Genomic DNA, 111,132 nt, shown 5'->3' with positions numbered 1-111,132 from the left:
CGGAGCAGCCTTGGTCGATGTAGTCCAGCCTTTACGTTTCAACCGATGACTGCGGATTGAATGCGCAGAGGTTGCGAACTTCGGCATCTTTGCATTCGAATTGAGCGGGCGTTGCAAAGCCCAAAGGAAATCATAGCGATTGGTATCGCCGGGTTTGCGGTCGTAGCACTCAGCAGTGATCACAGGCTTACCCATCGCGATCAACTCGCTGACAGTGACAAATCTATAGCCTTTCGCCTTAAGCTTCGGGATTGCGATCGGCAGCGCTTCGGCAGTATGCCAGCCGCGCCCATTTGCATGACTGACGATAATCGACCCAGGCTTAGCTTCGTTCACCATCGCTTCGGCAATCCTCTTCGCCGAGACGTGTGGATCGGGATCGCCTGTCGCAACGTCCCACTGGATGGCCATCATGCCGGCGTCGTTCACGGCTTTCATCGAAGCCGCGTTACACGCCCCATAAGGAAAACGAAACACCGTCGGCTGTAGTGGAACCGCATTCATCGCGCCGGGTGAGGATGCGACGCATTGATTAGCGGAAAGCTTGGCACGCGTATCCTCATAGACTTTCTGCGGCGCCAGCACTTGTTGGCGGACGGCAGCAGGAGACAGCAAACGCAAATTGGCGTGCGTTTCTGTATGATTGCCCACCTCGAACAGCGGATCAAGCATAAGCTGCTCGGTTCGGCTCTGATGCGAAGCCATCCATTTTCCGCCTGCGAAGAACGTCGCCTTAACGCCCTGCTCGCGCAGATAATCGATAATCCGGCCATCGTAGCCCGCGATCTCGCCGCGCTGCTCGCAGAGATCAAACGTCAGTGCGATGACCTTCTCGCCCTTCGGCACGTCGACACGCCGGATCGAACCGCGCAACGCATCCGATATCGGAGCAGCCGATTTGAAATCACCGAGCTTTGTCGGAGCGTCGAAGGTGTGGATGCCCTTCGCGGCGCGCTCTTCGCCGGGTAGACCGGCAAGCGCTGCCGGTGAGAAACACGCATGTTGGAGCGCGCTATCGTTAGGTTGCGCAGCTGCAACGGACGTGAGGCTTGCAACGCCAAGCAGCGCCGCCGCACCAAATATTTGCCAGGAACAAATCATCGGCCTTTGAATTCCGGTTTGCGTTTTTCGAGAAAGGCGCGCCGCCCTTCGGCATAATCCGCACTGGCGAAGCAGGCCGCGACGGCGTCGTCGAGCCGCGCCAAATCGGGGCGCTCCGGATGGCGCGAAATCTCGTCGATGACGAGCTTGGCCGCCGCAACGGACAACGGCGCATTTTCAGCAATCTCTGTCGCCAGTGAGCGCACGGTCGTTTCGATCTCCGCCTTTGGCACGAGTTGCGTGATGAGACCCATTGCGTCGGCATCGGCAGAGCGGAAGCGCCGGCCGGTGAACAGCAGTTGCTTGGCGCGATCCGGCGGGATGGCGGAGAGGATAGGCCGGACCCAGCGCGCATTATAGCCAATGCCAAGCTTCGCTGCAGGAATTGCAAATTGGCTCGTCTCGTCGGCAATGCGCATGTCGCAACAAAGCGCCAATCCTAAGCCGCCGCCGAGGCAAAATCCCTGGATCATTGCAATCGTGGGCTTGGGGCAGCCTATCAACGCGTTGAAAGCCCCGTCGTTCAAAGCATCGTAGGCTTTCGCGGCTTCGCCCGTGCGGCCGTTTTCAAATTCGGAAATGTCGGCGCCTGCCGAGAACGCCTTATGGCCGGCGCCGCGAAGCACGACGACCCGAACGTCCGGATCGTTGAGGGCGGCTGCGACTGCCCCTGGCAACGCGCCCCACATGGCACCCGTCAAGGCGTTCATTCGCTTCGGATTATCGGCTATAATCCAAGCGATTGCGCCGTCCTTTGCATAACGAAGCGTCGGACCGTCGCCACCTGCCTCCGCCATTTTCTATCATCCTTTCCGATTTGCCGGAGCATTTAAGGCGCAATTTGAGGCCCGGCAAACGTGCGTCTCGGCGGCAGATGCGCGCGGCATAGGCAACGTATATACTGCGGGCGGTTCACGGATTGACCCGGATGCCCGGCACCGTTAATCGCCTCTGAAAGATTTTGTTCGGGGCGGGCAGGTATCATAGGAAAACCTCGAAACCGGATCGAAAGGCCCTTACGTGTCGAGCCCTAAGACAGCAACACCGAAGGTTCAGATCGTCGACCCGATTTGGGCGCAGATTCGATCCGAGGCGCAGGCAGCGATGAAGTCCGAGCCGGCGCTCGGCAGCTTCATTTTCGCAACTGTTTTAAGCCACGAGCATCTCGAAGACGCGATTTGCCACCGCCTTGCGCAGCGCCTCAACCACACTGACGTTGATGCTGGCCTGATTTCGCAAACCTTTCAAAGCGTGCTCGCGGATGACGACAGCCTCGGCATGATCTTCCGCGCGGACCTCGCCGCCGTCTATGATCGCGATCCAGCCTGCACGCGCTATATCGATCCGCTGCTCTACTTCAAGGGTTTCCATGCGCTGGTCACGCATCGCTTCGCGCACGGTTTATGGAAGCGTGGCCGCCGCGACTTCGCGCTTTATCTTCAAAGCCAGGGTTCGCGCTTCTTTGGCGTCGATATTCACCCGGCCGCGCGCTTCGGCCAAGGCATCATGCTTGACCACGCGACGGGTTTCGTCGTCGGCGAGACTGCCGTCATCGGTGACAATTGCTCGTTCCTGCATGCGGTGACGCTCGGCGGCAGCGGCAAAGAAACCGGCGACCGTCATCCAAAGATCGGCGACAACGTGTTGGTCGGTGCGGGAGCTAAAATCCTTGGCAATATCAAGGTCGGCAAATGCTCCCGCATTGCCGCCGGTTCGGTTGTGCTCTCGGAAGTGCCTCCGAACGTTACGGTCGCGGGCGTACCGGCGAAAATCGTCGGCAGCGCCGGTTGCGCCGAACCCGCCCGCTCGATGGAACAGGGCTGGGTCGAGGATTTCGGCGGCCTCTGACAGTCACCAGGAGATAGGACATTGAAGAAAGACGAGCTTGCACGGCTACAGGCCTACCTGCGCAAAACGTTTGGCGCGCCAACGCTGGAAGTCCGCCCCCAGGGCAAAAAGGACGACATGGCGGAGGTCTTCATCAACAACGAATTCGTTGCTGCGCTCTATCGCGAAGAGGAAGAGGGCGAGACGTCATATCAGTTTCAGATGGCCATCCTCGACATGGACCTCGAAGGCGTCTGAGGCACAGATAGGTCTTCAATGAGTCTCTACAACTTGGACGGTATTGGCGTTACGACGCCGGTCAACGGACGGTTCTGGGTTGCACCAAACGCGGTCGTATTGGGCAAGGTCAAACTCGATGAAGACGCCAGCGTCTGGTTCGGCGCGGTACTGCGCGGCGATAACGAACTCATCACCGTCGGCGCGCGTTCCAATGTTCAAGACGGATCCGTGCTGCATACCGATCCTGGTTTTCCATTGACGATCGGCACCGATTGCACGATCGGCCACATGGTTATGCTGCATGGCTGCACGATCGGCCGTGGAAGCTTGATTGGGATCGGGTCGATCATTCTCAATGGAGCGAAGATCGGCGAGGAGTGCGTGATCGGCGCCAATACGCTGATCCCGGAGAAGAAGGAAATACCGCCGCGCTCGATGGTCATGGGGTCGCCCGGCAAGGTCGTCCGCCAGTTGTCGGACGAGGAAGTCGCGCGCTTTGGCGGCGCGGCGGGGCGATATGTTTCCAACTGGAAACGATTTGCAGCCGGGCTAAAACCCCAGCAAATCTGATTATCTATGACGGCGAGCTTCGGTTCGCCGTCATACTCTGGAATGCGCTCGCAGCGCGCCCGCGCCCTTGCCTCAGGGCAGGATCTCAAGCCCGTCGAAGTCGGACGACGATTCCACGCCAGCACTTGCGGCAGGCGTCGTCGCATCGTTCGGATCAAGCGAGACCCAAACCTTCGGATCGAGATACGACTGGCGCATTACGTAGTGATAGGGCGTCTGGTTCCACAGCCGAACGACATCGATCTTGTTGTCGAGAATGTAGTCGCCCTGTGTCGTCCGCACGGTCAACACGGCGTGACCTTCATTCTTCTCGTCCCGCACAACCGTCATCAGCAGATCACTCGACGGCCAGCCGCGCGCAATCAAAATGTGGCGTTTCAGAAGCGCATAATCTTCGCAATCGCCGCGCGTTTTCGGAATCGTCCAATATTCCGCGACCCCATAAATCTCCATGTCCGTCGCGGGCTCGATCTCGTGATTAACCTTGCGATTGACCACGTCAAGCTCGCTCAGTCGTTCCGGAGTCGCTTCGAGGCGCGACGTATCATGAGAACGCGCGACGCATTCGCTTGGCATTCTTTCGCAAAACGATACGAACCCGTAAGGAGGTTGTGAGTTGCCATAAATTCGCATGAACTCAACAGCGCGCGTCGCCGGACTGACGATTGCTACCTGTTGCGCCGCGGCAGGCATCGCCACAGCAAAAAAACTCAAGGCCACGCCGATGGCCACGCTACCGTACTTCATGATACGCCCTCGAACACGGTACGATACATAACGCGAGACACTTCTTTTTAGCATGAAAGCCGGCCCAGGCATTCTCGCTAAAGATGCATAAAAATTTAACTTTGCGATTTTGGCAACTCGGCGGGCGATTTGAGGCATCACACAACCAACGCAGGAACGATTAAGGAAAACTATCGCGCAAAGCCTCGGGTGGCAGCAGCGTCAAGAACTGAAGCCCGATACCATGCTCATGATGTCGGCGAACGATTGCCCGGGTTTTCCCGGCAATCACGAAACTTCCAATAGGCGGCCGCGCAGGCGTGCCAATCGAAGCGCCGGATGCCGAAAGATCGAGCAATTCAACGTCGATGATGACGTCGTCGACCTTCAACGTCGTCCTGCGACCGCGAGTTCCCACGCGTTCATGGAGCCGTCCGGCTTCCTCCGGGTAATCCCCCCGGTTGATCAGCCACATGATCTGGGCCGCGAGTTTTTCCCGCTTGTACTCGGTCACTTTGAAAGCAAAGGCGAAACCGTCGGCAGTCTGCCGCGTCACTACGCCCTCAATGCCGCCGAGATGATCGAAGTAGGCAACCACCCGCTCGCCGATTTCAGGAGCATGCGGTGTGGTGACCAGCGCGCCGCCAACCGAGATGTTCTTGAGCTGGCAGTTAAATTCGTTGCGATCCGCGCGCATGAAACGTCCAGCGAGCGAAAGCGGGATGCGCCGGTGCCGACGCATGTCCCGTGTCGGCAAAGCGTCACCCTGATGCGCCGTATCGCGAAGGATATTTGAATGCACGGCCATGGCAGTCCTTGGGCCCCGCGGATAAAATCGCTCGGGTCCACCAGTCCCGAAACCGGGGAGGCAACCCTCAAAGAACTATGGCGGGCGGCTCTTAACGAACCTCTAATGCGCGCCTCATAATCGCCCTGCACCGGCTAAGATGTTGTCCATGATTGCTCTTCACGAGTTCAACCGTGACCGGCATCGCTCAAGCCGCCCTCGTAAACGCGGAACTCCCGTCGGTGCGAGCGCACGATCCTGGCGCTTCGAATAGTGGGAAGGAGCGGTGTCTGGCGGGGGTCCGTTTCAACCAGCGCACCAGGTGCGCCGTTCGGCCAGATCGTGTCATGCCGAAGGAGCTTTCGCTCCGTGAGCGCCACCGTTCCAAGCCAGTCCGGCGAGTTGATGGGAACGATCGAACCCAGAAAGCGATCGATCGTCTCGTGCATGTGCGAGAGCGGTAGCAGCAAAATTTCGAAATCGGCCGAAGGGCCGGCTGCGCGCGATGCGGCTATTTCGAACACGCTAACCGCGCCGTCGGTCGCGCTCAAAGCGACCTGCTGACGAATGATCGAGGCATCGCCCGGGTTGAAGAGATCGAAGAAATTGAGGCCGCGAAAATCGATACCGAAGGCATCGCCGATGCGCGTTCCCGCAAGACGGAAGCGAAGAAGCGAGGGATTGATACGCTCAAGAATAAACGTATCCGGCAAGTGGCCAGCGATCGACGACGGCTCGATCTCGAAACGTTTCGGCACGAGCCGATCGCCCCTTAGGCCGTTCCAATAGGTATAAAGTGCTTGGCTGACGGCTTCTTTCATGAACGCCTTTAACCCCCGTTGACGGGCTTCGGTTAAGCTTTGAGCCAAACCGTGCCATTCCGACACACGCCGGCGTGGCAATGGCCGGACATGTGGACGGGGAGCATCCTTCATGCCATCCGAGAGGCGAGGGGTTGGCGCGATCCGCCGCTCCATGAAAGACGTTCAGGATACTTAACGATCGACGGTCGGCTTTCCGCGCCGACGGTCATCAGAGCGGGGCGCCGTGAGCAATCGAGAACCGATTTTCAACGTACCGGGTGGCGTGCTGGCGACGCTCGCAATTCTTGTTGCCGTTCACATTCTGCTGTTATCGCTTCCACCGGAAAAGCACGAATGGTGGGTACTGGCGCTTGCTTTCATTCCGGCGCGCTACGCTGGTTTCGCCAGCCAACTGCCGGGCGGCGAAACATCCGCCGTGACGTCTTTCGTCACGCATATGGCGGTGCACGCGGACTGGGTCCACCTCGGCTTCAACGCCGCGTGGCTTCTCGCCTTCGGCTCCGTGCTTTGCGCACGTATCGGCAATCTGCGTTTTTTCGCCTTCTCGATTTTGGGAGGGATCACCGGCGCAGTTTTGTTTTGGGCGTTCAATCCCGCGTTGGTGGCTCCGGTGATCGGCGCATCCGGCGCTATCTCCGCAATGATGGGCGGCGTGATGCGTTTCCTGTTCAGCGCCATCGATCATGGCGAAGGTTATTTGCTGCGCGAAAATCCACGCGCGATTCCCAGCACGTCGCTCATGCAAACTTTAAAGGACCGTCGAGCCCTGCTCGTATCGCTGGTTTTTTTTGCAGTTAACTTGCTGGCGATTATCGGCTTCGGGAAGTTTGGCGCTACGGGGGCTATCGCCTGGGAAGCGCACATCGGCGGATATCTCTTCGGCTTATGCGCGTTCGGCGCTTTCGATATCGCAACGCAAAACGATCCTCCGCCTGCACCGCAACTTGATTGAAGGCTTGCATTCTGAGGTGAATTGCCTCAGCCTTCCTATCAGTCCGCCGGAAGAGTGGACATGAATATGGGTGAGAAAACGCAGCAAAAGCCGGTGGAAAGACCGATTAGCCTTGCGAGGTTTTTTTGGTAAGCGCGGGCCTCTTCGGATTTTCGTCCGGCACAACGTTCCAGAGAACGGAGGCTGGGCCTGTGATTATTGGACAAATACTCAAGTCGAAGCCGCGCGGCGTCATGACGGCGCGTCCGGAAGATTCCATTCAAGAAATTGCCTTGCGGCTGTCGAGCCGCAAAATTGGCGCCATCGTTGTCGTTGGCGAAAGCGGAAAAGTCGTCGGCATTATTTCCGAACGCGATATTATCCGGCTGATTGCCGAACACGGCGCGAAGGCTTTATCCATGCCCGCTAAGGACGGCATGACTCGCGAAGTCGTCTCCTGCACCAAATCGTGCACGACCGAAGAAATCATGGCTATGATGACGCGTGGCCGTTTCCGTCATCTGCCGGTGATCGAGGATGGCGGGCTCGTGGGCATTGTTTCGATCGGCGACGTGGTCAAGCACCACAATGCCGAAGTTGAACTCGAAGTGACCGCAATGCGCAGTTACTTAGCGACAGGCTGAAGAGCGTTCGTGCATTCGGATTTGCTGCGGGCGCGGTCACGTTGACCGGGCCCGCTTTTCGTATCGCGTGTTTCAATTTCCCGAATGATGTCGTCGAGCTGGCGTTCGACCGCGTGACTGCCGCGCTCGATCGTTTCTTCTGCACGATGAAAGTCGAAAAGACCGACGTCTTGCAACCGTGGCGAGACCATTGCGTCAGGCGGATCGCCTGCGAGCCGCGAGCGGGCAATACGATCCTGGACGATGTTGAAGGCATCGACCATCACGGTCGATATTCCGGGTGCGCCGTCGCCGCGGCCGAAAATCTGCCGCTGCAGCAGCGCACGGACACCCTTCCTTTCCGGCTTACCCTCTTGGACAGCCGGATGCAGTTGATCGTCTTCGTCGGCGTAAAACGTTTCGGGCATAGAGATGACGCTGCCGCGACCGAGAATATCGAAGTTGAGGTTGACCGCGATCACGTAGCGAGCACCCAACGCCCGGCAGACCGACACGGGAATCGGATTGACCAGCGCGCCATCGAAGAGCCATCGACCGTTGATCTTCACGGGCTTGAACACACCGGGCAGCGCGTAGGAGGCGCGTACCGCGTCGACCAGACGTCCGCGCGACAGCCAGTGCTCGTGTCCCGTTCCGACCTCTGTCGCGACGGCAGTGAAGCGTGTCCCCAAATCTTCGATGTTGCGGCCGCCGAGATGCTGTTCCAGCCGGCCGCAAAGGCGCTGACCGCTAATGAGGCCGGTGCCAGCTAAATTAAAATCGAGATAACCGAAGATGCGCTTTGGCGTCAGTTCGATTGCCCAGCGCTCAAGATCGTCAAGGTGTCCGGCGGAATAGCAGCCGCCGACGACGGCGCCGATCGACGTTCCTGCAATGATGTCGGGGACGATGCCGGCCTTTGCCAGAGCTTTGAGAACGCCAATATGGGCCCAGCCGCGCGCCGCGCCGCCACCCAGCGCCAAACCGACTTTAATTCCAGACATCCCCGTCATGTGGCACTCCTGACCTTCGTCTCAGATGCAGATGAGACTGCACCTGCTTCCAGGTCCATAGCGTTCCGGCCGATGCTACCGCCGGGGAATTAAAGCCCCGCTACCAATAGGTAACCAACCGGTGAACCGAACCAATGGCAAACGCCTGAAAGCCTCGCTTTGGGACGATCAACCCCGGCCCGTTGGACGGGGCAAAGCAACATGTTCAAGGACTGTGCCACTTGTCGAGGATTGCGTGACGCGCCGGTAAAAGCACGACGTCGCTCCAGTATGACAAGCAACTCCATCGCCTTCGACGTCGGCGACGATCCAGATGACGTCCTGATCGCAATCCGTACGCACGTCTCTCACTTTGAGCAGATTGCCGCTTTCTTCGCCCTTTTTCCAAAGCCTGCCACGAGAGCGGCTCCAAAAATGCGCAAAGCCGCTGGCAAGCGTCGCGGCAAGCGCATCCGCATTCATGTGCGCGAACATCAGGACATTACCTGACTTGGCGTCGCTGACGATCGCCGGAATGAGGCCATCGGGTCCAAACTTCGGAAGAAATCGCGCGGTCCGTTCGATCGTCTCGCCAGGTTCTAGTCCCGGTACCGTCTCGGTCGGTTTCGACATGAGATTCCCAAATACAACTATAAAGCCGGTCTATGCCTTAACGGCCGCCATGAAGCGATCGCGCAGGGCCGTATCCTCTTCGAAGGCGCCGAGAAAACGAAACGTAACGGTTGCTACGTTCGCCTGCCGTACGCTCCGTGCGGCCATGCAATGATGTCGCGCACTCATCATGACCGCGACGCCCTTTGCGTTAAGTCCTTCTTCGATTGCCGCGGCAATCTCGCTGGTCAGACGTTCTTGCGTTTGCAACCGACGCGCGAAGATGTCGACGACGCGGGCGAGCTTCGACAAGCCGACGATGCGCGTCGACGGCACATAGGCAACGTGTGCCACCCCGAAAAAGGGCGCGATGTGATGCTCGCAATGGCTTTCGAAGACGATGTCCTTCAGCAGCACCATGTCCGCGTACCCGGCGGCCTCTTCGATTGCCGAAGCCAGCTCCTGGAGAGCGTCCGCTCCGTAGCCGGAGAAGTATTCGCCAAAGGCATCCGCGACGCGCGCTGGGGTTTTTTCAAGTCCGGGCCGCGCCGGATTGTCGCCGCTCCAGGCGAGCAGGGTGCGCACGGCCTCCTCCGCTTCCGCGCGGGAAGGGCGGCGGGGCTCCAAGGTTTCGACCTGGGGCGACAATGAAAGCGTTTTCATGGGTTGCGGTGGCCTTGTGAAGGGTTGCCGAGTCTCGCATTCTGGATCGACACGCCCTATATCAGAGGCCCTATATACGATGCGAGGGGTGGTTCGACGAGGGGCGGATCAAGGGCAATCGGACGGACATGGTCGAACTCGACGAGATCTATAACACGCGAATTCTTGAGATGGCGGGTGCAATCTCGCGTACCGAGCGCCTGACTAATCCGGATGCTCGGGCGACAGCCCATTCCAAGCTTTGTGGTTCGACGGTCACGATCGATCTTGCCGTCCGCGATGGACGCGTCAGCGACTATGGTCAGTCTGTCAAGGCCTGCCTGCTGGGTCAGTCATCTGCGTCGGTTATGGCTCGCGAGATCGTCGGATCGACACCGGAGGAACTCCGGGCCGTCGGTCGGCAGATGCGGGCGATGTTAAAGGATAACGGGCCACCGCCGACCGGCCGTTGGAGTGATCTGTCCGCGCTTGAGCCGGTACGCAATTACAAGGCGCGGCAGGCCTCGACACTTCTTGTGTTCGATGCCGTTGAAAGTGCTCTCGACGAGATCGAAGCCAAGCGAGCCGCCGCCATGGCGGGCCAATAACCTTTACATCAGAATTACACGCCACTCGGCCTGCTCGGCATGCCGACACTCTGTTACCCTTGCTCCGCTCTGACGGCGGCGAGAGGCCCGGGTCAGTTACGCCGTGTCCCAGATCGCATGGCCGCCGCGACATCATCTCTCGTACGCCTGTCCAGGAAAACTCGGAGTGGAAAGCTGCGGCGCCTCCGAGTATCAGTCAGAGGCAGAATGCGCCCCAATCATGTCCGGAATCGCCGGCAGCTTCGGGCATTCGGCTTAGGAATACGATGGGAGTCTATGGATGGCGGCGGATAGAGACAGCAGCAAACAAGCTAGCGATGCCCATTCGCCAATTGGTGCCATTAAATGGGGTCTGATCGCAGTTCTCGCCATTCTTTCGATCTACGCGCTTCAAGGTAAGACTTCAGCCGAGAGCCAACTGGCAGCACTCAAGGGTGAAGCAGAGTCGCTACGCAAACAGGTCGATGATGCCGCCGAAGCCCGCAAGTCATCGCAGGACGAAATTGCGAGGTTGAAGTCGGCGCAGGCGGATGCATTGCGTCAGGTCGAGGAAGGAAAGTCGGACGTCTCGACAGCCATGGCCAAGGTCTCCGAGCTTGAAACAAAGTCTCAGAGCCTTGATAAGCAGGTGCAGGATCTGAAGGGCAAACTGGCCGCAGCCGAGGACCTGGTCGCGAAAACCAAAGGTGCGCTGGAGGCCGCCAACAAAGCCAAGGCCGAATTGGAAAAGGCGGCAACGGACGCCAATAACGGCAGGGTGGCAGCGGAGAAAGGGAAGGCCGACGCCGAGAAGGGTCGAGCAGATGCCGAGGCGGCCGTAGCTCAACTCACGAAGCAGGTCGATAGCTTGAAAGCTGAACTCGCGACTGCGCAAAAAGATCTCGCGGCAGCAAAAGCGAGCGTTGAAAAGTTGCAATCGCAGCAGCAAACGCCGCAGTCGGCACCGGCGAATTCGTCCTCACAGACGGCGCCGGCACCGGTACCGGCTAATCCGCCGACGACGCCATAACGGTATTCATCGAGAGCACCGGATCGGTGATCATCAAAGCACTTTTTCCAAGATCGGCTCGTACGGCCCACCCACTGAGCCGGATGGCGAAAAAAGTGCTGAAGGCGCCGGTCCACGTTTATCGTTATACTTTCAAGCCCCTGGTCGGTAGCCAGTGCCGCCATTGGCCGACGTGCTCCGATTACGCGCTGCAGGCTATTGAGCTGAACGGCGCATGGCGCGGGTTCTGGTTAACGCTTTCACGGTTCCTGCGCTGCGGGCCCGGCGGAACCCACGGCGTCGATCCGGTTCCGGACATTCGATCCGAACGCCATCCGCTGCAACCATGGCGCTATGGCCGCTGGCGCTAGGCCGCTCAGGCAGCTGCCGGCGTCCGTCCCGCCGTCGGCATGTCAGCCGTGGCGTCTGCTTCGAATTCCGCCAGCTCCACATTTGCCCCTGAGCCGGCGTAGCAGATCTCTCGATCGAGTTGCCGCACAGTCGAGATCAGTTCGACAAGATTGTCGAATGCGACCTTTGCAATCAGCTCGAAGCTCATCATTTCCCAGGCGTTAGCACCTTGATGCGACTGCCCGGCGAGCATCGTCTTGACGGTGATTTCTGGACAGGCGTCGTTCTTGAGAAAAGCCGCCATGGCAGGCGCCAGCGGCGCTGGAATTTTAATCGTGCCTTCAGGCCAGACTTGAGAATAGGCGGCGCGGCGGAAAAGCGTCTCGGTCGCAAAATGCGTTTCAAGCGCCGCCCGGATATCGGGATTGACACAAGCTTGCACGAAACAGGTAGGGCGCACCTTTCCCTGAGCCTGGACCATACGTTTGCGGATGAGAAGTCTGGGTGCTGCCACGAAATTGATCCCCGGTTGAGACGGAAAAGACTACACGGCAACCGTAACGATTGGCTTTCCGAATAGATAGAATTTGCAGGGACCGGCGCGTGCCGCTGTCTCCTTGCGGCGCCACGGCTGCTTTACGGCTCATTAAGACGTCTTGACTTGGACGGCGCGGACCCCCATTAGGCGATCGACATCGTCTTACGCCGCGCCCGTTGGCGGCGAGTGAGCAAAGGAGGTCCGAGAATGACAGACGTCACCATTACGTTCCCCGATGGCAAACAGCGCCAGATCAAATCGGGAACCACGGGCCTCGAAATTGCGAAATCCATTTCGCCGTCGCTCGCCAAGCGCACCGTCGCCATGCAACTCGACGGCGTGCTGTCCGATCTTGCCGATCCGATTACCAAAGACGCCTCGATCAACTTCGTCTCGCGCACCGATCCGGCAGCGCTGGAGCTGATCCGGCACGATGCCGCGCACGTCATGGCGGAAGCCGTGCAGTCACTGTGGCCCGGCACCCAGGTGACCATCGGACCGGTGATCGAGAATGGCTTTTTCTACGACTTCGCCAAGCAGCAGCCGTTCGAACCGGAAGATATTCCGAAGATCGAAAAGAAGATGGGCGAGATCATCGCCAAGAATGCGCCGTTCACGAAGGAATTCTGGTCGCGCGAGAAGGCGAAGCAGTTCTTCCGCGACAAGGGCGAGAACTTCAAGATCGAGCTGGTCGATGCCATTCCAGCCGGCGAAGACCTCAAGATCTACAAGCAGGGCGATTGGCTCGACCTGTGCCGCGGTCCGCATATGACCTCGACCGGACAGATCGGTAAGGCGTTCAAGCTGATGAAGTTCGCGGGCGCCTACTGGCGCGGCGACAGCAACAACCCGCAGCTCCAGCGCATCTACGGCACCGCCTTCGCGACCGAAGACGAGCTGAAAGCCTACCTGCATCAGCTTGAGGAAGCCGAGAAACGCGACCATCGCAAGCTCGGCCGCGAGATGGATCTCTTCCATTTCCAGGAGGAAGCGCCGGGGTCCGTCTTCTGGCATCCGAAGGGCTGGACCTTGTTCCAGACCTTGATCGCGTACATGCGCCGCCAGCAGGAACGCGCCGGATACGAGGAAGTGAATTCTCCCGACATGATGGAGAAGCATTTCTGGGAGCTGTCGGGCCATTGGGAAAACTACGGTGAGAACATGTTCACGACCGTCCTGCCGGATGAGCGTGTGTTCTGCTGCAAGCCGATGAACTGCCCCGGCCACATTCAGATCTACAAGCACGGGCTGAAGAGCTACCGCGATCTGCCGGTGCGCATCGCCGAGTTCGGTAAGGTGCATCGCTACGAGCCATCGGGCGCGCTGCACGGCATGCTGCGCGTGCGCCACTTCACGCAGGACGACGCGCACATCTTCCTCACCGAAAATCAGATCATGGAGGAATGCCTCGAGATCAACGATCTGCTGCTCGCCTGCTACAAGGACTTCGGCTTCGAGGACATTGTCATCAAGCTGTCGCTGCGTCCGGAGAAGCGCGTCGGTGCGGATGAGCTTTGGGACAAGGCGGAAAAAGCGCTGAGCGACGTTCTCGACGAGGTGAAGCGGCAGTCGAACGGCAAGATCAAGACCGAGGTGCAGGAAGGCGAGGGCGCGTTCTACGGCCCGAAGCTGGAATACGTGTTGCGCGATGCGATCGGCCGCGACTGGCAATGCGGCACGACACAGGTGGACTTCAACCTCGCGGGCCGTCTCGGCGCGTTCTACATCGACGAGCATTCGGAGAAGAAGACGCCGGTGATGATCCACCGCGCCATCTTCGGCTCGCTCGAACGCTTCACCGGCATTCTGATCGAGAACTACGCCGGGCATTTTCCGCTGTGGCTCGCACCGCTGCAGATCATCGTCGCGCCGATCGTGTCGGATGCGAACGACTACGCCAACGAGGTCGCGGAGAAAGCTAAGGCGCTAGGGCTGCGCGTCGAAACCGATCTTCGCAATGAGAAGATCAACTACAAAGTCCGCGAACACTCGCTGGCGAAGGTTCCGGTGCTGCTCGTCGTCGGCAAGCGCGAGGCGGAAGAACGGAAAGTCTCCATTCGTCGATTAGGCTCGCAGGAGCAGACGGTGATGGGCTTGGACGAAGCGCTAAAATCTCTCGCCAACGAAGCCGTGCCGCCGGATTTGCGGTAATCGCACGGATAAATCGTTACGCTCTGACGGACTACCACACCCAGGGCACCAGCCTATACCGCACGCGCTGGGCGTAATCGGTGTAGCCAGGAAGCTCGGTCATGAGCGTCTGTTCTTCCCACACTGCGCGCAGTGCCAAGATGCCGATCAGCAGGAAGCCGATGGCCAGCGCATACCAAGACCCGAGCAGCAGAGGCACGCCGATAAAATACGGAATGGCCGCGCCATACATTGGATGACGAACCCATGCGTAGGGGCCGGTTGAAATAACTTTATGCCCGCGCTCAGCATCAATTTTGACAAGCGGAGATGCGTACGAATTTTCGCGCATCACGACGTGAAAAATATACGTTGCGAAAACGAATGCGACAGCGCCGACGACAGTTAGCCAGCGCGGAACAAACGACAGGCCAGTTCGAAAATCGAGCCCGGCGACGACGTGCAGCGCCACCCAGCCGACCAGGATGGCCATCAATACCGGCCGGTCCCAGCTCTTTTGTGCCTGCTGCCTAAGCGGCCGCATGCGCTCGCGCAAAATGTCCGGGTTCTGCCTTACTAGAACGAGACCGCTCCACGTCCCGGTCAGAAGCCATAATGCGAGATAGATCCAGGCGGACGGCCAGCGTAGCGTTCCCGCAGGCACGAAAAGGAGCATGGCGGTCACCGCGAACCACAGCAAAATTTGCGTAATCAGCTTGCTCGCAAGATTGGTGTTTCGCTCACCCGCCATCGCATTGCTTCCCCGAGTTTGAGATGATGGCGTCAGCTCGGTTCGAGTGTCAGCCCTGCGACGCCTGCCGAAAGATTGAGCCCCTTCTGCCCTTCGACGCTCAGCGGTTGCAGAAAGATCGACTTGCCGAAGCCGCCTACGAGTGCATTTGCATTGCCGCCGATGCCGAGAGACAAGCCGGCCGTAAGCCCGCCGTAGGTTCCGGCCAGCGCATCGTCCGGTCGGTCGATCGTCGGTCCGAGGACTGTCCAAAGAAGCGTGCTGCTGCTCTTGTAGCCGACATCGACACCGACTTTTGTGATCGTCGCCATGTAAGGATAGTGCATACCGCCGATGGTCGTGAAGATGCAGTGCATGACCTCCTTCGATCCGAGGATCAGTCCGATGTTGCCGCGCCCATTGCAGCTCAAGGTGCCGAGGGCGATTTTGGGCGACGCTTCTGAGGGCACGGCTGCGAGAATTGGCGCGGCAAGTAGGGCGCCGCAGCCAGCAAGAAGACGTACCGTTTTCGCAAGTGGGGGCATCATGATGTCGAATCTCCTTGGATCGGCAACCCATGGACCGGACCGCCGAAAGTGTGTGCGACCTCGAACGTTTCCGGGGGATGAGAACGGTTTCGAGTCGGCGCCAACAAAACTCATTAGGAGCTCAAAGCGACCGTTCGGTGGCACAGCCGAGGCGTGGCGTTTGATGCGCGGATACCCCGCGAACGCGTGACGGCGAACGAACACCCACCGACGTGCGTGTCCTTGATCATTCTGGCGAGCCACAGGCAGATTTTGCGATAGTTGCGGGCTGTGCACGGAGGGATATAGCTCAGTCGCCCCCTTGTCGCTCAAGCTCCTTCGTCCTCTGAAGAGTTTTCTGCGTCAGGCAATCCAGCTCTTCCATCGTGGCGATGCTGCCAGAAAGCGGCGGAGGGGGTTGCTTGCAATCGGCATCGCGGAACGCGATCCATGCACGCTGCGCTTTGCGAAGCGCTTCTTCGTAACTGTAATCGACACCCAGCACATTGCTATCGCTGTCTCGCGCACGAGCGATAGCACGTTGAAACGCGCGGTTGAGCCTTTGATCGGCGGCTTTATAGATCCGGCCCGTACACTCGTTTATTTCAACGGTGGTTCGGGCATTCTGACAATTTTCCGCAAGAGTGGGAGATACGAAAGCCATCGTCAGAAAAACAGCGGCCAAGCGGACCTCTGGAACTCGCATTGTAATCCCTCCAAACAGCGAAAAATCTAAAAGAGCGCCGAAAAGTTGAGAAGCACTTTCGCAATCGTTGCTTAAATCCTCGAAGCTTGGCCGTCTGGCGGGCTTGCGGCTGCTACGGGTTGCGCACGCGAGCAGACGCCTCCATTTATGCAACATTGGCGATGCGGAGTTTTGCAATGAGCTGGTTGACCGACAATGACCCTGTTCCCGGCGATGCAAAGTCTTGCGATGCCGTTGAGGACGTCATTATCCCTCGTGCGCGCGATCTCGGCGGCTTCGAAGTGCGCCGCGCCTTGCCGTCCGCGCGGCGCCAGATGGTCGGCCCGTTCATTTTCTTTGACCAGATGGGCCCAGCGCAGTTTCTTTCTGGACATGGAATCGACGTGCGGCCGCATCCGCATATCGGCCTCGCGACCGTGACCTATCTCTTCGATGGCCAGATCATGCACCGCGATAGCCTCGGCTCTGCGCTCTCTATCAAGCCGGGCGAGGTCAATCTCATGACAGCTGGAAAAGGCATTGTCCACTCGGAGCGTACCGCGCCCGATCTACGCGCCAGCGGGCAGAACGTATTCGGCATTCAATCGTGGATGGCGTTGCCCAAAGCGCACGAGGAAAGCGAACCGGTTTTCGCACATTTCGGGGTTTCCGATTTGCCGCGCTTTGATGGGGAAGGGAAACGCGTGCGGCTGATCATGGGTTCGCTTTATGGCGCGACATCGCCCGCATCGTTTCCATACGACTGCTTCTATGCCGAAGCGGTGCTCGCACCCGGCGCGGTTCTGCCGCTCGATCCCGATTATGACGAGCGCGGCGTTTACATCGCGTCGGGCAGCATCGATATCGCCGGGCAAACATTCGAGAGCGGGCAGCTTCTCGTTTTCAAGGCCGGCGATCGCATTTCCATCTTGGCAGAGACGAACGCACGATTGATGCTCCTCGGCGGCGAACCGATGGATGGCCCGCGCTTTATCTGGTGGAATTTCGTGAGCAGTTCGAAAGAACGCATCGAAATGGCCAAGAACGAATGGCGTCAAGGCAAGTTCGATATCGTCCCGGGCGATGCGAGCGAATTTATACCGCTGCCGGACGATCGTTGAAACGCTCACTTTCTTCGTATCAATATCGCGCGCGCAACCCGTCGACGTCCGGTGCGTTATTCAGTTCGCGTTTATCCGAACGTCACAAAGATGGCATGCACAGGGATATTATCTAAGCCCGACGGATGACGAACGCTGATGCGTTTATACCTGCATTCAGGTGCGTCACCTGACTCACATCGCGGCGCGGTTGGTCGCGTATGCATGTGACAGTGCGTAAGCAACTCAGGCGGTCCTGCCACTGCCTGCGTTTTTAATGACACAACACCCCCCTCTACAGGCTTAGGAGATACACATGCGTAATCTTCTTCTGGCGGCGGCCTTTGCGTTAGGACTCGGCTTTGCCGTCACCAGCGCGGAAGCTGCAACGATTGGCGGCAATGCCACCGCAATTCAGACTGCCGCGAAAAGCGGAAATTCTATCGTCGAAAAGACCTACTACCGCCGCCGCTATTGGCGTCATCGCTACTGGCGGCGTCATGGCTATTATCGCCCATGGGGTTATTATCACCGGCGGCATTATTGGGCCCGGCCTTATTGGCGGCATCACCGCTATTGGCGCCGTCACCACTATTGGAGATAACGAATCTCCGATTATCGGCTGACGGATGCGGGACGGGGCTTTCAGCCCCGTCCTTTGTATGTGGCGACCGCTTGGTCCGGCAGCCAGACATCTTTTGGCAACGTACCCGTCTGCCAGAAAACATCGATTGGAATGCCGCCGCGCGGATACCAGTAGCCGCCAATTCTCAGGTAGTGCGGCTTGATAAGCTCTGCGATGCGCTTGCCGATGGCGACCGTGCAATCTTCGTGAAAAGCACCGTGATTGCGGAATGCCGCCAGATAAAGTTTTAGCGACTTGCTTTCGAGCAGCCATTTCGCCGGAACATAGTCGATCACGAGATGCGCGAAATCGGGCTGCCCCGTGACGGGACAGAGCGACGTAAACTCCGGCGCCGTAAAACGCGCCGCATAGTACGTATCGTTATGCGGGTTGGCGACGCGTTCGAGTTCTGCATCATCCGGACTTCGCGGGATCGAAACTTGGTGGCCGAGTTGCTTCACGTCGGGCGTCTTGCGCGACATTGCCTATCACTCCGCCGCAAGCCGGCCCTCGGCCGATGGTCCGCGATAAATGCACCCCTCATTGCAGCTGTCGCGATGAACTTCGACCTGACAAAGGCCGGGGACCCGGTTCGCCAATCGGTTCCAGATCCACATTGCGATGCGTTCGAGCGTCGGTGCCTTAAGGCCTTCGATATCGTTCAACATGCGGTGATCGAGCGCGTCTTCAGTTTCGCGAAGCGCGGACGCCAGTTCCTCGAAATGGAAGATGTAGCCCGTGCTCTCGCCGGGCTCTCCTTCGATAACGATACGAGCGCGGAATGAGTGTCCGTGTACGCGCGCATTCGGCGTTCCCGGCGCGGCCGACGGCAGGAAGTGGGCAGCTTCGAACTTGAATTCTTTGTAAATTCGCATGCGCGCTGAATACGGGATTTTGGGCATCTGCGCCACCCCGGCGGGCTGCCAGACTTCGCGGCAAGCTGGCGCGGCGTGCGCCGCCGTTAAGGTATACCCAGCATTTTATGCGTCTGAAGCGACAGGCGCCAAGCCGGGTTCGCCTTGCAATAGGCGATGGCCGAGCGCGTGTTGGCCTCGCGCCCTGGACCGTCCATGGGCTGCAGAAACCTGTGTTCGAATGCAAGACCGAGAAAGCGCTCTGGGTCGATACCCGGCTGCGGGAAGACGAGTTTTAGCTCGTGGCCGCGGGTCTGCTTGAGTTCGACACCCGCTTTCGGAGACACGCAGATCCAGTCGATCGTATCGAGCACCGGCAGCGTCCCATTGGTCTCGATCGCGACAGTAAATCCGTGCACATGCAGCGCATCGATCAGATCTTGGTCAACCTGCAGCATCGGCTCGCCGCCCGTCAGAACGACAAGGACATTGCTGCAGGAGTCTGGACACAAAGCGCGGCAGGCGCGTGCTAAAGACTCCGCCGTTTGGAAACGTCCGCCACCTTCGCCGTCGGTTCCGACGAAATCGGTATCGCAGAATTGGCAAACGGCTTTCGCGCGGTCAGCTTCGCGCCCCGTCCATAGATTGCAGCCCGCAAAGCGGCAGAACACGGCGGCCCGGCCCGTGTTCGCGCCTTCGCCTTGTAGCGTATAGAAAATTTCCTTGACCGAATACATGCGCCGATAGGTACGGTGCGGCCTCAGCAAGTCAAGTTAAGGAGGGGCGCAGGCGGCATGACAGAGAGACGCGATGCAATGGACGACGGCCTGATCGATCTCGCAACGATGACTTCGATGAGCGGCCTTGAGGTCCTGCGAAAGATCTTGCGCGGCGACCTGCCGACCCTGCCCATCGCCAAAACGCTCGGTTTTTCCCTGACGGAGGTGGAAGAGGGCCGGGCCGTCGTCGTCTCGAAACCCGGTCTGGAGCACTACAACGTTATCAGGAGCGTCCACGCGGGATACACGGCGACGCTTCTCGACACGTGCATGGCCTGTGCGGTGTTTTCGACGTTGCCGAAGGGCACAGGCTTCACAACGATGGAATTCAAGATTTCACTGCTTCGTCCGTTAACGAAAGACACTGGTGTCGTACGTGCCGAAGGGACGCTTTTAAGCCGTGGCCGTCGTGGCGCGACCGCGGAAGGCCGCTTAACCGACGCGAACGGCAAGCTTCTTGCGCACGCGACAACGACATGCCTGATCTTTCCATTGGATTCGGCCGCGAGCTAGCCTGCTGCTGCGCGGATGGCTTCGAGTTCACTCTTGCTGTCCGAAAAGTCCTCAAACTGACGGCCTGCTCTGCGATACCAGTATCGGCTGTTTCCGCTATCGCCCGCGATCTTGTGCAGGCACGCGTGCAGCCAGCAAAAAAGCGGATCGGCCTCGTCACTCTGGGCAATGGCGTGCGCTTCGTCCCACCCGTCCGCGAGCGCAAGGTCGACCGCCTTTTTCAACGCGTCTTTGCCCGCCATTCTGTCCATCCTTTGGCACGAAGCGCGCACGCCGGACAGGAGCCGCATCCATAGCCCCAGTCATGGCGATGTGAACGATCGCCGAGGTAGCAAGTATGCGTATCCTCGACAACCGTGTCGACCAGAGCTTCGCCACCAAGCTTGGATGCCATGTCCCACGTCTCGGCCTTGTCGACGAACATCAGCGGCGTTTCGATTGTCATCGGCTTATCGAGTCCGAGCGATAGCGCTTGCGCCAGAGCTTGAATGGTGGCGTTGCGGCAATCGGGGTAGCCGGAAAAATCCGTCTCGCACATCCCGCCGACAAGCGTTCCAATGCCCCGCCGATAGGCGAGCGCGGCCGCATAGGTGAGAAAAAGGAGATTGCGTCCCGGTACGAACGTCGTTGGTAGGCCCGTCGACGAAAATGCGATCTCGGTCTCGCGCGTTAATGCGGTATCGCTGATGCTTTGGAGCGCAGGGAGATCGAGAACCGTATCGGCGCCGAGCTTTGCCCTCCAATCGCCGAGTACTGCCAGCTTCGATCGAATAACCGGACGCTGTGCCACTTCGACGGCATGGCGCTGGCCGTAGGTGAAGCCGACGGTTTCGACGCGCTGGTAGCGATCGAGAGCCCATGCCAAACAAACGGTCGAATCCTGACCACCGGAGAACAGCACGAGAGCTGATGAGTTCGACACGGCTCAGAGGCTTCTGCCGTCGATCATTTGCGGCTTCAATTCGGCCGCGTCGATCCCGTCGAGACACCGAACGTTGACCGCGACCATCGGCCCTGCATTGGGTTTCTCGCCCCTCGCGAACGAGGCGACCCCACACGTTGAGCAGAACAGATGATGAATGACCTTCTTGTTGAACTGGTAATCGGTCAGATTTTCCTGTCCGGACAACAGACGAAACTTCGCGTCCGGCACGAATGTCAATATTGTCCCCCGCTTCTGGCAGATGGAACAATTGCAGCTAAAAAGGCTTTGAAGATCCGATTCGACCTCGTAGCGAACCCGGCCACAATGACAGCCGCCGGCCCACGTCTTTACCTCTGTCATGAATCTGGTTCCTTGGTCGGTTAACTAGCCGTTCGGGTAGGGCGGCATCGCCCGGCAGGACTTTGCTTGCGGCCTGAATAGAGTTTACAACCCGGACGCAAAATTCTCAAAGTCGTTCATTCACGACGCGCAGCAACAAGATTTAGGAAAACTCATGACCGGTATCGTCGATATCATCGGCCGCGAAATTCTGGACAGCCGTGGCAATCCGACGGTCGAGGTCGACGTTGTCCTCGAAGACGGCGTTGAGGGCCGGGCAGCGGTTCCTTCGGGTGCCTCGACCGGCGCCCATGAAGCCATCGAACTCCGCGATAACGATAAAGGGCGCTATCTCGGCAGGGGCGTGCTGAAAGCCGTCGACGCCGTGAATGGCGAAATCTTCGACGCGCTCGCGGGCATGGACGCCGAAGACCAGCGAGGCATCGACGCCGCGCTGATCAAACTGGATGGCACGGAGAACAAGAGCCGTTTCGGCGCCAACGCCATTCTCGGCGTATCGCTTGCCATCGCGAAGGCTGCGGCGAAATCGAACAATCTGCCTCTGTACCGCTACATTGGCGGGGTCAATGCGCATATTCTTCCCGTGCCGATGATGAATATCATCAACGGCGGCGCACATGCCGACAATCCGATCGACATTCAGGAATTCATGATTGTGCCGATTGGCGCGGAAACGTGCGCCGATGCCATCCGGATGGGGGCCGAGGTCTTCCATACGTTGAAGAAAAACCTGAAGGATGCCGGTCACAGTACATCGATTGGCGACGAGGGCGGGTTCGCGCCGAATCTCAAGAGCGCCGATGAAGCTCTGTCTTTCATCACGAAGGCAATTGAAAAGGCGGGCTATAAACCCGGCCACGATGTTGCCCTGGCGATCGATTGCGCATCGAACGAATATTTCAAGAACGGCAAATATGAATTGAAGGGTGAAGGCAAATCGCTCGATAGCGCGAGCAATGCGAAATATCTCGAAGATCTCGTCGCCCGCTACCCGATCATTTCCGTAGAAGATGGAATGTCGGAAGACGACTGGGCTGGATGGAAGATTTTGACCGATGTTCTCGGCAAGCGGTGCCAGCTCGTTGGTGACGACATTTTCGTCACCAACACCAAGCGTCTCGCCGACGGCATAGAAAAAGGGATCGCGAATTCGATCCTCGTTAAAGTCAATCAAATCGGTTCGCTATCGGAAACGCTGGACGCAGTGAGTATGGCGCAGCGCGCTGGTTACACCGCAGTGATGTCGCACCGCTCGGGCGAAACCGAAGACTCCACGATCGCCGACTTGGCCGTTGCGACGAACTGTGGCCAGATAAAGACCGGCTCGATGTCACGCTCAGATCGTCTTGCGAAATACAATCAGCTTATTCGCATCGAAGAGGCTCTCGGCGACGTCGCTGAATATGCCGGACGATCGATTATGCATCGCTTTTCCAAATAAGCGCGACGTTACCGTAGCGCCCGTTCGGGAACCCATCTCCCACGGTCCACGTTATCCCGCGAGTGAGTAGCAGCTCGAGGGAGACAATGGGTGAGCCGCGCTTAAAACGCACTGAGCTGCGCAAGCGCCGCTCGCAACGCAAACCGTGGAAAGCGACGCGCGTAAAGGCGCAAAAGTTGATGCGCGCCGTCCCCTCAAATCAACGTTTTTCGCCTGCTGATCGCGAAGTGTACAGCCAGCAGGTCTTCACCGGCCACGAATTTTTTCCGCCTCGAAGACCGCTTGCAGTGCGCATTTTGCTGCGCATAGTCGGCTTGGCGTCCGACGTGACCTTACTCATTCTTTTATCGCCGATACTCGCCGGATGGTATGTCTATCGCGTGCTCCGGAATTTTCGTCATACGCGACTCGATAAATCCTGATCCGAAAGCGAACCTTCAATCTCACGCGCATTTTACGCGGAACAGGCTCCTGGATGGAGCGTTTTACAAATGTAGGCAGAAAATAATAAGGATGGAAACGCTATGAACAAATTGATTGCCGCAACCGCTTTTGCTGCTCTGTTTGCTGCGGCACCGGCGATGGCTGCCGATGCCCCAAACGCCGATCCAGGGGTGAACACGGGTAAGCAGGCAAGAACGCCGGCTGACAATTCAGTTGGAATAAAAGGGGCGCCCGGAAACAAGAACGGTCCGTCCATGAAATCGGATTCCAGCAACGGAAGCAGCTCGGGCGAAATGGGCAAGAGCGGTACATCTTCGTCGGACGAAGCAGCAGGCGTGAAGGGCGCCGAAGGCGGAAAAAATGGCCCGTCCGCCAAAGACCCTGGTTCGACCCAATAAAGAGCTTTCGAGTTTAAGATTGAGAGCCCTGGTTGCACCCAGGGCTCTTTCTTACGCTCGATTCAGTCGCGTTCAAGTCAGCTCGCATTGCGCTTTTTCTTCGCCAGCTTAGCGCTGCGCTTCTTTTCGTTTTCTTGCTTGCGTTGCTTCGCGACAATCTTTCTTCGCCGGTTGTCAGACATGGTAGGCATGGCGCCGCTTCTCCGTCAGTTGGTGAATGAAAATCTTTTTCAGACAACACACATGCCATGCAAGAGAGAGCGACGCCATCCCGTTGTTTTCGCCGACCTATTCTGCCGGAACTTGAGGCCAGCCGTCAGCGTGCCCATATAAACCGCCATGGTTTTCAAAGAGCTCCACGTTACGGGGAGCAGAGTTATGCGAAAAATTGGCACCGTGCTTGCGGTTGGCGCCGTGGCGATGACCTCGCCGCTATGTGCGCTGGCCGATTCGAACATGGTTCCGGGTCCCGCAGCGGCGAATCCGCCGATCGTACGAACGCCGCCCAGCGTGCGTACTGGATCGGTGCCCCCGGGTTACGACATTCCCAGCACCAACCCGTCTTATCCGCGTAGGTTGCGGGACTACTCAAACCCGAACGTCAGATACCCTCCGGCATTTCCTCGATCGAGCATCAGGCGGAGGTAGTTCGTCATTCGAAGGTGACGCCTAAAAGTGACGGTACGCGCCGACCCCCGCCTCTTTCATGTAGATACGTGCCCGCGCCCTTGAATTTGTCGTACTTCGATGAGAGGCATGTGCAGATATTAGTTCGCGCCGGTGCGGTCGCGTCTCTGCGATTCGGAGGGGATGATGAAACGTGCGATTTTAGTCATTTTGGGCATTCTTGTTTTTGCCTGTCCGGCGTCTGCACAGATGCGGCGTTATTCGACGGCTCCGCGCAACCCTCAGATCATCAGAACACCGCCCAGTTCGGCGATGGGCGCCGCCGGCATTTCAGCGCCGACAACGTCATCGACCAAGTCGATGTATCCTGCGCCAATCAAAAAATACTATGATCCGTTAAACCGCGATCCGACCATTCGGAATCCGAACTTGCGCAAATACTGATAGCGCTAGAACTGTCGGCAAAAAATCGCGCTGGCGAAATATCTGATAACGCGAAGCCGTCCGGCGGCGACAAGAGCCGGAATCCTAGCCCCGAGGAAAAAGAGAAAGTATCGGGCGCCTAGGATGCCGCTTACTGGAAAAGCCGGGCGCAGGCGCGTGTTGTGATGGCGCGGGACTGGATGCGGCGAGTTCCTCGCGCAATCGCCGGAATGCTTCCTCAAACTTCACTTTCTTCTGCATACGAGACGCACGTGCGCGTTTGGCAAATTCGCCGACTTTCATAGGTTCAATTTTCCCAATGTAATGTTGGAATACCGACCGGATTTCGGTTCGACGGGCGCTATGCTTATGACGAGCTTAGTCCGTTCCACCGTCACAAACGTCGGCAATGGCAAGAAGTTCCGCGGGTTCGTTCCGTCGTTTCGACCCGAGGTGTTCGCGCAGTCTTGGAATTCTTGGATCACCGAAAAGTAATCCCCGCGACCACTATTTCCGCCGAACCGGAGAACCTATATGCGCTTGGCCGCGCAGGCTGGCGCGGCGACCGCTGCCGAGGATCAAGGCAATGAACCCGCAAGAGCAACACCTCATCGAGGATCTGTTTACTCGTCTCAAAAGTATGAGCACCGCAGAAAAAGACCCCGACGCATTCCAACTCATCCGCGATATTATCGGCCGCTTTCCCGACGCGCCCTATTATCTGACTCAAAGCGTGCTGGTGCAGCAGCAGGCGCTGGATCGCGCCGACGCACGGATCCGTGAGCTTGAGCAACAGATGCGACAATCTCCACCCGGCGAACCTAGAACGTCGCCGAGTTTCCTAGGGGGCTCGTCCGTTCCGCCTGCAGGACGCCGCTTTTCGGATGAGCCGTCATCGGACCAGCCAAGGAATGATAGTCCGTGGACCCGGCCAGCCCCGGCAAGGTCAGGCGGCTTTTTGTCATCCGCACTGTCAACAGCGACAGGCGTGGCGGGCGGCATGTTTCTGGCCGATAGCATCCGTAGTCTGTTCGGAAGCGGTAACAACCTCTCTAATCCAGGTTCCGCGGCGGCGTCGGATTATCAGGCCTCTCTTGATCGGGCGCAGGATGATGCACAAGATGCCGAGGACGATGCCGCCCAGGCGCGCAAAGATCTTGCGGCTGACGATGCCGCCCTCGACGACATGCAAGACGAGCAGGACGGCGACTGGTCCGACGATGACGATGGCAGCATGGATATCTGACCGTCCAAACAATGGAGCCTTTGCCGGTCAATTCGCTGTTGACAACATCGCCGCAGGATTGACCCGACTCACAGCATTTACCAACCTATGCACTGCCCGCCATCCCTAGCGGGAGTCACCTGCCATGTGACCGTCGGCGGGATGCCCCCACCGGCGGTCTTTCTGTGTCTTCAGGGCGGCATTCGTCGTTGATGTGTAAAGACCGCGGGCCGCGACACCAAAAACGGCTTCGGCAATCGCCCACTTGATCTCGCGCTGCTCAACCCGAATGATGCGGGACCCTCGAGGTGTTCGGCCGATCGTCGTCCGAAACCTGCGGCGCGTCACACCCAAGGGCCTGGTAGGTATGACATGGAAAATGTGATGAGAAGTCCCATGTTCAAACTCGACGACGTCGTCGCGGAAATTACGGACGCCGTGAAGCAGCGGTCCGATCGTGGCGAGGTCGCAAGCTATATTCCGGAGCTTGCCCGCGTTGACACGAGCGCATTTGGCATTGCCGTTGTCGATGTTGCGGGAAATGTCGCCGTCGGCGGCGACAGTGAAACACCCTTTTCCATTCAGAGCATCTCTAAAGTCTTCACGCTGACTTTGGCATTAGGGAAGTTTGGCGACCGGCTCTGGCGCCGCGTCGGCCGCGAACCGTCAGGCAGCCCGTTCAACTCCATCGTCCAGCTCGAACGAGAGCAGGGGATTCCCCGTAATCCGTTCATCAACGCGGGAGCGCTTGCGGTCACCGACCTCATCCTATCGGGGCACCAGCCGCGTGAGGCATTAGGCGAAATATTGAGATTCATGCAATTCCTGGCTGACGATTCGTCGATCACGATCGATCAGGCGGTGGCCGCGTCTGAGCATCGAACCGGGTTCCGCAACGCGGCGCTTGCCAACTACATGAAGTCATTTGGCGTCCTCGATAACCCAGTCGATTTCACATTGGGCGTCTATTTCCATCACTGCGCAATTTCCATGTCGTGCCGTCAACTCGCAATGGCCGCGCAGTTTTTAGCGCGAGACGGGAAACATCCATTGACAGGCATGTCGGTCGTTACACCGGAGCGCGCCCGCCGCATCAATGCTCTGATGTTGACGTGCGGACATTATGATGGCTCTGGGGAATTCGCCTATCGGGTCGGATTACCGGGAAAGAGCGGCGTAGGCGGCGGCATTCTGGCAATCGCGCCGGGCAAAGCATCGATCGCCGTCTGGTCCCCTGGCCTGGACACGAATGGCAATTCACATCTTGGCCGCATCGCCCTTGAGATGCTGACCAAGCAAATGGGCTGGTCGATCTTCAGAGCTTGAACTTCCAAAAGTCATGTGTCCGGCTGATTGACAAACACAAGCACCGCAAGCACCGAAATATAGAATCGGAATGCGGCTTCCTGGCCGTTCCAAATTTTTGATTGCCACATCTCGAACCATTCGCCGCCGACGACCATGAAACCAAAAAACCAGACCAGAAACGCGAGCGTACTCGCCGCGACCGCATAACCTTTAGCCTCGTTGAATGCCTCGGCCCCCGCGTGGCGTAGGCGCCAAAGCACAGCCGCGCCGATAACGAAGAGAATGCCCGTCAATGCCTCGGCGACGATGATGGCCCCATAGGCGGCCTGCCAGACGGTTGCACTCGTCATCGCGCGGTACTTTAAACTGTTGTCAGGAAAAGTCGTGTCCATGCTCAACACGTGTTGCACGAAGGCGAAGTTCGTCGCCGGATCGATCACGTTGTCGACGGCAACGAGCAAACAAAAAATCCCCAGCGCAACGCACATGACAATCTTTGCAAGCCGAGTGATCCGCATCGAAAAACCTCTTTCTCGTCCTCTCCCCCGCCGGGTTGCGGTTTCGAACGCTAAGACGCATTGAGCGATTACATGGCGATTTCTCGCCCCGTCGATATACATTTGCGGCCCGGAGCGCATATATAGCGGATATGAAAAGTGCCGCTCTCGCGTTTGTCGTAGCGCTGCTCTGGACATCGGTCCCGTGCGGGCTGGCGTTTGCAGAGCCTGAGCCGGATAGCCCCGCCATGATTTTCCTGCCGCCCGGCGGAGCCTATTGCCGGGACTTTCTGCGCTTGGAGCCTATGCAGAGATACGATTCAGGCGCCACGCCCATCAGGAATGGTGATGCGGTCGATTACTTTACTTACCGCGGGATAGAGGAATGGATGCGCGGGTTTGTGACCGCGGCGAATATTCTAAGTGCGAAGAGCGGAGATGGAGATGTAACCAAAGGCAAAGATCTCTACGAACTCATGCCAGAGTTATTCGAGTATTGCCGCTCGCACCGAAACGACATCTTTTCCGACGCCGCAACACGTTTTCTTACATCGCAAAAGAGTGCCGGTGTGCCGAAGTAAATGATCGCATCCCTCAATAGAGGGCGCGTTTGACCGGTATAGCGCCGTGACGGCGCGATAGAAATTCAGCGGCGCTATTTTATGCCAAGCAATTCGACGTCGAACATCAGCGTGGCATTCGGCGGAATCACGCTGCCTGCGCCGCGTGCGCCATAGCCAAGCTGCGGTGGAATGATAAGGGTGCGTTTGCCGCCGACTTTCATCGTCGCGACACCTTCGTCCCAGCCCTTGATAACGCGTCCCGTGCCGATCGGAAATTCGAAGGGCTGTCCGCGGTCGAGCGACGAGTCAAACTTGGCGCCTTTTTTGCCGTCCTGATAGAGCCAGCCCGTGTAGTGCATGACGCAGATCTGGCCGGTCGCAGGCGTAGCACCGGTACCGACGACGGTGTCTTCATACTGGAGCCCGGATGGTGTCGTGGTCATGTGTGATCCTTGTTCTGCACGTGCGGAATGGTGAGGTAGAGTTACACCACAAAGGGCAACGGGCGCGGCGATGGCCATCATGATCGGGAAGCGAGGATAGCGCATATCGGTTTCTCCGTTTTCAGCGGCGCCCCTTAGATAGGCACTCTCACTACGTCTTTATCGTCCTGGCGAAGGCCGTGATCAACGCAAGGCTTTAAAAAATCCTTTTTTCGAGCGCTGTCATACGTGCCCACCTTCGACGGCGCGACGACGAGCGTGGATATTAAGTTTATCCGCCGAGCTCTCCGCTCATCAGCTTCGGCAAAAATCCTTCGTGCGCGGAGCGAAGCTCGGACAGCGGAAGCGCCGTTTCGCCCTTGAGCGCGATCGCGTCGCCGCCGACGCGGCCGACAATGCGGGCAGGAAGTTCGAGCAATCGCGCGCGCTCCAGAACTTCTTCGGCTTTTTGCGGTGTCACCTCGACGATGTAACGGCCCTGATCCTCGCCGAACCAAACGGCGTGTGCCGGAAGCTTGCCCTCATAGGCATAAAGCTCGACGCCCATTCCGGCAGCTTCGCGCGAAAGCCCATACTTGCCGCCCGCGAGCGCCATTTCAGCGATCGCGACGAGAAGACCGCCGTCGGCGCAATCGTGGACGGCGAGCACACGCCCTTCGCGGATCAGCGTTCGGATTAGACGACCCGCTTTGACCTCAGATTCAAGATCGACCGGCGGCGGAGCGCCTTCAAATTTGCCGGTCGCGTGCTGCTGATAGAGCGACTGTCCGAGGTGGCCTTCCTCACGCCCGATGACGATCAGCACGTTGCCTTCCGTCTTCAAGCGGATGTCGGCGAGTTTCGACGCGTCGGGAATAAGCCCTACGCCGCCGATCGCGGGAGTCGGCGGAATGCCGATGCCGTTGGTTTCGTTGTAAAGCGAGACGTTGCCCGAAACGACAGGATAATTGAGCACGCGGCATGCTTCGCCCATGCCGCGTACGCTCGCCACGAATTGTCCCATGATCTCGGGCCGTTCCGGATTTGCGAAATTCATGTTGTCGGTGATCGCAAGCGGATCGGCGCCCGTCGCAGTCAAGTTGCGCCATGTTTCAACCACGGCTTGCTTGGTGCCTTCTTCGGGATCGGCGGTGACGTAGCGGGGCGTCACATCGCAAGCGACGGCGATGGCTTTCTGCGTATCGTGCACACGCACGACGCCAGCATCGCCGCCAGGACGGCCGACCGTGTCGCCCATCACCATGTGGTCGTACTGTTCCCAGATCCAGCGGCGTGACGAGAGATGATGACTGCTCATCATGTCTTTCAGCGTGCCGAGGATCGAGTTCGGAGCGGGCACCCATTCGGGCAGGATTTTCGCGGGCTTTTTCGGCTCGATGTACGGCCGCTTGTACATCGGTGCGGAGTTCGCGAGCACCGGCACCGGGAGATCGGCTTCGACGTTGCCTTTGTGCTTGATGACCATCCGCTGCGTATCGGTCGTGTGTCCGATCACGGCGAAGTCGAGACCCCATTTCGTGAAAATCGCCTTCGCATCATCCTCGCGCTCGGGTTTCAGGATCATCAGCATGCGTTCCTGGCTTTCCGAGAGCATCATCTCGTAAGCTGTCATGCCGGGTTCACGCTGGGGTACGAGATCGAGATCGAGTTCGATGCCGACGCCGCCCTTGTCTGCCATCTCCGACGTCGATGAGGTGAGGCCTGCCGCGCCCATATCCTGAATGGCGATGATTGAATCCGTCGCCATCAATTCGAGGCACGCTTCGATCAGGAGTTTCTCGGTGAACGGATCGCCGACTTGCACGGTCGGGCGTTTCTCATCCGACTTTTCGTCGAACTCCGCCGATGCCATTGTCGCGCCGTGGATGCCGTCGCGTCCCGTTTTCGAGCCGACGTAGACGACGGGAAGGCCGACGCCTTTCGCCGCCGAATAGAAAATCTTGTCCGTCTTCGCGAGGCCGACGCACATCGCGTTGACGAGAATGTTGTTGTCGTAGCCTGCGTCGAAATTCGTTTCGCCGCCGATCGTCGGCACGCCTGTGCAATTGCCGTAATGCGCGATGCCCGCCACGACGCCGCCAACGAGGTGGCGCGTCTTCGGATGATCCGGTGCGCCGAAGCGCAGGGCGTTGAGATTTGCGACAGGCCGTGCGCCCATCGTGAACACGTCGCGCATGATGCCGCCGACACCGGTCGCCGCGCCCTGAAACGGTTCGATATACGAAGGGTGGTTGTGGCTTTCCATCTTGAAGATGACCGCGTCGCCGTCTCCGAGATCGACGACGCCAGCATTCTCCCCGGGGCCTTGGATCACTTTTGCGCCGGATGTCGGCAGCGTCTTCAGCCAGATGCGCGAGGATTTGTAGGAGCAGTGCTCACTCCACATCACCGAGAAGATACCGAGTTCGCAGATTGACGGCTCGCGCCCGAGAATTTCGAGCAGCCGCTGATATTCGTCCGGTTTGAGGCCGTGTTCGGCAACGATTTCAGGCGTGATTTTGCGGGTGCTCGTCTCGGTCATCGGTGTCTCGTCGGACGCTCGGATTGCGTCCGCTTATATGGGCTTAAGCCGGGTTTGTCGCCTTTAGCGCTTCCGGTGCGCAATGGCCAAACGTCGCGACAGTACAGGTCGCAAGCGGCCCGTGGATGGCCGGGTCGAGACCGGCCATGGAGCGGAGAAAACGTCGCTCACTTCCTGTGCTTCGCGAGCCAGGCGTTCATGTCCGCGATCTCCGATTCCTGAGCTTTGATGATGCCTTCCGCGAGCTTTCGGATCTCAGGATCTTTCCCGTAATGCAGCTCGATCTTTGCCATGTCGATCGCGCCCTGGTGATGCGGGATCATGCCTTTGACAAAATCGACATCGGCGTCGCCCGTGAGCGGCACCATCATCGCTGCATGCATCTTGTGGTTCGCGGCTTCAAACGCCTTGGACGACGGCGCCGCGTCAGCCGCATGGCTCATGTTCATATGATCCATCGCTTTCATGTCCATGTCCTCGGCCCTGACGTCGGACGTGGCGAACAAACCCAAGCAGAGGAGAAGGGGAGCAAAATTTCTCACGGTGATCCTTTTCAAGTTTCACAAACAGCGGCCGCCGCCATTCACCCGCTTTGGATGTGGCCGACGCGTCCTACCCGTTCGGGCTGTGACTGTTGCGCGCTGCACAATCATCATTGCGGCATTGCAATATTATCGATTTCAGATGCCAGGTCAGAGACTTATCTATTGCCTCAGCGACGACGTCATGCCCAGACAATGGTGCGCGGGCTTGAACTCGGCGCTCTTGGACAGTGGAGTTCCTGTCATGACGACTTCCGCAAAACTCGCAAGTGTTGTGCTTCTTTCGGGTTTGGCCGTACTGCCCCAACGGGCTCCGGCATTCGCCGACGACGTAGCGACCTACCATGTTGCTGCGCTCAAGGGCATCACTTTGTCAGTCGGATCAAAGCGGGCCGTCGGCTATTATACGGCCACCGACAATGCGTGCCACCTGACACTGATGTTGGCGGATCCTTACACCGGCACCGAGAAGGCCGTTTCTGAGCCTGTGCGGGTCAACGTGAAGGTGCAGGAAGGGACGTCGGCAAGCGTCGACGCCCTTGAAGGTTCGCTCGCCTTTCAATGCGCTCCGGGTGCGACATCGATGATGATACAACCCATCCAGCGCGTTGCTTACAACGCGACCGCGAAATAACGGCAGGCAAATCGATCGGCGCTTCAAATCCACGCTTGCAAGTCGTTCGAACGAGCTGAAGAGAGCGAAAGCTCCCTTCTCCTTATTTCCGTTAACGATTAGAATAATGAATTATTTTAACGAGTTATGGTTTTTCGCCGCTACATGGCGGCGTAGCCAAACGCCGCACTGGCGGTTCGTGTGGGGATCGTATATCTACAGTGTAGAAGAAGCGGCCCGAGGGCTTTATCTCGGGAGCTGGGCGCATTGACGCGGCCGGCTAGCTGAACATAGGTGATGTTATGAAGGCTCTCGTTGTTGCCGTGCTGAATGCGCTTTCGTCCGCGTCGGTCGCGGATGCTCAGGCCGGCCGGCGGCGCGCGAACGCCCGCTGATTTCAGGTGTTCGACTGCATGAAGAAGGGGCCGGCGGCCCCTTTTTTGTTGCCTCGTCGCATGCCGGAAGGCCGGTGTCGGGGCAACGTCACTTCCACAAGCCGTAGTCTTCGTATTTGTCTTCCGGAATTTCGGCGCCCAGTTGAAAATCGAAGGACTTGGCGCGCATTTGGTCGTCGGTCACGGTGCATTTGTACTTCAGTCCATACCAGCGATGATTGGCACGGACGGCGCCGCTGGTGGCGGTGACGACATTGTTTTTGAACGTTGCCCGAGTGACCGTGCTCGTTTTGACCCGGTCTATTCTCCGCAGATGGGTCCCCTTGCGAAGGACGTCGAGACCGCGAAGCGTGCAGGCTTGATGCGCGCGCTCCTCCGGGTCCAGCTCCTTAAGTACGCGATCCATATGGGCATCGGCATAGGCGCAGGCCGCACCGCTCACCACTCCCCCCATGACGATGAGCAGCACGTAAAAGTCCTTCGTTCGAAGCATTCCCGGTATTTCCCCGTCCCATTTCGATCGCAGATCAAGAGATTGCGCGCCGTCCCCCCGACGGCGCCCTCAAAACGCGCGAACATGTGTCGGGATTGAGGCAAAAACCTGCAAACTGCATCGCAGCCATTAGGGATAAAAACGGGGCGAGCTTAAAGATCCGCGTTTGCCACGGCATTATCCGTGCTGGCATGCCTTGGGCGGTGCGTGGTGCGCCATTCACGAAAATTGATGATTTCCCCATTTCGCTCGCAGTGCGGCGAGGCGAGGTCGAGGAAAAGGGGTACAACTTCATCCGGAGCTGGCAAGCTCGCCGGGTCTTCGCCCGGGAAGGCCTTTGCGCGCATGTGCGTGCGCATAGCGCCAGGGTTGATCAAATTCGCCCGGACGGACGTATTCGTTAGTTCCGCCGCCCACGACTTCACCAGCGCCTCAAGACCGGCCTTTGACGCGGCGTAAGGTCCCCAATAAGCGTACTTCCCGCTTGCGGCGCCGGAGGTCACGAAAATGGCGCGGCCTGCGTCCGAACGCTTCAAAAGCGGATCGAGTGTTCGGATCAGCCGCCAGTTGGCGTTGAGATTGATATCGATCGTTGTGAGGAATCCTTCCTCGGTCGTATGACCGAGCGGCGAGAGAGGACCGAGGATTCCCGCGTTACCGACGAGAATGTCGAGATGCTGCCAGCGCTGATAGAGCGTCGGCCCGAGTTGATCGATGCGATCGCCCTTCAGCAGATCGAGCTGCAAGAGCGTCGCCGCGCCGCCTGCGGCTTGAATTTCATCGTCCAGAGATTCTAGGGCACCCAGCGATCGAGCCGTGACGACGACGTGGGCACCCGCCCTCGCGAGGCCGAGCGCCACGGCTCTGCCGATCCCGCGCGATGCGCCTGTGACGAGCGCAATGCGTCCTCTCAGCGGGGCGTCTTGGAAGCTTTCCGTCATACGAAATACTCAAGTTACGGAAGGTGGCGACGAAATGCCCGCGTCAGCCGACCTCAGCGAGAAGCGAAAGCTGGCGCGGAATGGATTCGCCATCGTGGTCGGTCAAATTGGTCGGATAATCGCCGGTGAAACAATGATCGGTGAACTGAGGGGCGCGGTCGTCCCGGTGTTCGAGACCGATGGCGCGGTAGATTCCGTTCACCGAGAGAAATGCTAAGCTGTCGGCGCCCATGAACGCCCGCATTTCTTCAAGCGACATGTTCGCTGCCAGCAGGTCTTTCTTGCTTGGCGTGTCGATGCCGTAAAAATCGGGATGCGTAATCGGCGGCGAGGAGATGCGCATATGAACTTCGCGCGCGCCGGCGTCGCGGATGAGCTGGACGATCTTCTTGGAGGTCGTGCCGCGTACGACGCTGTCATCGATCAGGACGACGCGGTTGCCGCGGATGACACCGGAGTTCGCCGAGTGCTTCAGCTTGACGCCGAGCTGGCGTATGCGCTGCTCGGGCTCGATGAATGTGCGGCCAACATAGTGATTGCGGATGATCCCGAGTTCGAAGGGAAGGTTGCTTTGCTGGCTGAAGCCGATTGAGGCCGGAACGCCCGAGTCGGGGATCGGCACGACGACGTCGACATCGGCAGGTGCTTCACGCGCGAGCTCGATGCCCATGCGCTTGCGGATGTCATAGACAGTTTGCCCGCCAACGATGGAATCGGGGCGGGCAAAGTAGATGTATTCGAAGATGCAGGGGCGCGCCGGGCGCATCGGGAAGGGGCGGTGGCTTTCGAGCCCCTGGTCGGTGATAACGACGACCTCGCCATTCTCAACCTCGCGCAGGAACTCCGCGCCGACCATGTCGAGCGCACACGTCTCCGAAGCGAGCACATAAGACGAGCCGAGACGTCCGATCACCAGCGGCCGAATGCCGACAGGATCGCGCGCGCCGATCATCATGTCGTTGGTCAGGCAGACGAGCGCATAAGAGCCTTCGATCTGCCGGATTGCATCGATGAAGCGCTCGACGATGCGACGCTTCTTCGAACGCGAGAGAAGATGAAGAATGACCTCGGTATCGGAGGTCGATTGATAGATGGCGCCGGACGAAATGAGTTCGCGACGGAGCGTCAGGGCGTTGGTGAGATTGCCGTTGTGGGCAACCGCGAAACCGCCGGTATCGATATCGCAGAAAAGGGGCTGAACGTTTCGGATGAGCGGATCGCCGGTTGTCGAGTAGCGATCGTGGCCGATGGCCATGCGGCCTTTGAGACGTGCTAGGACATCGGGTTTTGAGAAATTGTCGCCGACAAGTCCCATGCGGCGTTCGGAATGGAAGTTGCGGCCGTCGTAGGAGACGATCCCGGCCGCCTCCTGACCGCGGTGCTGGAGTGCGTGCAGACCCAGCGCCGTTATCGCAGCGGCGTCCGGATGATCGAAGATGCCGAAGACGCCGCACTCTTCCCGCAAACGGTCGTCGCCGTAGCGGGTAAAGGTCAGACCATCGACTTCGGTCACGCCGCCTCTCTGTGCCATCAGGCACCTCCCGCGCTTGAGCTGCCCTAACGCCCGATTACGCCGGGTAATCATACCGAACGCGTCTAGGCCGTCCGGACCGGCCACGTCACGCGACCGTCATATAGTACCGTACGCCCTTAATGACCAGCGCGACGGAACGCCCTTTTTGGTCAAGAGATCCTTGCTGTCCGCCCGGCGGCTCGGTTGCGGGCGGCGGATTCGTCGAAGGCTGTGGAATGACTTGCAAAAGCACCGACCGGATGGCCTCCCCCGTCGCCTTAACGTAATCGCGGAAGTAGGCGTCGCGAACCATAGGGGTCTGCTTGTCCTTGTCCGGGGAAATGAACGCCTCGTAGGCCATATAGGGAATGACGAACAGCAGGAACCCCCGCAGCACGCCGAAGATGAAACCGAGAACGCGGTCAACCATGCCGACCTGACTGTCGAGTATGGCGTCCGAAATGCGCGCCGTGATGAGATGCACGACAATCAGCACGATCAGCGCGACGACAAGCGCAACGGCGACCGTCGCGACCTGCGGCGGCAAGCTCGTTTGCTTCGCAAGTTCGGTGGTCATGTCCTTCTTGGTGCTGAAGATCCAATATCCGACGCCCGCTGCAGCGATCCAGGACAGGATCGACAGAAGCTCGCGCGCGAAGCCTCGGTACATGGCCAGAAGACCGGAAATGAATGCCACTGCGATCAGCGCAAGGTCCAAATAGGTCAACGGACCGATCATGGCTGAATTCCCTCTCTCATCCAGATCCCCCTGGGGCGGAGATTCGCTCGCATGTTCAGTTGCATGGCGCCGCCCCCTCTGCAAGCGACTTGAGGTGTGCGATGCGGGATAGTGACAGTTTCAGCCCACGGGTGTCGGCGTCGCCGCTCTCTGGCAAAAAGGCCTGCGAAAATCCGAGTTTAGATGCTTCCTTGAGACGGGCAGTCATCATAGCCGCCGCCCGAACCGCGCCGGACAAGGAAACTTCGCCAAAATAGACGGCGTCGCGCGGCAGAGGTACGCCGGTCATCGCGGACAGCAGGGCGGCCGCAGCTGCGAGGTCGGCGGCTGGCTCCGCAATTTTGAGCCCACCGGCAACATTGAGGTAAACGTCGTGTCCGGTGAACGAAACGCCGCAGCGGGCATCCAGAACGGCGAGCAGCATTGCCAGCCGGTTGCTGTCCCAGCCGACGACAGCTCGGCGCGGCGTTCCAAGGCCGGAGGGTGCGACTAAAGCCTGGATTTCGACGAGCAGCGGCCGTGTGCCCTCGACTCCGGCAAAGACAGCGGCGCCGGGGCTTTGACCGTCGCGGTCGCCAAGAAAGAGTTCGGACGGATTAGTGACCTCCTTGAGGCCCCCGGTCACCATCTCGAAAACGCCGATCTCGTCGCTCGGTCCGAAGCGGTTCTTGACGGCACGCAGGATGCGATAGGGAAGTCCGCGATCGCCTTCGAAATACAACACCGTGTCGACCATGTGCTCGATCACCTTGGGTCCGGCGATCTGTCCGTCCTTGGTGACATGACCGACGAGCAGCAGTGCCGAACCCGCCATTTTGGCGTAACGGATCAGAGCGAGGGCGGCGGCGCGGACCTGGCTGACCGTCCCTGGCGCGGCGTCGAGGGTATCGGCCCACAGCGTTTGAATAGAATCGATGATGATGAGGTCGGGCGGGCGGTCATCACCGAGCGTTGCGAGAATATTTGCGAGATTGGTTTCCGATGCGAGGCCGACCTGCGCGTCTGCCAATCCAAGCCGTCCCGCGCGGAGGCGTACCTGCGCGATGGCTTCCTCTCCCGAAAAGTAGATCGAGCGCCCGCCGCGCCGTGCGAGGTGCGCGGCGACTTGCAATAGAAGCGTCGATTTTCCGATGCCCGGTTCGCCGCCGATCAGGATGGCCGACCCCGGCACAACGCCGCCGCCGGTCACGCGATCGAGTTCTCCGATGCCGCTTGAAAAGCGCGGCGCTTCTTCAGCGGACCCGATTAGGGATTCGAGCTTGATGACGCGGCCCTTTGACTGCCGCGTGACGCCGGAGCCGGGAGGCGGTCCCGCGTCCGTTTCTTCGACGAGCGAGTTCCATTCGCCGCACGCACTGCATTTGCCCGCCCAGCGCGCCGAGGTCGCCCCGCAGTTCTGGCAGACGTAAAGCGATTTCGCCGGCTTCGCCATTTACGTGCCATCCTCGATGTAGAGACGCGTGAAGCGCGGACTGAGGCGCGTCAGGATTTCATAGCCAATGGTTCCTGCGGAAAATCCAGCATCTTCGGCCGTCAGACCTTCGCCGATCAGCATTGCGAATTCTCCGGCACGTGCGGCGCCATCCGGCAGATCGGTGACGTCGATGGTGACGAGGTCCATCGACACGCGGCCGACGACGGGCGCCATATGCCCCATAATCAGCACATGCCCGCCTGGTCGTCCGTCGGGCGCACTCGCCGAGCGTGGAATGCCGTCTGCATAGCCTGCGGCAACCGTAGCAATCCGGCTCGGCCGCTTGGCGCGCCACGTTGCGGAATAGCCAACCGTTTCTCCGGGCATGACATCGGCGACTGCAAGGATGCGTGCCGAAACGGTGACTGCGGCTTTTACCGGTGCTGGGGCCTGCGATGCCTGTCCGCCGTAAATGGCGTAGCCGGGTCGAACGAGATCGAAGTGATAGGATGGCCCAAGCATTAATCCGTCGGACGCAGCCAAGCTTCGCCGCACGCCTGGAAAGAGCGCCGACAATGTCTCGAACGCAAGAAGCTGATGGCGGTTTTTCGGGTCGCGCGGATTGTCCGCCGAAGCGAGATGGCTCATCACCAGATCGAGCGTAACGCCGGTCATTAATCCCGGCTCGGCGGCCAGACGGCGGACATCGCGCACGGGAAGCCCAAGGCGATTGAGGCCGGTGTCGATGTGAACTCCGGCTGCTAATTTTTTGCCGCGTGTTTTGCAGAGCGCCGACCACGCGACGACGTCGTCGAGTGTCGAGAGAACCGGTTTCACATCATGCCGCGCGAACTGCGCGGCGGATGCACCTACGAGTCCATCGAGCGCAAAAATTTCGGCGCTGGGGGCGAGCCTGCGCGCGGCTTCCGCTTCCTCCGGCGTCGCGATGAAAAACGTCATGCATCCGGCGCGCGCGAGCGCAGGGATTACGTAATCGGCGCCTAGTCCGTAAGCGTTCGCTTTCACGACGGCACCGCACCGCGCCGGCGCGACCTTAGCCGCCAGCGCCTGCCAGTTGGCCGCAATCTGTCCGAGATCGATGGTAATTGTGCCGGTCGCGCTCGCCAGAGTGCCCGACATGCGCGCGTCCACCGTCATTGGAAGCCTTTCGTTCCCACCCGATCAGTGCGGCGGCAGCATATAATCCCGCGCCAGATTGCCAAACCGCGTGAATTGCCCTTCGAACGCCAACTCGACTGTGCCGACGGGACCGTGACGCTGCTTGCCGATGATGACCTCCGCTTTGCCGGAGACCTGACTCATCTTGGTCATCCAATCGGCAAATTCAGGCGTTCCTTCGGCGGGCTTCAGGCGTTCGACGTAATATTCCTCACGGAACACAAACATCACAACGTCGGCGTCCTGCTCAATCGAGCCCGATTCACGCAAATCGGAGAGTTGCGGGCGTTTGTCTTCGCGCTGCTCGACCTGACGTGAGAGCTGCGACAACGCCATGATCGGAACATTCAATTCCTTGGCGAGCGCCTTGAGTCCGGTCGTGATCTCGGTGATTTCCTGAACGCGATTGTCGCTGCGCGCTTTCGATCCCGCGAGCAGCTGCAAATAGTCGACCACGAGCATGTCGAGACCGTGCTGCCGCTTGAGCTTGCGCGCTCTGGCCGAAAGCTGCGCAATCGTAATGCCGCCCGTCTGGTCGATGAAGAGCGGAATGCGTGACATTTCGTTGGCGACGTCGGCAAGCTTCCGGAACTCGTTTTCGTCGATCATGCCACGCCGGATTTTCTCCGACGAGATTTCCGCCTGCTCCGCGAGAATACGTGTCGCGAGCTGCTCGGACGACATTTCGAGCGAGAAGAAGCCGACGATGCCGCCATCGACCGTTTCCATCGTGCCGTCGGGACGCCGCTCACCGCGATAGGCTTTCGCGACGTTGTAAGCGATGTTCGTTGCGAGCGCCGTTTTGCCCATCGAGGGACGACCCGCAAGAATAATAAGGTCGGAGCGCTGCAAGCCGCCGAGCTTGTTGTCGAGATCAGTCAGCCCCGTCGAAGCCCCTGACAGATGGCCGGAGCGTTGAAAGGCGCTATTCGCCATCTCGATCGCGGTCGTCAATGCCGATTTGAACGTCTCGAAACCCTTGCCGTACTTGTTCTGCTCGGCAAGCGAATAGAGGCGGCCTTCCGCGTCTTCGATTTGCGCGCGCGGCGCATGATCGACGGGACTGTCGTAGGCCGCATTGACCATGTCCTCGCCGATGAGAATCAGCGAGCGCCGCGTCGCGAGATCGTAGATCGTGCGACCGTATTCGGCGGCGTTGATGATCGTTGTCGCGTTCGCTGCGAGGCGGCCAAGGTATTGCGGCACAGTCATCGTCGCGTCGATCGGCTCGACGTTCTCGAAGAACGTCTTGACCGTCACCGGCGTCGCCGTCTTGCCCGCATGGATGAGTGTTGCGAGCGTCTCGTAGATGCGTCCGTGCAGCGGATCAAAGAAATGATCGGGAGACAAAAATGTTGAAACACGGTCGAGCGCCTCGTTGTTGACGAGGATCGCGCCGAGCAGCGCTTGCTCGGCTTCAAGGTTGTGAGGTGGCTGACGGAAGGTCAGCGGTTCATTTGCCGAGCCAGCTTGCTTGAGCTTCTCGGTTGCGAGGACTGCGGGATCTGCCATGTGCGGGACGCTAGCAGATTCCGCGTTTCCTGCCGCCTGTCTGACCGTCGCGCAGCGGCGTCGTCCCCGTTATCAACACCGGCTCGCGGAAAGGCTTGGCCGTTGCGAATCAGGCAACGGCCAAGTTTGTCGAATCGATTCTCGATTAGGATTGTTCTTCCGATGCCTCGGCGGCTTCAACCGGACGGCCTTCCTGGTGTTCGGCGTCCGGATCGAATGTTTCGAGTTCAAGCGCTTCGTCCTTGATGAGGGAGACGTTTTCGCCGCGCGCCTGCTTCTCGGCTTCGTCCTGGGAGCGGGCGATGTTGAGCGTGACCGTGCTGATGACTTCTGGATGCAACTGGACTTTCGCAGGCGTCAGCCCAAGCGTTTTGATCGGTTTGTCGAGAACGATCTGGTTGCGGTCGACGGTGAAACCGCCCTCGGTGATAATTTCGGCGATATCGCGCGTCGAAACAGAGCCATAGAGCTGACCCGTATCGCCGGCTGCGCGGATGATGACGAAGGATTGCCCATCGAGCTTTGCGGAGACGGCTTCGGCCTCGGTCTTGTGCGCGAGGTTTTCGGCTTCGAGTTGGGCGCGGCGGCCTTCGAAGACCTTCTTGTTTTCGTCCGTGGCGCGGAGCGCCTTCTTCTGCGGCAGGAGATAGTTGCGCGCATATCCGTCCTTGACGTTGACGATGTCGCCCATCTGGCCGAGGCGGCCGATACGCTGAAGCAGAATGACTTGCATGGGTTAAGTTCCTTTCGCGTTCGAATGTGAAAAGTGAATTTCAGGTTTCGGAATTGGGTGGTGGAGGCGGCTTACCGGCGGTCCGGTAGCCGAAGACGGTCTCTGCGAGGCCCGCAAGTGCAAGCAGCAGACTGATGTGAGGTATGAAAATTGCGCCGGAGTAGAGTGAACTGAGAATGAGCGTCTGCCATCGCGAGCCGCGGGTCAGGACGTGGACAAGTGCGAGTCCGACGAGCGCAAACGCGAGCGTGAAGGGCGCCGCGATGCATGCAGCGAGCAATCCGGTCATACCGCCCGCGAAGGTCAACCCGATTGCGACCATCAGCATAAATGTTGCTCCGGCCGGCAATTTAAACTGAGAGAGATCCGGCCAGGGGCGCACCAGCCGTCCCGATGCAAGCGTGATGCGTCCCGCGAGCCAGAGATTGAACAACGTCGTTGTCATTCCAAGGAGGCCGAGCGCCCAAGGCAAGGTGGCGAGCGTCGAGTGCGTGATCTCGTCAATCTCTGCAGCCCCGATGTCCGGGGCGCCAGGAATTTGCGACAGCTCGGACTTGACGAAGTTCTCGACCGCGCCTCGCAGGATCTTTGTCAAAGTCTCAATGCTGCCGCCCATCAGCACGAGCGCGAGCATGGCGAAAAGCCCGGCAAAGATGGCCGCCGTTACAACGACGCGGCCGATTGGATACCATTCGCGATCTTCTTCCGGGCCGCGGCTCATTAACGTGAGGCGCGTGCAGATGACGGCTGGGAGCGCGGTGCTGATGGCATAGGCCCCGGCGGTCAGCGGATTAGCGATGAGCATCACCAATGCCGTCGCGGTGATCGCGGCAATGGCGCCCGCGACCACTCCGAGTCCGAGCCCGGCGAGATAAAGCGAAAGCGGCGTCAGCAGAAAAAGGATGACGCGGAGCAGCATCGCTCCGGTCGTCGCCGATGCGAAAACGACCGCCGAAATGAGACCGGCTGCAAGCGCGAGAAGAAATGCGTTTGTCGGCATCGTGTGCTGTCCCGCCCTTTCGAAGCGGTTAGAGCCGGATCCGGTTTCCCGTCCCGACCCAACGTTTCTCACTTGCGCCTTCCGACACCGCTTCGCGGAGCCGGCCGGAAGGCGCGTGTCGTCACTTAATTACGTACGGCAGCAGGCCGAGGAAACGGGCGCGCTTGATGGCGCGCGCGAGTTCGCGCTGCTTTTTCGCCGAGACCGCGGTGATGCGGCTTGGCACGATCTTGCCGCGTTCGGAAATATAGCGGCCGAGCGTGCGCACGTCCTTGTAGTCGATCTTCGGCGCGCCTTCGCCCGAGAACGGGCAGGTTTTGCGACGGCGCTGGAAGGGGCGGCGGGCTCCGCCGGAAGAAGCGATTTCAGCCATGGATCAGCCCTCCGAGCCGGGGTTGGAGTCACGTGGTGGACGCGGTGCGCGCGGCGCCTCGCCTTCCCGCGGCGGGCGCGGGCCACGATCGCCTTCGCGCGGCGGACGGGAGCGGAACGTCGAACCGCCTTCGCGGCCGCCGCCACCGAAACCACCACGATCGCCACGGGGCGGCCCGCCACGGCCACCGAAGCCGCGATCGCCACGATCGTCACGATCCTGCTTACGCATCTGAATGCTCGGCTCGGTTTCGAGCTCGTCGACGCGGACGGTCATGAAGCGGATGACGTCTGAATTGATGCCCATCCGCCGCTCCATCTCGGTCACTGCAGCAGGCGTAGCGTCGATGTTGAAGAAGGCAAAATGTGCCTTGCGATTTTTCTTGATCTTGAAGGCGAGGTTCTTCAGTCCCCAGTATTCCTGCTTGGTGACTTTGCCGTTGCCTTCCTCGACGACGCCCTGAAATTCTTTCATCAGGGCTTCGACTTGCGCTTGGGTTACGTCCTGGCGCGCCAGGAACGTATGCTCGTAAAGCGGCATACGATGGCCTTTCGGTTCAAGTTGTCGCATCCTTGGATGCAGGTCGCTTTTTCCGCCGGCGCAAAGCCCCAATCGGGCCCGGGAAAGGCCGATCTGGTACCCATCAGGAGAAGACACTGGGGAGCGGCGTCCTGGGACGCCTCTCAAATTGATGGAAAGCCCATGCAACTTGAGCCCCCGTTCAGCCTCCAGCCGGAACGGAAAGCGCGCTTATACAGGATTTGGCCGCTGCGGCAAGGGTTTCGGGCATGAAACTGGCGCGGGTTGCCGCGACGGAGCCGGGCAAACTCGCCCGGCCGACGAGAATTTTCCTTTCGATACGGCATCGCCGTCACTCCCGAACCGGGGGAATCATGGCCTATAGGTCTGCCAGACCAGGGCTCTGGCGCGTCGAGGGAGAGCAACAAATCATGAAGTTCGCAGCTTATACTGAGGAAACCATTTGGGCGATCGCCGACACCGAGGAAGAAGCGCGCTCCGAAGGCGAGGCGACGATGCAGGAGACCGATGCCTCCGGCGACATCTCGGCGATTAAGGTCGCGCCGATCGACGAGGAACTGGTCGAAGCCCTTGCCGAGGCCGAAAACTCCGGTGAAGACGTGTTGTTCGATTTGATCGATGGCGAGTTGTGCGAGGTCGAGACGGTCGAGTAACGGGTTTAGTTTTCTTCGTCTTGGGCCGCGTCGCTAGGGTTGGACTGGACCGGCAAAATACCGGCGCCACCTGAAAGAATCAGGGTTGGTGCCGATTTGCCGTTTCCAGCCGATAGCGCCTGGAGCACGCGCAGGTTCATCAATTCCGGGTTTCCTTTGAGCAGGCGGGCCGCGTTGTTCAGCGACCTCAACGTCGCCTGTTCGCCGCGCGCACGTTCGAGGCTCGCCGCAGCCTCTAGCTTGGCGCGCGCAGCTTCAGTTGCGATCCGCCTGATTTCGGCCGGCATCATGAGATCGCGAACGTTAGCGCGAAGAAGCTCGCATCCCTGCGCTTCGCAGCCCGGTGCCGCGAGCTTGAGCAGGCGTTCGTCGAGATCTGCGCGTTCGTCCAGCAACGTTTCGAGCGATCCGGCAGCCGCAACATCGCGAAGCGCGAGTTGGATCGCGCGATAGATAGCGTTGTAATAGCCTTCGGCGCTCGTTTCGAGGGCCTTGCGGGGATCGCGGATTTTTAGGACGACAATGGCGCTCATCCGCAGCGCAAGCCGGTCTTGGCTCAGCACCTCCTGACTTGGCACCGTAATCGCAATCTCGTTGACGTTGACAAGTTTCAGCGTCGAGCGCGGAAAGATCCAATGGCGACCTGGTCCAACCTCGCGCAGGAATTTGCCGTCCTTATAGATGACGCCGCGAAATCCCTCCGGCACAACAGTCTGAGCGCGCGAAATGACTGTCCAGGCATAGATCGCGACCGCAATTGTGACGGCCAGCAGGATCGTCAAAGGCGTAATGAGTTCCCCGTCGGCTTGCATCTTTCAAACGGCCCCAGATGGAGCGCTTCCGGCGCCGAGGCTGCGACACGGGAACAGTCCCCGTAGGTCTGCTCGCAGAGCGGCACAGCGACTGCCTTTCGGCTGGCGCCGGAAGCGGCTTTTTTCATGGATCGAGTTCATGGCTCGAGGCCGCGAGGTAAAATCCTGCAGACGAAAGGCCTACGACCCCTCCGCAGCCTGCCACGCGGCTCCCCGAGCCTTACCATGCGCCGAGCGCCAAAACGAGGCGCAGTCGCGGCAGACCGTCTCTCAGCCTTGACAGGAAACGGACGGGAGTGGACTAAGGCCGCCGCGTCCGCCCGCAGGCGGCGATCCAACGGAGAGTTTCAAAAATCGATGGCACGCGCATTTGTCTTCCCCGGTCAGGGCAGCCAGGACGTCGGCATGGGAAAGGCGCTCGCCGATGCATTTCCGTCGGCGCGCGCAGTTTTCGATGAGGTCGACGATGCGCTGGGACAGAAACTTTCCGCGATCATGTGGAATGGGCCGAAGGAAACGCTGACGCTCACGGAGAATGCGCAGCCCGCTCTGATGACCGTATCGATGGCGGTGATGCGAGTGCTCGAAAAGGAAAAAGGCTTTTCACTTGCGGACAACGTGACGTTCGTTGCCGGGCATTCGCTCGGAGAATATTCGGCGCTTGCCGCTGCCGGTGCGTTCTCGCTCGCGGATGCCGCGCGTCTGCTGAAGCTGCGCGGTCAGGCGATGCAGAAGGCCGTGCCGGTCGGGCAGGGCGCAATGGCGGCACTGCTGGGTGTCGGCATCGACGCGGCGAAGAAAGTCGCAGAGGAAGCCGCGCAGGGCGACGTCTGTCAGGTCGCCAACGACAACGACCCGACGCAGATCGTGCTGTCCGGTCATAAGACTGCAATCGATCGTGTCGCTGAGGTCGGCAAAAAGCATGGCGTGCGGCGCGCCGTTCCGCTTCCCGTATCCGCTCCTTTCCATTGTGCGCTGATGCAACCCGCCGCGGACGCGATGGCTGAAGCGCTCGCGAACGTGACGCTCAATACGCCGTCCGTGCCGCTGATCGCTAACGTTTTAGCAGCCCCGATTTCCGATCCGGATGAGATCAGGAAGCGCCTTGTCGAACAGGTCACAGGAACAGTGCGATGGCGTGAATCCGTTGCCGCGATGGCGGAAAACGGCGTGACGGACTTTTATGAAATTGGTGCGGGGAAAGTTCTTGCCGGGCTCGTGAAACGCACGGCCGCGACGGCGAACGCTGTCAGCATCGGCACGCCCGCAGACATCGACGCGGCGCTCGCCGCACTGACAGCTTAAAGGAGAGCGTATGTTCGATTTGACAGGCAAAACCGCGCTTGTGACCGGCGCGACCGGCGGCCTCGGAGCCGAGATTGCGCGCGTCTTTCATAAAGCGGGTGCCAACGTCGCGATCTCAGGACGCAAGGTCGAAGCGCTCGATGCGCTTGCCGGTGAGCTCGGGGACCGCGTGCATGTTCTTCCCTGCGATCTCGCCGATCGTGCCAGCGTTTCGAAGTTGATCGATGAAGCCGTCAAGGCGCTGGGCGGCCGTCTCGATATTCTCGTCAACAACGCGGGTCTGACCAAAGACAATCTGTTCATGGTCATGAAGGACGACCAATGGGACGACGTCATCGCCGTCAATCTGACGTCGACGTTCATGCTCTGCCGCGCGGCGTCCCGCCATATGATGCGTTCGAAGACGGGTTACGGGCGCATTATCAATATTGCCTCGGTGTCGGGCGTATTTGGCAATCCGGGCCAGGGCAACTATGCAGCATCGAAAGCCGGCATGATCGGCATGACCAAATCTCTTGCCCGCGAAGTGGCGTCGCGCGGAATCACCGCGAACTGCATCGCGCCGGGCTTCATCAAAACGGCGATGACTGACGTACTGACAGACAAGCAGAAAGGCGAAATCGCGCAGATCATTCCGGCGCAGCGTTTCGGGGAGCCGTTGGATGTGGCTGCGGGCTGCCTTTATCTCGCATCGAACGAAGGTGGTTATATCACCGGCCAGACGCTGCATATCAACGGCGGGATGGCGATGGTGTGAGAATAGAAAGCGAGCGATGGTAAATGCCCGTGCTGCCTCATTTTCTTTTGCTTTTGCTCACCTGCGACGCGCGGCTCGCAGGCTGCGTCATCACGTTCTTTGCAAGGCCCGTGAAGTGTGTTAACGACACCACGGTTTTGAGGCGTGGAAAGCACGCCTTCGGGACGGTGCGAAGCTGGGGACAAACTGGCATCGTGCGACGAGAGAGCGGTGCCACGGCGTAAGACTCACGCTACGGCGACCTTGGAAAAGACTTCTGAAACGGGTGCGAGCCCCCTATCCGAACAGGCCGGATTTCCCTTACATTGAAAAAGGCATGCGGTTTCGAGCGGGTTCTGCAGAGCGAACGGGGCGGGCCATCAAGGCGCGCTGAATAATAGAAAGACACGAGGATTGACGATGAGCGATGTTGCAGAGCGCGTGAAGAAAATTGTCGTGGAGCATCTTGGCGTCGAGGCCGATAAGGTCACCGACAATGCCAGCTTCATCGACGACCTTGGCGCCGATAGCTTGGACACTGTTGAACTCGTGATGGCATTTGAAGAAGAATTTGGATGCGAGATTCCGGATGACGCCGCTGAGCACATCCTCACCGTCGGCGACGCGGTGAAATTCCTAGAGAAGAACGCTAGCGCGGCCTGAGGGCCCTCGTTCATCCGCAGAATTGGGGCGCAGCACGATGCGCCAATCGGATTGGATATGAAGGGGGCTGGGATAACAACCGGCCCCCTTCATGTGCCCAGCGCGCTGTCGATTAGTACCAACCGCTAAACGAACAAGAAGACACAATGCGCCGAGTCGTCATTACCGGAATGGGTATTGTCTCTCCCGTGGGCTGCGGTGTGGAGGCTGCATGGTCGAATCTCCTGGCGGGCAAAAACGGCGCGCGCCGGGTCGAAGAATTCGAGGTCTCCGATATCACATGCCAGATCGCCAATTTCGTGCCGCGCGGCGCAACGGCGGAAGGCAAGTTCAATCCCGACGATTGGATGGAGCCCAAAGAACAGCGCAAGGTCGACGATTTCATCATCTACGCTGTCGCTGCCGCCGATCAGGCGATCGCGGATTCCGGACTTAAGTTCGATACCAGCGAAACACAGGAACGTGCCGGTGTCCTGATTGGCTCGGGCATCGGCGGATTGTCCGGTATCGCCGATACGTCGCTGTTACTGAAGGAAAAGGGGCCGCGTCGCGTTTCGCCGTTCTTCATTCCGGGACGTCTGATCAATCTCGCTGGCGGCTACGTCTCGATCAAACATAATCTGCGTGGGCCAAACAACGCCGTCGTCACCGCATGCGCTACGGGCACGCACGCTATCGGCGACGCCGCGCGCATCATTGCGCTCGACGATGCCGATGTGATGGTCGCCGGTGGAACCGAAAGCCCGATCTGCCGCATTGCCATGGCGGGATTTGCCGCTTGCCGCGCACTCTCGACGGGCTTCAACGACACGCCGACGAAGGCGTCGCGTCCCTACGATAAAGATCGGGATGGGTTCGTGATGGGTGAGGGTGCAGGCGTCGTCGTACTGGAAAGCTACGAGCATGCGAAGGCGCGTGGCGCCACGATCTACGCCGAGGTGATCGGCTACGGCATGTCGGCTGACGCTTTTCATATCACCGCGCCAGCGGAAGATGGAGACGGCGCGTATCGGTGCATGAAGATGGCGCTGAACCGCGCTGGCGTCAGTCCGAGTGAGATCGACTACGTTAACGCGCATGGCACGTCGACGCCGATGGGCGACGAGATCGAGCTCAAGGCGGTTGAACGTCTGTTCGGCAACACAGCAGGCAAGCTGGCGATGTCGTCGACAAAATCGGCCATCGGGCATTTGCTCGGTGCGGCAGGTGCTGTCGAAGCCATTTTCTCGACGCTGGCGATCCGCGATAACATTGCGCCGCCGACGCTCAATCTTGATACACCGTCGGTAGATACGGCGATTGATCTTGTGCCGCATACGCCTAAGAAGCGTGACATCAATATCGCACTGTCGAACTCCTTTGGCTTCGGCGGCACCAACGCCTGTCTTGTGCTCCGCCGCGCCGCGTAAGTCTCGCCGAACTCCGCCGTTTCGCCACATTTTACGTCGAGCGTCAGCCGGGGGACTGATGAAGTAGTGCGACCGTAGCGACCGGTTGCCAGAGCTGCTTCTTCAAGGGACATTGCTCGCGGTATCATGAGTCAGCACAGACGACGCCCGGACGGGACCAGAACCGCCCGTACTGCCGGTGCACGAAGTCCAGCCGAACGTCTTGAGCCTGGCCGAGCGCCGGGCCGCCCTCGCGGGCTCGATGCACGCGAGCCCTCGCGGATGTTATCGAGCATTGTGCGCGTGATCAGTGGTGTTCTGACGGTCGCGCTCGTCTCCATGCTGATCATCGGCGGCATTTCATTCGCCATTTACAATCAGTTCGAAAGCCCTGGTCCACTCGAAGCGACACGCACGGTCATTATCCCCAAGGGAGAGGGCCGGATTGCCATTGCCGAAAGGTTGGAAAGGGAAGGCGTTATTTCCAACCGCTGGACGTTCGTCGGCGGTCATCTGCTGCATAGCTTCTTCGCGCGCAAAAAGAACGGCGAGCTAAAGGCCGGCGAATACGAAATCAAAGAGCACGCCTCGATGCGCGATGTGATCGACACGCTATCGGCGGGCAAATCCATTCTCTACAAAACGACACTGCCTGAAGGACTGACGAGCGAGCAGATCGTCGAACGTTTGAAAGCCGAACCGAGTCTCAGCGGTGAGGTTACGGACGTGCCGCCTGAAGGCACTCTGCTACCCGACACCTATTATTTCTCCAAGGGTGCGTCGCGGCAGGAAATCCTCGACCGTATGCATGATGAAATGCAGAAAGCGATCAGCACGCTTTGGAGCAGCCGCGATCCAGATCTGCCAATCAGCACCCCCGATCAGCTCATAACTTTTGCGTCGATCGTCGAAAAGGAAACGGGCCGGCCAGACGAGCGGGATCGCGTCGCCGCCGTGTTCTACAATCGGCTAAAAAAAGGAATGCGGCTGCAATCCGACCCGACGATCATCTATGGCATCGTCGGTGGGCAGGGCAGTCTCGGCCGTGGGATCACGAAAGCGGACATAGAGACGAAGTCGCCCTACAACACGTATCAGATCAGCGGACTGCCGCCGGGGCCGATATGCAACCCTGGCAAGTCCGCTATTATGGCGGCGCTGCATCCCGCGAAGACGGAGGATCTCTATTTCGTTGCCGACGGAAGCGGCGGCCATGCATTCTCGGCGACGTTGAAAGACCACAATGCCGCGGTGCAGAAGTGGAGAGAAATCGAAAAGCAGAAAGCGAAAGAAAACGCCGCTGGAGGTCAGGAAAAGGTCATTCCGATTCCGCAGCCGAAGGATGACGCGTCCAACAAGGTTGATACACGTAAGAACAAGACCGCACGCGCGTCGAAAGAGACAAAAACAGTCCAGAAGCAAGCATCGGCAAGCGGCGATGATGCCTCGACCGGAAATCCTGCGGCCGCCCAAGCGTCGGAAGCGGCGAATACGACTGACATTCCCCTCCCGGTTCGCAAGCCCAAGCGCCAGTGACCTCCGCGAATTGAGCTACCGAAAATATGGCAGCCTTTCGAGCTTTAGGTTGGCGTACCTCGCGCGACCCGTTAAGTTGCGCGCCGCGTATAAGTCCAGCCGAGACGCCAACAGATGACAATTTCCAGCATGACCGGATTTGCCCGCGCCGACGGCTCGGCCAACGGCTTGAGCTGGACATGGGAGGCCAGAAGCGTAAACGGCCGTGGCCTCGACGTCCGCTTGCGCTTGCCTCCTGGTTATGAAGCCCTCGAAATTCCGGCCCGCGAGGCAGTTGCAAAACGCCTTGTGCGAGGCAACGTTTCGGTGACGCTTGCAATCGAGAAACAGCAGACGAACGGTGCCATCCGCTTGAATGAGCAGGTGCTCGCCGATGTCGTCAGAGCTGCCGAGCGTGTGGCGGCTTTGAGCGGAGCGACGGCGCCGGATGCGGCGCAGCTCCTGATGATCAAGGGCGTACTCGAAACCGCCGATCAGGTTTCGGAAGATGCCGAAGCGCGCGCGCTGCGCGAGCGTGCGATGGTGCAAAGCCTCGAAACCGCGCTTGATAAGCTCACTGAGGCTCGCCGTGCTGAGGGTGCCCGCATAGGCGCCGTCATCAACGAGCAGATTACTCAGATCGATGAGCTTGCCTCGATCGTCAGAACTTCTCCATCGCGCGCGCCAGAGGCGATCAAAGCACGCCTCAAGGACGCCGTCACCCGGTTAATCGATGCCACGACAGCGCTCGACGACGACCGCTTGCATCAGGAAGCCGTGCTTATTGCGACCCGTGCAGATGTCGAAGAAGAGCTGCAGCGACTCACGGCCCATGTCGCTGCTGCGCGTGATATCCTGAACGAGCGGGGGGCTGTGGGGCGTAAGCTCGACTTTCTCGCGCAGGAATTCAATCGCGAGGCGAACACGCTATGCTCTAAAGCCAATGCGGTGGACATTACGCGGGTTGGCTTGCAGCTTAAGACCGTCATAGATCAATTCCGCGAGCAAGTTCAGAACGTCGAGTAGCATGACCGCCGATCCCGCGAACCAACGCCCAAAAACGAAAACCGGCGCGGCGAATGCCGAGCCGCATATAGAGCGGCGCGGACTGCTGTTCATCATTTCGTCGCCATCCGGAGCGGGAAAAACGACGCTCGCCCGGCGCTTGCTTGCGGCGGACAAGAATATCGCGATGTCTGTTTCCGTGACCACGCGCGAACCGCGTCCCGGCGAGCGCAACGGCGTAGACTACCATTTTGTCGACCGTGACCGTTTTGAGATGATGAAGTCGCGGGGCGAGTTGCTTGAATGGGCGCGCGTCTTTGACAACCATTACGGCACCCCGCGCGTTCCGGTTGAGGAGGCGATTCAAGCGGGCAAGGATGTGTTGTTCGACATCGATTGGCAGGGTGCGCAGCAGCTTAAAGAAAAAATGCATGATGACGTCGTGTGCGTCTTCATACTGCCGCCGTCGGGCGACGTCCTCGAAGAACGATTGAGGACACGTGCGCAAGATTCCGAGGAGACGGTCGCGCGGAGGATGGCCGCAGCATCGTCCGAGCTCAGCCGTTGGCCCGAGTACGATTATGTGATCGTCAACACAGACCTCGATCAGAGCACGAATGCGATCCAATCTATTCTGGTAGCCGAGCGGTTGAAACGCGGTCGCCTTTCGGGGCTCTCTGACTTCGTGCGCGATATGCAGGCTGTGCTCTAGCCGCGGTTATGTGGTGCGCGGTCCAGGATCGCGGCGAGCGTCGCGAATTCCGTGACAGAGAGATCTTCCGCCCGCCGTTCCGGCGCGATGCCAGCTTCGCGGAGAAGAAGCTCCGGCAAGGGCATCAGTTGCTTCAGGCTCGACCGCAGCATCTTCCGGCGCTGTCCGAAGGCGGCGGCCGTTACGCGGCTCAACGTTGCCGCCCGGCACGCCGGTTCGGGCGTCGGCATCGGGCGAAAATCGACGACCGCTGATGCAACTTTAGGCGGAGGCGTGAAAGCCTCGGGCGGCAGGTTGATGACGATGTGCGGGCGTGTGCGCCACTGTGCGAGCACTGACAAGCGTCCGTAAGCTTTGGTATGCGGTTGCGCGGTGATGCGCTCGGCAACCTCGCGCTGGAACATCAACACCATGCGGTCGAACCACGGCGGCCACGGTTCCGTTTCGAGCCAGGTCACGAGCAGGACCGACGCGATGTTGTAGGGCAGGTTCGCCGCGATCGTTACGGGATGCGCTCCATCCGTCAGCCTGGTCCAATCGACTTTCAGGGCATCGCCGGCTTCGACCGTCAGGCATCCAGGATAATGTGCCGAAATTTCATCGAGCGCCGGGAGACAACGTTCGTCGCGCTCGACTGCAATGATGCGCTTCGCGCCTTCCATGAGTAACGCCCGCGTCAAGCCGCCGGGGCCAGGGCCGATTTCGACCACCGTTTGTTTCGAAAGATCACCGGCAGCGCGTGCGATCTTGCGCGTCAGATTGAGATCAAGGAGAAAATTCTGCCCCAGCGATTTCTTCGCAGCGAGCTCGTAGCGCGCGATCACGTCGCGCAGGGGAGGGAGGCCGTCCGAGCCTGACGCGGCGGCGTTCATCGCTGCGCCGCGCGGACCCGGCGCGCGCTCATCTCGGCGGCAAGCTTCAATGCAGCTTTGAGACTTGCCGCGGACGCAATGCCTTTTCCTGCAATGCCAAACGCGGTTCCGTGATCGGGCGACGTCCGCACAAACGGCAACCCCAAGGTGACGTTGACGCCTTCGTCGAACGACAGTGTCTTAATCGGAATGAGCGCCTGATCGTGGTACATCGCAATCGCCGCATCGTATGTCGCGCGCGCGGCCGCGTGAAAGAGCGTATCGGCCGAATAGGGTCCGGCAACGTTCAGCCCTTCCGATTTCAGAGCTGCGATCGCTGGTACGATGATGTCGCGGTCCTCATGACCGAGCGCGCCGTTCTCACCCGCATGCGGATTGAGCCCCGTTACGACCAGACGCGGGTCGGCAATCGCAAAGTCGCGCCGCAACGCCGCTGCAACTATTCTCGTCGTTGCAACGATACGTTCTGTCGTCAGCAGCGAAGGTACTGATTGCAGCGGCACGTGTATGGTTACCGGCACGACGCGAAGCGCGGAGGAGGCGAGCATCATCACCGGATCGGCAGGCTCCGGCGGCCAGAATTCTTTTGCAAGCGCGCCGAGGTATTCCGTATGTCCGGCGAACGAGAACCCGGCGTCATAGAGCACGGCCTTCGCGATCGGGTTGGTGACGATTGCCATGACGCGTCCGGCGGCGATATCGGCAACAGCGCGTTTGATCGCGAGAATGACGGCGGGGCCATTTTGCGCGTCGGGCGCTCCGGCATGTGCCGCGCGCACGAGCGGCACATCGACGACCGGCAGGGCCCGCGGAAAAATCGCCGTCGCCATCTCTGCCGTTGCGATGGGTACAGCCTCGACTTCACCGAATGCGGCGCACTGCGCACGCATTAGATCGATGTCGGCGTAAACGGCGAACGGCGGAAGTTCGTCGCGCGCGCGATCGCGCCAGGCGTGAACAGCTATTTCCGGTCCGATACCGGATGGGTCGCCCATCGTTAGCGCCAAAGGCAATTGCGGCGCGTCCGCGGAAGCGGCCATGTTCAGCGGTACTCGATATGAGCGTCTTCGCGGAGATCTTTCAAATAACGCTGCGCCATGACCTCGAATTCTTTCTGCTTCAGCTCGGTCTCGGCCTGCGTGCGCTTTTCAACGTCCGTCTTGACCGCATCGCGGCCGCAGACGACGTAGAGCTCGACGGCGCCGTCGCCGACTGTCGGAGGTAGCATTTCACCATCGCTGGCGTTCAGCAACAGCGTCCTTGTCGGTTCGGGCAGGGTGGAAGACTTCTTCTTTCCGAGCCGTTCGAATTTGGCGCCGGGCACGCCAGTCGCTGCGGCCGCCGTTGATTTGCAGTCGGAGAACCGGGATCTGATTTTCTCCGCTTCTTCGATGCGCTGCGCGACGCCGTGCTCTTCCATTTTTTTCGGCAACAGGATCTTGACGCGCTGGATATCCAACTCGACATCGGCGTCCCCGGTGCCGGTGGCCGAGGCGACGAGCTTGTCGACATCTTTTGTGTTGACGCTGATCAGCGGGCCGAAGCGCTTCCTCACGACTTCGTTCCAGGAAAGGGCGGCGCGTACGCGATTTTTCATCGGCTCAAGGCTTCCGCCAACCTGCTTTGTAAATTGTTCGAGCGTCATCTTGTTGCGCTGGGCAATGCCTTTCAAAACGCGCGTGACCTCGGAATCCTCGATTGTAACGCTTTGTTTTTTGGCTTCCTGCAGCTTTAGCTTCTCGTCGATCAGCTCTTCGAGGGCCTTCTTTTTCATGGCGGGCAAGGCCGTCTTGCGGGCGCTCTCGAAAGCTTCACGCTGCAAGCTCATGCCAAAGGCTTTCTTTTTCTTCTCGAAAATTGCGATGATCTCGTCGCGCGATTTGCCCTGGTTCGCCTGCACGACCTGATTGAGGATGGCCTTTAGGCGTTGCGTCGTCTTCGGGTTCTTGACGATCGCCTGGAAGTTGGCCTTCGCCTGGGCTTGAACGTTACTGCCACTGAGGAGCATGGCGCGCCGGTCGACTTCGAAACCGGTGATCGGCTCGTCATTGACTAAGGCGGTTATCGCGTTCTCGCCGCTCATTGGCGGAAACGAATCCTCACGGCTCGCCGTTTCGGTGTCTTTACCGTGCTTTTTCGACGACGAACGCCGACCCTTTTTGCCGGACAATTTACCGCCCGACTTGTCGCTATCGCTGACGGAAGGCGCACGCAGCAGCGTTCCCATACCGTCGCCGGTGACGGCAACGGTGCCACTCTGAGCCGCAGCCGGAATTGCGAGAAGCGCGGCGGACAAGATAACGCCGGCGCATAGCGCTGGGAACCGGCAAATCAAGGACAGACGGGCCCGTAATGGCGGCATTCTCACAAGATCCATAGGTCGAATCGCATGGGCGCTAGGATAGCGCGGCGGCGTCGAGCAATTGCGCGTTATCCACACGAAGAGTGGCCAAAATCCGGCCCCGGCCTCAAGCGAGTGGGCCTGCGCTCGCATCAGTTCACGCGTTCGTCGCCGCCCATATTAAAGTCAGTAACATCGGTCTTGGCCGCGAAGTCCCCGAGGTGCTTGAACTCAAGGCGGACCATGAAGGTGCGGTCGGGTTCGATCGTCTCGTCAACGTAATTGGATTCGATATAGGACGCGGTCAGCGCGAAGCATTCGTCGGCGTATTTCAGTTGCAAGCTATCGTAAAGGAGCTGGCCCTTGTCGATGTCATATCGGGTCGTTCCGCCGATGCTCCAACGATCGGTTAGGCGCAGGGTCGCCGACCCAAGGAATTCCTGCTGTTCGGTTCCGGTGGTATTCGACACCGTGCCGTCAGGGTTCACGATGAATGCGTTCGCATCGTAGCTGTATCCGGCCTGCGTCGAAAGCGGGCCGAAGTTGAATACCATCGCCGCATCTTCGCGCCGAAGCTCGGTTGTCGATTCATCGAACCGGCTCTGGGAGATCAGGCGGAACTCGTCGACGGGTGCCAAGTATACGCCGAGGACATAATCGGAGCGACTCGTTTCGAGGCCGCTTGTTGGCGTGTAGATGAAGCTGCCGTCGGCGTCGCGACCCGGGTTCAGGTAAATGTTTTCGCCGGAAAGCTGATAGCTTTCGCCCGCAAGCACTCGTGCATAACCGCCGCTATTTGCCTGGAACGTATATTGCAGGCCGACGTTGGCGCGCGTGCCCGTCTCGATGCGGTCATAGCCCGAGAATTTCGAAGTCGAGAATAGGTTCGTATCGTCGAAGACAAGGCTCTGCGCGTCTTCGTCCGGCAATCCGCGCTGCGGGATGCTCTCCTGGTGATTTACGACCTGTCCGATCGGCTCGATAACGTGGGTCGCACCCGGCGTCGTTGCAACCCAGGGATAGGAAACCGTCACGCCGGCATCGGCAAGGCCGCGCGAGATCGTGTCGTTGCGGACATCCCCGACATAAGTGTCCGTTGTTCCCGGTTTAAGCTCGACCGTCTCAGGGTTCGTCGCGCCGTCGAAGGCATAGACATCGCCGCGTACATCCGCGAACGGCGTGTAGCTGATGCCGATGGCGTCGGTCAGGCGGCGGCGCCATTTGAGTTCCGTGACGGCGCGCTGAAGATTTTCGTTCTCAACCTGCCCGGTGATCGGATTGATCGGCGAACCGTCTTCGCGCGTGAAGCTCAGAATGTTGGTATTCCACTTGAGCTCGCCGCCGACGACAGGATCGGCGAAAACGTAATTGTAGTTGATGATCGGATGCGTATAGCCCTCGGTCGTCGGCGTGTCGGTGCTCAACAGACCTTGAAACTGATACAAGGTGGCGTTGAAATAGTTGCGATCCGATTGGCCCGTCAAATAGATCTGATTGACCCGGTCGGTCACCAACACGCTGTCGAGCTTGTAGAAGCGCCGGAATTGGTCGTCGCTTTCCTCGGTGATGTCCCACCCGAACTTCCACCAGCTTGAAAGTGAAAAGACGCCCTTGGTTTCGACGCTGCCGCGGACTCCATCGTATTTCGAGAAAGCATCGGGATCGTTGGGATTATATCCCGGAAGATCCCGTGCGTTCTGGTCGATGCCGGCGAGTTTGACGGTGTACTGGCCATTGGCTAGCCGATGACGCCATTCGGCCTGCATCAACAATCCCTGATCGGTGAAATAGGTCGGCGTGAGCGTCAGGTCGTAGTTGGGTGCGATGGCCCAATAGTATGGGATGCCGGTGATATAACCGAGGGTCGACGAATTACCGTAGATCGGTGTCAGGAAACCAGACTTCCGCTTTACCGAGGGATCTGGCGTCTGGAAGTAGGGCAAATAGAAAACCGGCTGCCCGTAAATCTGGAAGTAGGCGTCCTGATAGGTGATGGTGGCGGCGTCGGCGTCATGAATGATCTTCGCGGCGCTGATGCACCATAAGGGCGGCGTGCCGCCGTCGCTCTTACAAGGCGTGAAGCGTCCGTTCGTGAATTCGTTCACATTGCCGCCTTTGCGCACGGCACGATCGGCGGTGATTGTCGACTGATCCTGAGAAACGATGGACAGCGACTGTACGAAGCCGTCGCGGAAATCGTCCGTCAGCGTGTAGCGATCGGCATGGACGATGTTGCCCTGCGGCTCCTTCAGCGTGACGTTGCCGATGGCCGTCAGGGTGCCGGCGCCCTGATCGTAGACGACTTCGTCGGCGGTCAGGATGTTGTCGTTGTAGTAGATTTCGACGTTGCCGCGCGCGATCACGCGGTTTCCGGCCTTGTCGTAGATCAGTTGATCGCCCTGCAACCGCATGGGCTGCGTCTGGTCGACCTTGGTGTTGACCTTACCGAAGATGCTTTGCTTGCCGAATGTCGAGGGCAGCTTCTTTTTTGCTGCGGCGGGCTGGGATGCGGTGGTTGCCAACAGCACAGAAAATACGACGTACGAAAGCGCACGAGTGACCCCGGCCGCCGAACGGCGCCAAGTCCCCTCGCGTGACGTTCCGCAACCCTCTTGCGGTGTCCGCGCTCTACGCATCACTCAACCGTCCTCCTGGTGCAAAAGCACCGTGGTTGCGATGGCAAGTACCAAGACGATCGGCAGCCAAGCCGCGACCCACGCGGGAGCGAGCCCTGCGATGCCAATTTGTCTCGCGATTTCCGAGAACAAGAAGAAGCCAACCCCACCGACCATCCCAGTCGCAACCATAGTCTGGATGCCGCCTGACCGGAATGACCGCAATGACACAGTTGCTGCCAAAAGGACCATAGCGAGGCACAGGAGAGGCCGAACCAGAAGCGACTGATATTGCACCCTCAACCTTTCGGTCGAAAGCTTTGCTTTGTCAGCGGCTTGGATAAGGCCGGGCAAATCCCAAAACGAAATCGAAAATACGGTCCCGAGCGCCTCCTGTACGCGGTCCGGAGTTAGGTAGGTGGAGAGCAGATATGATTTGAATTTTTGGGGCTCCTGGCCGAGTCGCGTAACCCAGGCATCGTGCAACTCCCAGTAGCCGTCCTTGAGCTGCGCACGTCCGGCGTCAATGCGTTCGGCGAAATGCCCTTTGCGATCATAAGCAAATACGAGAACGCCGGTCAGCGTCAGGCCGTGGTTTGATGCGGCGGCGGCGCCGAGAACGGATTCTCCATCGGCGCCGTCCTGGCGGATCCACGAGCCACCGCCCTGAGAGCGAAGCAGATTTGCCTCGTTTCCGAACGCCTTGGCATAGAGCTTTTCCGATCTGGCCCGGCCGCTCGATGCAAGCGGGTTGAACACCATCATCGCAAACAGGCCGACCATGAGGCCAACAAAGAGGCCCGGCCCTAAAAATTGCCAGACTGACATGCCGCCCGCGCGCATCACCGCCAATTCGCTTTTGCGGTTGAGATAGATCAGGGCGCTGATGCTGCCGACGAGCACTGCAAACCCGATCAGAAACTCGAGATAGGCCGGTAGCCGGAGGAGGGCGATCCGCACCAGAGTCGAGCCGGCGACGTCACCGACTTTGCCCGACATTCGCAACAGCTCAACGAAGTCGATCATGAAGATCAAGAGCGCACAGACGGCCATCGTCGACAGGATGGCGACCAGGAACATGCGCGCAATGTAACGGGAGAGGGTGAAGCCGGCGATCATGAGACCGCCTTCGCGGCATTACCGGCAAAACGACCGCGAGCGGCTGCCCACAGAGATGAAAAGATGTCCATAGCTTTGCCGGCGACGCCGGGTCCGGCGCGCTGGCGTTCCGACCGGCGCAGGATAATAAACGAAACGACAATCATGGCGACGGGCAAGCCGTAAGCCACCACGACCATACCGGAATGGCGCACGACCGCATTCGTCACGGCCAAGCCGCCGAGACGGCATGTCGCCGCCACGACGAAAGTGAGAATGAGGCTTTCCATGCGGCTAGATCGCGTCGATTGTGCTTGTCCAACGATAGCAATGATCAAGAATGCGAACGCGATAGGGTAGAGGGGGTTCGTGAAACGCTCATGCAACTCGGAGCGGAATTGCCCCGGATTGTTTTGGTAGAGCTTGCTCTTGGTGTCCGGATGCAAGAGCTCGCTTAGATAGCGCTCGCGCGGTTTCAGTTCACCTGCTCCGGCATCCTGTGGCTCGAAGCGGTCGAGATCGACGATGTATTTATCGAAGGCGACGATCTGAGGTGGGCCGTCGGCATCGGTGCGGCGGATGATGTGCCCGTTCGTCATCACGAGATAGGCAGTGCCGTCCTGCTTCACGATTGTTCCGTGCTCGGCAAGATAGCTTTGCGATTGCGCCTTGTCGCGCGTGTCATGCATGACGAGACCGAGCAGTTCGCCGTCCGCGTCGCGGTCGCGGATGTGGAACATCAGCCCATCTTCAGGGCTGGTGAAACGTCCCGGCTGAATAACCTGGGTCAGCAGGTCACTGCGGACCTGCACCATGTACTCACGCAACTGACGCATACTCCACGGCTGGGCGAGATGGCTGACGAACGCCAGGAAGATGCTGACAAGAAGAGCAAGGAACAAGAGCGGACGCGCGGCCGTCCACACTTTCGAGCCTGACGCCGAAAGCACGATCAGTTCGCTATCGGTATTCAGCCGGTTGAGTGTTTGCAGTGCGGCGATCAGATAGGAGAAGGGTGCAATGATCGCCATCAGGTTCGGTACGGCCAGTGACGTCATCTTGATGAGCATCCAGGTGTCCTGGCCCTCGCTCGTGACGACGTTGAACTGGCGCAGCGCCAGCGCGATCCATACGACCCCCGTCAAGGATACAAGGATTAGCAGGAACGCGCCTGCCGCCTGCCGGAATACGTATTTCGAGAAAATTCGCATGCGCTCGCCGTTCCCCTCCGGCTACGCCGTTCACGGCGCCCCTGCCGCCGATCCACGCGTCTCTATCGTCAAGCTTCCGGCTCCCATAGCACCATGGCGGAATTTCGGCTGCCAGCATTTCCGCGTCTGCGAATCAGCATTAGAAGACAATAAGTTAGTCTTCGCTTGAGGTTTCCTGGCTCCGTCCGGCGAAAACGCTGACTTGCCATGATCGAACGAAGCACTAAGTTGGGGCACCCAGCCACCACTTTTTCACCCTCACCGTAGCCCGGCGCGGCCACGCGGGTCTGGATCGCGGATCGGCGTCTGCGTTTTCCGCCCGAGCTTTGACACGCGCGAACTTATTCCAGATGGAGTTGTCCTGAATGTCCGAGCGCTTCGAAATTACCTTTGCGCCTCTCAATGCCGATCCTGAGACCGCGACAGTCGTCCTGGCCGGAGAAGGTCTTAGGCTTGGGGCGAAGGCGCGGGAGCTGGACACCAAATCGGGGAGCGCCATCAGCAAGGCTGCCTCCGCCGCAGACTACAAAGCCAAATACAAAACGACGATCGAGATCCTGGCGCCAGCCAAGCTCGACATCAACCGGTTGATCGTTGCGGGGCTCGGAAAAGACGGTGCGCTCGATACACGGCAGTACGTCGATCTCGGCGGAGCGATCCTCGGCGCCATACAAAGCCGCAAGGGATCGACGGCGAGTCTGATCGTCGATGTCGAAAGCAGCGACGAGCATTCAGCTGAGCAGATTGCGGCGCTGATTGCGCAAGGCGCGCTGCTACGTCACTACAACTTCAAAAAATACTTCACCAAAAAATCCGGCGACGATGCCGCTGCCGACAAGGATGGCCTCAAGAAGCTGATCGTCCATGTCGCGCATCCGGACAAGGCCAAAGCTGCATTCCACCCGCTGAAGGCGGTTGCAAACGGCGTCAACTTTGCGCGCGATCTCGTCAACGAGCCGGCCAATATCCTGGGTCCGGTTGAACTCGCGGAAAAAACGAAAGCGCTCGAAAAGCTTGGCGTTTCGGTCGATATTCTCGACGTCAAGGACATGGAAAAGCTCGGCATGGGCTCGCTTCTTTGCGTTGGCCAAGGAAGTACGCGGCCTGCGCGGCTGGCCGTCATGGTCTGGAACGGTGCCAAGGGTGCGAAGAAGCAGAAACCCGTGTGCTTCGTCGGCAAGGGCGTCGTTTTCGATACCGGCGGCATCTCAATCAAGCCCGCTGCCGGTATGGAAGACATGAAGGGCGACATGGGCGGCGCAGCGGCCGTCATCGGCACGATGTACGCGCTCGCCGAGCGCAAGGCGAACGTCAACGCTGTCGGCCTCGTCGGTTGCGTCGAGAACATGCCGTCGGGCAATGCCGTCCGGCCTGGGGATATCGTGACGTCGATGTCCGGCCAGACGATCGAGGTCATCAACACGGACGCCGAAGGCCGTCTCGTGCTCGCCGACGTGCTCTGGTACGCGCAGGAGAAGTTCAAGCCGAAGCTCGTCATCGATCTCGCGACATTGACCGGCGCTATCATGATCGCGCTCGGCAAGGAGTACGCGGGCATGTTCGTCAACGACGACAAGTTGTCGGACGATTTGCTGTCGGCAGCACGCGCGACGGGCGAGAAGCTTTGGCGCATGCCTCTCGATAAAGCATTCGACAAGATGATGGACTCGAAGAACGCCGACATGAAGAACACCGGCGGCCGCTGGGGTGGCTCAGCGACGGCGGCGGCCTTCCTGCAACGCTTCGTGCAGAAGGATACGCCCTGGTGCCATATCGACCTCGCGGGCACGGCCATGGACGGCGCGCGCAACGACATCAATCAGAGCTGGGGCGCAGGCTGGGGCGTTCGGCTGCTCGACAAGTTTGTCGCCGACCATCACGAGAAGAGCGAAAAATAGTCGTCGCGTAGCTTGGCCGGACGCACCGCCATCCGGCCAAGCCTGATCTCACAGAAGTTGTATCTAGTTGATTTAACAATAGATTTATATCTTAGTTTCCATAATATACATTATGCGAAATACGCGTCCGCGCTCAGCACGTCGTTCATGACAAATCATTATCGGCGAAGAACGAGATGGGTGGCGTTCTCGGTGGCTTGATATTCGGTCACCCGAAACCCATGCGCCAGCAGGTCGATCCCGGAGAACATCGCTTCGCCTTGCCCGAGCGCGACTGGCGACAAGGCGAAATGCATCTCGTCAATCAGACCGGCACAAAGATATTGACGTACCGTGTCGACCCCGCCGGCGATCTTCACATCGCGGTCACCGGCTGCGCGCATTGCCTGATCGAGCGCCGCCTCAATACCCTCAGTGACGAAGATGAAGGTGGTCCCGCCTTCCATCTTGATCGGATCACGCGGATGGTGCGTCAGCACGAAGGTCGGCGCGTGATACGGCGGATTATCGCCCCACCAGCCCTTCCAGCTCTCGTCTGGCCAAGGACCACGGATCGGCCCGAACATGTTGCGTCCCATGATAAACGCGCCGAATCCGTCCATCGAACGATGTGCGTAGGCATTATCGATGCCCTCCGACCCGCCATCCTTACCGATCATCGTATGGAACATACGCGTGCCGAACATCCACGTGTGAAGCTCCCGCCCACCCTTGCCGAGGGGATTTTCCGGACTTTGTTCAGGCCCCGCGCCAAATCCATCCAGAGACAGCGAGAAACCCGCGACGCGTACTTTCGCCATAAGACGTTTCCCCCATTTCGTATGACCGATGCATACGTAGGCACGAATTGGGGCAATCTTGCCGTTGCCTAGCACACGGAGCCGGCGGCGCACTTGACGCTAAGCATCCTCCCGAAGCCCAGAGCCGCGATACCAGAACGGAAACGGTGCGCCCATAATCAGCATGACAAACGCCAGGACGGCGTTGCGTATAGGACGGCGCTCGAAGTTCGTGCTCTCGATCGACAGATAGCCCGGGACCTCCTCCGCGGCCGCGATCAAGGCCGCCGCGTCTTCGAGATCCGCCTCATCGACGAGGAAGGAAATTCCGCCATAGAGGATGTTGAACTGCGGACACTGCGAGACGATGTCCTTGCCCGCAAGCGCGAAGCGAATGCCGTGCGCTTCGAGCAGGCTCTCGATCACAATCGCTTCCGGCAGCATCAGCGTCGTATGCGCATGGACCAGTGGCATGGGCCTGCCTCGATGGCGTTTACATCCGGCTTTCGAGCGTCCGTATTCCTTCCGCGATCAAAACAGCATAAAGCGCTAGCACGAACCCCGACAGCATGTTGACGGAGACGACGGCGCCGATCGCCTGGGCCAGCGAAGGATCGAAGACCCAGGATAGCATTCGTACCACGATTTCGTCGAAGCTCTGTTTCAGAAGGAACAGGAACTCGCTCGCCTGCTCCATTGTCGGCTTCGCCGGAAGATCGAATGCGGCCCGCTTGGCGAGTTCGGTAATGCCCGGCGCAGGCAGGAACGTCAGCCCGGCCGAGAATAGGAGTCCGAGAGGCGCCGCCAGCCGAAAATAACCCCACCGCAACGGCCGCGCCTTCAGCCGGCCGATCAAAAATCGAACGATCTGAACGCCGAGGAACAAGCAAAATCCGAAAACGATCGCGACGATTTTGAGGCGCTCTTGATCGGTTCCGAGAAACGTCAGCAGGCCGACGACACCGGCGAGCACCGCTTTCGTGATGGACTCGATCGCTCCGACGCCGACGATCAAAATCATCGACCGTCCCGGCTTCCGATCGAAATAGAACGGAAATTCGTATTTGAGCCGCGCGATTTCGAGCGCTGCGCCGACGCCTAGCGCCAGCAGCGCCGTGCCTCCGGCGAAAACGAGCGGCGCGGTATATCCCGCCCACGCGACGCCATAGATCGCCGCCAGCTCCAGCGCCATCATCAGGCCGTTGAAGAGGATGTACATTCGCGCCTCAGAGGCTCCCTCATGCACGCGAGACTAACATTACGCGGCCTCGTGACAATCGATTAGAATGTCGAGGCTTCCCCAGACCCTCCTACTCTGTCGCGATAGCCGCAGTTCCTGCCCTCGCCCCCGGCGCATGCATCCTCTAGTCTCCGCTGCGCAATCGAGAGGATGGATATGACGGAGACCATGAAACCTTCGCGCGACATTGCACGGCTCATCGAAATCATGGAAGCGCTGAGAACCCCCGTCACCGGCTGCCCGTGGGATCTCGAACAGACGTTCGAAACGATCGCACCCTACACGATCGAGGAAGCCTACGAGGTGGCGGATGCGATTGCCCGACGTGACTTATTCGATCTGAAGGATGAGCTTGGCGACCTTCTCTTGCAGGTCGTCTATCACGCGCGCATGGCCGAGGAACAAGGCGCGTTCCGTTTTGGCGATGTCGTTGAAGCCATAACGCGCAAGATGATCCGCAGGCATCCTCATGTCTTTGGCGACGGCACCGCCCGCGATCCATCGGCCGTGCGGGCGACGTGGGAAGAATTGAAGGCGGAAGAACGCGCCGAGAAAGCCGCCGAACGCGCGAGGTTTGCGCAAGGGGCGATCACTTCACCCCTCCCCTCGACGGGTAGGGGTCGGGGGTGGGGTGACGAGGTGGGAGATGTTACCCCCACCCCTAGCCCCTCCCCGCAAGGGGGAGGGGAATGGACCAAGCGCGATCAACCGCCTTCGACGCTCGCTGACGTTCCCGTTGGGCTTCCGGCGCTGATACGCGCTATCAAGTTGCAAGACAAAGCTGCCCGCGTCGGTTTCGACTGGCCGAATCTCGCACCTGTCTTCGACAAGCTGAAAGAAGAGATCGCAGAGTTCGAGGAGGTTGCGATCTCCGCGGATCCTCGAAGAGAGTCTTTGTTGGCGTCCGGCGACTCTCCTCCGGGGAGCCGGCCGCCGGACGCTGCGCCTTCGGGCCAGCTCGCGGAACGCGAGTCGGAAAGCGCCATTAAGGAAGAATTCGGCGACATGCTGTTCGTGATGGCGAACATTGCCCGCCATCTGCAAATCGATCCCGAAGATGCGCTCCGCGCGGCCAATCGTAAATTCGTGCGCCGCTTCGCGCACATTGAACGCCGCCTCTCCGAGCAGGGTAGGACGCCGTCGCAGTCGACGCTTGCCGAGATGGATGCGTTTTGGGACGAAGCCAAGGAACGCGAACGGCAAAATTCTAAGGCCAGCTTACGGACTTTTGGATCCGAAACGACTTAGAACTTCGACGGAGCGTGCGGATATTCGACTATGCGATGGTTCGCGCCTTATGAATTCACTTGGCCAGTCTGAGCGCGAATAGCGTTGGCAAGCTTTTCTTCAGGAGAGAGATCGGCTTTTTTGAACGCCAGAATGACGAGACCAATAACCGGCAAGATAAAGCACAATATGCCCCAAAGTCCTGCGCTTAGATTTTTGGACTTTGCCCAGAACGCTCCAATTAGGCCCAACACCACCGGAATAATAAGAATCATTACCGTCTCCCCTGTCTGACAGTCCGCGCCTGTTTCAAGCGAGCTATATCTGCCGCGTTCCATCATGGGGGAATACGGAAATGCTCCCGCCCCTCAGAAGTCATTGTTGAAGTGTCACCGCTGGAGCACAGACAACGGATTATCCGTTGAGAAACAATTTTGATTTATGCGCACTTTCCTGCCCGGATCGCGTCCGACACACGCTCCGGTCTGAAACCCAAACCGATGACTCGCGCGGGAATACGCGCCAGAAAAGGAAAGGCGTTGAACAGCCGCAATAAGAGCGGCGGTTTCAGTTCCTTCGTCTTCGCTAGCGTCGGCGCAATGACGGCGTTCTGAATGGCCAACTGCAGGCGCTGGGTCGCGCGCGTCGGAAATTCGCGGCGTGCTTGAACTTTTTTGAGATCGTCGAACGTCGCGCGCTTCTCTTTCAATGCCTGCCAAAGCAGATTGGCAGTCGCCACCGCATCCTGCACCGCGAGATTGACGCCCACGCCGCCAACGGGGCTCATAGCGTGCGCCGCGTCCCCGATGCACAGAAGTCCCGGCCGCGCCCATTCCTTCAAGCGGTCGACGACAACGGTCAGCAGTTTCACATGATCCCAATCCACAATGGCGTCGGCACGCGATGCTTCGAACGGCAGCAGCGCCCCGACCGCCTTGCGAAAGGCATCGAGCCCGGCCGCGCGCACTTTCGCATCGCCACCTTTCGGAATGACGTAGGCGCACTGCCAATAGTCGCCGCGCTGGAGCATGATGAAGATATGTCCGGCGTCGAAGCGGCCCTGCGTTTCCTCCGTATCGCTCGGAAGACGCGGCAGACGGAACCACATCACGTCCATTGGTGCGCCGAAACTTTCGCTGACGAAACCGGCGGCGTTGCGCAGCGTCGACGATCGGCCGTCCGCAGCTACGACGAGGTCGGCCGTTACGGTCAATGGTCCTTGCGGTGTTGTGACTTTGACGCCAGTAATGTTATTGCCATCGTGGATAAGATCCGTTGCCTCTGCGCACATTTTGAGCGCGAATTTCGGATAGGCGCGCCCTTTCTCCGCAAGAAAATCGAGAAAGTCCCATTGCGGCATCAGGGCGATGAATTTCGTTGAAATCGGCAGCGTCGAAAAATCGGCCAGCTTGACGCGTGTATGTCCGAATTGCCCGAAGAGCTGTTTCACTTCCTGGTGTGGCAGCTTAAGAAAATCATCGAGCCAGCCAAGTTCTTCCATCAATCGCAACGTCGACGGATGAATCGTATCGCCGCGAAAGTCCCGCAGGAAGTCCTTGTGTTTTTCGAGAACGAGAACGTCGACACCGGCGCGCGCCAAGAGCACGCCGAGCATCATTCCGGCCGGTCCGCCGCCGGTCACGCAACAGGAAACGTGTTGCCGATCCATGCCGGCACTCTATCCGTTGGCGTCAGACCTGCAAGCCTGCCTTGCGCAGCTGACCGAGAACTCTGAGTTTCTTTTCGCTCGGAAGCCGCAGGCGCAGTTCGATGCTCCCATCCTTCCGTGCTTCGCGCGCCAGAACGTCAGTCGTTTCGTGCAGCCAGTTGAGAAGCTGCCCCTGACTGCCCGGCACGATGACGTCGATGATCTCATCGGCAACGCTTAGGCGGTCGTCGATCGTATCGAGTAGCGGCGCAATCCCCTCGCCCGTTGCCGCGGACACCAGAACCGGCGGACGTACATTGCGTTGCGCCTCGTGTTGTATCTCCGTGCGCCGGTCATGCGGGAGAAGATCGATCTTGTTCCATACTTCGAGAATATGACTCTCGACCGGCAGCGTATCGATCCCGAGTTCTCCGAGCACTTTCTCGACGTCTCGCGCCTGGGCTTCCGTTTCCTCATGCGCAATGTCGCGTACGTGCAGAATGAGATCGGCTTCGACGACCTCTTCCAGGGTTGCCCGAAACGCCGCGACCAGCATTGTCGGCAGGTCGGAAATAAAGCCGACGGTATCGGACAGGATGATGCGCCGCGCGCTTGGCAGTTTTACTTCGCGCATCGTAGGATCGAGCGTCGCGAACACCTGGTCCATCGCGACGACGCCCGCACCGGTGATCTTGTTGAATAGCGTCGATTTCCCGGCGTTCGTATAACCGACGACGGCAACGATCGGATACGGCACCTTGCGCCGTCCCTTACGATGAAGATCGCGCGTTTTGACGACATCGGCGAGCTCACGTTTGATCGCGTCGATGCGATCCTGAAGCATACGCCGGTCGAGTTCGATCTGCGCTTCGCCCGGACCGCCAAGAAAGCCGCCGCCACCACGCTGGCGTTCCAAGTGCGTCCACGCGCGGACGAGCCGTCCCTTCTGATACGAGAGATGAGCCAGCTCAACCTGCAGCACGCCTTCACGCGTTCGCGCGCGTGCACCGAAGATTTCGAGAATGAGCCCTGTGCGGTCGAGAACTTTCGTATTCCACGCTTTCTCAAGATTGCGCTGCTGCACCGGAGTCAATGCATGGTCGACGACGACCAGGCCGATATCGAGATCACGTACTCGCTGGCCAAGCTCTTCGACCTTGCCCGATCCGAGCAACGTCGAAGGCCGTGGTTCGTTCATCGGCACGATTGCGGAATCGATGATGTCGAGATCGATGGCGTTGGCAAGGCCGACCGCCTCGGAAAGACGGCTTTCAGGCGTATGATGATCGAGTGACGACGTCTTCGCGCCGCTCGCGCGCCCCTGACGCTTCAAGACAGGAACGAGCACGAGCACGCGCGTTCTCGGTGCGCGTGTCTCGGTGCTCGGCGCTTTGGCCTTACGGCGAGGCGGGCGGCGCGTGCCGTCGTCGTCTTTAGAGCCCGGCTTCAACCGGCGCCGCTTTCATCCTGATCGTTGAGATTGACCGGTCCGCCCGGCATGATCGTTGAAATCGCGTGTTTGTAAACAAGCTGAGAATGTCCGTCGCGGCGAAGAAGAACGCAAAAATTATCAAACCAACTCACGATGCCCTGAAGCTTGACGCCGTTGATGAGAAAAATCGTCAGCGGCGTTTTGTTTTTGCGGACGTAGTTAAGAAACGTATCTTGTAGGTTCTGAGGTTTTTCAGCCGCCATGGTTGTTGTCCATTTTTTTTCGACGTCTTTTAAAAAGCGCCAGGCGCGGCCGCGTTTGAAAAGCGGCGAAGCATCCAGGCGGCGGTTTCGAGAGACACCCGGGGGGATGACGATCGAAGCGCGTGCTAGTTTACAGCGGTTACTGCTTTGCACAATGCGGCAACATTCGCATCTTACACGGTCGAAATTTCGGCAACGTGATGAAATCGTGATCGAAGCCGCTGAACGACGGGACCGGGACGCCCTTCCCCGATCGAGTGTCCATCGATCGCGATTACGGGCATGACCGTATTTGTTGCCGAAGTGAGAAAAGCTTCCCGGGCCTTGATCGCTTCGTCCAGCGTGAACGGGCGTTCCTCAACTTTCAGCCGTTCAGCGCGCGCCACGTCGGTGACCGTAGCGCGTGTGATGCCCGGGAGAATGTGCGAATCCAGCTGCCGCGTAACGAGCGTTCCCTGGGCTGTCACAATCCAGGCATTACTTGATGCGCCCTCCGTAATCGCACCGGAACTATCGATAAACCAGACCTCGCGCGCTCCCTCGCGTCGCGCTGCGTCTTTTGCAAGAACGGCGGGCAACAGCATGACAGTCTTGATATCGCATCGTCCCCAGCGGTTGTCGGGCATTGTCTTCACGGCGATGCCCTTCTCCGCAAGTGTGGCTGCCCATCCACGTCGCTGCGAGCGTGCAAGGATGACGACCGTCGGGAGAATTTCTGGAGCCGGAAGGGTGAAATCTCTAGGGCCAGCCCCGCGCGTCACTTGAATGTAGACGATGCCGCCGGTTACCCGATTCCTGCGGATCGTTTCGCCGATCACGTGCTGCAAGGCTTGATCGGACATCGGACGCGGTATTCCAAGCTCGCTCAAGGATCGATTCAGCCGCGCCAGGTGACGAGTTGCATCAACGAGTCTTCCGCCCAGAACTTCGATGACCTCATAAACGGCATCGGCAAATTGAAAGCCGCGATCCTCGGCATGGATCGCAGCTTCCGCGTAGCGCTTGTAAGCGCCATTTACATAAACAATGCGGGTCACGCAGCGGCCCTTTACGAAACCGACCGCAAGTCGCCTGCGCGCTGTTCGGATGAGACGCCGAGCGCACGAAGCTTTCTGTGTAACGCCGATCGTTCCATGCCGACGAACTCAGCTGTGCGCGAGATGTTGCCGCCGAAGCGGTTGATCTGCGCAAGAAGATATTCGCGCTCGAAGATTTCACGCGCTTCTCTGAGCGGCAGCGACATCAGATGCTCGGCACCGCCGTTGACCGGCAGCGGCACGTTCGAGCCGATCTCGTCCGGCAGCATATCGGCGGTGATCGCAGCGCCCGGATCGCCGCCCGCGAGGATCAGCAATCGCTCGACGTTGTTGCGAAGCTCGCGCACATTGCCCGGCCAGTCGTGCGCTTGCAGCACGGCGATTGCGTCTTCTCCGATGCGCCGCGGCGCCAGGCCTGACGTCTGTGCCACTTGTCCGACGAAATACTGGATGAGATCGGGAATATCTTCGCGCCGCTCCGCGAGGCTCGGCACGCGCAGCGTTACGACGTTCAGCCGATGATAAAGGTCTTCGCGGAAACGCCCCTCGCGAATATCCTGATCGAGATCGCGCGACGTTGACGAAATGATGCGCACATCGACCGACACCTTCTGCGAGCCGCCAAGGCGCAGGAATTTCTGCTCGACGAGCACGCGCAAGATCTTTCCTTGCGTCTCCATCGGCATGTCCGCGACTTCATCGATATAGAGCGTACCGGTGTGCGCCTCTTCGAGCGCTCCGACTTTGCGCGGACCGCCTGTCCGGTCTTCTGTTCCAAACAGTTCTTCCTCGACGCGGTCAGGCACCATGGCTGCCGCATTGAGAACGACGAATGGGCCGTCAGCACGAAGCGATTTTTGATGCAGGACGCGCGCCGCGAGCTCCTTTCCGGAACCCGAAGCACCGCGCAGCATGATACGGCTGTTCGTCGGGCCCGCCTTCTCGATATTGTTCTTCAGCTGGTTGATCGCGGGCGACTTGCCGATCATTTCCGCCGAGACTACCGAACGCTCTTTGAGCTCCCTCACCTCGCGTTTCAGTTGCGAGGCTTCGAGCGCGCGCAGCGTGACAAGCACCAGGCGATCGGCCTTGAACGGCTTCTCGATGTAATCGTAAGCGCCGCGCTTGATGGCGGTGACGGCCGTCTCGATATTGCCGTGGCCGGAAATGATGACCACCGGAAGATCGGGATACGTCCGCTTCATGATCGTCAGGACTTCAAGTCCGTCGAGGCGGCTGCCCTGCAGCCAAATATCGAGGATGACAAGATGCGGCTTGCGGTCTTCGATGGCGCGCAGCGCTTCATCACTGTCGCGCGCGAGCCGCGTCCTGTGACCTTCATCCTGCAGGATGCCGGCAACCAGATCCCGAATATCGGCTTCGTCATCAACGATCAAAATATCAGCGGACATCACTGCGCTCCTGGGGGCTAAGCGTTTGTATCATGCTCCGCTCGCGACGTGCGAGACGGTATCGATTTGCTCGGTGGATAGGTCATGGGCATTTGCAAGTTTGATCGGTAGGGTCATGCGAATGAGCGCGCCGCGCGTGCGCGTTTCCGTCAGCGGCGCATCTTCGAGCGTCAGTGTGCCGCCATGCTGCTCTACGACTTTCTGGACGATCGCAAGTCCAAGGCCGGTGCCTTTGGCGCGCGTCGTGACGTAGGGTTCCAAAAGCTTGGCCCGGTTCTGCTTTGGCAGGCCGATGCCGTTGTCGATCACCTCGATTGAGACGCGGTCGTCGGCTGGCATGACGCGTACTTCGATCTGTCCTTTGTAGCCTTCCGGACGTCCCTGAGCTTCGCCATAAGACTCGATGGCCTCGGCGGCATTCTTGATGAGATTGGTGACAGCCTGCGACACGAGCCTCAGATCGAAGCGCGCGCGCACGGGATGATCTGGAATTGACAACTTGAAATCGACGTCCTTGTGACCTTCGCGGAAAAGCACTGCCGGTTCCTGCACGGCGAGGCGCAAATCTTGATCGGCCATGACCGGCTGCGGCATGCGTGCGAAGGACGCGAACTCGTCAACCATGCTTTTGATCTGGCCGGTTTGCCGCTCGATCGTCTGCGTCAGCGTTTCGAAAAGCTCACGATCATCCGAGACCTGCTTGCCGAATTTACGGCGCAGGCGCTCGGCGGAAAGTTGTATCGGCGTGAGCGGGTTTTTGATTTCGTGAGCGATGCGCCGCGCAACGTCCGCCCATGCGCTCGTACGCTGCGCTTGCACGAGTTCGGATATATCGTCGAACGTGACAACGGATCCGACGTCGCCTTCGCCGCCGCGCTCGTGCGTGACCTTGACGGCAAACGTGCGCTCCTCGTCACCAATCTGCTTCTTGATTTCGCTCTGGCTTTGACCTTTGCCTTTGAAACCGGTCTCCTCCGTCATGGCGAGTACGGGTGCAAATTCGGGCACGACATCCGCGAGCGGTTTCCCCACGACGTCGCTGCTCGCGAACCCAAGCAAGCGTTCGGCGGATCGGCTGAGCAGGGTAATACGGTCGGCGCTGTCGAGACCGATCACACCGGCCGAGACGCCGGACAGAACAGCCTCGATGAAATTCCTTCGTTCGGTCAACTGCTCATTCGTCTGGTGCAGCGCGTCCTGCTGATGCTTCAGCTCGCGCGTCATCAGATTGAACGTATGCGACAGACGCCGCAGATCGCCTTCGCCGCGCTTTTCCGGCAGCGCGATTTCGAGGTTGCCCTTCGAAACCTCCTGCGCGCCCGCGATCAGCCGCCGGATCGGCGCCACGAAGCGGCCCGCGAACCACATGCCGACCCAGATCGCCGCCAGAAGCGACGTCATCGAAATCATAAAATAGATGAGGCCGTGGGCTACCTTGAGGCCGCTCTTGGCCTTTCTCAAGCGCGTGTACTCATAGACGTTCTGCTCCGTCCGCTGCAGGTGATTGATCACCTTCGGACTAACGCCGCGCGCAACGTAGAGATAGCGGCCGGGCATACTGTCGATCTTGGCGATTGCGGAGATGCGATAATCGCTCGATGGCGTCGAAACGGCGACCTGGCCTGCCTCGGCCTGCGCGATGGAACTTGGCGGCGGGACGACATACGGCAACTTTGGATCGTCGAGCGCGAGCACGATCGGCACGCCTTCGCCGTCGATGATGTAGGCCGAGGTCAGATCGCGAAGTCCCGCCTGCCCGATCAAAAATTTCTGGAACGCGTCCGGGTCGGCGCTGAGTGTCGCGGCCTCACCGTTGATGTCGCGCACCATATTGACGATGTCGGTGCGGATGATCTGGCTGTGCTCGTCGACGTAGGCTTTGGCGACGTCATAAGAGTTTTCGACGATCGCACTCGTGCGGCCGGAGAACCAGCCGTCGAGAGAGCGCGAGAACGTCGTCGTGGCGGCGACCGCGAGCAGCACGGCGGGAAGCGCGGCGATCAAACTGAACAGCGCGACAATGCGGGTATGAAGCCGCGCGCCCGGAATGCGCTGCTTCCAGGCACGGCGCAAACCGAGAGCCTGCCAGATGACGATCGCGAGCATCGTCAGGATCAGCAGCACGTTCACCGCCAGCGCTGTCCAGACGTACTCGTTGCGCGGCGCAATAGCCGTCAGCCCTGTCAGGATCAGGTAGCTCGCGAGCGCCGAAAGCATCGACAGGAGCACGACGCCGAGACCGAACCAGAACGCAGCGTCGGACGGATTGAGCGGCGTCGCGCCTTCCTCCATCAGCTCGCCGGCGAACATGCGTGCGCCTCTCTCCTCATCGGGCAAATCTGCACTGCTGTTGCTAGCGCTCATCAGTTTCCGCCCGATCGAACGTCGATTGTGATTCGTTTTCCAAGCCGATGCCCCCGAAAGACTCATTGAGAGGCGCTCGGGGTCCCTTCGCGCGTGTCGGCATGCAATGCCCCTGCAGCCAATCCGCTACACTCGGCCGACCCAACAGCCTAACTGTGACATTTTCGCGACATTATTGATGCACTTCAAGCGCTGAGCGCAAGTGGGGCGGGATTTCTTGATCTCGCTCCCTGGGGATAAGCTCGGATCGCCGGAGAAGCATCAGCTTTCGACGGTGCGAAACACCCGTATATTGAGGTCCCGAATGCGGGCGCGCAGCGTATTGCGATTGAGCCCAAGGAGTTCGGCAGCGCGGATCTGGTTGCCGCGCGTTGCTGCCAGCGCGGCGCTCAAAAGCGGCTTCTCCACGTCACGGATCACCCGATCATAGAGGCCGGGTGGGGGAAGATCGTTGCCGAATGACGAAAAATAACGCGACAAGTAGCGCTCGACCGACTCGCTAAGATCACCGCTGTCGGTTCCGCTGCCGACCGGCTGCGTCGCCGCCGAGCCGGCAAGCTCTTGCTCGACGATTTGCGACGTTAGCGTGTCCTGCGGATAGAGCGCGACGAGGCGCCGGACGACATTTTCGAGTTCGCGAATATTGCCGGGCCAGGGATGAGCCTTTAGGCGTTCGATGGCCGTGCTTTCGATGGACTTCTGCCCAAGTCCTTCACGCGCCGCCTGTCTCAGAAAGTGCCGCACGAGATCGCCGACGTCTTCCAGGCGTTCGCGCAGCGGCGGCAGGCGGATCGGCACGACATTCAAACGGTAGAACAGGTCTTCGCGGAACAAGCCCTGCTGGATTTGGGCTTTCAGATCGCGGTGCGTCGCAGCGATGATACGCACGTTGGTCTTGATCGGTGTGCGTCCCCCAACGGTTGTATATTCGCCCTGCTGCAAAACGCGCAGAAGCCGCGTCTGCGCTTCGAGCGGCATATCGCCGATCTCGTCGAGGAAAAGCGTGCCGCCTTCAGCCTGCTCGAAACGGCCGGGCGTGCGTGTCTGGGCGCCGGTGAAGGCGCCCTTTTCATGCCCAAACAGTTCACTCTCGATCAGCTCGCGCGGAATCGCAGCCATATTGATCGCGACGAACGGCCCGTGCCGGCGTTTGCCGTAATCGTGCAGCACGCGCGCGACGAGTTCCTTGCCGGTGCCGCTCTCGCCGTTGATCATCACGGTCAGATCGCTCTGCGTCAGGCGCGCGAGCACGCGATAGATGTCCTGCATCGGAAGCGAGCGCCCGATGAGCGGCAGCTCGTCGGACTCGCGCTCGCTGGTCGTTGTCTGCCGCTTGCGACCAGGTTCAGAAAGCGCGCGCGAGACGACCGTTATGACTTCGTTCAGATCGAACGGCTTCGGCAGATATTCGAATGCGCCCTTCTCCGTCGCCGTCAACGCCGTCATCAACGTGTTCTGCGCGCTCATGACGATGATCGGCAGATCGGGGCGCAGCTTCTTGATACGCGGAATGAGGTCGAAAGCGTTTTCGTCCGGCATGACGACGTCGGTGATGACGACATCGCCCTCGCCCTGACTGACCCAGCGCCAGAGCGTCGCTGCATTTCCCGTAGCGCGCGGCGCGAATCCGGCGCGCGCTAGAGCCTGATTGAGCACCGTGCGGATTGCGGTGTCGTCGTCGGCGATGAGAACGGTGCCTCTGGCCATCAACTCTCTCTCGTCGTTGGTGTAATGCCGAGCCGCGACCGCTGCATCGGCAGCAGGACGCGGAAGATTGTGCGCCGTGGCTCGCTTTCACATTCGATGATGCCACCATGATCGGCGATGATCTTGGCGACGAGCGCGAGGCCGAGGCCGCTGCCCGACGTCTTCGTCGTCACGAAGGGGTCAAAGAGGTGAGGCTTCAAATGTTCGGGAATGCCGCAGCCATTGTCTTCGATCTGGATCATCAACGGCAGGCTGACTCGCGTATCGGAGCCGGGCAGCGACAGCCGGACGCCCGGCCGAAAAGCGGTTTGCAGAACAATTCGGCCGCCGTCGTTGTTGGCGCCGATCGCCTCCGACGCGTTCTTCAAAAGATTGAGGAAGACCTGCACGAGCTTGTCGCGATTGCCGAGGACGCTTGGCAGCGATGGGTCGTAGTCCTCGACGTAACGAACGTCGCGGCCGAAGCCGTGCTCGGCAATTCGTCGTACGTGGTTCAGAACGTCGTGAATATTGACGGCATCCTTGGACAACGGGCGCTCGTCGCCAAACACCTCCATGCGATCGACCAATGTTCGGATGCGATCCGTCTCCGAACAGATGAGTTGCGTCAGCGCCCGGTCATCGTCGGACAGCGCGGGCTCCAGGAGCTGTGCCGCACCGCGAATGCCCGACAGCGGATTTTTGATTTCGTGCGCCAGCACGCCTGCCATTCCGGACACCGAACGAGCCGCCGCGCGGTGGGTCAACTGCCGCTCGATCATCTGCGCCATCGAGCGCTGCTGCAACATCAGGAACATATTACGCGGCTCTTCCGGCAGCGGGCCGCCGTACACGTCGACGAGCTTGGCTCCGGAAAAACGGGGCGTCGCAACTTCAATCCCGTATTCGTTGATCGTCGCTCCCGACGCCTGCACCTGCTCGACCAGGCCGAGCAGCGGACAGCCGAACGCGACGATGTCTGAGATGCGGCTACGCGTCAGCGCCGATGCGCTCATGGAGAAAAAGGATTCGGCCGCCGCGTTCGCGAAGACGATGCCCTCGTCGTCACTAATGACAAGGATCGGGTGCGGCAACGCGCTGAGTAAGTTCTCGCAATCGACCACGCGCGACGGCGGCGGAGCGGTTTCGAACTGCGATTTGCGTGCCGCTGTGCTTTTGCCACTCATGCCACTATAGGCTCCGCCCCGGAATAAAACGCTGAAAGACCGTGGAGCACACGCTGCGGATCGAGCATAGTGCAGAGACGCGCGCGCCATGCCTTGACAGTCGTTATGTCGGCGCCGCTCGATGCGAGATACCAGCCGATGTGCTTGCGGGAGTTCTTGAGACCCAGTTCGCTGCCGTAATGCAAAAGCATCGCTTCGACGTGTTCGATCGCTATATCGCGCTGCTCGGCGAGGCTCGGGTTGCCGGGATCGCACTTGGACGAAAGAGATTTGGCGATCCTGCCCGGCATCCACGGCGCGCCGTAAGCGCCGCGCCCGACCATCACCCCGTGCGCACCTGAAGCTTCGAGTGCCCGGCGCGCGTTCTCGGGTGAAAGAATGTCACCGTTCACCATCACCGGGAGCGACGTGGCCTCGACAACGGATCGGACACCCGCCCAATCGGCGGCACCATTGAAGAACTGACAGCGCGTGCGGCCGTGTACGGTGATGAGCTTGACGCCTTCAGCTTCAGCGCGGCGCGCAAGCTCTGATGCGTTCCGCGATTTGTCATCCCATCCGAGACGCATCTTAAGCGTCACGGGAATGCTGACTGCCTGAACGACCGCACGGATGAGAGCCTGCGCGTGATCGAGGTTGCGCATCAACGCAGAGCCCGAGAGCTTGCCGGTCACTTCTCGTGCGGGACATCCCATGTTGATGTCGATGATGTCGGCGCCTTTCGCTTCGGCAATACGTGCGCCCTCGGCCATCCAGCGTTCTTCACGTCCCGCGAGTTGCATAACAAAGGGTGTAAGATCTCTCCCCTCAGCACGGCGGAGGACATCGGCGCGCGACTTCACCAACTCCTCGCTGGCGATCATTTCAGAAACGACCAGACTGGCGCCCAGCCTATGTGCCAAACGCCGAAACGGCAGGTCGCTGACCCCTGACATCGGTGCCAACGCAACGGGAGGCGGTCCATTAACCGTGATGTTCAGCATTCGCCTTTGAGGAAATTAAAGATCGCATATTGCCCATATTTTAAGCATCACGAGACAGTGCTCTGACTTTGTGCAGACTAGGCTGTCATTAAAGATTGCGCAAGAGCCGCAGGTGCGTCAGCCGATTTGACGCGGGCTGATCATATTATCAGGTTCGAGCAAGGGGTTATGGAGATGAAGTGCAGCTAATGCCGACAATCGATTTTTCTTTTCTTCGACGATTGCGGACAGCGAAACCGCAACGGCATGCGGTCCCATATTGCGATTTTCCTGGCTTACAGGCAGGCATCGCGTGGAAAATGATAGACCCGGATTTGTTGTCGAAGGGGAAATCGCAGTGCGGATCGCCGCTTTAATCGTTGCAGCCGGACGAGGCACGCGTGCGGCGTCGGGCGGAGCGCCTAAACAATATGCACAGATTGGGGGCCGCCCAGTTCTCAGTCACACGGTCGAAGCATTCGCTCGGCATTCCGACATCAGCGATGTGAAAGTCGTAATCCATGCCGACGACCGCGATCTTTATGATGCCGCCGCTGCCGCCGCGGCCAACCCCGAGAAGCTAGCGACTCCCGCCATCGGCGGAGCGACACGCCAAGGCTCGGTGTTGAACGGCCTCGAAGCATTGGCCGCCTCGCCGCCCGATCTGGTGCTGATCCACGATGCCGCCCGCCCCTTTGTATCTGCGGCGACGATATCGGGCGTCATCGCCGCCTTGCGCGACCGACCGGCGGCACTGGCCGCGCTTGCCGTCTCCGACACCGTGAAGCGGGCATCGAGTAACGGTGTCGTATCGGAGACCATCCCGCGCGCGGGCCTCTGGCGCGCGCAGACTCCGCAGGGTTTTCATTTCGCGCCGATCCTGGCAGCGCATCGCAAAGCCGCAAGCGAGGGGCTCGACACCTTTACGGATGACGCGGCCATTGCCGAATGGGCGGGCCTCGACGTAGCTATCGTCGAAGACACGAGCGGCAATATCAAGCTCACGACCGCAGAGGATTTGCAATTGGCCGATCAGCAGATGAAGTCGCGGACTATCTTCGAGCCGCGGACCGGGACGGGCTTCGACGTCCATCGCTTCACTGAGGGCGATCATGTGTGGCTCGGCGGCGTGAAAATTCCGCATACGCACAAGCTCGAAGGCCACTCGGATGCCGACGTCGTGCTGCACGCACTGACGGACGCGCTGCTCGGTGCCATTGGCGACGGCGACATCGGCCAGCATTTCCCGCCGTCGGATCCCAAATGGAAAGGCGCAGCATCGCGTCTTTTTCTGGAAGATGCAGCGCGGAGGATCAACGAGCGCGAGGGACGTATTATCAACGTCGATATCACTGTGCTTGCCGAAGCCCCGCGGATCGGACCGCATAGGCCCGCGATGCAAGCATTGATCGGCGAAGTGCTCGGGCTCACCGCCGATCGTGTCGGAATCAAAGCGACGACGACCGAAGGCATGGGCTTCACCGGCCGCCGCGAAGGTATCGCTGCGATGGCAACCGCCAGCGTGCTTCTTCCGGGCGTGGCGCATGAGTGACGACGACGATACCTTTCCCGACATCGCTGAAAACCGGGGTCTTCGGCAGACGGTGCGTAACGTCGCGCTTCTGAACCTCGGCTATTTCGGCATCGAATTCGCCGTTGCGCTGGCGATCGGTTCGGTTGCGCTCTTTGCCGACAGCGTCGATTTTCTGGAGGACGGTGCGGTCAACCTGCTGATCCTTGCGGGCCTGGGCTGGACGGCGGCACGGCGCGCTAAGCTGGGCATGGTGCTGGCGGCTATCATTCTGCTCCCTGCCCTGGCGACGTTCTGGACGGCGTGGCAGAATTTCTCGACGGGCCTCGTGCCAGAGCCCGTGCCGCTGACGATCACCGGCGCGGGCGCATTCGTCGTCAATTTCGTCTGCGCACGGCTACTGGCACCCTATCGGACGACCGGCGGCAGCCTGACGCGCGCCGCTTTTCTTTCTGCGCGCAACGATGTCATCGCCAACGTTGCCATCGTCGCCGCAGGTTTGCTGACAGCCGCCACGGGATCGAAATGGCCCGACTTGGTCGTCGGGCTCGGCATCGCAGCGCTAAATGCAGGTGCGGCACATGAGGTCTACGAGGCGGCCATCGCGGAGCACGTTGCAGCTAAACCGTGACTGTCTGTCTCCGTCAAAAATGTCATCCTCGGGCTTGTCCCGAGGATCAGCTTCCATTCTCTCCGCTGACGACGCAGAAATCGTGCCCTGCTCCTCCGGAACCGCTGTCGGATAAAAGCCGGCTCGGAGACTGCATCGAGGCGATAAGGCTCGCTCAGATCAAAACAAAGGGCTCGTTCCCGCCTAAGGCGTGCCGCAGCGCATCATCACGATGCGCATTTGCAACGGCATTCATCGTTGACCCACCTGCCAGAATCGCGGCATCACAATGGCTAAGTGGTTGTATTGCCACGAAGCACACGAAAGCGCTCATACGGGAGCCGATATGAACATCATGCCCCACACGCTCGACCGACCACCCGCCGATGCCGCGATTAGCACCATCGCCGAGATGACGGCTGAGATGTGTCTCGCCACCCGTGTGCGTCAGCTTTCGCGCATCGTCACGCGCGTCTACGATGATGCCTTGCGCCCACTCGGCATCACGGCGAGCCAGTATACCTTGCTCGCTCAGCTGGCCTCGCGTGACGGCATCACGGCCGTCGAGATCGGACACGAGCTCGACATCGAGAAGTCGACACTTTCGCGCAACCTCAAGCGCTTGTTGGCGCTCGGCCATATCATCATGGATCCTCCGGCCGGAAGACGCGGCCGCGGCCTGCACCTTACGCCCAAAGGTCAGGTCGTTCTCAAGGATGCGTATCCGATATGGCAGGACGCCCAGAAGCGGACCGTCGGGGCCATGGGCTCCGACAGTCGCACCGTCCTTGACAGCCTACTCTCCCACGCCGAGGTCCTAGCCGCGGCCTGATCAGCTGGGCCGTTTGCACATTATCTTCTCTCTAGATAGCTTGCCGGAGAGTGCTTCAAACGAAGCACTCTCCGCTTTTGCATCTGGATCGTGGAGTTTTGCGTGTTTCCACCGGATATCCTGGGAATGGCCGAACGCCTCGTCGGGATACTGCGTGTGACGGGTCAGAAGATCACAACGGCGGAAAGCTGTACCGGCGGGCTTGTAGCGGGCGCGATCACGTCGATTGCCGGATCGTCCGACGTCTTCGAGGAAGGCTTTGTCACCTATTCCAATTTGGCCAAGACGCGCATGATTGGTGTCGCCGCCGGTCTTCTCGACGCACATGGCGCCGTCAGCGCAGAAGTCGCCCAGGCTATGGCGGACGGCGCGCTGAAATCGAGCGGGGCTGACCTCTCGGTTGCCATTACGGGAATTGCAGGGCCCGGTGGCGGCTCGCCGGAAAAGCCCGTCGGGCTCGTTTTCATCGGGCTTGTTTCCCGAAATGGCTCCAACGCCGTGCAGCGTTTCGAATTTGGCGATATAGGTCGGAACAGCGTTCGCATGGCGACGGTCCGCGAGGCGCTGAAGTGTCTTGAAGAGGCCATCGGATGATCGCTTCACGCCTGCAATTTCGAAGAGGGGCGTTCCTTGGCCTCGTGACGATCGCAGAAATTGCTCTTGCTGTTCTGCCCGCGCGCGCCGCCGACGTAACAGCGCGCGATGTCGCCAGCCTGCTCTTTAAGGCTGCTTCCGGAAGCCATCCGGCGCTCGTCGGCAAGAACCTGAGACGGCTGGATCTCGCCAACCTCGATTTCAAAGGGGCCGATCTCAGCAAGTCGGATTTCTTCGGGGCCGATTTATCGGGAAGCAATCTATCGGGCGCCAACCTCGAAGGTGCCAAGCTCGATCGCGTGACACTGGTTGGCGCGAACCTCAATGGCGCCAATCTTGATCACGCCAGCATGTTGCGGCCTTCGACATTCACCGGATTGGCGCCGGTCGTTGGGGAAGCACCGAGCCTTAAGGGTGCGTCTCTCAGGGGCACCAAATTTTTCGGCAGCTTCATGGGTTCGAACTTTGTCGGCGCCGATTTGACGGATTCCGTCTGTGCGCCGACGAATAAGACCGGCTTCATCGAATACATCTGGCGCACGGATTTCGAAGGCGCCAATTTAACCGGCGCGACGCTGACGCGCGCCGACATGATCCAAACGAAGTTGAGCTTCGCGGTGCTCAAGAACGCAATCATGCGCGGCACGTTTTTGCGCGAGGCCGATCTGTCGGGCGCAAATCTGACAGGCGCAGATTTGTCTGGAGCTGACCTCTCTGGTGCCGACCTGAGCAACGCGGATGTCACCGGCGCCAATCTCGACGGCGTGAAGCTCCACGGTGCCAAGGGGTTGGACTCGCTCAAGGGGCTCGCGCTCGCCCGCAACTTCGAAAAGATCATCCGCTAAGACCGAGTGTCATCCCGGCCAGACGTTTTGTGGCTTTGGCTTACGTCGTAGACCGGCCATAGACCTGAGCGGCCCGTTCCTCGAATGCGGTGGCGAAACGGCGGAAGGCTTGATCGAACATCGTCCCGACCAGCGCGGCTAGCAGCATTGAGCGAAATTCGTAGTCGATGAAAAAATCGATCGTCGATCCGCCGCCGGTGGCGTCGTCGCGGAACGTCCAATGGTTGACGAGACGCTTGAACGGACCATCCAGATAGCTGACGTCGATCCGGTTGTCGCCGGGCTTCGTGACGACCCGCGTGGTGAAGCTTTCGCTGATCGCCTTATAGCCAACGTTCATCTTCGCGACGATGTCTTCGCCGTCTCCCAACGGCCGGCGCGAGATCACAAACAGGCCGGTGCAGAGCGGTAAAAATTCCGGGTAGCGTTCGATATCGGCGACCAGCGCGAACATTTGCGTGGCCGAGAACGGAACATGTCTTTTGGTGCTGAACGATGGCATGGGCGATCGCGCCGTCTCCTGCGGCCCGGGATTGGGAACGGTGTCTCTCCGCGCCCGATACGAAGTCATCCGCCATAAAGCACATTTCGCGCGATGTGGATGAGGCTGAGCGGCGCAATGCCTAATGCGGCTCAGCGCATGCGTTGCCGTATCCTTCAGGCAATAAGGCGCGCCAGCAATACGATGATGATGGCGCCAATCGCGGCCGTTACGACCTGCGAAACGAAGGCGTTGCCGATACCGAGATTGATGCCGAGCGCCTTGAAGACATAGCCGCCGACGAATGCGCCGATGATGCCCGTAATCAGATAACGGATAAGACCGTCGCCGCCGACTACGAGAGAGGCCAGAAAGCCGGCAAGAATGCCGATAATCGCAAAGACGATAAGATCGCGGGTTTGCTCGTCCATGTCACAGGCTCCGAAAGTGTTGCAATCTCACGCACAGCGTAGGCACACACGATCGATCTCGGCGTCCGCCGCAAGCCTATATGTGGCAGCGGGCGCCCAGATACTGGTTGAGCAGCAAGTTGTAGCGGTCGACGTTGGCGCGTTGGGACGCCGAGAGATGACCACCACTGCTCGCCCGCTCGACCTGGGCCGGAACTCCCTTGGAATCGAGGCGGTTCAATTCGGCCCGAATGGAGTCGCACGTTTGCCCGCTCGGCAATGGCCTCGGACCGGGATCACGGTAGCCGCTCGGACCGCTTTCGCATCCCTGCAGTGACGTTGCTAAAGCGGCGAGCACGACAACCGCAACCAAACCCCGCATTCCACAATCCCATTGGCTTATAGCGAACGTGTCAAATGACGGCCCCCGCCGGAATAACCGTGCTGCATTGCAAAGGCCATAGGCGGCGATGCCTTTCCATCCCCTGATGGCCTTCGTGTGGCACGGATACAGCACTCAGGGCGAGGTTTGTGGAAAGGTCAGGCCCCGCCACGTTCGGTCTTCTATTACGCAGGCGGCAATCACGAAACCGAACCTTGGCGATGAGCGCCATTGCCACTGTCTCTATTGCGCAGCGCCACTGTTGGCTGGCTGAGCACTTGCCGTCTGATTTGCATTTGCAGCCGGTTGCGCCTGCGCGGTCGTAGCCGGTTGAGCCGGAGCGCCCGGCCCGCAGCGCGTCTGGAAATCGGCGTAGGCTTTGTTGAGTTCGGCCTGCTTCTGTAGCGCAGCGCGCTTTATCGACACTTTGGTGCTCTTGCCCTCGCCGGCTTTTTCCAAACGATCGATCGTACCATCGCTCTTGAGCGCATCGATCTGGCTTGCGAGCGAGGTGCACGCTGGATCGACCTTGGCGGCCGTCTTTTCGGGACCGAGTGCCTGTGTCGTAAGACCAAACTCGTTATTTGCGCAGCCGCACATCAAACCGGCTGCAAGGACGGCGATGCCGATCTTGCCCGTCGCGCCGTTAATCATCGTCCACCCCCCGGAAGCGTTGCTATCTGCAACGGAACGCGCACCCTTCCCAGCATTTGAAACGCGCGAAGCACCCCGGCAAGCGGCGCCCGAAGCCTGTCCCCAGTCTACACAGCTCGCCAAATCTCGATTTTGTGGACATCCGAGGAATTGATGCGCAAAGGCAACACCGAGCGCCTGCCGGCGTTAGCAAACACGGTGTCGGGGCAATCGGCCTCGCTGTGATGCTCAGTGCGTGATGCGGCGGCGTACTTTTCCGGAAAGCGAGGGCTCGTGGATCGGCAGCATCGCGTCAATGCCCTTGCGAATCTCGGCCAGCGATTCACTTTCGCTCATCTGCCCATTGAGGGCGCTGGCACGTGCGACGTGGTGGCCGATCTGCGCCAGCAGCCGACCCCAATCGCGCAGTTGATCGCCGAAGGCTTCACCATTCAGGGTCACCATCAACGAGCCGTCGGCGACCCATGCACGGATCATTTCGACGGCCTCGCGCGCCTCCGGCACACCGTCCGGAATTTCCAGTTCGAGGGGCCGTTCCGCCTCGTGTAAATCACTCATAACTACGGCCCTCCGGGACGCTAACATAAGATCAAAATGTATTTAATCGGCAGGCAACGGCGGCTGCAAGAAATTTGCGCATCGAGCGGCATTACGATTGAGAGAGACCGAAGAAAACGGGCGCCAGTCGCGGTTCCGGCTTATTGCACCGAGACGATCTTGTCGTCTTTGCGCACGTAGCCCAGAACGTCGCGTGCGATTTCCTCGATGAGATCGGCGTTCGGCACTTCAGGAGACAGAAGTGCAACGTCATGGCGCAGTTTCGTGCGCACCGTGTCGAGGCCCTTGATCTCGAAATCGAGAAGGGCCGACCGTTCAATCAGCTGATTGCGGGCTTCAAGTCCGTGGCGACCGTAGCGAGCGTGATAGACGAAATAGGCCGTCGACGCCAGGCAGGCAAGCAACACAAAAATCTGCCGTGACAATTGTCGGGGCCTATTTCGCCTATGATACGTAGGTGAACGCAGCACTGCGTCAGTCTCCGAGGGAGGAGATCTTGGAGAGAGCGAAGGTTTGCCCTGTCCGGCTTAAGAGCGGGTAAACCCGGCGGGTCAGCGGAGAAATTTTGCGAATGCCGCCGCTGCGTGCTGCAATCAACGTGAGCACAAGGCGCCGTGATCCCGCAGAACGCCGGAAACGAACCGGATGCTTGCGGAAGGGGAAATCAGAACCGGTGCTTGACGCTGCCGTGGATCATCAGGTCCTGCCGATCGGCGTCGTTGTTCTGCGGTTCGGAATCAGGAGCCGGCTTGTCCCCTTCGGCGGCGCCGTAGAGAAGCTCAAGACCAAAGTCCATTTTTGGAAGTGTGCCGAGTTTTCCGAGACCGGGAATACGGATTTCCGTCCCCTCGTCACTCTTCGGAGATGACTGTTCCTGCACCTCGGCCTTCGGCGTTTCGGGTCCGGGCGCGGGCACGGCCATGCGCTGCTCGTCAAGCGCAACCGCGCCGGTGCTCGCAGTGGAAGCCGCAGCCGCCAACACAGCAATCACCAGTCCCAACCGTCTCACACGGACCCCGCAATGCCTCGCAAGCACGCACATGACGTACTTGATGCGCGGTCGCTCGCAGAAGTTCAATGGCCTTTTCCGATGGTTAATCGACAGCGCGCCGTTTCTTCCTGGCGCTGTTGTACCACTGCCATGTTGCCAACGCGACACAGAACGTTTGCAGCCGCTTTTCGGCCGCCGCGCCGACATTCTGCCGCCCGAGCTGGTGAAGCGGACGGAAAAAAGGGCCGTCCCGGAGGACGACCCCTTCTTCTGTCGCAGACGGGGAGGCGCGATCAGAATTGGATGAGGGCGCCCATTTGGACGGCGTCGAAGGCATCGAGATCGGCGCTGACGTTATCAGCATTTGTGATGTCGCCTTCGCCGTGACGATAAACGACGTAGAGGTCCATCGCCGCCGGATCGAGGTGCTGGATGACGCCCGCTGCGGCGAAGTTCAGATCGGTCGCCTGGAGGTTCGCACCTCCGAAGCCCTGCGAGAGCTTACTGCCGCCTTCATCGTGACGGTACTCGCCGAAGATCGTCGTTTTGCCGAGCGAGATCCACTTCCGCTCAATACCGCCTTGGATGAACCACATAGTGCTGGTGTCTTCGGCGGTCGCGTCGAAGTTGCGGATGTTGTTGTCGGTATTCTGCGCGTAACCGCCATAGACATAAAGGCCCGTGGGAACGTGCATGATGGTGCCCGCCGCACCAAACATTTCGCAGTCCGTGCCTCCAATTTTCTTGTCGGCGCAGCCGATGTTCTCATCAGAGTTTTCGCCGTAGCCGACTTTGCCGAGGACCTGGAAGTCGCCCCACACGTTCTTATAGGTCAGCGCCAGACCCCAATCGTCGTCCTCGCCCCACGACGCCGCCAGAGAAAAGCCCGCAATCGTCGGCGAATCGTAACGTACGACGTTACGACGTCCGTCCTGACCGACCGTACCGTTATCGATGCCCTGCAGAATGTTGCCCCAGGTCAAGCCGTCGACAAAGCCTCCGTTGCTGCGGATACGAAAGCCATTCTGGGCAACGGCGGCCGCCTGCGCGTCGGAGAAGCTGCGCGTGTTGGCTCCATCGGCATCGTCGAGCACGTGGTAGAGTGCCGTGCCATCCTGACCGACCAAAACCCTGCCGAGTTTGTCGTTCTTGATGAACCAGCTGCTCTTGCGGACCACCAAGGAGTTGCTGCCGCTACCGTCGGGGTTATCCTGGCCCCACGTGTTCGAGCTGCCGCCGTTGACACCGATTTCGATGGTGTAACCAGCCGACCAATCCGGCGCGATCCTTGCCTCGCCGACGAAGCGGAATCGGCTTTGTTCAAGCTTGTTGGTGCCGACGTAGACGTTGCTCTCGGAGCCATCGTCCCAGTACATGGCCTCTTCGTTGACCCAGCCCGAGATCGTCAGCGAGACCTTGCGGTTTCCTTTTCGTGCGGTCGTTGCTTCGAGTTCGGCGACGCGTTCTTCAAGATCGCTGCAGCAATCGCCGCCAAGATCGGCGGCCGAGGCCGACGTGACGCTCATGGATAGACCCAACACCGCCAACAAAGCCAGCGGGCTACTAGACAGTTTGAATACCGATTTCATCGGTGCCCCTCTTTTTTACAGACCCCAACCAGAACGGCGCCCGAATTTCCCCTGAAGCGCCGGACATTCCTGCCAATCGCGCTGGTGCGGAGAATTGCTCTCCGCAAGCGCGCCTTAGCCCCTGCTAAGCACGGCTATTTTACAAGTGCGTGACAGTTGGGGCTCCGGAAGGTTGCAATTTAGCAACAGGTGGTCCTTTCGACCATTTCTGTGCTTCAAGAAGCACAGCCAAGGACGGGAAATGGACGAACAACAGACCTTTGACGTCGTCGTCGTAGGAGCTGGGCCGGCAGGCCTGATGGCCGGGCTTGCCTGTGCGGAGAGTGGTCTTCGGACGGCAGTTGCCGGTCCTGAAGCCGACCCGCGCGACAGTCGCTCGGCCGCACTTCTCGACGGATCGGTGAATCTTCTGAAAAGGCTCGGCGTTTGGCAGCAGCTGGCCGCGGCGTCCGAGCCGCTCACCGCGATCCGGCTGATCGACGCGACAGGCACTTTGCTCCGTGCGCCGGAAGTACTTTTTCGGGCATCGGAAATCGGACTTCCCGCCTTCGGCTACAACGTCCCGAACGCAGCGCTGACCGCAGCTCTTGAGGCGACGTCCCACTCGAACCTCACGCGGCTGATCGACAGAAAAGCGACGGTCGTCGATCTTGCTGGCAATAGCGCGATGCTTTCAACGAATAGCCACGGGATGCTCGGCGCGCGTCTCGTGATCGCTGCCGACGGCCGCGATTCGCCGACCCGGACCGCAGCCGGGATCAAGACGTCGAGTTGGTCTTACACGCAAGCGGCGGTCGTGACCGCATTCAGCCATTCGCGGCCTCATTACGGAATATCGACCGAACTGCATCGCCGCGCAGGACCGCTGACGGTGGTTCCGGGCCCGGGCAACACCTCCAATCTCGTATGGGTCGAGACAAAGGAGGACGCCGAAAGGCTGATGGCGCTGGATGCGGCTGAGTTCACACGCGAATTGAGCGGGCATATCGGAAGCCTACTCGGCATGCTGTCGGATTTTGCGCCCCGCCGAACGTATCCGCTTTCGGGGCGCACCGCGTCGCCTCTCGCTGCGCATCGCGTCGTGCTCGTCGGAGAGGCGGCGCACGTTATTCCGCCAATTGGCGCACAAGGGCTTAATCTCGGCTTCCGCGATGCTGCAACGATTGCAGAGTTCGCAGGCGACGCACAGTGCGCTGGGGAGGACATCGGCGGCGACGCCTTGCTCGAACGCTACGGCCGCGCCCGGCAGAGCGATGTCGCGTTCCGTGTCTTCGCGGTTGACCTGTTGAACCGATCGCTGCTTTCGTCCATCCCTGGTGCGCATCTGGCGCGCGGTTTCGGTCTTTTCGCGCTGGCAAGCAATCGCGCGCTCCGCGCCCGCGTCATGCGCGAGGGCGTCATGCCAAGCACATCCAATCCATCTCTTATGCGGCCGTTCGCGGCAACCGGGGAAATCACCGCCGGCTGATCTTGACGGCTGGCCTGCCTGACCGCCATGACTTTCACGACTTCAACCCCATAAGGAATTCAACTTCTGACCCCGGCCGTTGGCGTCTCGCCGCTCCGCGATTTGCAGTTCAGGCTCGAATACCTGGTGCTGCGCGTGATTGTCGGCATTGTCCGCATCGTTCCGCTCGATGTGGCGACGCATTTCTCCGCCTGGTGCTGGCGACGTCTGGCGCCTATCATCAATCCGAAGCGGCACAATCGTGCGCTCGATAATCTCCGCATTGCTTTCCCGGAAAAGTCCGACGCGGAACGCGAGCAGATTGCGCTCGCCCATTGGGAGAATCTCGGCCGCGTCATGGCCGAGACGATGCGCATCGACCAGATCATCGCCGAACCGTCTCGATTGAGCATTCGCAACCCGAAAGTCTTCCAGCGCTACGCCAGCAAGCTCGGACCCATCGTCGGCGCATCGCTGCACGTGGGGAATTGGGAACTTGCGATCTGGCCGCTGACAATCGCAGGCGCCAATCCGGCGTGCGTCTATCGCTCGGTCAACAACCCTTACATCGACCGTTATCTGAGGTATCAGCGCCGCGATCTCTATCCGGGCGGCATGTTTGGCCGCGGCCGGGTCGAGGGCGATCACGACGAAACCCAGAAAACCGCGCGCCTCATCATGGATTTCGTGCGTCGTGGTGGCCGTCTCGGTGTCGTTTGCGATCTTTACGACCGCACCGGGCTGCCGGTTCCGTTCTTCGGCAAAGATGCGCGCACCGTTGCCATTCCCGCGATGATCGCACGGCGTACGGGCGCTCGCATCTGGATGTCGCGGTGCATGCGTGTCGGCAAGGACAGCCGCTTCGAAATCGAATTGAAAGAGCTGCGCGTGCCGCGCACGGCCAACCACGGCGACGACGTCAAATGGGCGACCGCCGAAATGACACGGCAGTTCGAGGAATGGGTCCGCGAAATGCCCGAGCAATGGATGTGGTCGAACCGCCGCTGGAGCTGACATCGCGGCGCCAACCGAGATCGGTCGGCATTAAAAGTCCGCACGCAGGGACTATTCGGTTGTAGCTTCATGCCACATTTCGGAACCTGAGCGCCGTGTACGGCGTTTTCAGGACCTTACCTCGAAGGGGCTGGACCGGCATGAGCGATTCCCTCACCCCACTCCGCTTGGCTGTTATTTCCCTGGGACTGCTTCTACCGACCGTAGCGCTCATCCCGCTTGGAAGCTTATGGCTTTGGCAGCATGGATATTTGATCCACTGGGCGGTGGCGACGCTTGCCTGCACGCTTATCGCCTACATCTTCGAGCGCGCCACTCTCGGCTCGAAAAATTTTGCTTCGAAATCCGCGCCTGCGGTCGATGCCGAACTTGAGGTCACGACACTCCGGCTGGATGATGATCCATTGCGCCGCCGGGCAGACGCAGCCGTCGAAGCGCTGGCGAAAAGCACATCGTCGGAAGCCATCGCGTCCTGGAATGACGTTTTGAATACCGGCCTCGAAACGGTCGAAACCGTCGCGAAGGTTTATCATCCGGATCGCGCCGATCCGATGCTCCGCTTTACCGTTCCCGAGGCACTTACATTGATCGAGCAGGTGAGCGGGAGACTGCGGCCTATATTCGAAGGCACGATTCCGCTCGGCAGTCGTCTGACCGTCGCGCAGTTCGCGCAGCTCTACCGGTGGCGCGGGATCTATAATGTCGCCGAACGGGCCTGGTCGCTTTGGCGTATCGCGCGGGTCTTCAATCCCGTCACGGCCGTGACTTACGAAATGCGAGAGAAACTATCGAGCTCGATCGTGCATTGGCTCAAAGGATCGATCACCGGACGTTTGACCCGCGCGTATATTCGCGAGGTCGGCGCAGCGGCGGTCGATCTCTATAGTGGCGAACTGCGCGGACGAAGGGCGCTTCCTCCTCCGGCCCCCGCGCAAAAGAAAAATCAGCCGCGGCTTCCAGCTGACTGAATAAATAAGCGATACGGTCCGGCGGCGTCCTGGCCACCGAACCGCAACCGTTCAATGGAATAAGTTGAATGCGCGATTACGCTTTCCGACTTATGATTTCCACAACGCGCCGATGACGAAGCCGACAGCGGCTGCAACGAGTAGCGTCGTTACCGGCTGTTCTTTAACCGACCTATCGATCGCGCCCTTGACGTGTCCGGCGACTTCCTCGACCTGCGCACGCGCATCTCCTGCCGCTTCACTAGCGGAATCCAGCGTCTGTCGCGCTTTCGATTTGATGTCTTCGGCAGCCGAGCCGTACGATGATGATGAGGTAGATGCCATGGTCATACTCCTTGTTTCCTGTCGTCAACGCGAAGGACTTGGAGTTGGTTGCACCCGCGAACGCGGCGTCCGGTGAAAAGAGGGTCAGCGCTCATCTGACCAACGTTCAACACCGACATGCAATCGCGACCGGTTTATCGCGCGGCTGTTTTCGAAATGCCGCGGCGGCGCGAAACCTCGGCGGCAGACACCTCTCCCGCTGCGACAAGGGCGTTGACACATCGCCTCGATAGCCTGTTGCCAACCGCGCGCATGCATGAGCGAACTTGAGGGCTATCCGGGCTATAGGCGCTGCAATGAGCGTAATAATCGGTCGCGCAGGCAAGCTGCACCCCAAGGCTGACGGCGAACGCATCGTTCGTTGCGGCGATCGCCGCCAGCGCTATCGTCGAGCCCAGAATGGCCTGGGCAGATCCTCGCATTCCTAAAAATGTCATTGTCGCTCTCCGACCTCCTTTGGCAGGCCCGAAACGGGCTCGTTGGCAGGAAAAGCGATACGGGATTGCCGTGGCCGGCGCTGTTCCGCCGGTGACGGGCCATTTTGGCACCTTTCGGGGGGCGAACCGCAGCCGCTCTCCAGCGTTATCTATCGGACCACTTCCGCGAGGTATGAGAGATGCCGACTGTCGTTAATCTTGTTTCCGAACGCAAAGCCCGCGCCGCCATCGATACACAGCAGCTGCGCATCGAACTTCTTGAAAGATGTCAGGACGCATTCGATCAGCTGGAGGATATTTCGGGTTTTGCGCTGGTCGTCTGGGATAAGTCGGGCGATATGCGGACAGCTTACAACGCTGCATCAGGTCCAATCGGTCCCGCTCTTGTTCCGACGCTTGCGGCAGATGCTTTGAACCGGCACGTCGCAATCGTATTGGCGACGGAAATCAGCGACGTCGATGCGAGTTAAAGCGCGCCAGGCAACCTAAAAAATTCATATAAAAACCCGGAGCCACCGCTCCGGGTTCCAATCGGTCGCGCCTCGTTCTCTCAATGCAGAAATCCAAACAAATGAAGACCGATAATGACGACCAGCGGGACGCCGGCCAGCCAGAGAATGATATCGCGAGTCATGGGGTGCTCTCCTTAATTTATGTACGATGCTGTCGATGACGTTTCCGTTTTTACTTGCTGGCCGAATAACGCCTCCCGGTCGTGCTCGGTTCCGATGCGCACTACCGCTCAGTGGGAAGAATAATTTGCAAATGTGCCGCGACGGCTAATTCTGCTTTTACCGCAAACGAAAATAGGCTGTTCGAATACAAATACGGAAATGAATGGCGTGAAGCGAATGATAGTCTTCGCACGCAACTCCATAGAAAATTTGGACGTCGGCTGATTAGAGCTTGGCCACAGATCCGGCTTGGCGACAGGTGAAATGCGTGATCCTCCAATTCGGATGCGCCACCGTCCATTGAGCAAGCTGTATTTGGCCGTTCATGATGCAGGCCGAGACGCTAATACTGTCGGCGTCGAAGACGAGGCTGACATCACGGCAACGTTCAGGTGCAGAAATCAAGCAGGCGGCGGCGGCAATCTCGATCATTGAGGCTCTCCGTTCGGACCGGCTGCCAGGAACAATACTGCTTGTGTCAAGTGCCGATCTAAGATCTCAACTCCAATTCATCTGAGGTGTTTCCCGAAATCGCACATGTCCGGTGCGCGGCATTTCAGTATAGAGACTCGCCATCGACGCGTGGCGACGCTTCTCGAACGTGCGAACGCCGGCTACGGAACCGGAAACCCTTTCGCGCGTTTTGAGGCGCCGCGCCCGTCCAATCCTGGAAAGCCTCGCGCATGATTCCTCCATCCCTTCTGCCGATTATTCTTCTCTCGATGTCGAATGTCTTCATGACCACCGCATGGTACGGTCATTTGAAATTTACCGACCGGCCGCTGTGGCTCGTCATCCTGGTGAGTTGGGGAATTGCGTTTTTCGAATATTGTCTCGCCGTGCCGGCTAACCGCTACGGCAGCTTGGTCTACGACCCGGCCGAGCTGAAGACGATGCAGGAGGTCATCACGCTGATCGTCTTCGCGATCTTCTCTGTCGTCTATTTGAAAGAGCCGTTGACCATCAATCACGCCGTCGGCTTCGGATTCATCGCTCTCGGCGCGTTCTTCGTTTTCAAGTCGCCATTGTGATCGCCTCGGCCGCGACTTGATGATCAGTTGATTGGAACACTCAGGTTGAATTTGCTGCTGACGCTGCGGTCCGCCTGCGCTTCGCCGAAGCTTTCGACATCCGTCGTCACGCTCAGCGTATAAGAATCCGGGTCGGTATAGGTGATGCCCGCGCCTGCGGACCGGTCCGGCGTCACGGCCGTGTCGAGTGCGCGGCGCGATTCCGAGACGTCGAATTCGCGTTGATATGTGACGAACGGAGAGAGTGTCGTGCCGTCGCCGAGCGAGAACGAATGTTTGATCGTCGGCGCGAGCACGACCGAGGTTTTTTCAGCGGCGCCGTTCGCCGCTGCAAATTCCGCGTTGCCCGCTTGCCATTGCGTTTTTGCGTCGAGGCTCAGCAGGGGCGTCGCTTGTAGCGTCATGTAGGCGGAGGCTTTCGAGTCTTCTTCAACCGCTGTATCGACCGCATGCGCATTGCCACGCTCAACGGAAATGCCGAAGCTTGCGGAACGTGAAAGCTTGTAATCGGCTCCAATGCCCGCGCGCGTCGCCTGATCCCGGTCGCTGCCGTATCCGTCGACATCGACGCTGGTCCAAAGATCGAGAGGCAGATTGGGTGTTGCCACCTTGGGAAGCTCCGGCGCGCCTGAGGCTGTGCCATCGATCGAATAGGTCCGGACATTGTAATTGCGTAGATCATCAAGGCTCGTGCGTAACGAAACGCCCGTATCGGAAGACGTCGCGTTTAGCGGGATACCTTTGTCACTTTGCGCAATCCATGGCGTCGCGTCGGACGTTACCGACGGCGCCGACCCCGCCTGCTCCGCCAATACGGCGTCGAGATCGATCTCCGGCAAATTCATGTCACAGGGCGTAAAATCTGGGGTCGCGGTGCCGCTCGCTGTGTTCAGGCACTCATCCGCAGAGGCCATTGGCACGCAAAGCGGGAGCAATAGGCTTGCGCCGCAAATGTACAAAAGGCGCGCTTTTGCTACGAAAGTTACGAGATACTCAATCATGCCCCGCCTGTTAGCTATCAACTTTGATGATGATGTGGCACTGCAATAATTGCAGACTCTGCGAAGCTGCGCTTCCCTGATGCCGTGCAGGTGACCTATGCAGAAAGCTCAGGCGGCGGCACCGGCGTTTACGCGAACGTCAAACGCCAGTATCATAAGTGCGGTATCGGTTAACAAGACGTTCGAGCCGACGCACGGTTGTTTGGATCACACCTGTCGCATCGAAACCTGCCCGTCCTTGGGCCTGCTCGCAGCACACCGGCACACTCTCCTCCCCGCCAAGTCACAGAAAGGGTACCCCCATGTCACTGAGCGACGTTCTAAAAGGCGCCTTCGGCAATGCCGTCGGACAAGCCGAGCAAGCAGCCTTACCCGACATCATGAAAAGCGTGCTCGGCACGGAAGGTGTCCAAGCCATCCTTGCCAAGCTTCAGGATGCGGGCTTCGATAAGCAGGTCGCGTCCTGGATCGATCAGAACAAATCCAATCTGCCGATCAGCGTCGATCAGCTTCGCGCGGCGCTTGGCGACGAGCACATCCAGCAGCTGGCAAAATCGCTCGGCATTCCGATCGATACCATTCTTGCGGGACTTGCCGATAAACTCCCGGAGATCACCAACGCTGCCGGTCCAGCCGTTGATCCGTCGGCCGCGCCAGGCGCCGGGGCCCCCGATCCGAAGGCGTAAGAGCATCGCAGCGTTTTACTGCTTCTATCGAGTGTGAGCTGGGGCGGCGTCATGCGCCTCCCCCTCGCACGTCGAGCGACTTAGCTCCGGACTATACGTTGGCATTTCCGACGCGCCGTCCGGCTGCTCAGCTGGGCACTTAGCCCGGTGGCAAAAAAATAATCCTCGGTCCTTTTGCCTCCCGCATACTCGTCTCACCTCGCCTCGTCGAACGACGGACAGTCTCGAGACCGTTGAAGAGATTGGGGGTGAGCGGCAGGCGAGCGCCGGCGGCACAAGGGAGTAACGGCCCAAGGCCCACGCGTAGCGAACCGGTCAGTGATCAGAGCGCACAGGGAACCAACCCTCGGAGGAGTAAGGCACCTCCCATACTGGTCCGGTCGATTCAGAATCCCTGCACGCGGAGCGCGTCAACGGCGCCGCTTCTTCTTCGGAACGAACGGCACCAGGTGCCGGCGCGCTCCGCATCCGTTTCATCCGCCGGTGGCCTCGCCACGCGGCGCACTCGGCGCTCGCGTATCAGGTGAACGTCACGGCCATACCGTCATAGGCCGGCTCTACGCCCGGCGGCAGATCGCGGGCGAGCGTCGCATAGTCGAGTTCACTCGTCATGTGCGTGAGGATCGTTCGTTTCGGTTTCAAACGTTCGGCCCAAGCAAGCGCCTGCTTGACGCTGAAATGGCTTTCGTGCGGCGTGTAGCGCAGCGCATCGACGATCCAAACATCTAGCCCTTCAAGAAGAGGAATCGAGCCCTCTGGAATGTCGCTGATGTCCGGCGAATACGCGAGATTGCCGATGCGGTAGCCGAGCGACTGCATCGCGCCGTGCCATTGCGCGATCGGCTGGGCAGAGATCATGCCTCCGCCGCCCGAAATCGCAATGGGCGCCATTCCGTCGATTTCGTGGCCATTGAGAATCGGCCGGTACGGCGAGCCCTCAGGCGTCTCGAAACAATAGCCGAAACGTGACTTGAGGCTCGCGCCGGTCGCCGCGTCGAAATAGACGTCGACGCGCCGCTTCATCGCAAAGGCGACCATGCGAAGATCGTCGATGCCGTGCGTATGGTCGGCGTGGTCGTGCGTATAGAGCACGGCGTCGATCGCCGTCAGGCGTGTCGCAAGAATCTGCGCGCGAAAATCCGGCGAGGTATCGATCAGCACGGATGTGCGGCCGCCGGAGCCGGCGCGTTCAACGAGCGCGGAACATCGCTGCCTGCGATTCTTCGCATTTTCCGGATCGCAAGCGCCCCAGTTCATGCCGATGCGCGGTACGCCGCCGGAAGACCCACATCCGAGGATCGTGCACCGGTAGCTCATGCAGCCGCCATTCCATTCGGCGCGCTCGCGGGCCGCTGCGCTTTTTTGTAAAGGCGGAAGAAATTATCCGTCGTGGCGCGCGCAATTTCATCATCCGAAACGCCTTTGACGGCCGCAAGCGCGGCAGCGGTGCGAACGATGTATGACGGCTCGTTGCGTTTGCCGCGAAACGGAGTCGGCGCGAGAAATGGCGCGTCGGTCTCGACCAGAAGGCGATCCATCGGCACGTCGCGCGCGATCTCGCGCAAGGGCTCAGATTTGTTGAATGTAATCACGCCGCTGAAGGACACGTAGAGGCCGAGATCAAGCGCTCGAACGGCAAGCTTTCGTCCGCCGGTAAAGCAATGGAGCACGGCGGGAAATGCGCCTTTCGCATGCTCGTCTTCAAGTATGGCAATCGTATCGTCGTCGGCTTCGCGCGTATGTATTTCGAGCGGGAGCCCCGTCTCGCGCGCGGCCGCGATATGACGGCGGAAACCGTCGGCTTGCGCTTCAGGCGTCGAATGCTTGTCGTGGTAATCAAGGCCTGCTTCGCCGACGGCAACGACTTTCGGATGTTGCGTCAGCTCCACGATTCGCTCGAGCGGGATATCGAGTTCCTCGTGTGCGTTGTGCGGATGCGTGCCGACGGAGCAGTAGACGTCATCGAAACGTTCCGCCACCGCGAGGACTTTTTCGAATTGGCGGATGCGCGTCGAGATCGTCACCATCGTGCCGACGCCCGCTTCACGCGCGCGCGCCACGACCTGATCTAACTCCGGTGCGAAATCGGGGAAGTCGAGGTGGCAGTGATGGTCAACAAGCATCAGGATTTTTTGCCTTTCGGCTCATCGGGATCGACATAGCGCGGAAAGACGCCTTGCGGTTCGGGTATTTTTGTCCCGGGCGCGAGGCGGCCTTTGGAACCGAGACTTGCGAATGTGCGTGCTTCCGCCGGAACCGCAATCAGGTCGAGGAGTTTCGTCGCGCTTTCCGGCATGACAGGAAGCGCAAGGATCGCGAACTGGCGCACGCATTCGGCGGCGACGTAGAGGATCGTCGCCATGCGTGCCGGATCGCTTTTCTTTTTCGCCCATGGCTCTTCGGCCGCGAAATAGCGGTTCACATCGGCGACGACATTCCAGACGGCATCGAGATATTTCGTGATTGCCTGACGATCCATTTCGCTGCGAGCGATGCCGTAGAGCGCATCGGCGGCGGACAAGACCGCCTGATCCTCGGCAGTAAACGCGCCGGGTTGCGGGATGGTGCCGTCGCAGTTTTTGAAGATCATCGACAGCGAACGCTGCGCGAGATTACCGAGGTTATTCGCGAGATCGGCGTTGATGCGATTGGCAATTACTTCAGGCGAATAATTTCCGTCCTGCCCGAACGTCACTTCGCGCAAAAAGAAATAACGTACGGCATCGCGGCCATATGCTTTGACGAGATCGAACGGGTCGACGACGTTGCCGACCGACTTCGACATTTTCTCTCCGCGGTTGAAGAGGAATCCGTGCGCGAATACGCGCTTCGGAAGCTCGACCCCCGCCGACATCAGAAAGGCCGGCCAATAAACGGCATGAAAGCGGACAATATCCTTGCCGACCATGTGCACGTCGGCGGGCCAATACCGCCACTTGTCGCTATCGGTATCGGGATAGCCCGCAGCAGTGATGTAGTTCGTCAAGGCATCGACCCACACGTACATGACGTGACGGTCGTCCCCTGGCACGGGAACGCCCCAATCGAACGTCGAACGCGAAATCGACAGATCCTTGAGGCCCGACTTGACGAAGCTGACGACTTCGTTGCGCCGTTCAGCAGGCCCGATGAAATCGGGATGACTTTCGTAATGTGCGAGCAGCTTGTCCTGATAGGCCGACAACCGAAAGAAATAGCTTTCCTCCTCGGTCCATTCGACCGGCGAGCCGAGAGGTTCGCGTCGGACACCATCGTCTCCGACAGTTGTCTCCTTCTCGTCGAAATAGGCTTCCTGGCGCACGGAATACCAGCCGCCATAGCTGCCAAGATAAACGTCGCCGTTGGCAGCCATGCGCTCCCAGACGGCACGGACGGAGTTGTGATGGCGTGGTTCCGTCGTGCGGATGAATTCGTCGTTCGAGCCGCCGAGAACCCCGATCATCGATCGAAAGACAGCCGAGTTCCGATCGGCCAGCGCCTTCGGCGATATCCCTTCCTTGTCGGCGGTCTGCTTCATTTTCAGGCCATGTTCGTCGGTGCCCGAAAGGAAAAAGACGTCCTTGCCGTCCAGCCGCGCAAACCGGGCGAGCGTGTCGCTCGCGATGACGGTGTAGGCGTGGCCGATATGGGGTTTGCCGTTGGGATAGAAAATCGGCGTCGTGATGTAATATTTTTCGCGCACGGGGCGGCTTCCTTGTCGATGGGTCGTTGAGCGCGGCAATGCAGTCGGCTCAACGGCGGCTCGCGGCCTCCAGACGCGCGAAACTTCCGAGAATGAGCGATTTGCGATCAAGGTTGAGCGCTGTCGTTTCGGCCTTGTCGCGGGCCGTTGTTTCCCATAGCTCGGCGAAGGTGGCAAGGCGGTCGGAGCCGATGAGGCGTCCAGCCAGTGCGACGTCCCGTTCCGGCCCCTCCCCTGTCGCTTGGATCGTAATAAGGCGGGCCAGGGCCGACTGGTAAAGATCGAAGAAAAGCTCGAATTTTCGTTCCTGCGCGATGGGCTGAAGCTCGTCAGCGAGGGCGTGCACGGCCTTTAGGTCAAGCTTGGGTAAACTGCCCAGAATCGCATCGATCCGTGCCTGCAATGCTATGCCGCCGCCCCCAAGCAGCGTCAGTGCGCGTCCGACGCTGCCCTCGGCCAGAGGCAAAAGCGGGTCCCAGACTTGCGCTTCGGGCACGGCCTTTCCCGCGCCCGTCAACGCCTGTGCCGCGGCTCGTTTCAAATCCTGTTCCAAGAGCGGTGCGAGCGCAACGACCCGGCACCTCGAACGGATCGTTGGCAGCAAACGGCCCGGGGCGGCGGTAAGGACAAGAAAAATTGTTCGCGGCGGGGGCTCCTCCAGCGACTTCAGAAGGGCGTTGGCGGCGTTGGCATTCATATCGTCGGCGCTATCGACGATCACGACGCGCCATCCCTGCGCCTCCGCGCTCAACGCCAGGAACGATTTGAGGCGGCGCACTTCATCGACGGGGATGTTTTGCGAAAAGCGTTTCGTCTTCGGGTCATACGTGCGGCGGATGACAAGCATGGCCGGATGCGACAGCGCGCGAACCTGTCGGTCTGTCGGAGAGTCGGGCTCGATACTGAGCCCTTGTCCGAACAGATCGCGCTCTTCCGGACGCGCCAGCGCCATGCGCGCGAACTGGTAGGCAAGCGTCGCCTTACCCACACCTTTAGGCCCGGCAAGAAGCCAAGCGTGGTGCATCCTGCCGCCGCTCAAAGCATCGGCGAGCGCGGTCTGCGCTAAGTCTTGGCCAATGAGCGATCGCGTTTCTCTCGGATGCGGGAAATCGTCGAGCCGGTCGGCTTCGGGTAACGCTTCCGTATCGACGGTCGACGGCGCGCGCGCCATCAGCCTGCCTCGGCGAGGAGATGCGCCGATACAGCCTGCCACACGGCGGTTTCGACGCTCGATACCGATAGGCTCGCATCGATCAACACGCAGCGCTTCGGCTCGTTCGTCGCGATTTCGAGAAACCCTTTGCGCAGCGTCTCATGTGTTTCGATGCGCTCGGCGTCGTAGCGCGAGAGCGTGCCACGGCTGCGCGCGCGTTCGACGCCTTCGCTCGCCGGCAAGTCGAGTATCAAGGTCAAATCCGGGAAATCCGGAGCGACGGTGTAATGCTCCAACATGGAAATAAATTCTGGCTCTAGGCCGTAGCGCTTTCCTTGATAGACGCGTGTCGAATCGATGAAGCGGTCCGAGATGACCCACGTTCCATCATCGAGCGCGGGCCGGATGACAGACGTCACGTGCTCGGCACGGGCGGCAACGAAAAGCAAAAGCTCTGTCACTGGATCGGTCGGACGATCCTTCAGAATAAGACCGCGTACGTCCTCTCCGACCGGCGTCCCGCCGGGTTCGCGCGTGACGACGACCGGTGTCCCAGCGCGTTCCAAGCGTTCGGCGAGGCGTTTGGCCTGGGTCGATTTACCGACGCCTTCGCCGCCTTCGAATGTGATGAACTTTCCGCGCTTCATGGGCCTCGCCTCAATGCTCGGCCCATAATTTAGAACGCCAAGCGGCGCAAGGCCATCAGTACGAGTGAATCAATCCCTTCACGTACGATGCCGCCTTTTTGAACATCCTCGGTCGCATAAAGCGGGATTTCTGCCGTCGCACTGGTCGAACTCGACATTTTCAGCGTTGCGACCTGATCGCCCGCTTTCACTGGCGGCTTCAATGGGGCCTTATAAACAATTTCGGCCGAAATTTTCTGATCGGCGGGATATTTCGGCACGGTGAACATGATGTCGGTCTTGGCGGCGAGCGGCACGTACCAGCTCTTGCCTCCCCACACGCGCGCGTATCCGACGACCTCCTTTGCGTCAAAAAGGCGGACCGCGCTGTACGATTTGAAACCGAGATTGAGAAGTCTAACGGCGTCGTCCTTGCGCTGTGCTGCTTTTTCAAGCCCGCTCACGACGACAATTAGGCGCTTCCCGTCCTGCACCGCCGACCCGACTAAGCCATAACCCGAAGCAACGGTATGCCCGGTCTTCAGACCGTCGGCGCCGATATTCAGAAAGAGCAGCGGATTGCGGTTAATGAAGCGGTGCTTGCGGTAGCGAAATTCCTTTTGTGAGAAGACCGGATAATATTCCGGATACTCGTCAATGACGTATCGCGCCAGAACCGCAAGGTCGCGCGCGCTCATCAACTGGTGTGGATCAGGGAGACCGCTGGCGTTCGCGAAGGTGGATCTCGTCAGGCCGATGCGGCGCGCTTCCTCATTCATCATATGCGCGAAGGCACCTATAGTGCCGGCCATTCCCTCGGCTACACACATCGCTGCGTCGTTGCCCGACTGCACGGCGATGCCCTGAATAAGTTCGTCCACGGTCACTTTCGTGTTCACAGGCACCATCATCGCGGACGTTCCCGACGGTGCGCCGCCATTTCGCCAGGCGTTGACGCTCATCGTGAATTCGTCGGTTTTGTGGATGCGGCCTTCCTTCATGGCGCGAAACAGCACCGCGAGCGTCATGAGCTTGCTCATGCTCGCTGGGGGCGCGGGCTCGTCGGCATTTTTCTGATAAAGCGTGGCGCCTGTCTGAGCGTCGATCAGGATCGCGCGCGGTGCTTTGGTCACAAACAGGTCATCGGCAGCCGCCGCAGACTCTGCCGTTACAATAAAAAAGCTGGCGATAAGCGCCGAGGCGATGAGCCAGGCGCGGCTCTTGGTCAACATAGATCAATCGAGTTCGCTGAGGCCGCCCATCCGAGACAGCATTTTGCGACAAAGTCAGAGTATCCAATCCATGGGCGTCATGGTCAACGCCGCCTGGTGAAAACAAATTCTAATCTGTCACGACGGCTGTATTGGGAACACCATAGGCCGCGACCTGGTTCTGCGTGCGGTTGGCCGTCTCCGGCGAAAATGGTCCGATGCGCACGCGATAGACTTGCGCTCCGTCCTCGACTTGTACTGGAGCAACTTCGACCGGTCCCAATGTCCCGAGTTCACGGCGCAAGCGCTCCGCATTCGAACGATCACGAAACAGGCCGACTTGCACATACGCTCGTTGAGGCGCGAAAGGTTGGAAGGTCGGCCGCGGCGGTGCAGCCGTCAATGACATGCGGCCTTGGTCGTAGGTCGTGACGCTCGCGGTCTCGACCCGCGGATTTGCGGCGGCGCGCGGCATCGGCGGCGCGCTTTTTCCTGCCAGGGCTGCACGATAACCGATTGGTGACCAGCGATCCGATGCGTCGGGCGGCAAGGTTGCATTGCCATATCTTTGCGGCGCTACGGCGTTCGACGCTACGGCGACTGGAGGAGGAGCTCCACGTTCGCGCAGTTGCTGCTGGGCTAAATACTGCCGTTCGCGATGATCGTCGCCGTTAAGCGGCGCGCGTCCGGCATATTGAACGCGGACGCGGGCTCGTCCGCGCTTCACATATCCAAGCTGCTTGGCGGCGGCGTAGGACATATCGATGATGCGGTCGTTGACGTAAGGCCCGCGATCGTTGACGCGCACGAGGACGCTCTTGCCGTTATCTAGGTTGGTGACAAGCGCGTAACACGGAAGCGGCAAGGTTGGATGGGCGGCTGTCAAAGCGTTGGCGTCGAAGATTTCGCCATTAGCTGTTTTACGGCCGTGAAAATCGGCGCCGTACCAGGACGCAATCCCGTATTCGACGTAATTTGGATTTTCTCGCGGAACGTACCACCGTCCGGCCACCTTGTATGGCGCACCGAGCTTGTATCTGCCGCCGCCCTTACGGATGTAGCCGGTGGCAACGCGAGGGCTTGTATCAACACCGTACTTGTCTTCCGTAAAAACAGAACGGGAAACGCCCCCGATGGTACGAACGGGCGCATCGCTCGAACAGGCCGACGTCAGCGCTGCCGCGGTCGTTACCAGCATGACGCGAACCGCCAGCCGGCCGTGGTGGCCCCTGTTCATTACGCAAAACTCAACTCGATACGCTACGCCCGCCCCAGCGCACCCTCGACGCACCACAGAGCACGCAAGGTTGGCCGAAGCTTGCCGGAATGATGACAAATGCGGCTTAGGATCAGGTTAAGCGCCCGAAGGTTTCTCGGCTGGGGCAATCGATGCGCTTGAGACAGGCGTGCGAACGGGCTAGGAGAGGCAGCGTTCAGCGCGGGATTTTTCCCCGCCGACTGCGCCTCGGCGTTTCTGCCGGGTGTCCGGAAGGGTGGCCGAGTGGTTTAAGGCACCGGTCTTGAAAACCGGCGTGGGCGCAAGTCCACCGTGGGTTCGAATCCCACCCCTTCCGCCAAGTGCCTCTGCCGGGCCAGTCCAAATCCAAACCAACGGTAAATAGCTTCGACAGACCTGGAACAGCGATTGGCAGATCGCAGTTAGCACCGGTCGCGTTTTGGCGCGCTCTTCGAATGAGAGCGGGTATCGCTCGGCTCTTCCCGTCGTCATTTGTGAATGCGCGGCGCTCCTAATCCACAAGCTTCCGACATCTCTAAATAAACATCGTTTTCCAGATCGGGAGTTCGCTTCAGCGCAACTGCGTGCGTCTTACGCCAAGACCGTATTTGCGCGCGATCGATAGGCTTTCCCCGCACCAGAACGAAAAAAATGATTTTTGTAGGAGAGAGCGCAATGACATCGCAAAAAGATGAGACGGAACGCCAATTGGATTCCACGCAGGCGCCCGATCAAGGAAGTGACAAATCGAGTTCCGCAATGTCAAGGCGCCAGCTCCTCGCTGGAGCGGCTGTCGGCTCGATCGCCGCTTCAACAATGATGTTTAGCTCGATCGATGACGCCAATGCCGATTTCAAACATTTCGACTTCAGGAATTTACGCAGAGACCGCCGATGCAAGAAGAGCAACGACGTTTCCTCCGACCTCGGTTTCGTAAATGGCAAATTTCTCGACGGACAAAATAAAGTTTTTAGCTCGATGGCCATCAAAGACGGCCGCATTGCCACGATTGGATCAACGAAAGGCTTGTCGCCTGGAAGCCGCATCATCGATCTCAAGGGGCACACCGTTATTCCAGGTCTCATAAATATGCACGTGCATCACTCGCGCACAGGCATGACCCCCGACTACGAAATGCGCGACATCGAAACAGCCTTCTCAATCAGGGAAATTCAGCACCTTCTCGCGCGCCGCGCCAAGGGCGTGCCGCCGGGTCGGTTTGTCGGCTGTCACCTTGGCTGGCATTACATCCAACTCGATGAAAAGCGCCCACCCACCGCTGCCGAACTGGACTCAGCATGTCCCAGAAATCCCGTCTTTTTATCCGGTCGCGCCGGCTGGGTCGAAAACATGTTCTCAGTTACCAACACGCTCGGTCGAAAGATTTTCTCCGCAGCGGGACTTTCAGTCGATGCATCCGGCCGGATTGATTCGACGCCTGAAGCGGCACTTGCCGTTCTGCAGGCTCGGCAAACGCCGGAAGATAAACTACGCCAGACGTGGGACAATAACGCCTGGACGTTGAGTAACGGCGTGACGAACGTTCTCGATCCGGGAGTCGCGGCGGTCACAGCACAAGATTATCCGGCACTCGAGTTATGGCGGCAAGGAATGCTCCATGTTCGCCATAGGCTGAACTACGCTTCGAACGACCCGGCTCAGGTCCTGGCGCGGGCGCAAAATATTTTCCGTCTAATGGGCGATGATATGTTTCGAGCCGGTGGCTTCGGAGAAACGATCGGGACTCGACCTGTTACATCCAGCACGCTTTTCGAGCCCACTGCCGAGGCGATCGCGATGGTTGGTTGGAAGTTGCAGAATCACACGGACTTCTACGCCGATGTCGATTTTCAGTTGGCGGCGTTCCAACGCATCAACGAGAAATATCCGCTGAAGGATCTACGCTGGCAGCTGATACATTGCTTCCAAACAACGCCAGCACAGTTGAAAGCGCTAAAAGATCTAGGCGTCGGAGTCGATCTCGAGAGCGAAAGATATTTGGACCGCTTGGAACGCGGACCAGGGCCGTTCTATCGTCAAATTGTCGATTCCGGCATCACGATAGGCGCGGGCACGGATGGCAGCAATTATTGTCCGAATAACCCTTGGCTGAATTTCTACTACGCCACGACCGGCATAAACGTGCGCGGTATCCCCGAGAATGCGAAGCAAAAAATCTCGCGCCTTGAAGCACTCAAAATATGGACCGGCGGCAGTGCCTACCAGAACTTTGATGACGATAAAGGATCGTTCGAGGTGGGAAAAGTGGCCGATCTTGCGGTCTTGAGTGCGGATTTACTGCGCGTCTCGGATGCCAATCTTCGCAACATCAAATCTGCGATGACCATCGTCGGCGGTGACATCGTTCACCAGGGCGATTGGCCGGATTATGCGCAGATTGGAGACGATTTCTTTTACACTGGCACCTAGCTGCATATGGCGGATATTAAATCGTGGCCGAAGGCATATGGCGGCGAGTCCGTATGCCTTCATTGCCGTTCTGGCCAACTTTTCCAACGGCGGCGGTTGACGCTTTGGGGCCGAGGCCTACTTCGGAGTCATCTCCCCTCCGACAGCCAATAGGCCACGCTGGCTTGCGGCTTTTCGAATGTTTTAGAACGCGTATAGTGGAGGATGTGAATACTAAGGAGCGCTGCGATCTCAGCGGACACTGGTGAGAGTCATCATTCGTTTGCTTCAGCGCCTCTGCATCGTGGCGCTTGGTGTCTTCAGCATTTGGCTGATCGTCGACGTTTTCAAATTTTTCGACCATCGCGCACCAACGATTGCCGCGCTCAGCATCACTTACGCTATAGCGGCGTATGTCGTGCTCCCCCGCGTGGTTCGCATGGGTCTCAAAATCCTCCGCCGTCAGCATGTTCCTCAATTCACCGTTACAGGAGATGGCTTACCTGGCGATCCTGTAAATCTCGCCCTTGTTGGCACCTTCGATCAGCTCCGTGCAGCATTTGCGGCGGCAGGATGGATCGAAGCGGACCGCCTGTCGCTCGCGAGTTCCTGGCGTATGGCGCGCGCCTTCGTTCTCAACAGGCCCTACCCGTCCGCGCCATTCAGTACGCTCTACCTTTTTGGGCGAGGTCAGGACATTGGCTTTCAGAAGGCGATTGGCGATAGCCCGCGCAAGCGGCACCATGTCCGCTTTTGGGCTCAGAACGTGGCAAATGCCCAATCAAATGCAAATTCGCTTGAGTTCTGGCTCAATACCGACCATCCGCAATATCACGAACGCGCGCTTTGGGTTGGAGCCGGTACGCGGGATACTGGCTTCTCGCTGACATGGCTGACATTTCAGCTTACGCATGCCACGGATGCGGACACGAACGTCGAACGCGATTTCATTATCGGCGAGCTGACGCGCTGCGGAGAAATTCGCCATGCTACGCTCTTTAAGCCTGGCGATCGCATTGAACGCGTCAATCACTACATCGCTGATGGTGAAATCGCCGTCGCCGAGCTTGTCAACGCGGAGTCCTCATCGCCATCGAGTAACTATAATCAGCCGGCGACGGGATAAGCAGGCGCCCATAGACTTCTGCATATTGTATAGTCCGGCCAGTCGCGCGACGCTCGGTTTGTCGTGGGTGGCCGGCTTTACTACGCGCACATTCAGCTTTCGGAGATTTTTATGCATCGTCACGTTAAACTTCTCGCCATCGCGTGCGTGCTTGTCGTTATCGGCTTCGTAGCGGGGCGGTATGTGATGATCAACCAGGTCGCGCACTACGACGGCGATCATCCGTAAATTTTTCAGCGCGGCGTTCAAACGCGCCGGACACCATATTCGGAGAATTCGTTGTCGGCGTCATCGTCGATCAGCAGGCCGGCGGACTCGGAACGATTTCATTCCGCCGGGTTTGGAGATCAGCAGGCCGATTGTTTGTACTCCGATCAAATTTTGACGGGCATCATAAAAAGCGAATGAAAGGGCGCAAACGCAGAAAGAGGAAGCGGCGGTTCACGCGCTTCCCCTTGCTGGACGCCTTAACGCACTGCGGCCCGATTTGCCGCAGGGTTGCGTCACTTACGCGCGCCGGGATTGTCCTGCATTTCCTTACCGGCGATTGAACCGTCAGATGGTTTTGCATTCGGGGTGGCCGTCATTCCGTGCGTATCGCTGTTTACACCGGGCTCATTCTGCATTTGTTTTTCCGAGAGTGAGCCGGAATTGGGCTTTGCTGTCGCATTTGAAGTTGATCCGCCCATTGTGCCAGGATGCTCTTGCATCGCTTTCGTCGAAAGGTCATCTGCAAACGCGAAAGAGGTCGAGAAGGCAAGCAGCGTCGCTGCCAGAAACGGCTTAATCATCGGAACGTCTCCATAATTTGGAACAGGTTGAACTTTATCGGTGCGAGACGAGGGCTTCAGAATGGCAGCCTCTCAGGCTCACAGGAGTGTCTACGGAGACCGCTCGGCATTCGTTTCACCGGTAACCGAAAAACATTGCGGCGGGATGCCGACGCCGAACTAACATTACCGCCCGAAATGCCTGCGGTGAATTAAAAGTGTTTCCTCGGGAACAGCATTGGCAAGCGATATCGGGCACCAGGACGTCAGTGGAACTATCAAAGGAACGTGTCATGCGCGGAATGAAAGTCGTCGCGTCCGCATTCGCCGTTTTCAGCTTGGCGCCCGCCGCTTTCGAAAGCGCGTCGGCGGCCTCCGATCCAACCGGAATCTGGATCAACGATACCGGCCGTGGCGCTATCGAAATCAGGCCCTGCGGAGACAAACTTTGCGGCAACGTTGTGTGGGTTAAAAACGCGGAGGATGCAAAAGGCTGCGGCAAGCAGATAATCGGCGATGTTGCAAGCGTTGGCGGCGGCCACTGGGATAACGGCTGGATTTATTCACCCGAGCGCGGGCGCAAATACAATGTCGAGCTGACACCCCTCGACAATGGCAAGCTCCGCGTCACCGGGTATGCGGGCCTGAAATTCCTGTCGAAGACGATGATTTGGACCCGGGCGCCCGAAAATCTGCAGCTCTGTGGCCAGACCGAAGCGCAGGCCACGCCGCCCGCTACGGCGACACAGCCAAGCACAAATTCCGGCACGAACGCAAAACCCGCTGCGAAGCCCGAAGTCGCAATGGCTTCGCCGCCGAGCAGTGCGAAACCGGCGGCAATCGGTTCTCACGGCGTGTCGACATCGCCATCAACCGGTAGCGCCAACCCCGAGACGGGAACAGCTGACGCATCGAAGGCTCCGGCAGACCAGCCGCCCACCGCGTCCAAGGATGCGAAACCTTCCACGAACTCGAGTGAAGATGAAACGGCGTCAGCAGACGACACCGCATCCGATCTGCAAAAGAAGCTCGATGATCTGGGCCTCGGAAAGGTCTTCACGAAAACCAGATCCGGCAAGTGCAAGCTCGATCTGCCCTGGGTGAAAGTCACGATCGACTGCGGACAATAGCCTCATCGCGGCGCCAAAAAACAAACGCGGCGACACACTTGTCGCCGCGCGAACTTTATCTCATGCTGAAATCGACTTAGATGAGGTCGATCTCGGCCGGAAGATACGACGTAACTTCAAGGCCGACTTCCTGCTCGCGCACGGCGGGCTTTGTCCAGGTCTTCATGGTGTCCTCCATTAGACTTCAGGAACGTAATGTCCCTGCCTTGAGATATAGAGGCGCGCGACGATAACGTCCAATCGCAATGACGTGAGATTTCGATAAAAAAACCTTATGATACACCTTGCTTCGCTTGATCGGCCAAGGCATAGAGTCCGTTCGCGCCGACGCGCCCAGATTGGAGTTCCTAGCGATGCCGATGCCCGCCAACGAAATCGAGCGGATGATCAAAGCCAAATTTCCCGATGCCAAGATTGAGTTAAAAGATCTGGCAGGCGATAACGACCATTGGGCGGCCCATGTCGTGTCGGCGGCATTTAAGGGCAAGAGCCGCGTGCAGCAGCACCAGATGGTCTACGAGGCACTCGGGGGGCGCATGGGCGGCGTACTGCACGCCCTGCAACTGACCACCGCAGCAGCGGCCGATTGACTTCCCTTCCCGTCTCGCCCACATCTCGATCGAACCGGTTGCGCCGAAACGGCAACTCATCCCTACCTAGGAGCCCCAGGATATGGCCTCTGACCCAGTTCACCAGAAGATCGCCGATACGATTGCCGCCAACGATGTCGTGCTGTTCATGAAGGGAACAAAGCAGTTTCCCCAGTGCGGTTTTTCTGCGACCGCGGCGAAGATCCTGGAGCACCTCGGCGTGCCGTTCAAGGACGTGAACGTGCTCGACGATCAGGGCATCCGTGAAGGCATCAAGGCTTTTTCGAACTGGCCGACCATCCCGCAGCTCTACGTCAAGGGCGAGTTCGTTGGCGGCTGCGATATCATGCGCGAGATGTACGCCGCGGGCGAGCTGCACGATCTGATCTGCGAAAAGGGCATTCCGCACGCTCATCATCACGCGTAAGCTTCGCGGAGTTTATCGCACCCTGGGCGGGACCTGTTTCAGTCCCGCTTTTGTTTTGCCGTTCGCGTTTTAGGGATTCGGCGGAATAACCGCTGCGGTCTTCGGCTGCGCCCTCGATTTTCGCCATTCCTCGAAGCGCTGGATAACGACGAATAGCGATGGCACAAAGAGCACGGCCAGGCAGGTCGATGCAATCATCCCGCTGAAGACCGTAATGCCGATCGATTTCCGCGCCGAGGCGCCGGCACCAGTCGCAAAGACAAGCGGAGCGACACCAAGGATGAATGCAAACGAGGTCATCAAGATCGGCCGGAAGCGGGCGCGCGCTGCTTCGACGGCAGACTCCAGAATGGGCTTACCTTCCGCCCGGAGTTCCCGCGCGACCTCGACGATCAGAATGGCGTTCTTCGCCGACAGCGCGATGAGCAGCACAAGGCCGATCTGGACATAGAGGTTGTTGTCGATCCGCAGACCGAGCATCACGGCAACGGGGCCGATCAGCGACAGCGGCACCGCGAACAAAACAGACAGCGGAGCATACCAGCTCTCGTACTGCCCAGCGAGAACGAGATAGACGAGCAGCATCGCTAGAGCGAACACGTAGTAGATCTGCCCGCCGACAAGTTTTTCCTGGTACGATAACGCCGTCCATGACGAGCCGACGCCGGGCGGCAGAGTCTTCGCTGCGATTTCGTTCATCAGCCGGATCGTATCACCCGACGAAAAGCCTTTTGCTGGAACGCCGACGATCGTTGCAGACGGATAGAGGTTGTAAAGACTAATGAGCGACGGCCCGATAGTCGGGGTAATCGTCAGTACGGTGCCGAGCGGGATCATATCGCCGTTCTGATTACGCACCTTGAGGTTCAAAATCTCTTCCGGGCTCATGCGGAATTGCGCGTCCCCCTGGACATAGATCTGGAAGACTCGGCCGAACTTATTGAACTGATCGACGTAGCTCGAACCGAGATAGCTGGCGAGCGTTTGAAACACCTGATCGGTCGTCAGCAGCAACGTCTGAACTTTCTCGCGATCGATGGTGACTTTGTATTGCGGAGCCGCAGCGCGGAACGGCGTCGAAACGCGCTGGATGCTCGACTGCGTGCTTGCGGCGCGAACCATGGCGTTCGTTGCGCTTTCGAGCTTGGCAAGATCGAAGCTGCTGTCACGTAACTCGATCTGCATCGTGAAGCCGCCGGCATTGCCGATGCCTTGAATGGGCGGCGGCGGCAATACCAAAACGCTACCGTCTTCGATCGAGGCAAGCTTCTTGTTGAGTCCCGTATAGAGCGAGAGCAGGTCTTCGCCTTTGCCGCGCTCGCTCCAGTCTTTCAGCATGATGTAGGCGACGCCCGCATTGGCGAGCGAGGCACTGTTATCGAGCGCGGAGATACCGGCAATGGTAATCACGCGCTCCACGCCTGGAACCTTATTCGCGATTTGTTCGACCTGCTCCAGCGACTTCTGCGTGCGGCCGAGGGAGGCACCGTCCGGCAGTTGGACGGCGGCAAGCAAATAGCCCTGATCCTCGATCGGTAAAAAGCCCGTCGCTACACGTGTCATGCCGTAGATAGCACCGGCAATGATCGCAAACGCGAGCAAAGCCATTAATACGCTGTGATGAACCATGCGGCCGATCAGCCCGGCGTATTTGTTTTCCAGGCGGTCATAAACGGCGTTGAAACCGCGATAAAAGAAGTTTCGCTGCTCCGGTGGCACCGGGCGGCGCAGCCAAAGCGCGCATTGCGTCGGCTTTAGCGTCGCCGCGTTAATCGCGCTGATTAAAGCCGTCGCCGCTATCACAAGTGCGAACTGCGCGTACATCTGCCCGGTCAAACCCGGCAAGAACGATGCGGGCAAGAAAACCGCCATCAACACAAGCGTGATGCCGATGATCGGTCCCATCAGGGCATTCATCGCGGCAATCGCCGCGTCGTGCCCGGACATGCCCTTCTCGATATTGTGTGCCGCCCCTTCGACAACGACAATGGCGTCGTCGACGACGATGCCGATGGCGAGAACGATGGCGAACAATGTGGAAAGATTGATTGAGAACCCCAGCGCCGCCATGGCTGCGAATGCGCCAATGATCGTCACCGGCACCGTCGTCGCCGGGACGAGCATGGCGCGCCAATCCTGCAAGAACACTAAAATGACGATCAGCACCAGGATCGCAGCCTCGAACA

General features: G+C 59.4%; 120 protein-coding genes and 1 tRNA gene (2 of these 121 running past the window's edge). 47 read left to right on the top strand and 74 right to left on the bottom strand.

The genetic code is table 11. From position 1 onward, the window contains the following. Both VHB22_RS11535 and VHB22_RS11530 read right to left on the bottom strand, forming a co-directional pair. Positions 1-1,101: the 5' portion of a polysaccharide deacetylase family protein gene (locus VHB22_RS11535; protein WP_325457109.1), read on the bottom strand. The gene continues 33 nt to the left of window position 1, outside the view; only the first 1,101 of its 1,134 coding nucleotides appear in the window; it begins with the start codon at positions 1,099-1,101; its stop codon lies beyond the left edge, outside the window. Beyond that, positions 1,098-1,898 (bottom strand): enoyl-CoA hydratase, encoded by an 801-nt coding sequence (locus tag VHB22_RS11530; RefSeq protein ID WP_325457108.1) that lies wholly within the window; start codon positions 1,896-1,898, stop codon positions 1,098-1,100. The genes VHB22_RS11535 and VHB22_RS11530 overlap by 4 nt, the downstream gene beginning before the upstream one ends. A gap of 223 nt (positions 1,899-2,121) precedes the next feature. Between VHB22_RS11530 and cysE the strand changes: the two genes are divergently transcribed. The 3 genes from cysE to VHB22_RS11515 are packed head-to-tail and all read left to right on the top strand — an operon-like array spanning position 2,122 to position 3,738. Further along, the gene (gene cysE / locus VHB22_RS11525) at positions 2,122-2,949 is read left to right on the top strand and encodes a serine O-acetyltransferase (protein WP_325457107.1); all 828 of its coding nucleotides are present in this window, start codon (positions 2,122-2,124) and stop codon (positions 2,947-2,949) included. A gap of 21 nt (positions 2,950-2,970) precedes the next feature. Further along, the gene (locus VHB22_RS11520) at positions 2,971-3,186 is read left to right on the top strand and encodes a DUF3126 family protein (RefSeq protein ID WP_325457106.1); all 216 of its coding nucleotides are present in this window, start codon (positions 2,971-2,973) and stop codon (positions 3,184-3,186) included. Between the two features lie 18 nt (positions 3,187-3,204). Then, the gene (locus VHB22_RS11515; RefSeq protein WP_325457105.1) at positions 3,205-3,738 is read left to right on the top strand and encodes a gamma carbonic anhydrase family protein; all 534 of its coding nucleotides are present in this window, start codon (positions 3,205-3,207) and stop codon (positions 3,736-3,738) included. 72 nt (positions 3,739-3,810) lie between these two features. On the opposite strand, the gene VHB22_RS11510 is transcribed toward VHB22_RS11515, so the two are convergent. From VHB22_RS11510 to VHB22_RS11500, 3 genes are all read right to left on the bottom strand, one after another. Beyond that, positions 3,811-4,485, bottom strand: coding sequence for a transglutaminase-like cysteine peptidase (locus VHB22_RS11510; protein WP_325457104.1), 675 nt, complete (start codon positions 4,483-4,485; stop codon positions 3,811-3,813). A gap of 160 nt (positions 4,486-4,645) precedes the next feature. Next, complete coding sequence (locus VHB22_RS11505) at positions 4,646-5,272, bottom strand: PilZ domain-containing protein (RefSeq protein ID WP_325457103.1); 627 nt, start codon at positions 5,270-5,272, stop codon at positions 4,646-4,648. Positions 5,273-5,439: 167 nt separating this feature from the next. Beyond that, positions 5,440-6,072 carry a PAS domain-containing protein gene (locus VHB22_RS11500; protein WP_325457102.1) on the bottom strand — a complete coding sequence of 211 codons (633 nt, stop codon included), beginning with the start codon at positions 6,070-6,072 and terminating at the stop codon, positions 5,440-5,442. A gap of 226 nt (positions 6,073-6,298) precedes the next feature. Between VHB22_RS11500 and VHB22_RS11495 the strand changes: the two genes are divergently transcribed. Together VHB22_RS11495 and VHB22_RS11490 are read left to right on the top strand one after the other, a co-directional pair. Beyond that, the gene (locus VHB22_RS11495) at positions 6,299-7,027 is read left to right on the top strand and encodes a rhomboid family intramembrane serine protease (RefSeq protein ID WP_325457101.1); all 729 of its coding nucleotides are present in this window, start codon (positions 6,299-6,301) and stop codon (positions 7,025-7,027) included. Between the two features lie 191 nt (positions 7,028-7,218). Beyond that, the gene (locus tag VHB22_RS11490) at positions 7,219-7,650 is read left to right on the top strand and encodes a CBS domain-containing protein (RefSeq protein WP_325457100.1); all 432 of its coding nucleotides are present in this window, start codon (positions 7,219-7,221) and stop codon (positions 7,648-7,650) included. Here VHB22_RS11490 and VHB22_RS11485 read toward each other — a convergent pair. The 3 genes from VHB22_RS11485 to folE form a co-directional block, all read right to left on the bottom strand. Further along, positions 7,632-8,642, bottom strand: coding sequence for a patatin-like phospholipase family protein (locus VHB22_RS11485; protein WP_325457099.1), 1,011 nt, complete (start codon positions 8,640-8,642; stop codon positions 7,632-7,634). The genes VHB22_RS11490 and VHB22_RS11485 overlap by 19 nt on opposite strands. 168 nt (positions 8,643-8,810) lie before the next feature. Next, positions 8,811-9,254, bottom strand: coding sequence for a phosphoribosyl-AMP cyclohydrolase (gene hisI / locus VHB22_RS11480; protein WP_325457098.1), 444 nt, complete (start codon positions 9,252-9,254; stop codon positions 8,811-8,813). A 30-nt stretch (positions 9,255-9,284) separates the two neighbouring features. Beyond that, positions 9,285-9,896, bottom strand: coding sequence for a GTP cyclohydrolase I FolE (folE, locus tag VHB22_RS11475; protein WP_325457097.1), 612 nt, complete (start codon positions 9,894-9,896; stop codon positions 9,285-9,287). 128 nt (positions 9,897-10,024) lie between these two features. On the opposite strand from folE, the gene VHB22_RS11470 reads away from it, so the two are divergent. The 3 genes from VHB22_RS11470 (at position 10,025) to yidD (ending at position 11,842) form a co-directional block, all read left to right on the top strand. Next, positions 10,025-10,483: an iron-sulfur cluster assembly scaffold protein gene (locus VHB22_RS11470; protein ID WP_325457096.1), complete on the top strand. Its 459-nt coding sequence runs from the start codon at positions 10,025-10,027 to the stop codon at positions 10,481-10,483. 280 nt (positions 10,484-10,763) lie between these two features. Beyond that, positions 10,764-11,492 (top strand): hypothetical protein, encoded by a 729-nt coding sequence (locus tag VHB22_RS11465; RefSeq protein ID WP_325457095.1) that lies wholly within the window; start codon positions 10,764-10,766, stop codon positions 11,490-11,492. Between the two features lie 26 nt (positions 11,493-11,518). After that, on the top strand, positions 11,519-11,842 hold the full coding sequence (yidD, locus tag VHB22_RS11460; RefSeq protein ID WP_414652734.1) for a membrane protein insertion efficiency factor YidD: 324 nt from the start codon (positions 11,519-11,521) through the stop codon (positions 11,840-11,842). Positions 11,843-11,847: 5 nt separating this feature from the next. On the opposite strand, the gene VHB22_RS11455 is transcribed toward yidD, so the two are convergent. Further along, on the bottom strand, positions 11,848-12,336 hold the full coding sequence (locus tag VHB22_RS11455) for a hypothetical protein (protein WP_325457094.1): 489 nt from the start codon (positions 12,334-12,336) through the stop codon (positions 11,848-11,850). Between the two features lie 231 nt (positions 12,337-12,567). Between VHB22_RS11455 and thrS the strand changes: the two genes are divergently transcribed. Continuing rightward, positions 12,568-14,511 (top strand): threonine--tRNA ligase, encoded by a 1,944-nt coding sequence (gene thrS / locus VHB22_RS11450; RefSeq protein WP_325457093.1) that lies wholly within the window; start codon positions 12,568-12,570, stop codon positions 14,509-14,511. Positions 14,512-14,542: 31 nt separating this feature from the next. Here the strand turns inward: thrS and VHB22_RS11445 are convergent, their stop codons facing one another. The 3 genes from VHB22_RS11445 to VHB22_RS11435 form a co-directional block, all read right to left on the bottom strand. Next, positions 14,543-15,241, bottom strand: a complete 699-nt coding sequence (locus tag VHB22_RS11445; RefSeq protein ID WP_325457092.1) for an isoprenylcysteine carboxylmethyltransferase family protein — start codon at positions 15,239-15,241, stop codon at positions 14,543-14,545. A gap of 32 nt (positions 15,242-15,273) precedes the next feature. Further along, positions 15,274-15,768: a DUF992 domain-containing protein gene (locus tag VHB22_RS11440; RefSeq protein WP_325457091.1), complete on the bottom strand. Its 495-nt coding sequence runs from the start codon at positions 15,766-15,768 to the stop codon at positions 15,274-15,276. Between the two features lie 289 nt (positions 15,769-16,057). Next, positions 16,058-16,453: a lysozyme inhibitor LprI family protein gene (locus tag VHB22_RS11435; RefSeq protein WP_325457090.1), complete on the bottom strand. Its 396-nt coding sequence runs from the start codon at positions 16,451-16,453 to the stop codon at positions 16,058-16,060. Positions 16,454-16,629: 176 nt separating this feature from the next. Here VHB22_RS11435 and VHB22_RS11430 point away from each other — a divergent pair, with 176 nt between their 5' ends. Beyond that, positions 16,630-17,553, top strand: coding sequence for a pirin family protein (locus VHB22_RS11430; RefSeq protein ID WP_325457089.1), 924 nt, complete (start codon positions 16,630-16,632; stop codon positions 17,551-17,553). Between the two features lie 295 nt (positions 17,554-17,848). Continuing rightward, positions 17,849-18,136 (top strand): hypothetical protein, encoded by a 288-nt coding sequence (locus tag VHB22_RS11425; protein ID WP_325457088.1) that lies wholly within the window; start codon positions 17,849-17,851, stop codon positions 18,134-18,136. A gap of 41 nt (positions 18,137-18,177) precedes the next feature. Here the strand turns inward: VHB22_RS11425 and queF are convergent, their stop codons facing one another. The 3 genes from queF to queE are packed head-to-tail and all read right to left on the bottom strand — an operon-like array spanning position 18,178 to position 19,748. After that, positions 18,178-18,639, bottom strand: coding sequence for a preQ(1) synthase (gene queF / locus VHB22_RS11420; RefSeq protein ID WP_325457087.1), 462 nt, complete (start codon positions 18,637-18,639; stop codon positions 18,178-18,180). Positions 18,640-18,645: 6 nt separating this feature from the next. Then, on the bottom strand, positions 18,646-19,059 hold the full coding sequence (locus VHB22_RS11415) for a 6-carboxytetrahydropterin synthase (protein WP_325457086.1): 414 nt from the start codon (positions 19,057-19,059) through the stop codon (positions 18,646-18,648). 59 nt (positions 19,060-19,118) lie between these two features. After that, entirely contained in the window at positions 19,119-19,748 is a 630-nt protein-coding gene (gene queE, locus VHB22_RS11410; RefSeq protein ID WP_325457085.1) for a 7-carboxy-7-deazaguanine synthase, read from the bottom strand. Between the two features lie 57 nt (positions 19,749-19,805). Here queE and VHB22_RS11405 point away from each other — a divergent pair, with 57 nt between their 5' ends. Then, the gene (locus VHB22_RS11405; RefSeq protein ID WP_325457084.1) at positions 19,806-20,303 is read left to right on the top strand and encodes a PaaI family thioesterase; all 498 of its coding nucleotides are present in this window, start codon (positions 19,806-19,808) and stop codon (positions 20,301-20,303) included. Here the strand turns inward: VHB22_RS11405 and VHB22_RS11400 are convergent. Genes VHB22_RS11400 through VHB22_RS11390 form a run of 3 tightly spaced genes read right to left on the bottom strand, consistent with a single transcriptional unit; the run spans position 20,300 to position 21,588 of the window. Next, positions 20,300-20,545, bottom strand: coding sequence for a hypothetical protein (locus VHB22_RS11400; protein WP_325457083.1), 246 nt, complete (start codon positions 20,543-20,545; stop codon positions 20,300-20,302). The genes VHB22_RS11405 and VHB22_RS11400 overlap by 4 nt on opposite strands. Next, positions 20,524-21,225: a 7-cyano-7-deazaguanine synthase QueC gene (gene queC / locus VHB22_RS11395; protein WP_325457082.1), complete on the bottom strand. Its 702-nt coding sequence runs from the start codon at positions 21,223-21,225 to the stop codon at positions 20,524-20,526. Before queC ends, VHB22_RS11400 begins: the two co-directional genes overlap by 22 nt. A gap of 3 nt (positions 21,226-21,228) precedes the next feature. Beyond that, a complete protein-coding gene (locus VHB22_RS11390) occupies positions 21,229-21,588 on the bottom strand; it encodes a GFA family protein (RefSeq protein ID WP_325457081.1) in 360 nt (119 codons plus the stop codon). 154 nt (positions 21,589-21,742) lie between these two features. On the opposite strand from VHB22_RS11390, the gene eno reads away from it, so the two are divergent. The 6 genes from eno to VHB22_RS11360 all read left to right on the top strand — a co-directional run bounded on the left by eno (position 21,743) and on the right by VHB22_RS11360 (position 27,472). After that, the gene (gene eno, locus VHB22_RS11385; protein ID WP_325457080.1) at positions 21,743-23,029 is read left to right on the top strand and encodes a phosphopyruvate hydratase; all 1,287 of its coding nucleotides are present in this window, start codon (positions 21,743-21,745) and stop codon (positions 23,027-23,029) included. 86 nt (positions 23,030-23,115) lie between these two features. Beyond that, positions 23,116-23,451: a hypothetical protein gene (locus VHB22_RS11380; protein WP_325457079.1), complete on the top strand. Its 336-nt coding sequence runs from the start codon at positions 23,116-23,118 to the stop codon at positions 23,449-23,451. A gap of 102 nt (positions 23,452-23,553) precedes the next feature. Continuing rightward, positions 23,554-23,871, top strand: a complete 318-nt coding sequence (locus tag VHB22_RS11375; RefSeq protein WP_325457078.1) for a hypothetical protein — start codon at positions 23,554-23,556, stop codon at positions 23,869-23,871. Positions 23,872-24,684: 813 nt separating this feature from the next. Then, positions 24,685-24,942, top strand: coding sequence for a hypothetical protein (locus VHB22_RS11370; RefSeq protein ID WP_325457077.1), 258 nt, complete (start codon positions 24,685-24,687; stop codon positions 24,940-24,942). Positions 24,943-25,507: 565 nt separating this feature from the next. Then, the gene (locus tag VHB22_RS11365; RefSeq protein WP_325457076.1) at positions 25,508-26,167 is read left to right on the top strand and encodes a DUF2076 domain-containing protein; all 660 of its coding nucleotides are present in this window, start codon (positions 25,508-25,510) and stop codon (positions 26,165-26,167) included. Between the two features lie 375 nt (positions 26,168-26,542). Next, positions 26,543-27,472 carry a glutaminase gene (locus VHB22_RS11360; RefSeq protein ID WP_414652737.1) on the top strand — a complete coding sequence of 310 codons (930 nt, stop codon included), beginning with the start codon at positions 26,543-26,545 and terminating at the stop codon, positions 27,470-27,472. 11 nt (positions 27,473-27,483) lie between these two features. Here VHB22_RS11360 and VHB22_RS11355 read toward each other — a convergent pair whose 3' ends face one another. Further along, positions 27,484-27,972 carry a DUF2165 domain-containing protein gene (locus VHB22_RS11355; RefSeq protein WP_325457074.1) on the bottom strand — a complete coding sequence of 163 codons (489 nt, stop codon included), beginning with the start codon at positions 27,970-27,972 and terminating at the stop codon, positions 27,484-27,486. A gap of 227 nt (positions 27,973-28,199) precedes the next feature. On the opposite strand from VHB22_RS11355, the gene VHB22_RS11350 reads away from it, so the two are divergent. Further along, complete coding sequence (locus tag VHB22_RS11350) at positions 28,200-28,532, top strand: hypothetical protein (RefSeq protein ID WP_325457073.1); 333 nt, start codon at positions 28,200-28,202, stop codon at positions 28,530-28,532. 74 nt (positions 28,533-28,606) lie between these two features. On the opposite strand, the gene VHB22_RS11345 is transcribed toward VHB22_RS11350, so the two are convergent. From VHB22_RS11345 to copM, 3 genes are all read right to left on the bottom strand, one after another. Then, complete coding sequence (locus VHB22_RS11345; protein WP_325457072.1) at positions 28,607-29,062, bottom strand: FKBP-type peptidyl-prolyl cis-trans isomerase; 456 nt, start codon at positions 29,060-29,062, stop codon at positions 28,607-28,609. Positions 29,063-29,228: 166 nt separating this feature from the next. Next, positions 29,229-31,478 (bottom strand): phosphoribosylformylglycinamidine synthase subunit PurL, encoded by a 2,250-nt coding sequence (gene purL, locus VHB22_RS11340; RefSeq protein ID WP_325457071.1) that lies wholly within the window; start codon positions 31,476-31,478, stop codon positions 29,229-29,231. Positions 31,479-31,645: 167 nt separating this feature from the next. Continuing rightward, a complete protein-coding gene (gene copM, locus VHB22_RS11335; protein ID WP_325457156.1) occupies positions 31,646-31,951 on the bottom strand; it encodes a CopM family metallochaperone in 306 nt (101 codons plus the stop codon). Between the two features lie 313 nt (positions 31,952-32,264). On the opposite strand from copM, the gene VHB22_RS11330 reads away from it, so the two are divergent. Further along, positions 32,265-32,654: a hypothetical protein gene (locus tag VHB22_RS11330; RefSeq protein WP_325457070.1), complete on the top strand. Its 390-nt coding sequence runs from the start codon at positions 32,265-32,267 to the stop codon at positions 32,652-32,654. Positions 32,655-33,116: 462 nt separating this feature from the next. Here VHB22_RS11330 and VHB22_RS11325 read toward each other — a convergent pair whose 3' ends face one another. From VHB22_RS11325 to rpsF, 11 genes are all read right to left on the bottom strand, one after another. Then, the gene (locus VHB22_RS11325; protein ID WP_325457069.1) at positions 33,117-33,521 is read right to left on the bottom strand and encodes a DUF930 domain-containing protein; all 405 of its coding nucleotides are present in this window, start codon (positions 33,519-33,521) and stop codon (positions 33,117-33,119) included. Positions 33,522-33,673: 152 nt separating this feature from the next. Continuing rightward, the gene (locus VHB22_RS11320; protein WP_325457068.1) at positions 33,674-34,462 is read right to left on the bottom strand and encodes an SDR family NAD(P)-dependent oxidoreductase; all 789 of its coding nucleotides are present in this window, start codon (positions 34,460-34,462) and stop codon (positions 33,674-33,676) included. 43 nt (positions 34,463-34,505) lie between these two features. After that, a complete protein-coding gene (gene purF / locus VHB22_RS11315; protein WP_325457067.1) occupies positions 34,506-35,993 on the bottom strand; it encodes an amidophosphoribosyltransferase in 1,488 nt (495 codons plus the stop codon). Positions 35,994-36,081: 88 nt separating this feature from the next. Beyond that, positions 36,082-36,714, bottom strand: coding sequence for a CvpA family protein (locus VHB22_RS11310; RefSeq protein WP_325457066.1), 633 nt, complete (start codon positions 36,712-36,714; stop codon positions 36,082-36,084). A 55-nt stretch (positions 36,715-36,769) separates the two neighbouring features. Continuing rightward, positions 36,770-38,146: a DNA repair protein RadA gene (gene radA, locus VHB22_RS11305; protein ID WP_325457065.1), complete on the bottom strand. Its 1,377-nt coding sequence runs from the start codon at positions 38,144-38,146 to the stop codon at positions 36,770-36,772. Then, positions 38,147-39,286 carry an alanine racemase gene (gene alr / locus VHB22_RS11300; protein WP_325457064.1) on the bottom strand — a complete coding sequence of 380 codons (1,140 nt, stop codon included), beginning with the start codon at positions 39,284-39,286 and terminating at the stop codon, positions 38,147-38,149. 24 nt (positions 39,287-39,310) lie between these two features. After that, positions 39,311-40,819 (bottom strand): replicative DNA helicase, encoded by a 1,509-nt coding sequence (locus VHB22_RS11295; protein ID WP_325457063.1) that lies wholly within the window; start codon positions 40,817-40,819, stop codon positions 39,311-39,313. Between the two features lie 145 nt (positions 40,820-40,964). Further along, on the bottom strand, positions 40,965-41,552 hold the full coding sequence (gene rplI, locus VHB22_RS11290; protein WP_325457062.1) for a 50S ribosomal protein L9: 588 nt from the start codon (positions 41,550-41,552) through the stop codon (positions 40,965-40,967). A 40-nt stretch (positions 41,553-41,592) separates the two neighbouring features. Further along, the gene (locus VHB22_RS11285; RefSeq protein WP_325457061.1) at positions 41,593-42,552 is read right to left on the bottom strand and encodes a DUF2232 domain-containing protein; all 960 of its coding nucleotides are present in this window, start codon (positions 42,550-42,552) and stop codon (positions 41,593-41,595) included. A gap of 121 nt (positions 42,553-42,673) precedes the next feature. Beyond that, entirely contained in the window at positions 42,674-42,925 is a 252-nt protein-coding gene (gene rpsR / locus VHB22_RS11280; RefSeq protein WP_325457060.1) for a 30S ribosomal protein S18, read from the bottom strand. Between the two features lie 3 nt (positions 42,926-42,928). Beyond that, a complete protein-coding gene (gene rpsF / locus VHB22_RS11275) occupies positions 42,929-43,465 on the bottom strand; it encodes a 30S ribosomal protein S6 (RefSeq protein ID WP_325457155.1) in 537 nt (178 codons plus the stop codon). Between the two features lie 353 nt (positions 43,466-43,818). Here rpsF and VHB22_RS11270 point away from each other — a divergent pair, with 353 nt between their 5' ends. After that, positions 43,819-44,118 carry a hypothetical protein gene (locus VHB22_RS11270; protein ID WP_325457059.1) on the top strand — a complete coding sequence of 100 codons (300 nt, stop codon included), beginning with the start codon at positions 43,819-43,821 and terminating at the stop codon, positions 44,116-44,118. 5 nt (positions 44,119-44,123) lie between these two features. Here VHB22_RS11270 and VHB22_RS11265 read toward each other — a convergent pair whose 3' ends face one another. Further along, positions 44,124-44,930 (bottom strand): slipin family protein, encoded by an 807-nt coding sequence (locus tag VHB22_RS11265; RefSeq protein WP_325457058.1) that lies wholly within the window; start codon positions 44,928-44,930, stop codon positions 44,124-44,126. A 357-nt stretch (positions 44,931-45,287) separates the two neighbouring features. Between VHB22_RS11265 and fabD the strand changes: the two genes are divergently transcribed. The 7 genes from fabD to gmk all read left to right on the top strand — a co-directional run bounded on the left by fabD (position 45,288) and on the right by gmk (position 52,254). Continuing rightward, entirely contained in the window at positions 45,288-46,235 is a 948-nt protein-coding gene (gene fabD, locus VHB22_RS11260; protein WP_325457057.1) for an ACP S-malonyltransferase, read from the top strand. 10 nt (positions 46,236-46,245) lie between these two features. Further along, positions 46,246-46,992, top strand: a complete 747-nt coding sequence (gene fabG, locus VHB22_RS11255; RefSeq protein WP_325457056.1) for a 3-oxoacyl-[acyl-carrier-protein] reductase — start codon at positions 46,246-46,248, stop codon at positions 46,990-46,992. Positions 46,993-47,391: 399 nt separating this feature from the next. Continuing rightward, entirely contained in the window at positions 47,392-47,634 is a 243-nt protein-coding gene (locus VHB22_RS11250; protein WP_013215676.1) for an acyl carrier protein, read from the top strand. 146 nt (positions 47,635-47,780) lie between these two features. Further along, entirely contained in the window at positions 47,781-49,043 is a 1,263-nt protein-coding gene (gene fabF / locus VHB22_RS11245; RefSeq protein ID WP_325457055.1) for a beta-ketoacyl-ACP synthase II, read from the top strand. Between the two features lie 261 nt (positions 49,044-49,304). Beyond that, positions 49,305-50,558, top strand: a complete 1,254-nt coding sequence (gene mltG, locus VHB22_RS11240) for an endolytic transglycosylase MltG (RefSeq protein ID WP_325457054.1) — start codon at positions 49,305-49,307, stop codon at positions 50,556-50,558. Between the two features lie 114 nt (positions 50,559-50,672). Then, a complete protein-coding gene (locus VHB22_RS11235) occupies positions 50,673-51,563 on the top strand; it encodes a YicC/YloC family endoribonuclease (protein WP_325457053.1) in 891 nt (296 codons plus the stop codon). A 1-nt stretch (position 51,564) separates the two neighbouring features. Further along, the gene (gene gmk, locus VHB22_RS11230; protein WP_325457052.1) at positions 51,565-52,254 is read left to right on the top strand and encodes a guanylate kinase; all 690 of its coding nucleotides are present in this window, start codon (positions 51,565-51,567) and stop codon (positions 52,252-52,254) included. Here gmk and rsmA read toward each other — a convergent pair. From rsmA to lptF, 6 genes are all read right to left on the bottom strand, one after another. Continuing rightward, complete coding sequence (gene rsmA / locus VHB22_RS11225; protein ID WP_325457051.1) at positions 52,251-53,126, bottom strand: 16S rRNA (adenine(1518)-N(6)/adenine(1519)-N(6))-dimethyltransferase RsmA; 876 nt, start codon at positions 53,124-53,126, stop codon at positions 52,251-52,253. The genes gmk and rsmA overlap by 4 nt on opposite strands. Continuing rightward, positions 53,123-54,166: a 4-hydroxythreonine-4-phosphate dehydrogenase PdxA gene (gene pdxA / locus VHB22_RS11220; RefSeq protein ID WP_325457050.1), complete on the bottom strand. Its 1,044-nt coding sequence runs from the start codon at positions 54,164-54,166 to the stop codon at positions 53,123-53,125. Before pdxA ends, rsmA begins: the two co-directional genes overlap by 4 nt. A gap of 2 nt (positions 54,167-54,168) precedes the next feature. Next, positions 54,169-55,422, bottom strand: coding sequence for a peptidylprolyl isomerase (locus VHB22_RS11215; protein ID WP_325457049.1), 1,254 nt, complete (start codon positions 55,420-55,422; stop codon positions 54,169-54,171). A gap of 197 nt (positions 55,423-55,619) precedes the next feature. Continuing rightward, entirely contained in the window at positions 55,620-58,103 is a 2,484-nt protein-coding gene (locus VHB22_RS11210) for an LPS-assembly protein LptD (protein WP_325457048.1), read from the bottom strand. Positions 58,104-58,106: 3 nt separating this feature from the next. Next, positions 58,107-59,201, bottom strand: coding sequence for an LPS export ABC transporter permease LptG (gene lptG, locus VHB22_RS11205; RefSeq protein WP_325457047.1), 1,095 nt, complete (start codon positions 59,199-59,201; stop codon positions 58,107-58,109). Continuing rightward, positions 59,198-60,391, bottom strand: coding sequence for an LPS export ABC transporter permease LptF (lptF, locus tag VHB22_RS11200; RefSeq protein WP_325457046.1), 1,194 nt, complete (start codon positions 60,389-60,391; stop codon positions 59,198-59,200). Before lptF ends, lptG begins: the two co-directional genes overlap by 4 nt. 365 nt (positions 60,392-60,756) lie before the next feature. On the opposite strand from lptF, the gene VHB22_RS11195 reads away from it, so the two are divergent. Next, complete coding sequence (locus VHB22_RS11195; protein WP_325457045.1) at positions 60,757-62,289, top strand: leucyl aminopeptidase; 1,533 nt, start codon at positions 60,757-60,759, stop codon at positions 62,287-62,289. Positions 62,290-62,447: 158 nt separating this feature from the next. On the opposite strand, the gene VHB22_RS11190 is transcribed toward VHB22_RS11195, so the two are convergent. From VHB22_RS11190 to VHB22_RS11180, 3 genes are all read right to left on the bottom strand, one after another. Beyond that, positions 62,448-63,089 carry a dihydrofolate reductase family protein gene (locus VHB22_RS11190; RefSeq protein ID WP_325457044.1) on the bottom strand — a complete coding sequence of 214 codons (642 nt, stop codon included), beginning with the start codon at positions 63,087-63,089 and terminating at the stop codon, positions 62,448-62,450. A gap of 99 nt (positions 63,090-63,188) precedes the next feature. Next, positions 63,189-63,542, bottom strand: a complete 354-nt coding sequence (locus VHB22_RS11185; protein ID WP_325457043.1) for a hypothetical protein — start codon at positions 63,540-63,542, stop codon at positions 63,189-63,191. Between the two features lie 19 nt (positions 63,543-63,561). Continuing rightward, complete coding sequence (locus VHB22_RS11180; RefSeq protein WP_325457042.1) at positions 63,562-64,287, bottom strand: hypothetical protein; 726 nt, start codon at positions 64,285-64,287, stop codon at positions 63,562-63,564. Positions 64,288-64,476: 189 nt separating this feature from the next. Between VHB22_RS11180 and mazG the strand changes: the two genes are divergently transcribed. Next, complete coding sequence (gene mazG / locus VHB22_RS11175) at positions 64,477-65,556, top strand: nucleoside triphosphate pyrophosphohydrolase (protein WP_414652736.1); 1,080 nt, start codon at positions 64,477-64,479, stop codon at positions 65,554-65,556. A gap of 47 nt (positions 65,557-65,603) precedes the next feature. Here mazG and VHB22_RS11170 read toward each other — a convergent pair whose 3' ends face one another. The 10 genes from VHB22_RS11170 to dusB form a co-directional block, all read right to left on the bottom strand. Then, positions 65,604-65,810, bottom strand: coding sequence for a hypothetical protein (locus VHB22_RS11170; protein WP_325457040.1), 207 nt, complete (start codon positions 65,808-65,810; stop codon positions 65,604-65,606). Between the two features lie 164 nt (positions 65,811-65,974). Then, positions 65,975-67,204: an FAD-dependent oxidoreductase gene (locus VHB22_RS11165; protein ID WP_325457039.1), complete on the bottom strand. Its 1,230-nt coding sequence runs from the start codon at positions 67,202-67,204 to the stop codon at positions 65,975-65,977. A 22-nt stretch (positions 67,205-67,226) separates the two neighbouring features. Next, entirely contained in the window at positions 67,227-68,537 is a 1,311-nt protein-coding gene (gene hflX / locus VHB22_RS11160) for a GTPase HflX (protein WP_325457154.1), read from the bottom strand. Positions 68,538-68,629: 92 nt separating this feature from the next. Beyond that, positions 68,630-68,878 (bottom strand): RNA chaperone Hfq, encoded by a 249-nt coding sequence (hfq, locus tag VHB22_RS11155; protein ID WP_013947693.1) that lies wholly within the window; start codon positions 68,876-68,878, stop codon positions 68,630-68,632. A 173-nt stretch (positions 68,879-69,051) separates the two neighbouring features. Then, on the bottom strand, positions 69,052-69,915 hold the full coding sequence (locus VHB22_RS11150) for a D-amino-acid transaminase (RefSeq protein WP_325457038.1): 864 nt from the start codon (positions 69,913-69,915) through the stop codon (positions 69,052-69,054). Between the two features lie 11 nt (positions 69,916-69,926). Then, positions 69,927-71,327: a sigma-54 dependent transcriptional regulator gene (locus tag VHB22_RS11145; RefSeq protein WP_325457037.1), complete on the bottom strand. Its 1,401-nt coding sequence runs from the start codon at positions 71,325-71,327 to the stop codon at positions 69,927-69,929. Positions 71,328-71,357: 30 nt separating this feature from the next. After that, positions 71,358-73,691, bottom strand: coding sequence for a PAS domain-containing sensor histidine kinase (locus tag VHB22_RS11140; RefSeq protein WP_325457036.1), 2,334 nt, complete (start codon positions 73,689-73,691; stop codon positions 71,358-71,360). A gap of 261 nt (positions 73,692-73,952) precedes the next feature. After that, entirely contained in the window at positions 73,953-75,398 is a 1,446-nt protein-coding gene (ntrC, locus tag VHB22_RS11135; RefSeq protein WP_325457035.1) for a nitrogen regulation protein NR(I), read from the bottom strand. Beyond that, entirely contained in the window at positions 75,398-76,564 is a 1,167-nt protein-coding gene (locus VHB22_RS11130) for a two-component system sensor histidine kinase NtrB (protein ID WP_325457034.1), read from the bottom strand. Before VHB22_RS11130 ends, ntrC begins: the two co-directional genes overlap by 1 nt. Next, positions 76,561-77,547 carry a tRNA dihydrouridine synthase DusB gene (gene dusB, locus VHB22_RS11125; protein WP_325457033.1) on the bottom strand — a complete coding sequence of 329 codons (987 nt, stop codon included), beginning with the start codon at positions 77,545-77,547 and terminating at the stop codon, positions 76,561-76,563. The genes VHB22_RS11130 and dusB overlap by 4 nt, the downstream gene beginning before the upstream one ends. A gap of 337 nt (positions 77,548-77,884) precedes the next feature. Between dusB and VHB22_RS11120 the strand changes: the two genes are divergently transcribed. The 5 genes from VHB22_RS11120 (at position 77,885) to VHB22_RS11100 (ending at position 81,938) form a co-directional block, all read left to right on the top strand. Continuing rightward, positions 77,885-79,078 (top strand): bifunctional 2-C-methyl-D-erythritol 4-phosphate cytidylyltransferase/2-C-methyl-D-erythritol 2,4-cyclodiphosphate synthase, encoded by a 1,194-nt coding sequence (locus VHB22_RS11120; RefSeq protein ID WP_325457153.1) that lies wholly within the window; start codon positions 77,885-77,887, stop codon positions 79,076-79,078. Then, positions 79,071-79,688 carry a cation transporter gene (locus VHB22_RS11115; protein WP_325457032.1) on the top strand — a complete coding sequence of 206 codons (618 nt, stop codon included), beginning with the start codon at positions 79,071-79,073 and terminating at the stop codon, positions 79,686-79,688. The genes VHB22_RS11120 and VHB22_RS11115 overlap by 8 nt, the downstream gene beginning before the upstream one ends. A 268-nt stretch (positions 79,689-79,956) precedes the next feature. Continuing rightward, positions 79,957-80,499 carry a MarR family winged helix-turn-helix transcriptional regulator gene (locus tag VHB22_RS11110; protein ID WP_325457031.1) on the top strand — a complete coding sequence of 181 codons (543 nt, stop codon included), beginning with the start codon at positions 79,957-79,959 and terminating at the stop codon, positions 80,497-80,499. A 102-nt stretch (positions 80,500-80,601) separates the two neighbouring features. Continuing rightward, a complete protein-coding gene (locus VHB22_RS11105) occupies positions 80,602-81,093 on the top strand; it encodes a CinA family protein (RefSeq protein WP_414652733.1) in 492 nt (163 codons plus the stop codon). Next, positions 81,090-81,938 (top strand): pentapeptide repeat-containing protein, encoded by an 849-nt coding sequence (locus VHB22_RS11100; RefSeq protein WP_325457029.1) that lies wholly within the window; start codon positions 81,090-81,092, stop codon positions 81,936-81,938. The genes VHB22_RS11105 and VHB22_RS11100 overlap by 4 nt, the downstream gene beginning before the upstream one ends. A gap of 40 nt (positions 81,939-81,978) precedes the next feature. On the opposite strand, the gene VHB22_RS11095 is transcribed toward VHB22_RS11100, so the two are convergent. The 7 genes from VHB22_RS11095 to VHB22_RS11065 form a co-directional block, all read right to left on the bottom strand. Beyond that, a complete protein-coding gene (locus VHB22_RS11095) occupies positions 81,979-82,440 on the bottom strand; it encodes a type II toxin-antitoxin system RatA family toxin (protein ID WP_325457028.1) in 462 nt (153 codons plus the stop codon). Between the two features lie 155 nt (positions 82,441-82,595). Then, positions 82,596-82,850 (bottom strand): GlsB/YeaQ/YmgE family stress response membrane protein, encoded by a 255-nt coding sequence (locus VHB22_RS11090; RefSeq protein WP_325457027.1) that lies wholly within the window; start codon positions 82,848-82,850, stop codon positions 82,596-82,598. A 604-nt stretch (positions 82,851-83,454) separates the two neighbouring features. Next, a complete protein-coding gene (locus VHB22_RS11085; protein WP_325457026.1) occupies positions 83,455-83,865 on the bottom strand; it encodes a hypothetical protein in 411 nt (136 codons plus the stop codon). A 228-nt stretch (positions 83,866-84,093) separates the two neighbouring features. After that, a complete protein-coding gene (locus VHB22_RS11080) occupies positions 84,094-84,423 on the bottom strand; it encodes a DUF5076 domain-containing protein (protein ID WP_325457025.1) in 330 nt (109 codons plus the stop codon). A gap of 140 nt (positions 84,424-84,563) precedes the next feature. Then, positions 84,564-84,830, bottom strand: coding sequence for an FtsB family cell division protein (locus VHB22_RS11075; RefSeq protein WP_325457024.1), 267 nt, complete (start codon positions 84,828-84,830; stop codon positions 84,564-84,566). 257 nt (positions 84,831-85,087) lie between these two features. Then, a complete protein-coding gene (locus tag VHB22_RS11070; RefSeq protein WP_325457023.1) occupies positions 85,088-85,501 on the bottom strand; it encodes a hypothetical protein in 414 nt (137 codons plus the stop codon). Positions 85,502-85,707: 206 nt separating this feature from the next. Further along, positions 85,708-87,003, bottom strand: a complete 1,296-nt coding sequence (locus tag VHB22_RS11065; RefSeq protein ID WP_325457022.1) for a porin — start codon at positions 87,001-87,003, stop codon at positions 85,708-85,710. A gap of 241 nt (positions 87,004-87,244) precedes the next feature. Between VHB22_RS11065 and VHB22_RS11060 the strand changes: the two genes are divergently transcribed. The 3 genes from VHB22_RS11060 (at position 87,245) to VHB22_RS11050 (ending at position 90,432) form a co-directional block, all read left to right on the top strand. Beyond that, positions 87,245-88,471 carry an FAD-dependent monooxygenase gene (locus VHB22_RS11060; protein ID WP_325457021.1) on the top strand — a complete coding sequence of 409 codons (1,227 nt, stop codon included), beginning with the start codon at positions 87,245-87,247 and terminating at the stop codon, positions 88,469-88,471. A 126-nt stretch (positions 88,472-88,597) separates the two neighbouring features. After that, on the top strand, positions 88,598-89,464 hold the full coding sequence (locus VHB22_RS11055; RefSeq protein ID WP_325457020.1) for a lipid A biosynthesis acyltransferase: 867 nt from the start codon (positions 88,598-88,600) through the stop codon (positions 89,462-89,464). Between the two features lie 140 nt (positions 89,465-89,604). Beyond that, positions 89,605-90,432 carry a GTP-binding protein HSR1 gene (locus VHB22_RS11050; RefSeq protein WP_325457019.1) on the top strand — a complete coding sequence of 276 codons (828 nt, stop codon included), beginning with the start codon at positions 89,605-89,607 and terminating at the stop codon, positions 90,430-90,432. 90 nt (positions 90,433-90,522) lie between these two features. On the opposite strand, the gene VHB22_RS11045 is transcribed toward VHB22_RS11050, so the two are convergent. Both VHB22_RS11045 and VHB22_RS11040 read right to left on the bottom strand, forming a co-directional pair. Next, positions 90,523-90,762 (bottom strand): hypothetical protein, encoded by a 240-nt coding sequence (locus VHB22_RS11045; protein ID WP_325457018.1) that lies wholly within the window; start codon positions 90,760-90,762, stop codon positions 90,523-90,525. 128 nt (positions 90,763-90,890) lie between these two features. Then, a complete protein-coding gene (locus tag VHB22_RS11040) occupies positions 90,891-91,193 on the bottom strand; it encodes a hypothetical protein (protein ID WP_325457017.1) in 303 nt (100 codons plus the stop codon). Positions 91,194-91,372: 179 nt separating this feature from the next. On the opposite strand from VHB22_RS11040, the gene VHB22_RS11035 reads away from it, so the two are divergent. After that, a complete protein-coding gene (locus VHB22_RS11035) occupies positions 91,373-91,663 on the top strand; it encodes a hypothetical protein (protein ID WP_325457016.1) in 291 nt (96 codons plus the stop codon). A gap of 429 nt (positions 91,664-92,092) precedes the next feature. On the opposite strand, the gene VHB22_RS11030 is transcribed toward VHB22_RS11035, so the two are convergent. Next, positions 92,093-92,299 (bottom strand): hypothetical protein, encoded by a 207-nt coding sequence (locus VHB22_RS11030; protein WP_325457015.1) that lies wholly within the window; start codon positions 92,297-92,299, stop codon positions 92,093-92,095. A gap of 251 nt (positions 92,300-92,550) precedes the next feature. On the opposite strand from VHB22_RS11030, the gene VHB22_RS11025 reads away from it, so the two are divergent. Then, the gene (locus VHB22_RS11025) at positions 92,551-92,898 is read left to right on the top strand and encodes a DMT family protein (protein ID WP_325457014.1); all 348 of its coding nucleotides are present in this window, start codon (positions 92,551-92,553) and stop codon (positions 92,896-92,898) included. Between the two features lie 23 nt (positions 92,899-92,921). On the opposite strand, the gene VHB22_RS11020 is transcribed toward VHB22_RS11025, so the two are convergent. After that, the gene (locus VHB22_RS11020) at positions 92,922-93,743 is read right to left on the bottom strand and encodes a hypothetical protein (protein WP_325457013.1); all 822 of its coding nucleotides are present in this window, start codon (positions 93,741-93,743) and stop codon (positions 92,922-92,924) included. A gap of 314 nt (positions 93,744-94,057) precedes the next feature. On the opposite strand from VHB22_RS11020, the gene VHB22_RS11015 reads away from it, so the two are divergent. Then, complete coding sequence (locus VHB22_RS11015) at positions 94,058-94,585, top strand: YidB family protein (RefSeq protein ID WP_414652732.1); 528 nt, start codon at positions 94,058-94,060, stop codon at positions 94,583-94,585. Between the two features lie 519 nt (positions 94,586-95,104). On the opposite strand, the gene VHB22_RS11010 is transcribed toward VHB22_RS11015, so the two are convergent. The 7 genes from VHB22_RS11010 to VHB22_RS10980 form a co-directional block, all read right to left on the bottom strand. Then, a complete protein-coding gene (locus VHB22_RS11010) occupies positions 95,105-95,902 on the bottom strand; it encodes an MBL fold metallo-hydrolase (RefSeq protein ID WP_325457011.1) in 798 nt (265 codons plus the stop codon). Next, positions 95,899-96,708: a TatD family hydrolase gene (locus VHB22_RS11005; RefSeq protein ID WP_325457010.1), complete on the bottom strand. Its 810-nt coding sequence runs from the start codon at positions 96,706-96,708 to the stop codon at positions 95,899-95,901. Before VHB22_RS11005 ends, VHB22_RS11010 begins: the two co-directional genes overlap by 4 nt. After that, a complete protein-coding gene (metG, locus tag VHB22_RS11000) occupies positions 96,708-98,267 on the bottom strand; it encodes a methionine--tRNA ligase (protein ID WP_325457009.1) in 1,560 nt (519 codons plus the stop codon). Before metG ends, VHB22_RS11005 begins: the two co-directional genes overlap by 1 nt. Before the next feature lie 49 nt (positions 98,268-98,316). Further along, a complete protein-coding gene (locus VHB22_RS10995; protein WP_325457008.1) occupies positions 98,317-99,438 on the bottom strand; it encodes a DNA polymerase III subunit delta' in 1,122 nt (373 codons plus the stop codon). After that, the gene (gene tmk, locus VHB22_RS10990) at positions 99,438-100,067 is read right to left on the bottom strand and encodes a dTMP kinase (RefSeq protein ID WP_325457007.1); all 630 of its coding nucleotides are present in this window, start codon (positions 100,065-100,067) and stop codon (positions 99,438-99,440) included. Before tmk ends, VHB22_RS10995 begins: the two co-directional genes overlap by 1 nt. 29 nt (positions 100,068-100,096) lie before the next feature. Beyond that, on the bottom strand, positions 100,097-101,278 hold the full coding sequence (locus VHB22_RS10985; RefSeq protein WP_325457006.1) for a D-alanyl-D-alanine carboxypeptidase family protein: 1,182 nt from the start codon (positions 101,276-101,278) through the stop codon (positions 100,097-100,099). A gap of 109 nt (positions 101,279-101,387) precedes the next feature. Then, complete coding sequence (locus VHB22_RS10980) at positions 101,388-102,494, bottom strand: septal ring lytic transglycosylase RlpA family protein (protein ID WP_325457005.1); 1,107 nt, start codon at positions 102,492-102,494, stop codon at positions 101,388-101,390. Positions 102,495-102,744: 250 nt separating this feature from the next. Here VHB22_RS10980 and VHB22_RS10975 point away from each other — a divergent pair. The 3 genes from VHB22_RS10975 (at position 102,745) to VHB22_RS10965 (ending at position 106,029) form a co-directional block, all read left to right on the top strand. Then, positions 102,745-102,834 (top strand) — tRNA-Ser (locus VHB22_RS10975). A 335-nt stretch (positions 102,835-103,169) separates the two neighbouring features. Next, the gene (locus VHB22_RS10970) at positions 103,170-104,924 is read left to right on the top strand and encodes an amidohydrolase (protein ID WP_325457004.1); all 1,755 of its coding nucleotides are present in this window, start codon (positions 103,170-103,172) and stop codon (positions 104,922-104,924) included. Positions 104,925-105,168: 244 nt separating this feature from the next. After that, on the top strand, positions 105,169-106,029 hold the full coding sequence (locus VHB22_RS10965) for an LssY C-terminal domain-containing protein (protein ID WP_325457003.1): 861 nt from the start codon (positions 105,169-105,171) through the stop codon (positions 106,027-106,029). Positions 106,030-106,532: 503 nt separating this feature from the next. On the opposite strand, the gene VHB22_RS10960 is transcribed toward VHB22_RS10965, so the two are convergent. Further along, the gene (locus VHB22_RS10960) at positions 106,533-106,820 is read right to left on the bottom strand and encodes a hypothetical protein (protein ID WP_325457002.1); all 288 of its coding nucleotides are present in this window, start codon (positions 106,818-106,820) and stop codon (positions 106,533-106,535) included. Between the two features lie 272 nt (positions 106,821-107,092). Between VHB22_RS10960 and VHB22_RS10955 the strand changes: the two genes are divergently transcribed. Next, the gene (locus tag VHB22_RS10955; protein WP_325457001.1) at positions 107,093-107,929 is read left to right on the top strand and encodes a DUF2147 domain-containing protein; all 837 of its coding nucleotides are present in this window, start codon (positions 107,093-107,095) and stop codon (positions 107,927-107,929) included. Between the two features lie 76 nt (positions 107,930-108,005). Here the strand turns inward: VHB22_RS10955 and pqqA are convergent, their stop codons facing one another. After that, complete coding sequence (gene pqqA, locus VHB22_RS10950; protein ID WP_015598411.1) at positions 108,006-108,095, bottom strand: pyrroloquinoline quinone precursor peptide PqqA; 90 nt, start codon at positions 108,093-108,095, stop codon at positions 108,006-108,008. 187 nt (positions 108,096-108,282) lie between these two features. Here pqqA and VHB22_RS10945 point away from each other — a divergent pair, with 187 nt between their 5' ends. Beyond that, the gene (locus tag VHB22_RS10945) at positions 108,283-108,519 is read left to right on the top strand and encodes a BolA/IbaG family iron-sulfur metabolism protein (RefSeq protein ID WP_325457000.1); all 237 of its coding nucleotides are present in this window, start codon (positions 108,283-108,285) and stop codon (positions 108,517-108,519) included. A gap of 82 nt (positions 108,520-108,601) precedes the next feature. Then, positions 108,602-108,946 (top strand): Grx4 family monothiol glutaredoxin, encoded by a 345-nt coding sequence (gene grxD, locus VHB22_RS10940; RefSeq protein ID WP_325456999.1) that lies wholly within the window; start codon positions 108,602-108,604, stop codon positions 108,944-108,946. A 69-nt stretch (positions 108,947-109,015) separates the two neighbouring features. Here grxD and VHB22_RS10935 read toward each other — a convergent pair whose 3' ends face one another. Then, a protein-coding gene (locus VHB22_RS10935) for a multidrug efflux RND transporter permease subunit (RefSeq protein ID WP_325456998.1) crosses the window boundary here: on the bottom strand, positions 109,016-111,132 show its 3' portion. 1,036 nt of this gene lie beyond the right edge of the window; only the last 2,117 of its 3,153 coding nucleotides appear in the window; its start codon lies off the right edge, out of view; it ends in the stop codon at positions 109,016-109,018.

Source organism: Hyphomicrobium sp., from assembly GCF_035548195.1.
Classification (GTDB): domain Bacteria; phylum Pseudomonadota; class Alphaproteobacteria; order Rhizobiales; family Hyphomicrobiaceae; genus Hyphomicrobium_B.
This window is presented reverse-complemented; position numbering and strand designations above follow the sequence as displayed.

What these genes read in the sequence shown, in the direction of transcription:
- VHB22_RS10960 (WP_325457002.1), bottom strand. Translation starts at nt 106,820, where the DNA reads ATGATTAAGCCGTTTCTGGCAGCGACGCTGCTTGCCTTCTCGACCTCT.
- alr (WP_325457064.1), bottom strand. Translation starts at nt 39,286, where the DNA reads ATGACGGTGGACGCGCGCATGTCGGGCACTCTGGCGAGCGCGACCGGC.
- VHB22_RS11485 (WP_325457099.1), bottom strand. Translation starts at nt 8,642, where the DNA reads ATGACGGGGATGTCTGGAATTAAAGTCGGTTTGGCGCTGGGTGGCGGC.
- radA (WP_325457065.1), bottom strand. Translation starts at nt 38,146, where the DNA reads ATGGCGAAGCCGGCGAAATCGCTTTACGTCTGCCAGAACTGCGGGGCG.
- rsmA (WP_325457051.1), bottom strand. Translation starts at nt 53,126, where the DNA reads ATGAACGCCGCCGCGTCAGGCTCGGACGGCCTCCCTCCCCTGCGCGAC.
- rpsF (WP_325457155.1), bottom strand. Translation starts at nt 43,465, where the DNA reads ATGCCGCTTTACGAGCATACGTTCCTGGCGCGCCAGGACGTAACCCAA.
- VHB22_RS11445 (WP_325457092.1), bottom strand. Translation starts at nt 15,241, where the DNA reads ATGGCGGGTGAGCGAAACACCAATCTTGCGAGCAAGCTGATTACGCAA.
- eno (WP_325457080.1), top strand. Translation starts at nt 21,743, where the DNA reads ATGACCGGTATCGTCGATATCATCGGCCGCGAAATTCTGGACAGCCGT.
- purL (WP_325457071.1), bottom strand. Translation starts at nt 31,478, where the DNA reads ATGACCGAGACGAGCACCCGCAAAATCACGCCTGAAATCGTTGCCGAA.
- fabF (WP_325457055.1), top strand. Translation starts at nt 47,781, where the DNA reads ATGCGCCGAGTCGTCATTACCGGAATGGGTATTGTCTCTCCCGTGGGC.
- pdxA (WP_325457050.1), bottom strand. Translation starts at nt 54,166, where the DNA reads ATGGCCGCTTCCGCGGACGCGCCGCAATTGCCTTTGGCGCTAACGATG.
- VHB22_RS11180 (WP_325457042.1), bottom strand. Translation starts at nt 64,287, where the DNA reads ATGTACATCCTCTTCAACGGCCTGATGATGGCGCTGGAGCTGGCGGCG.
- VHB22_RS11165 (WP_325457039.1), bottom strand. Translation starts at nt 67,204, where the DNA reads ATGGATCGGCAACACGTTTCCTGTTGCGTGACCGGCGGCGGACCGGCC.
- VHB22_RS11510 (WP_325457104.1), bottom strand. Translation starts at nt 4,485, where the DNA reads ATGAAGTACGGTAGCGTGGCCATCGGCGTGGCCTTGAGTTTTTTTGCT.
- VHB22_RS11405 (WP_325457084.1), top strand. Translation starts at nt 19,806, where the DNA reads ATGACAGAGAGACGCGATGCAATGGACGACGGCCTGATCGATCTCGCA.
- VHB22_RS11440 (WP_325457091.1), bottom strand. Translation starts at nt 15,768, where the DNA reads ATGATGCCCCCACTTGCGAAAACGGTACGTCTTCTTGCTGGCTGCGGC.
- VHB22_RS11235 (WP_325457053.1), top strand. Translation starts at nt 50,673, where the DNA reads ATGACAATTTCCAGCATGACCGGATTTGCCCGCGCCGACGGCTCGGCC.
- VHB22_RS11530 (WP_325457108.1), bottom strand. Translation starts at nt 1,898, where the DNA reads ATGGCGGAGGCAGGTGGCGACGGTCCGACGCTTCGTTATGCAAAGGAC.
- queF (WP_325457087.1), bottom strand. Translation starts at nt 18,639, where the DNA reads ATGTCGCGCAAGACGCCCGACGTGAAGCAACTCGGCCACCAAGTTTCG.
- gmk (WP_325457052.1), top strand. Translation starts at nt 51,565, where the DNA reads ATGACCGCCGATCCCGCGAACCAACGCCCAAAAACGAAAACCGGCGCG.
- VHB22_RS11250 (WP_013215676.1), top strand. Translation starts at nt 47,392, where the DNA reads ATGAGCGATGTTGCAGAGCGCGTGAAGAAAATTGTCGTGGAGCATCTT.
- rplI (WP_325457062.1), bottom strand. Translation starts at nt 41,552, where the DNA reads ATGCAAGTCATTCTGCTTCAGCGTATCGGCCGCCTCGGCCAGATGGGC.
- VHB22_RS11390 (WP_325457081.1), bottom strand. Translation starts at nt 21,588, where the DNA reads ATGACAGAGGTAAAGACGTGGGCCGGCGGCTGTCATTGTGGCCGGGTT.
- VHB22_RS11025 (WP_325457014.1), top strand. Translation starts at nt 92,551, where the DNA reads ATGATTCCTCCATCCCTTCTGCCGATTATTCTTCTCTCGATGTCGAAT.
- VHB22_RS11350 (WP_325457073.1), top strand. Translation starts at nt 28,200, where the DNA reads ATGATTTTCCTGCCGCCCGGCGGAGCCTATTGCCGGGACTTTCTGCGC.
- VHB22_RS11285 (WP_325457061.1), bottom strand. Translation starts at nt 42,552, where the DNA reads ATGCCGACAAACGCATTTCTTCTCGCGCTTGCAGCCGGTCTCATTTCG.
- VHB22_RS11095 (WP_325457028.1), bottom strand. Translation starts at nt 82,440, where the DNA reads ATGCCATCGTTCAGCACCAAAAGACATGTTCCGTTCTCGGCCACGCAA.
- VHB22_RS11425 (WP_325457088.1), top strand. Translation starts at nt 17,849, where the DNA reads ATGCGTAATCTTCTTCTGGCGGCGGCCTTTGCGTTAGGACTCGGCTTT.
- fabG (WP_325457056.1), top strand. Translation starts at nt 46,246, where the DNA reads ATGTTCGATTTGACAGGCAAAACCGCGCTTGTGACCGGCGCGACCGGC.
- VHB22_RS11040 (WP_325457017.1), bottom strand. Translation starts at nt 91,193, where the DNA reads ATGACATTTTTAGGAATGCGAGGATCTGCCCAGGCCATTCTGGGCTCG.
- copM (WP_325457156.1), bottom strand. Translation starts at nt 31,951, where the DNA reads ATGGACATGAAAGCGATGGATCATATGAACATGAGCCATGCGGCTGAC.
- VHB22_RS11515 (WP_325457105.1), top strand. Translation starts at nt 3,205, where the DNA reads ATGAGTCTCTACAACTTGGACGGTATTGGCGTTACGACGCCGGTCAAC.
- VHB22_RS11130 (WP_325457034.1), bottom strand. Translation starts at nt 76,564, where the DNA reads ATGAGTGGCAAAAGCACAGCGGCACGCAAATCGCAGTTCGAAACCGCT.
- pqqA (WP_015598411.1), bottom strand. Translation starts at nt 108,095, where the DNA reads ATGAAGACCTGGACAAAGCCCGCCGTGCGCGAGCAGGAAGTCGGCCTT.
- VHB22_RS11065 (WP_325457022.1), bottom strand. Translation starts at nt 87,003, where the DNA reads ATGAAATCGGTATTCAAACTGTCTAGTAGCCCGCTGGCTTTGTTGGCG.
- VHB22_RS11170 (WP_325457040.1), bottom strand. Translation starts at nt 65,810, where the DNA reads ATGATTCTTATTATTCCGGTGGTGTTGGGCCTAATTGGAGCGTTCTGG.
- hfq (WP_013947693.1), bottom strand. Translation starts at nt 68,878, where the DNA reads ATGGCGGCTGAAAAACCTCAGAACCTACAAGATACGTTTCTTAACTAC.
- VHB22_RS11100 (WP_325457029.1), top strand. Translation starts at nt 81,090, where the DNA reads ATGATCGCTTCACGCCTGCAATTTCGAAGAGGGGCGTTCCTTGGCCTC.
- VHB22_RS11375 (WP_325457078.1), top strand. Translation starts at nt 23,554, where the DNA reads ATGAACAAATTGATTGCCGCAACCGCTTTTGCTGCTCTGTTTGCTGCG.
- VHB22_RS11045 (WP_325457018.1), bottom strand. Translation starts at nt 90,762, where the DNA reads ATGACCATGGCATCTACCTCATCATCATCGTACGGCTCGGCTGCCGAA.
- VHB22_RS11030 (WP_325457015.1), bottom strand. Translation starts at nt 92,299, where the DNA reads ATGATCGAGATTGCCGCCGCCGCCTGCTTGATTTCTGCACCTGAACGT.
- dusB (WP_325457033.1), bottom strand. Translation starts at nt 77,547, where the DNA reads ATGCTGAACATCACGGTTAATGGACCGCCTCCCGTTGCGTTGGCACCG.
- VHB22_RS11325 (WP_325457069.1), bottom strand. Translation starts at nt 33,521, where the DNA reads ATGCTTCGAACGAAGGACTTTTACGTGCTGCTCATCGTCATGGGGGGA.
- VHB22_RS10945 (WP_325457000.1), top strand. Translation starts at nt 108,283, where the DNA reads ATGCCGATGCCCGCCAACGAAATCGAGCGGATGATCAAAGCCAAATTT.
- queE (WP_325457085.1), bottom strand. Translation starts at nt 19,748, where the DNA reads ATGTATTCGGTCAAGGAAATTTTCTATACGCTACAAGGCGAAGGCGCG.
- VHB22_RS11295 (WP_325457063.1), bottom strand. Translation starts at nt 40,819, where the DNA reads ATGGCAGATCCCGCAGTCCTCGCAACCGAGAAGCTCAAGCAAGCTGGC.
- ntrC (WP_325457035.1), bottom strand. Translation starts at nt 75,398, where the DNA reads ATGGCCAGAGGCACCGTTCTCATCGCCGACGACGACACCGCAATCCGC.
- VHB22_RS11330 (WP_325457070.1), top strand. Translation starts at nt 32,265, where the DNA reads ATGACGACTTCCGCAAAACTCGCAAGTGTTGTGCTTCTTTCGGGTTTG.
- VHB22_RS11020 (WP_325457013.1), bottom strand. Translation starts at nt 93,743, where the DNA reads ATGAATTTGCCGGAGATCGATCTCGACGCCGTATTGGCGGAGCAGGCG.
- VHB22_RS11370 (WP_325457077.1), top strand. Translation starts at nt 24,685, where the DNA reads ATGAAACGTGCGATTTTAGTCATTTTGGGCATTCTTGTTTTTGCCTGT.
- VHB22_RS11110 (WP_325457031.1), top strand. Translation starts at nt 79,957, where the DNA reads ATGGCTAAGTGGTTGTATTGCCACGAAGCACACGAAAGCGCTCATACG.
- VHB22_RS11090 (WP_325457027.1), bottom strand. Translation starts at nt 82,850, where the DNA reads ATGGACGAGCAAACCCGCGATCTTATCGTCTTTGCGATTATCGGCATT.
- VHB22_RS11115 (WP_325457032.1), top strand. Translation starts at nt 79,071, where the DNA reads ATGAGTGACGACGACGATACCTTTCCCGACATCGCTGAAAACCGGGGT.
- VHB22_RS11430 (WP_325457089.1), top strand. Translation starts at nt 16,630, where the DNA reads ATGAGCTGGTTGACCGACAATGACCCTGTTCCCGGCGATGCAAAGTCT.
- VHB22_RS11380 (WP_325457079.1), top strand. Translation starts at nt 23,116, where the DNA reads ATGGGTGAGCCGCGCTTAAAACGCACTGAGCTGCGCAAGCGCCGCTCG.
- VHB22_RS11145 (WP_325457037.1), bottom strand. Translation starts at nt 71,327, where the DNA reads ATGTCCGCTGATATTTTGATCGTTGATGACGAAGCCGATATTCGGGAT.
- VHB22_RS11400 (WP_325457083.1), bottom strand. Translation starts at nt 20,545, where the DNA reads ATGGCGGGCAAAGACGCGTTGAAAAAGGCGGTCGACCTTGCGCTCGCG.
- VHB22_RS11310 (WP_325457066.1), bottom strand. Translation starts at nt 36,714, where the DNA reads ATGATCGGTCCGTTGACCTATTTGGACCTTGCGCTGATCGCAGTGGCA.
- lptG (WP_325457047.1), bottom strand. Translation starts at nt 59,201, where the DNA reads ATGATCGCCGGCTTCACCCTCTCCCGTTACATTGCGCGCATGTTCCTG.
- folE (WP_325457097.1), bottom strand. Translation starts at nt 9,896, where the DNA reads ATGAAAACGCTTTCATTGTCGCCCCAGGTCGAAACCTTGGAGCCCCGC.
- VHB22_RS10985 (WP_325457006.1), bottom strand. Translation starts at nt 101,278, where the DNA reads ATGTTGACCAAGAGCCGCGCCTGGCTCATCGCCTCGGCGCTTATCGCC.
- grxD (WP_325456999.1), top strand. Translation starts at nt 108,602, where the DNA reads ATGGCCTCTGACCCAGTTCACCAGAAGATCGCCGATACGATTGCCGCC.
- fabD (WP_325457057.1), top strand. Translation starts at nt 45,288, where the DNA reads ATGGCACGCGCATTTGTCTTCCCCGGTCAGGGCAGCCAGGACGTCGGC.
- VHB22_RS10995 (WP_325457008.1), bottom strand. Translation starts at nt 99,438, where the DNA reads ATGGCGCGCGCGCCGTCGACCGTCGATACGGAAGCGTTACCCGAAGCC.
- lptF (WP_325457046.1), bottom strand. Translation starts at nt 60,391, where the DNA reads ATGCGAATTTTCTCGAAATACGTATTCCGGCAGGCGGCAGGCGCGTTC.
- purF (WP_325457067.1), bottom strand. Translation starts at nt 35,993, where the DNA reads ATGGCACAGAGAGGCGGCGTGACCGAAGTCGATGGTCTGACCTTTACC.
- VHB22_RS11345 (WP_325457072.1), bottom strand. Translation starts at nt 29,062, where the DNA reads ATGCGCTATCCTCGCTTCCCGATCATGATGGCCATCGCCGCGCCCGTT.
- VHB22_RS11010 (WP_325457011.1), bottom strand. Translation starts at nt 95,902, where the DNA reads ATGAGCTACCGGTGCACGATCCTCGGATGTGGGTCTTCCGGCGGCGTA.
- VHB22_RS11365 (WP_325457076.1), top strand. Translation starts at nt 25,508, where the DNA reads ATGAACCCGCAAGAGCAACACCTCATCGAGGATCTGTTTACTCGTCTC.
- VHB22_RS11185 (WP_325457043.1), bottom strand. Translation starts at nt 63,542, where the DNA reads ATGCCACTGGTCCATGCGCATACGACGCTGATGCTGCCGGAAGCGATT.
- VHB22_RS11270 (WP_325457059.1), top strand. Translation starts at nt 43,819, where the DNA reads ATGGCCTATAGGTCTGCCAGACCAGGGCTCTGGCGCGTCGAGGGAGAG.
- VHB22_RS11005 (WP_325457010.1), bottom strand. Translation starts at nt 96,708, where the DNA reads ATGCTTGTTGACCATCACTGCCACCTCGACTTCCCCGATTTCGCACCG.
- VHB22_RS10970 (WP_325457004.1), top strand. Translation starts at nt 103,170, where the DNA reads ATGACATCGCAAAAAGATGAGACGGAACGCCAATTGGATTCCACGCAG.
- VHB22_RS11320 (WP_325457068.1), bottom strand. Translation starts at nt 34,462, where the DNA reads ATGACGGAAAGCTTCCAAGACGCCCCGCTGAGAGGACGCATTGCGCTC.
- VHB22_RS11415 (WP_325457086.1), bottom strand. Translation starts at nt 19,059, where the DNA reads ATGCCCAAAATCCCGTATTCAGCGCGCATGCGAATTTACAAAGAATTC.
- VHB22_RS11355 (WP_325457074.1), bottom strand. Translation starts at nt 27,972, where the DNA reads ATGCGGATCACTCGGCTTGCAAAGATTGTCATGTGCGTTGCGCTGGGG.
- VHB22_RS11060 (WP_325457021.1), top strand. Translation starts at nt 87,245, where the DNA reads ATGGACGAACAACAGACCTTTGACGTCGTCGTCGTAGGAGCTGGGCCG.
- VHB22_RS11265 (WP_325457058.1), bottom strand. Translation starts at nt 44,930, where the DNA reads ATGCAAGCCGACGGGGAACTCATTACGCCTTTGACGATCCTGCTGGCC.
- VHB22_RS11465 (WP_325457095.1), top strand. Translation starts at nt 10,764, where the DNA reads ATGGCGGCGGATAGAGACAGCAGCAAACAAGCTAGCGATGCCCATTCG.
- VHB22_RS11085 (WP_325457026.1), bottom strand. Translation starts at nt 83,865, where the DNA reads ATGATTAACGGCGCGACGGGCAAGATCGGCATCGCCGTCCTTGCAGCC.
- VHB22_RS11195 (WP_325457045.1), top strand. Translation starts at nt 60,757, where the DNA reads ATGTCCGAGCGCTTCGAAATTACCTTTGCGCCTCTCAATGCCGATCCT.
- VHB22_RS11190 (WP_325457044.1), bottom strand. Translation starts at nt 63,089, where the DNA reads ATGGCGAAAGTACGCGTCGCGGGTTTCTCGCTGTCTCTGGATGGATTT.
- rpsR (WP_325457060.1), bottom strand. Translation starts at nt 42,925, where the DNA reads ATGGCTGAAATCGCTTCTTCCGGCGGAGCCCGCCGCCCCTTCCAGCGC.
- hisI (WP_325457098.1), bottom strand. Translation starts at nt 9,254, where the DNA reads ATGTCGAAACCGACCGAGACGGTACCGGGACTAGAACCTGGCGAGACG.
- VHB22_RS11050 (WP_325457019.1), top strand. Translation starts at nt 89,605, where the DNA reads ATGAGCGATTCCCTCACCCCACTCCGCTTGGCTGTTATTTCCCTGGGA.
- VHB22_RS10955 (WP_325457001.1), top strand. Translation starts at nt 107,093, where the DNA reads ATGCGCGGAATGAAAGTCGTCGCGTCCGCATTCGCCGTTTTCAGCTTG.
- VHB22_RS11080 (WP_325457025.1), bottom strand. Translation starts at nt 84,423, where the DNA reads ATGAGTGATTTACACGAGGCGGAACGGCCCCTCGAACTGGAAATTCCG.
- mltG (WP_325457054.1), top strand. Translation starts at nt 49,305, where the DNA reads ATGTTATCGAGCATTGTGCGCGTGATCAGTGGTGTTCTGACGGTCGCG.
- VHB22_RS11035 (WP_325457016.1), top strand. Translation starts at nt 91,373, where the DNA reads ATGCCGACTGTCGTTAATCTTGTTTCCGAACGCAAAGCCCGCGCCGCC.
- VHB22_RS11470 (WP_325457096.1), top strand. Translation starts at nt 10,025, where the DNA reads ATGGTCGAACTCGACGAGATCTATAACACGCGAATTCTTGAGATGGCG.
- VHB22_RS10980 (WP_325457005.1), bottom strand. Translation starts at nt 102,494, where the DNA reads ATGAACAGGGGCCACCACGGCCGGCTGGCGGTTCGCGTCATGCTGGTA.
- thrS (WP_325457093.1), top strand. Translation starts at nt 12,568, where the DNA reads ATGACAGACGTCACCATTACGTTCCCCGATGGCAAACAGCGCCAGATC.
- tmk (WP_325457007.1), bottom strand. Translation starts at nt 100,067, where the DNA reads ATGAAGCGCGGAAAGTTCATCACATTCGAAGGCGGCGAAGGCGTCGGT.
- VHB22_RS11360 (WP_414652737.1), top strand. Translation starts at nt 26,543, where the DNA reads ATGTTCAAACTCGACGACGTCGTCGCGGAAATTACGGACGCCGTGAAG.
- VHB22_RS11505 (WP_325457103.1), bottom strand. Translation starts at nt 5,272, where the DNA reads ATGGCCGTGCATTCAAATATCCTTCGCGATACGGCGCATCAGGGTGAC.
- VHB22_RS11435 (WP_325457090.1), bottom strand. Translation starts at nt 16,453, where the DNA reads ATGCGAGTTCCAGAGGTCCGCTTGGCCGCTGTTTTTCTGACGATGGCT.
- mazG (WP_414652736.1), top strand. Translation starts at nt 64,477, where the DNA reads ATGAAACCTTCGCGCGACATTGCACGGCTCATCGAAATCATGGAAGCG.
- VHB22_RS11210 (WP_325457048.1), bottom strand. Translation starts at nt 58,103, where the DNA reads ATGCGTAGAGCGCGGACACCGCAAGAGGGTTGCGGAACGTCACGCGAG.
- VHB22_RS11140 (WP_325457036.1), bottom strand. Translation starts at nt 73,691, where the DNA reads ATGAGCGCTAGCAACAGCAGTGCAGATTTGCCCGATGAGGAGAGAGGC.
- VHB22_RS11500 (WP_325457102.1), bottom strand. Translation starts at nt 6,072, where the DNA reads ATGAAAGAAGCCGTCAGCCAAGCACTTTATACCTATTGGAACGGCCTA.